This window comes from Modestobacter sp. I12A-02662 (assembly GCF_041028325.1).
GTDB lineage: Bacteria > Actinomycetota > Actinomycetes > Mycobacteriales > Geodermatophilaceae > Modestobacter.
The window spans coordinates 55,992-171,334 of record NZ_JABGDE010000009.1; the positions used below are offsets into that span (position 1 = coordinate 55,992).

At 74.9% G+C, this 115,343-nt stretch carries 96 protein-coding genes and 3 tRNA genes (2 of these 99 cut by a window edge); 28 read left to right on the forward strand and 71 right to left on the reverse strand.

Going from position 1 to position 115,343, the window contains the following annotated elements:
- On the reverse strand, positions 1–790 hold the 5' end (the start) of the coding sequence (ffh, locus tag HL189_RS14540) for a signal recognition particle protein (RefSeq protein ID WP_369134421.1). 797 nt of this gene lie to the left of the window's left edge; only the first 790 of its 1,587 coding nucleotides appear in the window; its start codon is at positions 788–790; the stop codon falls past the left edge of the window.
- Between the two features lie 169 nt (positions 791–959).
- Positions 960–1,148, reverse strand: a complete 189-nt coding sequence (locus HL189_RS14545; protein WP_369134422.1) for a hypothetical protein — start codon at positions 1,146–1,148, stop codon at positions 960–962.
- 265 nt (positions 1,149–1,413) lie between these two features.
- Here HL189_RS14545 and HL189_RS14550 point away from each other — a divergent pair, with 265 nt between their 5' ends.
- Positions 1,414–1,617: a VOC family protein gene (locus HL189_RS14550; protein ID WP_369134423.1), complete on the forward strand. Its 204-nt coding sequence runs from the start codon at positions 1,414–1,416 to the stop codon at positions 1,615–1,617.
- Positions 1,618–1,628: 11 nt separating this feature from the next.
- Here the strand turns inward: HL189_RS14550 and HL189_RS14555 are convergent, their stop codons facing one another.
- From HL189_RS14555 to HL189_RS14565, 3 genes are all read right to left on the reverse strand, one after another.
- Positions 1,629–4,007 carry a [protein-PII] uridylyltransferase gene (locus tag HL189_RS14555; protein ID WP_369134424.1) on the reverse strand — a complete coding sequence of 793 codons (2,379 nt, stop codon included), beginning with the start codon at positions 4,005–4,007 and terminating at the stop codon, positions 1,629–1,631.
- A 153-nt stretch (positions 4,008–4,160) separates the two neighbouring features.
- Complete coding sequence (locus tag HL189_RS14560; RefSeq protein WP_135146504.1) at positions 4,161–4,499, reverse strand: P-II family nitrogen regulator; 339 nt, start codon at positions 4,497–4,499, stop codon at positions 4,161–4,163.
- Entirely contained in the window at positions 4,496–5,863 is a 1,368-nt protein-coding gene (locus HL189_RS14565; protein ID WP_369134425.1) for an ammonium transporter, read from the reverse strand. Before HL189_RS14565 ends, HL189_RS14560 begins: the two co-directional genes overlap by 4 nt.
- Before the next feature lie 344 nt (positions 5,864–6,207).
- On the opposite strand from HL189_RS14565, the gene HL189_RS14570 reads away from it, so the two are divergent.
- Genes HL189_RS14570 through HL189_RS14585 form a run of 4 tightly spaced genes read left to right on the forward strand, consistent with a single transcriptional unit; the run spans position 6,208 to position 8,771 of the window.
- Positions 6,208–6,912, forward strand: coding sequence for an energy-coupling factor ABC transporter permease (locus HL189_RS14570; protein WP_369134426.1), 705 nt, complete (start codon positions 6,208–6,210; stop codon positions 6,910–6,912).
- Positions 6,909–7,241, forward strand: coding sequence for a PDGLE domain-containing protein (locus HL189_RS14575; RefSeq protein ID WP_369134427.1), 333 nt, complete (start codon positions 6,909–6,911; stop codon positions 7,239–7,241). Before HL189_RS14570 ends, HL189_RS14575 begins: the two co-directional genes overlap by 4 nt.
- Position 7,242: 1 nt before the next feature.
- Entirely contained in the window at positions 7,243–8,028 is a 786-nt protein-coding gene (cbiQ, locus tag HL189_RS14580) for a cobalt ECF transporter T component CbiQ (protein WP_369134428.1), read from the forward strand.
- Positions 8,025–8,771 (forward strand): energy-coupling factor ABC transporter ATP-binding protein, encoded by a 747-nt coding sequence (locus HL189_RS14585; RefSeq protein ID WP_369134429.1) that lies wholly within the window; start codon positions 8,025–8,027, stop codon positions 8,769–8,771. The genes cbiQ and HL189_RS14585 overlap by 4 nt, the downstream gene beginning before the upstream one ends.
- Positions 8,772–8,850: 79 nt before the next feature.
- Here the strand turns inward: HL189_RS14585 and ftsY are convergent, their stop codons facing one another.
- Positions 8,851–10,047, reverse strand: coding sequence for a signal recognition particle-docking protein FtsY (gene ftsY, locus HL189_RS14590; protein ID WP_369134430.1), 1,197 nt, complete (start codon positions 10,045–10,047; stop codon positions 8,851–8,853).
- 85 nt (positions 10,048–10,132) lie between these two features.
- On the opposite strand from ftsY, the gene HL189_RS14595 reads away from it, so the two are divergent.
- On the forward strand, positions 10,133–11,788 hold the full coding sequence (locus HL189_RS14595) for an alkaline phosphatase D family protein (RefSeq protein ID WP_369134431.1): 1,656 nt from the start codon (positions 10,133–10,135) through the stop codon (positions 11,786–11,788).
- Positions 11,789–11,793: 5 nt separating this feature from the next.
- On the forward strand, positions 11,794–12,573 hold the full coding sequence (locus HL189_RS14600) for an endonuclease/exonuclease/phosphatase family protein (RefSeq protein WP_369134602.1): 780 nt from the start codon (positions 11,794–11,796) through the stop codon (positions 12,571–12,573).
- Here HL189_RS14600 and smc read toward each other — a convergent pair.
- The 12 genes from smc to HL189_RS14660 all read right to left on the reverse strand — a co-directional run bounded on the left by smc (position 12,570) and on the right by HL189_RS14660 (position 25,153).
- On the reverse strand, positions 12,570–16,136 hold the full coding sequence (gene smc, locus HL189_RS14605; RefSeq protein WP_369134432.1) for a chromosome segregation protein SMC: 3,567 nt from the start codon (positions 16,134–16,136) through the stop codon (positions 12,570–12,572). The two genes, HL189_RS14600 and smc, sit on opposite strands and share 4 nt — an antisense overlap.
- Positions 16,137–16,224: 88 nt before the next feature.
- A complete protein-coding gene (locus HL189_RS14610) occupies positions 16,225–16,416 on the reverse strand; it encodes a hypothetical protein (protein ID WP_369134433.1) in 192 nt (63 codons plus the stop codon).
- Between the two features lie 152 nt (positions 16,417–16,568).
- Positions 16,569–16,844, reverse strand: a complete 276-nt coding sequence (locus HL189_RS14615) for an acylphosphatase (RefSeq protein WP_369134434.1) — start codon at positions 16,842–16,844, stop codon at positions 16,569–16,571.
- Positions 16,841–17,743 (reverse strand): bifunctional DNA-formamidopyrimidine glycosylase/DNA-(apurinic or apyrimidinic site) lyase, encoded by a 903-nt coding sequence (mutM, locus tag HL189_RS14620; protein ID WP_369134435.1) that lies wholly within the window; start codon positions 17,741–17,743, stop codon positions 16,841–16,843. Before mutM ends, HL189_RS14615 begins: the two co-directional genes overlap by 4 nt.
- A gap of 3 nt (positions 17,744–17,746) precedes the next feature.
- Positions 17,747–18,445 (reverse strand): ribonuclease III, encoded by a 699-nt coding sequence (gene rnc, locus HL189_RS14625; RefSeq protein ID WP_369134603.1) that lies wholly within the window; start codon positions 18,443–18,445, stop codon positions 17,747–17,749.
- Positions 18,446–18,587: 142 nt separating this feature from the next.
- Positions 18,588–18,767 carry a 50S ribosomal protein L32 gene (gene rpmF / locus HL189_RS14630; RefSeq protein ID WP_369134436.1) on the reverse strand — a complete coding sequence of 60 codons (180 nt, stop codon included), beginning with the start codon at positions 18,765–18,767 and terminating at the stop codon, positions 18,588–18,590.
- 2 nt (positions 18,768–18,769) lie between these two features.
- Positions 18,770–19,429, reverse strand: coding sequence for a DUF177 domain-containing protein (locus HL189_RS14635; RefSeq protein WP_369134437.1), 660 nt, complete (start codon positions 19,427–19,429; stop codon positions 18,770–18,772).
- A 152-nt stretch (positions 19,430–19,581) separates the two neighbouring features.
- Positions 19,582–20,271, reverse strand: a complete 690-nt coding sequence (locus HL189_RS14640) for a hypothetical protein (RefSeq protein WP_369134438.1) — start codon at positions 20,269–20,271, stop codon at positions 19,582–19,584.
- Positions 20,268–20,756 (reverse strand): pantetheine-phosphate adenylyltransferase, encoded by a 489-nt coding sequence (gene coaD, locus HL189_RS14645; protein WP_369134439.1) that lies wholly within the window; start codon positions 20,754–20,756, stop codon positions 20,268–20,270. The genes HL189_RS14640 and coaD overlap by 4 nt, the downstream gene beginning before the upstream one ends.
- Positions 20,753–21,307, reverse strand: coding sequence for a 16S rRNA (guanine(966)-N(2))-methyltransferase RsmD (gene rsmD, locus HL189_RS14650; protein WP_369134440.1), 555 nt, complete (start codon positions 21,305–21,307; stop codon positions 20,753–20,755). Before rsmD ends, coaD begins: the two co-directional genes overlap by 4 nt.
- Entirely contained in the window at positions 21,304–23,511 is a 2,208-nt protein-coding gene (recG, locus tag HL189_RS14655; protein ID WP_369134441.1) for an ATP-dependent DNA helicase RecG, read from the reverse strand. The genes rsmD and recG overlap by 4 nt, the downstream gene beginning before the upstream one ends.
- Before the next feature lies 1 nt (position 23,512).
- The gene (locus tag HL189_RS14660) at positions 23,513–25,153 is read right to left on the reverse strand and encodes a DAK2 domain-containing protein (RefSeq protein ID WP_369134442.1); all 1,641 of its coding nucleotides are present in this window, start codon (positions 25,151–25,153) and stop codon (positions 23,513–23,515) included.
- 160 nt (positions 25,154–25,313) lie between these two features.
- Here HL189_RS14660 and rpmB point away from each other — a divergent pair, with 160 nt between their 5' ends.
- Positions 25,314–25,505: a 50S ribosomal protein L28 gene (gene rpmB, locus HL189_RS14665; protein WP_369134443.1), complete on the forward strand. Its 192-nt coding sequence runs from the start codon at positions 25,314–25,316 to the stop codon at positions 25,503–25,505.
- Between the two features lie 174 nt (positions 25,506–25,679).
- Here rpmB and HL189_RS14670 read toward each other — a convergent pair whose 3' ends face one another.
- The 3 genes from HL189_RS14670 to HL189_RS14680 are packed head-to-tail and all read right to left on the reverse strand — an operon-like array spanning position 25,680 to position 27,860.
- On the reverse strand, positions 25,680–26,309 hold the full coding sequence (locus HL189_RS14670; protein ID WP_369134444.1) for an AAA family ATPase: 630 nt from the start codon (positions 26,307–26,309) through the stop codon (positions 25,680–25,682).
- The gene (locus HL189_RS14675) at positions 26,297–26,851 is read right to left on the reverse strand and encodes a GNAT family N-acetyltransferase (RefSeq protein WP_369134445.1); all 555 of its coding nucleotides are present in this window, start codon (positions 26,849–26,851) and stop codon (positions 26,297–26,299) included. The genes HL189_RS14670 and HL189_RS14675 overlap by 13 nt, the downstream gene beginning before the upstream one ends.
- The gene (locus tag HL189_RS14680; protein ID WP_369134446.1) at positions 26,835–27,860 is read right to left on the reverse strand and encodes a thiamine-phosphate kinase; all 1,026 of its coding nucleotides are present in this window, start codon (positions 27,858–27,860) and stop codon (positions 26,835–26,837) included. The genes HL189_RS14675 and HL189_RS14680 overlap by 17 nt, the downstream gene beginning before the upstream one ends.
- 83 nt (positions 27,861–27,943) lie before the next feature.
- Between HL189_RS14680 and HL189_RS14685 the strand changes: the two genes are divergently transcribed.
- A complete protein-coding gene (locus HL189_RS14685; protein WP_369134447.1) occupies positions 27,944–28,177 on the forward strand; it encodes an Lrp/AsnC ligand binding domain-containing protein in 234 nt (77 codons plus the stop codon).
- An 85-nt stretch (positions 28,178–28,262) separates the two neighbouring features.
- Positions 28,263–28,787 (forward strand): DUF3515 family protein, encoded by a 525-nt coding sequence (locus HL189_RS14690; RefSeq protein WP_369134448.1) that lies wholly within the window; start codon positions 28,263–28,265, stop codon positions 28,785–28,787.
- 5 nt (positions 28,788–28,792) lie between these two features.
- On the opposite strand, the gene HL189_RS14695 is transcribed toward HL189_RS14690, so the two are convergent.
- The 7 genes from HL189_RS14695 to HL189_RS14725 all read right to left on the reverse strand — a co-directional run bounded on the left by HL189_RS14695 (position 28,793) and on the right by HL189_RS14725 (position 36,723).
- Positions 28,793–29,446: a hypothetical protein gene (locus HL189_RS14695; RefSeq protein ID WP_369134449.1), complete on the reverse strand. Its 654-nt coding sequence runs from the start codon at positions 29,444–29,446 to the stop codon at positions 28,793–28,795.
- A complete protein-coding gene (locus HL189_RS14700; protein WP_369134450.1) occupies positions 29,443–30,582 on the reverse strand; it encodes a D-alanine--D-alanine ligase family protein in 1,140 nt (379 codons plus the stop codon). Before HL189_RS14700 ends, HL189_RS14695 begins: the two co-directional genes overlap by 4 nt.
- Before the next feature lie 11 nt (positions 30,583–30,593).
- Positions 30,594–31,745, reverse strand: a complete 1,152-nt coding sequence (locus HL189_RS14705) for a cystathionine gamma-lyase (protein ID WP_369134451.1) — start codon at positions 31,743–31,745, stop codon at positions 30,594–30,596.
- Positions 31,746–31,771: 26 nt separating this feature from the next.
- Positions 31,772–32,767, reverse strand: a complete 996-nt coding sequence (locus HL189_RS14710) for an NAD(P)H-dependent glycerol-3-phosphate dehydrogenase (RefSeq protein ID WP_369134452.1) — start codon at positions 32,765–32,767, stop codon at positions 31,772–31,774.
- Complete coding sequence (locus HL189_RS14715) at positions 32,764–33,600, reverse strand: lysophospholipid acyltransferase family protein (protein WP_369134453.1); 837 nt, start codon at positions 33,598–33,600, stop codon at positions 32,764–32,766. Before HL189_RS14715 ends, HL189_RS14710 begins: the two co-directional genes overlap by 4 nt.
- Before the next feature lie 178 nt (positions 33,601–33,778).
- Positions 33,779–35,296 carry an amidohydrolase gene (locus tag HL189_RS14720; protein ID WP_369134454.1) on the reverse strand — a complete coding sequence of 506 codons (1,518 nt, stop codon included), beginning with the start codon at positions 35,294–35,296 and terminating at the stop codon, positions 33,779–33,781.
- Positions 35,293–36,723 carry a serine hydrolase domain-containing protein gene (locus HL189_RS14725; RefSeq protein ID WP_369134455.1) on the reverse strand — a complete coding sequence of 477 codons (1,431 nt, stop codon included), beginning with the start codon at positions 36,721–36,723 and terminating at the stop codon, positions 35,293–35,295. Before HL189_RS14725 ends, HL189_RS14720 begins: the two co-directional genes overlap by 4 nt.
- A gap of 101 nt (positions 36,724–36,824) precedes the next feature.
- Between HL189_RS14725 and cofC the strand changes: the two genes are divergently transcribed.
- From cofC to HL189_RS14740, 3 genes are read left to right on the forward strand one after another with little or no spacing between them, the layout of a single operon-like run.
- Positions 36,825–37,472: a 2-phospho-L-lactate guanylyltransferase gene (gene cofC / locus HL189_RS14730; RefSeq protein ID WP_369134456.1), complete on the forward strand. Its 648-nt coding sequence runs from the start codon at positions 36,825–36,827 to the stop codon at positions 37,470–37,472.
- 14 nt (positions 37,473–37,486) lie between these two features.
- On the forward strand, positions 37,487–39,547 hold the full coding sequence (locus HL189_RS14735; protein ID WP_369134457.1) for an RNA degradosome polyphosphate kinase: 2,061 nt from the start codon (positions 37,487–37,489) through the stop codon (positions 39,545–39,547).
- Positions 39,540–40,496 (forward strand): NUDIX domain-containing protein, encoded by a 957-nt coding sequence (locus tag HL189_RS14740; protein ID WP_369134458.1) that lies wholly within the window; start codon positions 39,540–39,542, stop codon positions 40,494–40,496. Before HL189_RS14735 ends, HL189_RS14740 begins: the two co-directional genes overlap by 8 nt.
- Positions 40,497–40,526: 30 nt before the next feature.
- Here the strand turns inward: HL189_RS14740 and leuD are convergent, their stop codons facing one another.
- Both leuD and leuC read right to left on the reverse strand, forming a co-directional pair.
- Positions 40,527–41,123, reverse strand: a complete 597-nt coding sequence (leuD, locus tag HL189_RS14745; protein WP_369134459.1) for a 3-isopropylmalate dehydratase small subunit — start codon at positions 41,121–41,123, stop codon at positions 40,527–40,529.
- A 2-nt stretch (positions 41,124–41,125) separates the two neighbouring features.
- The gene (leuC, locus tag HL189_RS14750; RefSeq protein ID WP_369134460.1) at positions 41,126–42,544 is read right to left on the reverse strand and encodes a 3-isopropylmalate dehydratase large subunit; all 1,419 of its coding nucleotides are present in this window, start codon (positions 42,542–42,544) and stop codon (positions 41,126–41,128) included.
- Positions 42,545–42,611: 67 nt separating this feature from the next.
- Here leuC and HL189_RS14755 point away from each other — a divergent pair, with 67 nt between their 5' ends.
- On the forward strand, positions 42,612–43,313 hold the full coding sequence (locus HL189_RS14755) for an IclR family transcriptional regulator (RefSeq protein WP_369134461.1): 702 nt from the start codon (positions 42,612–42,614) through the stop codon (positions 43,311–43,313).
- A 19-nt stretch (positions 43,314–43,332) separates the two neighbouring features.
- Complete coding sequence (locus HL189_RS14760) at positions 43,333–44,442, forward strand: sulfite oxidase (protein ID WP_369134462.1); 1,110 nt, start codon at positions 43,333–43,335, stop codon at positions 44,440–44,442.
- Between the two features lie 114 nt (positions 44,443–44,556).
- On the opposite strand, the gene HL189_RS14765 is transcribed toward HL189_RS14760, so the two are convergent.
- From HL189_RS14765 to HL189_RS14795, 7 genes are all read right to left on the reverse strand, one after another.
- Positions 44,557–44,629, reverse strand: a tRNA-Glu gene (locus HL189_RS14765).
- A 231-nt stretch (positions 44,630–44,860) separates the two neighbouring features.
- Positions 44,861–44,933 (reverse strand) — tRNA-Glu (locus HL189_RS14770).
- A 50-nt stretch (positions 44,934–44,983) separates the two neighbouring features.
- Positions 44,984–45,055, reverse strand: a tRNA-Gln gene (locus HL189_RS14775).
- Positions 45,056–45,163: 108 nt separating this feature from the next.
- Positions 45,164–45,616: an SRPBCC family protein gene (locus HL189_RS14780; RefSeq protein WP_369134463.1), complete on the reverse strand. Its 453-nt coding sequence runs from the start codon at positions 45,614–45,616 to the stop codon at positions 45,164–45,166.
- A 104-nt stretch (positions 45,617–45,720) separates the two neighbouring features.
- Positions 45,721–47,112, reverse strand: coding sequence for a CPBP family glutamic-type intramembrane protease (locus HL189_RS14785; protein WP_369134464.1), 1,392 nt, complete (start codon positions 47,110–47,112; stop codon positions 45,721–45,723).
- Positions 47,109–48,596 carry a glutamate--tRNA ligase gene (gene gltX / locus HL189_RS14790; protein WP_369134465.1) on the reverse strand — a complete coding sequence of 496 codons (1,488 nt, stop codon included), beginning with the start codon at positions 48,594–48,596 and terminating at the stop codon, positions 47,109–47,111. Before gltX ends, HL189_RS14785 begins: the two co-directional genes overlap by 4 nt.
- Positions 48,593–49,411 carry a fumarylacetoacetate hydrolase family protein gene (locus HL189_RS14795; protein WP_369134466.1) on the reverse strand — a complete coding sequence of 273 codons (819 nt, stop codon included), beginning with the start codon at positions 49,409–49,411 and terminating at the stop codon, positions 48,593–48,595. Before HL189_RS14795 ends, gltX begins: the two co-directional genes overlap by 4 nt.
- Positions 49,412–49,464: 53 nt before the next feature.
- Here HL189_RS14795 and HL189_RS14800 point away from each other — a divergent pair, with 53 nt between their 5' ends.
- Positions 49,465–49,878: a VOC family protein gene (locus HL189_RS14800; RefSeq protein WP_369134467.1), complete on the forward strand. Its 414-nt coding sequence runs from the start codon at positions 49,465–49,467 to the stop codon at positions 49,876–49,878.
- On the opposite strand, the gene cimA is transcribed toward HL189_RS14800, so the two are convergent.
- From cimA to serA, 4 genes are all read right to left on the reverse strand, one after another.
- A complete protein-coding gene (cimA, locus tag HL189_RS14805; RefSeq protein WP_369134468.1) occupies positions 49,853–51,442 on the reverse strand; it encodes a citramalate synthase in 1,590 nt (529 codons plus the stop codon). The genes HL189_RS14800 and cimA overlap by 26 nt on opposite strands.
- A 350-nt stretch (positions 51,443–51,792) precedes the next feature.
- Complete coding sequence (locus tag HL189_RS14810) at positions 51,793–52,815, reverse strand: 3-isopropylmalate dehydrogenase (RefSeq protein ID WP_369134469.1); 1,023 nt, start codon at positions 52,813–52,815, stop codon at positions 51,793–51,795.
- A 108-nt stretch (positions 52,816–52,923) separates the two neighbouring features.
- Complete coding sequence (locus HL189_RS14815; RefSeq protein ID WP_369134470.1) at positions 52,924–56,292, reverse strand: S8 family serine peptidase; 3,369 nt, start codon at positions 56,290–56,292, stop codon at positions 52,924–52,926.
- Between the two features lie 339 nt (positions 56,293–56,631).
- Positions 56,632–58,233 (reverse strand): phosphoglycerate dehydrogenase, encoded by a 1,602-nt coding sequence (gene serA, locus HL189_RS14820; protein ID WP_369134471.1) that lies wholly within the window; start codon positions 58,231–58,233, stop codon positions 56,632–56,634.
- 160 nt (positions 58,234–58,393) lie between these two features.
- Here serA and HL189_RS14825 point away from each other — a divergent pair, with 160 nt between their 5' ends.
- Complete coding sequence (locus tag HL189_RS14825; protein ID WP_369134472.1) at positions 58,394–59,221, forward strand: hypothetical protein; 828 nt, start codon at positions 58,394–58,396, stop codon at positions 59,219–59,221.
- 177 nt (positions 59,222–59,398) lie between these two features.
- On the opposite strand, the gene ilvC is transcribed toward HL189_RS14825, so the two are convergent.
- From ilvC to ilvD, 6 genes are all read right to left on the reverse strand, one after another.
- Complete coding sequence (gene ilvC, locus HL189_RS14830; protein ID WP_369134473.1) at positions 59,399–60,424, reverse strand: ketol-acid reductoisomerase; 1,026 nt, start codon at positions 60,422–60,424, stop codon at positions 59,399–59,401.
- A 67-nt stretch (positions 60,425–60,491) separates the two neighbouring features.
- On the reverse strand, positions 60,492–61,019 hold the full coding sequence (gene ilvN / locus HL189_RS14835) for an acetolactate synthase small subunit (RefSeq protein ID WP_369134474.1): 528 nt from the start codon (positions 61,017–61,019) through the stop codon (positions 60,492–60,494).
- Positions 61,020–61,107: 88 nt separating this feature from the next.
- On the reverse strand, positions 61,108–63,072 hold the full coding sequence (locus tag HL189_RS14840) for an acetolactate synthase large subunit (RefSeq protein ID WP_369134475.1): 1,965 nt from the start codon (positions 63,070–63,072) through the stop codon (positions 61,108–61,110).
- Between the two features lie 272 nt (positions 63,073–63,344).
- On the reverse strand, positions 63,345–66,110 hold the full coding sequence (locus HL189_RS14845; protein WP_369134476.1) for an EAL domain-containing protein: 2,766 nt from the start codon (positions 66,108–66,110) through the stop codon (positions 63,345–63,347).
- Entirely contained in the window at positions 66,107–68,041 is a 1,935-nt protein-coding gene (locus HL189_RS14850; protein WP_369134477.1) for a putative bifunctional diguanylate cyclase/phosphodiesterase, read from the reverse strand. Before HL189_RS14850 ends, HL189_RS14845 begins: the two co-directional genes overlap by 4 nt.
- Before the next feature lie 100 nt (positions 68,042–68,141).
- The gene (ilvD, locus tag HL189_RS14855; RefSeq protein WP_369134604.1) at positions 68,142–69,812 is read right to left on the reverse strand and encodes a dihydroxy-acid dehydratase; all 1,671 of its coding nucleotides are present in this window, start codon (positions 69,810–69,812) and stop codon (positions 68,142–68,144) included.
- Positions 69,813–70,095: 283 nt separating this feature from the next.
- On the opposite strand from ilvD, the gene HL189_RS14860 reads away from it, so the two are divergent.
- Both HL189_RS14860 and HL189_RS14865 read left to right on the forward strand, forming a co-directional pair.
- Positions 70,096–70,923, forward strand: coding sequence for a helix-turn-helix transcriptional regulator (locus HL189_RS14860; protein WP_369134478.1), 828 nt, complete (start codon positions 70,096–70,098; stop codon positions 70,921–70,923).
- A 35-nt stretch (positions 70,924–70,958) separates the two neighbouring features.
- On the forward strand, positions 70,959–71,321 hold the full coding sequence (locus HL189_RS14865) for a PH domain-containing protein (RefSeq protein ID WP_369134479.1): 363 nt from the start codon (positions 70,959–70,961) through the stop codon (positions 71,319–71,321).
- A 14-nt stretch (positions 71,322–71,335) separates the two neighbouring features.
- Here the strand turns inward: HL189_RS14865 and HL189_RS14870 are convergent, their stop codons facing one another.
- The gene (locus tag HL189_RS14870; RefSeq protein ID WP_369134480.1) at positions 71,336–72,277 is read right to left on the reverse strand and encodes a 2-hydroxyacid dehydrogenase; all 942 of its coding nucleotides are present in this window, start codon (positions 72,275–72,277) and stop codon (positions 71,336–71,338) included.
- 61 nt (positions 72,278–72,338) lie between these two features.
- Here HL189_RS14870 and HL189_RS14875 point away from each other — a divergent pair, with 61 nt between their 5' ends.
- A complete protein-coding gene (locus HL189_RS14875) occupies positions 72,339–73,490 on the forward strand; it encodes a sorbosone dehydrogenase family protein (protein WP_369134481.1) in 1,152 nt (383 codons plus the stop codon).
- Here the strand turns inward: HL189_RS14875 and HL189_RS14880 are convergent.
- Genes HL189_RS14880 through gatC form a run of 5 tightly spaced genes read right to left on the reverse strand, consistent with a single transcriptional unit; the run spans position 73,487 to position 77,600 of the window.
- Complete coding sequence (locus HL189_RS14880) at positions 73,487–74,035, reverse strand: GNAT family N-acetyltransferase (RefSeq protein WP_369134482.1); 549 nt, start codon at positions 74,033–74,035, stop codon at positions 73,487–73,489. The genes HL189_RS14875 and HL189_RS14880 overlap by 4 nt on opposite strands.
- A gap of 31 nt (positions 74,036–74,066) precedes the next feature.
- Positions 74,067–75,578: an Asp-tRNA(Asn)/Glu-tRNA(Gln) amidotransferase subunit GatB gene (gene gatB, locus HL189_RS14885; RefSeq protein WP_369134483.1), complete on the reverse strand. Its 1,512-nt coding sequence runs from the start codon at positions 75,576–75,578 to the stop codon at positions 74,067–74,069.
- Positions 75,575–75,766 carry a hypothetical protein gene (locus HL189_RS14890; RefSeq protein WP_369134484.1) on the reverse strand — a complete coding sequence of 64 codons (192 nt, stop codon included), beginning with the start codon at positions 75,764–75,766 and terminating at the stop codon, positions 75,575–75,577. The genes gatB and HL189_RS14890 overlap by 4 nt, the downstream gene beginning before the upstream one ends.
- A complete protein-coding gene (gene gatA / locus HL189_RS14895) occupies positions 75,763–77,292 on the reverse strand; it encodes an Asp-tRNA(Asn)/Glu-tRNA(Gln) amidotransferase subunit GatA (RefSeq protein WP_369134485.1) in 1,530 nt (509 codons plus the stop codon). Before gatA ends, HL189_RS14890 begins: the two co-directional genes overlap by 4 nt.
- A gap of 8 nt (positions 77,293–77,300) precedes the next feature.
- Positions 77,301–77,600: an Asp-tRNA(Asn)/Glu-tRNA(Gln) amidotransferase subunit GatC gene (gatC, locus tag HL189_RS14900; RefSeq protein WP_369134486.1), complete on the reverse strand. Its 300-nt coding sequence runs from the start codon at positions 77,598–77,600 to the stop codon at positions 77,301–77,303.
- 192 nt (positions 77,601–77,792) lie between these two features.
- Between gatC and HL189_RS14905 the strand changes: the two genes are divergently transcribed.
- Complete coding sequence (locus tag HL189_RS14905) at positions 77,793–78,452, forward strand: ACT domain-containing protein (protein ID WP_369134487.1); 660 nt, start codon at positions 77,793–77,795, stop codon at positions 78,450–78,452.
- A 26-nt stretch (positions 78,453–78,478) separates the two neighbouring features.
- On the opposite strand, the gene ligA is transcribed toward HL189_RS14905, so the two are convergent.
- Complete coding sequence (gene ligA / locus HL189_RS14910; RefSeq protein ID WP_369134488.1) at positions 78,479–80,653, reverse strand: NAD-dependent DNA ligase LigA; 2,175 nt, start codon at positions 80,651–80,653, stop codon at positions 78,479–78,481.
- 340 nt (positions 80,654–80,993) lie between these two features.
- Positions 80,994–82,193: a DUF222 domain-containing protein gene (locus tag HL189_RS14915; protein WP_369134489.1), complete on the reverse strand. Its 1,200-nt coding sequence runs from the start codon at positions 82,191–82,193 to the stop codon at positions 80,994–80,996.
- 161 nt (positions 82,194–82,354) lie between these two features.
- Here HL189_RS14915 and HL189_RS14920 point away from each other — a divergent pair, with 161 nt between their 5' ends.
- The gene (locus HL189_RS14920; RefSeq protein WP_369134490.1) at positions 82,355–82,738 is read left to right on the forward strand and encodes a hypothetical protein; all 384 of its coding nucleotides are present in this window, start codon (positions 82,355–82,357) and stop codon (positions 82,736–82,738) included.
- Here HL189_RS14920 and HL189_RS14925 read toward each other — a convergent pair whose 3' ends face one another.
- From HL189_RS14925 to HL189_RS14980, 12 genes are all read right to left on the reverse strand, one after another.
- Positions 82,739–83,791, reverse strand: coding sequence for a methionine synthase (locus HL189_RS14925; RefSeq protein ID WP_369134491.1), 1,053 nt, complete (start codon positions 83,789–83,791; stop codon positions 82,739–82,741).
- A 37-nt stretch (positions 83,792–83,828) separates the two neighbouring features.
- A complete protein-coding gene (locus HL189_RS14930; RefSeq protein WP_369134492.1) occupies positions 83,829–85,664 on the reverse strand; it encodes a bifunctional UDP-sugar hydrolase/5'-nucleotidase in 1,836 nt (611 codons plus the stop codon).
- A gap of 133 nt (positions 85,665–85,797) precedes the next feature.
- Positions 85,798–86,895: a tRNA 2-thiouridine(34) synthase MnmA gene (gene mnmA / locus HL189_RS14935; protein ID WP_369134493.1), complete on the reverse strand. Its 1,098-nt coding sequence runs from the start codon at positions 86,893–86,895 to the stop codon at positions 85,798–85,800.
- A complete protein-coding gene (locus tag HL189_RS14940; protein ID WP_369134494.1) occupies positions 86,892–88,082 on the reverse strand; it encodes a cysteine desulfurase family protein in 1,191 nt (396 codons plus the stop codon). The genes mnmA and HL189_RS14940 overlap by 4 nt, the downstream gene beginning before the upstream one ends.
- Positions 88,079–89,449 carry an MFS transporter gene (locus HL189_RS14945; RefSeq protein ID WP_369134495.1) on the reverse strand — a complete coding sequence of 457 codons (1,371 nt, stop codon included), beginning with the start codon at positions 89,447–89,449 and terminating at the stop codon, positions 88,079–88,081. Before HL189_RS14945 ends, HL189_RS14940 begins: the two co-directional genes overlap by 4 nt.
- A 129-nt stretch (positions 89,450–89,578) precedes the next feature.
- The gene (locus tag HL189_RS14950) at positions 89,579–90,544 is read right to left on the reverse strand and encodes an electron transfer flavoprotein subunit alpha/FixB family protein (RefSeq protein ID WP_369134496.1); all 966 of its coding nucleotides are present in this window, start codon (positions 90,542–90,544) and stop codon (positions 89,579–89,581) included.
- Positions 90,545–90,598: 54 nt separating this feature from the next.
- Complete coding sequence (locus tag HL189_RS14955) at positions 90,599–91,378, reverse strand: electron transfer flavoprotein subunit beta (protein ID WP_369134497.1); 780 nt, start codon at positions 91,376–91,378, stop codon at positions 90,599–90,601.
- Between the two features lie 120 nt (positions 91,379–91,498).
- Complete coding sequence (locus HL189_RS14960) at positions 91,499–92,596, reverse strand: PLP-dependent cysteine synthase family protein (RefSeq protein WP_369134498.1); 1,098 nt, start codon at positions 92,594–92,596, stop codon at positions 91,499–91,501.
- Positions 92,593–93,378, reverse strand: coding sequence for an enoyl-CoA hydratase/isomerase family protein (locus HL189_RS14965; RefSeq protein ID WP_369134499.1), 786 nt, complete (start codon positions 93,376–93,378; stop codon positions 92,593–92,595). Before HL189_RS14965 ends, HL189_RS14960 begins: the two co-directional genes overlap by 4 nt.
- 108 nt (positions 93,379–93,486) lie before the next feature.
- Positions 93,487–95,010 (reverse strand): NAD(P)/FAD-dependent oxidoreductase, encoded by a 1,524-nt coding sequence (locus HL189_RS14970; protein ID WP_369134500.1) that lies wholly within the window; start codon positions 95,008–95,010, stop codon positions 93,487–93,489.
- A gap of 149 nt (positions 95,011–95,159) precedes the next feature.
- Positions 95,160–96,851 (reverse strand): hypothetical protein, encoded by a 1,692-nt coding sequence (locus tag HL189_RS14975; RefSeq protein ID WP_369134501.1) that lies wholly within the window; start codon positions 96,849–96,851, stop codon positions 95,160–95,162.
- Positions 96,852–96,866: 15 nt separating this feature from the next.
- A complete protein-coding gene (locus tag HL189_RS14980) occupies positions 96,867–97,667 on the reverse strand; it encodes an ABC transporter ATP-binding protein (RefSeq protein ID WP_369134502.1) in 801 nt (266 codons plus the stop codon).
- Positions 97,668–97,806: 139 nt separating this feature from the next.
- Here HL189_RS14980 and glgX point away from each other — a divergent pair, with 139 nt between their 5' ends.
- Entirely contained in the window at positions 97,807–99,975 is a 2,169-nt protein-coding gene (gene glgX / locus HL189_RS14985) for a glycogen debranching protein GlgX (protein ID WP_369134503.1), read from the forward strand.
- Between the two features lie 65 nt (positions 99,976–100,040).
- Here the strand turns inward: glgX and HL189_RS14990 are convergent, their stop codons facing one another.
- Together HL189_RS14990 and glgP are read right to left on the reverse strand one after the other, a co-directional pair.
- Positions 100,041–101,009, reverse strand: coding sequence for an FHA domain-containing protein (locus HL189_RS14990; protein ID WP_369134504.1), 969 nt, complete (start codon positions 101,007–101,009; stop codon positions 100,041–100,043).
- Between the two features lie 261 nt (positions 101,010–101,270).
- A complete protein-coding gene (gene glgP, locus HL189_RS14995) occupies positions 101,271–103,820 on the reverse strand; it encodes an alpha-glucan family phosphorylase (RefSeq protein WP_369134505.1) in 2,550 nt (849 codons plus the stop codon).
- A gap of 156 nt (positions 103,821–103,976) precedes the next feature.
- Here glgP and HL189_RS15000 point away from each other — a divergent pair, with 156 nt between their 5' ends.
- The 5 genes from HL189_RS15000 to HL189_RS15020 all read left to right on the forward strand — a co-directional run bounded on the left by HL189_RS15000 (position 103,977) and on the right by HL189_RS15020 (position 114,178).
- On the forward strand, positions 103,977–106,007 hold the full coding sequence (locus HL189_RS15000) for an alpha-1,4-glucan--maltose-1-phosphate maltosyltransferase (protein ID WP_369134506.1): 2,031 nt from the start codon (positions 103,977–103,979) through the stop codon (positions 106,005–106,007).
- A 106-nt stretch (positions 106,008–106,113) separates the two neighbouring features.
- Positions 106,114–107,982 (forward strand): maltose alpha-D-glucosyltransferase, encoded by a 1,869-nt coding sequence (treS, locus tag HL189_RS15005; protein WP_369134507.1) that lies wholly within the window; start codon positions 106,114–106,116, stop codon positions 107,980–107,982.
- A complete protein-coding gene (locus HL189_RS15010) occupies positions 107,979–109,349 on the forward strand; it encodes a hypothetical protein (RefSeq protein ID WP_369134508.1) in 1,371 nt (456 codons plus the stop codon). Before treS ends, HL189_RS15010 begins: the two co-directional genes overlap by 4 nt.
- Positions 109,350–109,426: 77 nt before the next feature.
- Positions 109,427–112,660 (forward strand): 1,4-alpha-glucan branching protein GlgB, encoded by a 3,234-nt coding sequence (gene glgB, locus HL189_RS15015; protein WP_369134509.1) that lies wholly within the window; start codon positions 109,427–109,429, stop codon positions 112,658–112,660.
- Positions 112,661–112,768: 108 nt separating this feature from the next.
- Entirely contained in the window at positions 112,769–114,178 is a 1,410-nt protein-coding gene (locus HL189_RS15020) for a neutral zinc metallopeptidase (RefSeq protein ID WP_369134510.1), read from the forward strand.
- Here the strand turns inward: HL189_RS15020 and HL189_RS15025 are convergent.
- A complete protein-coding gene (locus tag HL189_RS15025) occupies positions 114,175–115,143 on the reverse strand; it encodes a tetratricopeptide repeat protein (protein ID WP_369134511.1) in 969 nt (322 codons plus the stop codon). The two genes, HL189_RS15020 and HL189_RS15025, sit on opposite strands and share 4 nt — an antisense overlap.
- A gap of 186 nt (positions 115,144–115,329) precedes the next feature.
- On the reverse strand, positions 115,330–115,343 hold the final stretch of the coding sequence (locus HL189_RS15030; RefSeq protein ID WP_369134512.1) for a methylmalonyl-CoA mutase. Its footprint extends 1,678 nt past the window's final position; only the last 14 of its 1,692 coding nucleotides appear in the window; the start codon falls outside the window, past its right edge — the gene reads right to left on this strand; the stop codon is at positions 115,330–115,332.

Consider the following 115,343-nt stretch of genomic DNA (forward strand, 5'->3'; position numbering starts at 1 on the left):
CCGACAGGGCGGCGCCACCGCGGGCGTCGCCGTCGAGCTTGGTGAGGACGACCCCGCTGAAGCCGACCCCCTCCTGGAAGGCGGTCGCCGTGGTCACGGCGTCCTGGCCGATCATCGCGTCGACGACGAACAGCGTCTCGTCGGGGTGGACGACGTCCCGGATCGCGGCGGCCTGCGCCATCATGTCCGCGTCGATGCCCAGCCGGCCGGCGGTGTCGACGACGACGACGTCGTGCATCGTCCGCCGGGCGTGGTCGATGGACGCCGCGGCGACGGCCACCGGGTCGCCCACCCCGCTGCCCGGCTCGGGGGCGAAGACGTCGACGCCCGCCTGGCCGGCGACCACCGACAGCTGCTGGACGGCGTTGGGGCGCTGGAGGTCGGCCGCCACGAGCAGCGGGGTGTGCCCCTGCGCCTTCAGCCACCGGCCGAGCTTCCCGGCGAGGGTGGTCTTCCCGGCGCCCTGCAGACCGGCGAGCATGATCACCGTCGGCGACTGCTTGGCGTAGCGGATCCGCCGGGTCTCACCACCGAGGACGGCGATGAGCTCCTCGTTGACGATCTTGATGATCTGCTGGGCCGGGTTCAGCGCCTGGGAGACCTCGGCCCCGCGGGCCCGCTCCTTGACCGAGGCGATGAAGGAGCGGACCACCGGCAGGGCCACGTCGGCCTCGAGCAGCGCGATCCGGATCTCGCGCGCGGTGGCGTCGATGTCCTCGTCGGAGAGCCGGCCCTTGCCGCGCAGACCGGTGAAGACCTTGTCCAGGCGGTCGGAGAGGGTCTCGAACACAACACGTCCTCAGGCAGTCGGGCGTGCAGCCGCCGTCCGGCCGCAGCCGGGACGGACCGGCTCGGGCTCCCGGGGCCACCCCGGGGCCGTCACGCCACCTGGTCCCAGCGTAGTGGCCCCCCGGCACGGGCCCGCCGCGAACTCGGGAGCGGGGGCAGCGGAGCCCTCCTCAGGCGGCGCGGTGCCAGGCGCGCACCTCGACCGGGTGCGCGTCCCCGCCGGTGTAGGCAGCGCCGCAAGCGGTGCAGACCCACTCGGGGCACTCGCCGCCGTCGTCGGTGTGGCCGTCTCCGCAGGGCGGCTGCTCGAAGTCGGTGTCCTGGGCACAGGTGGGGCAGGGCCAGGTGCGGAGCTCCATGGGGCTCCCCCTTCCGTCGTCCGTCGATCTCGGCACCGGCTCGTCGTCCGGCACCCGGAACGTCTCACGGGGGTCCGACAGAACCGGGCACCTCCGACTCCGGCGTGTCGTGCTTGACCGCGACCGATCTGGATGGCAGAGCCACAGTGCAGGCCCACCCGTCCCTGTCGTACCCACGGGGCACGATGACCGGCCGTGGGAGTTCAACCACCACGGACCGCAGTACGCCGGGATCCGCGACGGGTCCGGGGGGTCCGCTCCCGAGGTGGGGGGTCTGGCCCTCGGGACGGAGGTCCGCACCGGCGGTCCGCTCGTGCTGCTGTACTCCGCCGACCTGTACCGGACCCTCGCCGCGGTCACCTCCGCCGGTGGCCGGGTGGTCAACGGCCCCTACGGGTTCCCGGGCGGCCGTCGGTTCCACCTCCAGGACCCGAGCGGCAACGAGCTCGGCGTCTGGGCGGACGCCTGAGCTGCAACTGCTCAGGCGTCCGCGGCGCCCAGCACCGCCGGGTCGGGGGCCACCCCCCGGGCGGCGGCGGTCAACGCCACCTCCAGCCGCCGTCGACGCTCCGGGCTCATCGCCGTCCCCGCCGGGTCGCACACGTAGAAGGAGTCCAGCGCGTCGGCTCCGAGGGTCTCGATCCGCGCCGAGGTGACGTCGAGGCCCTCGTCGGCCAGCGCGGTGGTGAGCTGGTAGAGCAGGCCGGCCCGGTCGCCGGCGCGCACCTCGACGATGGTGCTGGCCGCTCCCGCCACCTCCGCGTCGTGCCAGGACACCCGCGGCGCGGCCGACCGGGCGCCGTCCTCGCGGTAGTCGACCTCCCGCTGCCGCAGCCGCTCCGCCAGCGGCAACGTGCCCTCCAGCGCGGCCCGCAGCCCGTCGGCCAGGATCTCGGGCACCGGCACGCGGCCGAACCGCGGACGGACGGCGAAGATCGACGTGGCCCGCCCGTCCGCCACCGAGATGCTCGCCGCCCGGACGTCGAGCTGGTTGAGCGCCAGGACGCCGGCGCAGCGGCTGAACAGGCCGGGTCGGTCGGGGGCACCGAAGGTGACCTGCTGTCCGTCGGCGACGGTCTGCAGCCCGACGGTGACCGCGCCGCCGGGCTCCGGCACCCCCGGCGCCGCAGTGGTGACCTGCGGCTCGGTCGGCTCCAGCACCGGCCCGGGTGCCGGCGCGGCCACCAGGTGCGCGTGCACCCGGGCCACCAGCGCCGCGACCAGGTGCGCCTTCCACGGTGACCACGCCGAGGCGCTGGTCGCCGCGCCGTCGGCCTGGGCCAGGGCGTGCAGCAGCTGCAGCACCCCCGGGTCGCCTCCGATGGTGTCGGCGACGCGTTCGACGGTCGCCGGGTCGTCGATGTCACGGCGGGTGGCCGTCGCCGGCAGGAGGAGGTGGTGCCGCACCAGCGAGCCCACCACCGCCACGTCCGGTGGCGAGAACCCCATCCGGGCGGCCACCTCCGTGGCGATCACCTCCCCGACGACGCTGTGGTCACCGGGTCGGCCCTTGCCGATGTCGTGCAGCAGCGCGCCGACCAGCAGCAGGTCCGGGCGGTCGACGTCCCGGGTGAGCTCCGCGGCCGCGGCCGCGGCCTCCACCAGGTGCCGGTCGACGGTGAACCGGTGCCACGGGTGCCGCTGCGGCAGCGACCGGACGCGGTCCCACTCCGGCAGCATCCGCGCCAGCAGGCCCTCCTGGTCCAGCTGCTCGAGCACCGGGACCGCGCTGCGGCCGCTGGCCAGCAGCCGCAGGAAGGACCAGCGGACCTCCGGCGGCCAGGGCTCCGGCAGCGGCGGCGCGTGCACGGCGAGCACCTTGAGCGTGTACGGGGAGAGCAGCAGGTCGGCCCGGGCGGCGGCGGCCGCGCCCCGGAGCACGAGCCCGGGGTCGGCGGCCGGGCGGGCGTCACGGGCGAGCACCACCTCCTCCCCCTGGCGGACCAGCCCCTCGGCGAGCGGCTCCCGGCGCACCCGCCGGTAGCGACCCCGCGGCCGGCGCACCAGGGCGGCGTCGACCCGTCGCCACGTCTGGTCGGCCATGAACGCCAGCCGTCGGCCGGCCAGGCTCACCCGGCGCAGCAGCGCGTCGTCGTCGGACAGCCCGAGCGCCTCGGCGACGCCCCGCTGCTCCTGCCGGACCAGGACGACGGAGGCCCGCCCCGTCGCGCGCTGCAGTGCGTCGCGCGCGTCGAGCAGGAAGGTGTAGGCCTCGCCGGCGTCGGCCGGCGGCTCGTCGGCGAGCTGCGCCGCGGCCAGCGCGCGCAGCACCTGCCCCTCGCGCAGCCCGCCGTACGCCTCCTTGAGGTCCGGCTCCAGCAGGAAGCCCAGCTCCCCCACCTGCCGGCCCCGGGCCCGACGCAGGTCGCGCAGCTGCGGCAGCAGGCGCGAGGCGTGCTGACGCCAGGCGCCCAGCGTCGCCGCCCGGAGCGCCGCGGTGACCTCCGGGTCACCGGCGACGTGCCGGGCGTCGAGCAGGCCGAACCCGGCCTTGACGTCGTCCCCGGCGACCGCGACCGCCTCGGCGATGGTGCGCACCGAGTGGTCCAGCCGCAGCCCGGTGTCCCAGATCGGGTACCAGAGCGCGTCGGCCAGGGCCGCGATCTCCGGGCGCCCGTCGTGGACCAGGACGAGGTCCAGGTCGCCGTGCGGCGGTGGTTCCCGACGTCCCAGGCTGCCCACCGCGACCAGGGCGACCCCGAGCTCCACCGGGCCGGCGGGCGCCGCGCCGCGCCGGCGGGCGGCGCGGGGCGTGCCGGAGAGCGCGTCGGCGAGCAGACCGGACAGCCAGCCGTCGATCGCCTCCACGCGCTCGGCGCGGCTGAGGCGGGGCAGGGCGGGGAGGTCGAGCACAGGCACCTCTCGGTCGTCCGGGTCCAGGTCGGGAGCGGGGGGAACGGCGCCGGCCGGGATGGCGGTCCCCCGCCACCCCGGCCGCCGTCCGGACTCGGTGTCGGCCCCGTCCCGAGACTCACCCGAGCTTGCGAGGGATGAGGAGGACGGGGTCCTCACTCAGAGCGCGTCGTCCCCACGCTCACCGGTGCGGACCCGGACGACCTCGTCGATCGTCGTCACCCACACCTTGCCGTCGCCGATCTGACCGGTGGAGGCCGCCTCGACGACCGCGTCGACGACCCGCGCCGCGTCCAGCTCGCTCACGACCACCTCGATGCGCACCTTCGGGACGAAGTCCACCTGGTACTCGGCGCCGCGGTAGACCTCGGTGTGCCCACGCTGACGGCCGAAGCCCTGGACCTCGCTGACCGTCAGGCCGGCGATGCCGATCAGCTCGAGGGCGTTCTTGACGTCGTCCAGCTTGAACGGCTTGACGATCGCGGTGACCAGCTTCATGCCCGGGTCCCTTCCGTGTTGCGGGCCAGTGCCTGAGCCGGGGCGTGCGCCTGGCCGGCCAGTGTCGGGGTGCTCCCGCCGCCTCCCAGCGAGGCGAGGTCGTACCCGGTCTCAGCGTGCACGACGCTGTCGATCCCGGTCGCCTCGTCCTCGGCCGAGAGCCGGAAGCCGATGGTCTTCTGGATGGCCAGGCCCAGCAGGTAGGAGATGACGAAGGAGTACACGAGGACGGCGAGCGCACCGGCGGCCTGACGCCACAGCTGGTCCAGCCCGCCGCCGTAGAACAGACCGCTGACCCCCGCCGTCGCGGCGTCGGAGGCGAACAGACCCACTGCCAGGGTGCCCCACAGACCGCCGACGAGGTGCACACCGACGACATCGAGCGAGTCGTCGTAGCCCAGCTTGTACTTCAGGCCCACCGCCAGGGCGCACAGGACGCCGGCGATGGCACCGACGAAGATCGCCCCCACCGGGGTCACCGAGGAGCAGGCGGGGGTGATCGCCACGAGGCCGGCGACCACACCCGAGGCGGCGCCGAGCGAGGTGGCGTGCCCGTCGCGGATCTTCTCGGTCAGCAGCCAGCCCAGCGTCGCGGCGGCGGTGGCGACCAGCGTGGTGACGAAGACCTCGGCGGCCTGGCCGTTGGCCGACAGGGCCGAGCCGGCGTTGAAGCCGAACCAGCCGAACCACAGCAGGCCGGCACCGGCCATGACCAGCGGCAGGTTGTGCGGTCGGATCGGGTCCCGGCCGAAGCCGCGGCGCTTGCCGAGGACCAGGGCGAGGGCGAGGCCCGCGGCGCCGGCGTTGATGTGCACCGCGGTGCCGCCGGCGAAGTCGATGGCCAGCAGGTCGTTGGCGATCCAGCCGCCGACCTCGGACTCAGCCCCGTCGAAGGAGAAGACCCAGTGGGCGACCGGGAAGTAGACGACGGTGGCCCAGATGCCGGCGAAGACCATCCACGGGCCGAACTTGGCCCGGTCGGCGATCGCACCGGAGATCAGCGCGACGGTGATGATCGCGAAGACCGCCTGGAAGCCGACGAAGGCCAGCGAGGGGATGGTGAAGACGAGGCTCTCGGGGGCGAAGGCCCCGTCGACGCCGGCCGTGCCGATCAGGCCGGACAGGCCGAAGAACTCGAACGGGTTCCCGAGCAGGCCGCCGCCGACGTCGTCGCCGAAGGCCATCGAGTAGCCGTAGAGGACCCACAGCACGCTGATGAGCGCCAGTGCGCCGAAGCTCATCATCATCATGTTCAGGACGCTCTTCGCGCGGACCATGCCGCCGTAGAAGAGCGCCAGACCGGGGGTCATCAGCAGCACCAGGGCGGCGCTGGTCAGGACCCAGGCGGTGTCGCCGGTGTCCACGGCAACCTCCTGAGGGATCGGTGGCGAGGGGCCACGCTGGGCGTCCGCCACCACGTGGCGTGGCGGGCCGGACGACGTCCCGGGTGGCCCGAGGACGTGGGGAACACCGTGCCGACGCCGTGTTTCCGGACACGTCGTGGACCTGTTTCCGGGCGGTGAACTCCGGAGGGCGTGTCCCGTCGCGTGTTCCGATCGTGTTGCGGGTCGGCTGCGGTGACCCTGGGCACGGCCGGATGGGGCCCTGTTGCAAGCTGGGTGCAACTGCGAAAGACATGCAATAAGATCGCGGCGGCGGTTCCGCTCGATCGGCTGCGCCGTCCACGACCCGACGTCCGGAGGCCCGCGTGCACGTCCCCGATGGCTACCTCGACGCGGCGACCACCGCCGGCACGGCCGCCGTGGCCGCTGCCGGGGTCGCGATCGCCCTGCGGGGCGCGCGCCGCGAGCTCGACGAGCGCACCGCCCCGATGGCCGGCCTCACCGCCGCCTTCGTGTTCGCGGTGCAGATGATGAACTTCCCGGTCGTCTACGGCACCAGCGGCCACCTGATCGGCGGCGCGCTGACCGCGGTGCTGGTCGGCCCGTGGACTGCGGTGCTCTGCATGACCGTCGTCCTGCTCGTGCAGGCACTGGTCTTCGCCGACGGCGGGCTCACCGCGCTGGGCACCAACGTCACCCTCATGGCCCTGGTCGCCGTCGCCGCCGGGTACGGCATCTTCGTCGGGCTGCGCCGGGTGCTGCCCGCCGGCCGCACCGGCGTGCTCACCGCGGCCGGGGTCGGCGCCTTCCTCTCCGTCCCGGCCGCCGCGCTGGCCTTCGTGCTGCTCTTCGGCGCCGGCGGGGTCGCCGACGTCCCGCTCGGCTCGGTTGCCGCCGCGATGGGCGCGGTCCACCTGCTGATCGGCCTCGGCGAGGCAGCCATCACCGTCGCCGTCCTGGGTGCCGTCCTCGCGGTCCGGCCCGACCTGGTCCGCGGCGCACGCGGCCTGCAGGTCGCCCCCGAGCTCGCGCCCCGCCCGTCGGCCGCCCAGCCGCTGGACGTCCGGTGAGCGCCCCGCGCCGCCGGACCCGGGCCTTCCTGCTGGCCGGGATCCTGGTCGCCCTGCTGATCGCCGGGGTCGGCAGCTACTACGCCAGCTCCTCGCCCGACGGGCTGGAGGCCACCGCCGCCGAGCAGGGCTTCGACTCCACCGCGCGGGACAGCGCGACCGCCGGCTCGCCGCTGGCCGACTACGCCACCGCCGGGATCGACTCCGCCCGGCTCTCCGGCGGGCTGGCCGGGGTCGTCGGCGTGCTGCTGGTGCTCGCGCTGGCCGGCGGGCTGGTGATGGTGGTCCGCCGTCGCGACGACCGGGCTGCCGTCCCGACGCGCGACTGAGGTGGGCGCCGGGCACGCGCACGGGGGGCTCGCGGCGGCCTACGTCGCCGGGAACAGCACGGTGCACCGGCTGGAGCCGCACACGAAGCTGGTCGCCGTGCTGGCGTTCGCCCTCGTCGTGGTGCTCACCCCGGTGGACGCCGGCTGGGCTCCGCTGGCCTACGCCGGCTTCCTCGCCCTGCTGCTCGGAGTGGCCGCCGTCGCGCGGGTGCGGCCCGGCCGGCTGCTGCGCGGCCTGGCCGTCGAGATCCCCTTCGTGCTGTTCGCCCTGCTGCTGCCGTTCGTCTCCCGCGGGCCGCGCACCGACGTCCTCGGGGTGTCCCTCTCCGAGAGCGGACTGGCCGCCGGCGGCAGCATCCTGGCCAAGGCGACCCTGTCGGTGCTCGCCGCCACCCTGCTGGCCGCCACGACCGAACCCCGGGCGCTGCTCCGCGGGCTGGAGCGGCTGCGCCTGCCCTCGGTGCTGGTCCAGATCCTGACGTTCATGATCCGCTACGCCGACGTCATCGGCGGCGAGCTGCGCCGGATGAAGGTCGCCCGGGAGTCCCGCGGGTTCCGCGGCCGGCACGTGGGAGCGCTGAAGGTGCTCGGCCCCGCGGCGGGCTCGCTGTTCATCCGCTCCTACGAGCGCGGCGAGCGCGTCCACCTCGCGATGCTGTCCCGCGGCTACACCGGCCGGCTGCCCACCGGTCCGGTCGCCGTCGTCGGCGGCCGCGCCTGGGCCACGGCGCTCAGCCTGCCCCTGGCTGCGGCCGCCGTGCTGGCAACGGGTTCACTGCTGGGGTGAGCACTCCCCCGTCCCTGCTCGTGGAGGACCTGGCCTTCGCCTACCCCGACGGGCACCAGGCGCTGTTCGGCGTCGACCTGCGGCTGCAGCAGGGCGAACGGGTGGCGGTGCTAGGCCCCAACGGCGCCGGCAAGACCACGCTGGTGCTGCACCTCAACGGGATCCTGCGCGGCGGGCGTGGCCGGGTGACCGTGGGCGGGCTGCCGGTCGAGGACCGGAACCTGGCCGAGATCCGCCGCCGGGTCGGGATCGTCTTCCAGGACCCCGACGACCAGCTGTTCATGCCGACGGTCGGCGAGGACGTCGCCTTCGGGCCGCGGAACCACGGGCTCCCCGAGCCCGAGGTGGCCCGCCGGGTCGCCGACGCGCTGGCCGTCGTCGACATGGCCGACGTCGCCGACCGGCCCCCGCACCACCTGTCCTTCGGCCAGCGCCGCCGGGTCGCCGTCGCCACCGTGCTGTCGATGCGACCGGAGATCCTGGTGCTCGACGAGCCGAGCAGCAACCTCGACCCGGCCGGCCGGCGGGAACTGGCCGAGGTCATCGAGCCGCTGCCGGTGACCCTGCTGATGGTCACCCACGACCTGCCCTACGCGCTGCAGCTGTGCCCCCGGTCGGTGGTGCTCGACGGGGGCGTGGTCGTCGCCGACGGCCCGACCCGTGAGCTGCTCGGCGACCCGGCGCTGCTCGCCGCCCACCGGCTGGAGCTGCCGTTCGGGTTCGACCCGCACGCCGTGCCCTGACCCGGTGCAGCGGAGACCGGCGTGGCAGCGGCCGGCACCCTGACGACCCGGGTGATCCCGTCCGCCTACATCCTCGCTGTCAGCCGACGAGCGCCTCGGCGAACGCCTTCGGCTCGAACGGCGCCAGGTCGTCCGGCCCCTCCCCGAGGCCGACCAGCTTGACCGGGATGCCGAGCTCCCGCTGGACGGACACCACGATGCCGCCCTTCGCCGTGCCGTCCAGCTTGGTCAGCACGATCCCGGTGACGTCGACGACCTCGGTGAACACCCGCGCCTGCACCACGCCGTTCTGGCCGGTCGTGGCGTCGAGGACGAGCAGCACCTCGTCGACCGGACCGTGCTTCTCCACCACCCGCTTGACCTTGCCGAGCTCGTCCATCAGCCCGGACTTGGTGTGCAGCCGGCCGGCGGTGTCGACCAGGACGCAGTCGACCTCCCCCTCGATGCCGGTGCGCACCGCCTCGAAGGCGACCGACGCCGGGTCGCCGCCCTCCCGGCCGCGCACGGTCAGCACCCCGACCCGCTCCCCCCAGGTCTCGAGCTGGTCGGCGGCGGCCGCGCGGAAGGTGTCCGCGGCACCCAGCACGACGCTCTTGCCGTCGCCGACGAGCGCCCGGGCGATCTTGCCGACCGTCGTGGTCTTGCCGGCGCCGTTGACCCCCACGACGAGGACGACGGCAGGCCGCCCGTCGTGCCGGTCGGTGGCCAGCCGGCGGTCGAGGTCCGGCCCGAGGGCGGTGGACAGCTCGCGGACGACGAGCTCCCGCAGCTCCGGCCCGGAGGCGGTGGCCAGGACCAGGCTCTGGGTGCGCAGCCGCTGCACGATCTGCGTGGTCGCGGCGACCCCCACGTCGGCGGCCAGCAGCGTCTCCTCGATCTCCTCCCAGTCGTCCTCGGTGAGCTTCTCCCGGGCGAGCACGGTGAGCAGCCCACGGCCCAGGGACGACTGCGACCGCGCCAGCCGGGACCGCAGCCGCACCAGCCGGCCGGCGGAGGGCGGTGGTGTCTCGAACACCAGCCCGGGCTCCGGCTCGGCCGGGGGGAGCTCCACCGGCGGAGCCGTCGGCGGCTCCACGAGGTCGGCCGCGGTCGCGCCCGAGGGCGCGCCCGGCGCCGTGTCGGTGCCCGGCTGCGGCGGCCGGGGACGGGTCAGGGTGGTACCTGCGGCTGCGTCGCTGTCCAGCCGGGTGGTGCGCCGGCCGCGGTTCACCAGGAGGCTGATCCCGGTGATCAGGGCGACGACGAGGATCGCGATCGCGATCAGCACGAACTCCATGGGACCGATCCTCCCAGCCCGCGCCCGGCCCCATCCGGGTGACGGGCTGAGCCGGATCACAGACTGATGAGGCAGGCTGTCCGCCATGCCCGACACCGCCGGCCCGACCCCACTGCTCCTGCTCGGGCCGCTGCTGCGCCACGTGGACCCGGTGTCGGCCACGATCTGGGTGGAGACCGACCGGTCGTGCGTGGTGGAGGTGCTCGGCCGCACCGCCGACACCTTCTGCGTCAACGGCCACCACTACGCGCTGGTCGTCGTCGAGGACCTGGAGCCGGGCAGCGCCACGCCGTACGAGGTGCACCTGGACGGGCGCCGGGTCTGGCCGCCGGCGCACTCACCGTTCCCGCCCAGCCGCATCCGCACCGCCGGGCGGCCCGGCCCGTTCCGGGTGGCCTTCGGGTCGTGCCGCTACGCGACGCCGTCGACCGTCGACCTGCGCGACGGCATCCCCCCGGACGCGCTGGACTGCTACGCCGGGCAGCTCGTCGCGATGCCCGAGGACCAGTGGCCCGACGCCCTGGTGCTGCTGGGCGACCAGGTCTACGCCGACGAGGTCACCCCGGCGACCCGGGAGTGGATGGCCGCCCGCCGGGACCTCTCCCAGCCGCCGGGGACGCAGGCCGCGGACTTCGAGGAGTACACCCGGCTGTACTCCGAGTCCTGGAGCGACCCCCAGGTGCGGTGGCTGCTGTCCACGATCCCGTCCTCGATGGTCTTCGACGACCACGAGATGATCGACGACTGGAACACCTCCGCCGCCTGGCGTGCGGAGGTGACCCCCTCCGACTGGTGGCACCGGCGGATCTGCGGCGGGCTGGTGAGCTACTGGGTCTACCAGCACCTGGGCAACCTCTCGCCGAACGAGCTGGAGAAGAACGCCAGCTGGCAGGCCATCCAGGCCGCCGAGGACGACGACGCCGGCCCGATGCTCGACGAGATGGCCAGGGCCGCCGACCAGGAGCCCGACAGCATCCGGTGGAGCTACGTCCGGCACTGGGGTGAGGCGCGGCTGATCATGGTGGACACCCGGGCCGGGCGGGCGCTGCAGGAGGACGACCGGAAGATCGTCGACGACGTCGAGTTCGACTGGGTGGAGGCCGCGGTGCGCCGTGCGGTCGAGGACGGCGTCGACCACGTGCTCATCGGGACCTCGCTCCCCTGGCTGCTGCCGCACGCCGTGCACGACATCGAGCGGTGGAACGAGACCCTGTCCGTGCGCCACCACGGCCGGCTCCTCGGCCGGCTGATGGAGAAGCTCCGGCAGGGCGCGGACCTGGAGCACTGGGCCGCGTTCGGGCAGTCCTTCGAACGGCTCGGCGCGGCGTTGCTCGCCGTCGGCCGGGGCGAGCACGGGTCGGCGCCGGCGACCGCGCTGGTGCTGTCCGGCGACGTCCACCACGCCTACGCCGCGGAGCTGGTGTCCCCGGACGGCGTGGCGACCCGGGTGCACCAGCTGACCGTGTCCCCGCTGCACAACGCGGCGCCGCACGCGATCGAGGTCGGGTTCAAGGTCGGCTGGAGCCGCTCCGCCCGCACCCTGACCGGCCTGCTCCGGCGGCTGGGCCGGGTGGAGCCGAGCGAGCTGGCGTGGCGCAAGCAGTCCGGGCCGTTCTTCGGCAACGAGCTCGGTGAGCTGGTGCTGCACGACCGCGACGCCCGGTTCCTGCTGTGGGCCACCAGCCGGGAACCGGACGGCACGCCGCGCTTCACGCAGGTGCTGGACACCCGGCTCTCGTGACCGCGATGACTTCCGTGCGGTTGGTCACCTTCAACATCCACCACGGCGTCGGGGACGACGGGCGGCACGACCTGCCCCGGCTGGCCCGGCTGCTCGCCGACGCCGACGCCGACGTCATCTGCCTGCAGGAGGTCGACCGGCACTTCGGGGACCGCAGCGAGGACGTCGACCAGGCCCTCCTGCTCGCCCGGGGGCTGGACATGGAGCTGATCTGGGCGCCGTCGATCGACCGGCCGCACTCGGACCCGGCGACGGGCCGGCGCCAGTACGGCAACGCGGTGCTGTCCCGGCTGCCCGTGCTCGTCCACACGGTCCACCCGCTGCCCGGCGGGGGTGAGCCGCGCAGCGCGCTGCGCGCCCTCGTGGCCCTGGACGGCGCCCCGCTGTGGGTCACCACCACCCACCTGTCCAGCCGGTCCGCGGCCGACCGGGCGGCGCAGGCTGCGGCGGTGGCGGCGCTGCACCCCGGGCCGGAGGAGCCGGGGGTCGTCGTGGGCGACCTCAACGCCGACGCGGACGCGCCGGAGCTCGGTGCGCTGCGCGAGCGGTTCACCGACGCGTGGCGGGCGGCGTCCACCCGGACCGACCAGGCCGGCACCTTCTCGCTGCACCGGGACGCGGGGCTCACGCACCCGGCCCGCCGCCCCCGGGTGCGGATCGACCAGGTGTGGGTGAGCCACGGGGTGACCGTCCGGGACGCCGCCGTGCTGGACGGCGCGGGGACGTCGGACCACCACGCACTGCTGGTCGACCTCGACGTCAGCTTCACCGCCCCGCGCGGCTAGGAGGCGCGGAGCTCCCGGAGGCGCTGGCTGATCACGCCGGTGATGCCGTCGCCGCGCATGCTCACCCCGTAGAGGGCGTCGGCGATCTCCATGGTCCGCTTCTGGTGGGTGATGACGATCAGCTGCGAGGTGTCCCGCAGCTGCTCCACCAGGGTCAGCAGCCGGCCCAGGTTGACGTCGTCCAGCGCCGCCTCGACCTCGTCGAGGACGTAGAACGGCGAGGGCCGGGCCCGGAAGATGGCCACCAGCAGCGCGACGGCGGTCAGCGACCGCTCGCCGCCGGACAGCAGGGACAGCCGCTTCACCTTCTTGCCCGGCGGGCGGGCCTCCACCTCGACGCCGGTGGTGAGCAGGTCCTCCGGGTCGGTGAGGGAGATCCGCCCCTCCCCGCCGGGGAACAGCGTGCCGAAGACCTCCGCGAACTCCCGCTGCGTGTCGGCGAACGCCGCGGCGAACACGTCGTGGATGCGCGCGTCGACCTCGCGGACGACGGTGAGCAGGTCGCGGCGGGTGGCCTTGAGGTCCTCGAGCTGGGTGGCCAGGAACGTGTGCCGCTCCTCCAGCGCCGCGAACTCCTCCAACGCGAGCGGGTTGACCTTGCCCAGCGCGGCGAGGTCGCGCTCGGCCCGGGCGGCCCGGCGCTCCTGGGCCGACCGGTCGTAGGGCACCGGCTGCGGCTCGGCCTCCCCCGCCGCCTCCGCGGCGGCGATCTCGACCTGGGTCGGCGGCACCGCGGCGGCCGGCCCGTACTCCGCGACCAGGGTGGGCAGGTCGACGCCGTACTCCTCGGCGGCCCGTGCCTCCAGCGCCTCGATCCGCAGCCGCTGCTCGGCGCGCGCCACCTCGTCGCGGTGCACCTCGTCGGTGAGCCGGTCGAGCTCGGCGGTGTGCCCGCGGACGGTCACCCGGACGGCGAGCAGCTCGGCCTCGCGGCCGGTGCGGGCCTCGGCGAGCGCGTCCCGCTCGGCGGCGGCGCGGGCCAGCGACGTCGCCAGGTGGGTCAGCGCCTCCTCCGCGCCGGCGCGCACACCGGCGGCGACCCGGGCCCCCTGCGCGCGGGCCAGCCGGGCGGCGGCGGCCCGCTCCCGGGCGGCCCGCTCCTGCCGGGCCTGCCGGCGCAGCGACTCCGCGCGCCCGGTCAGCGACCGGGCGCGCTCCTCCGCGGTGCGCACCGCGAGCCGGGCCTCGGTCTCGACCTGCCGGGCGTTCGCGGCCTCGGCCCGCAGCCGGTCCCGCTCCTCGGTGGAGGGTTCCTCCTCCACCGGCGCCGCCTCGGCGGCGGCCAGCCGCTCCTCGAGCTCGGCGAGGCCGGCCCCCGCCTGCTCCAGCGCCTGCTCGGCGCGCACCCGGGCGGCGTCCAGGCGCTCGGCCTCGGCGGCGGCGGAACGGGCGGCGGCACCGAGCTCGGCCAGCTGCGCGGCCGCGGCCGAGCGCGCGCGGTCGCCGGCCTGCCGCGCCGACAGCGCGGCGTCCACCTCGGCAGAGCGCCGGGTGGCCGCCTCGCGGGCGCGGGCCAGCTCGTCGGCGAGCGTGGCGGCGTGCGTCGCCGCGCGCTCGAGCTCCGCGGTCGCCTCCTCCACCCGCGCGCGCACCTCCAGTCCCGACGGCGCGTTCGCCTGGCCACCGCCGGCCCAGTCGGCGCCGAGCAGGTCACCGGAGTCGGTCACCGCGCGGACCCGCGGGTGGGTGCGGACCAGCGTGACGGCGGCGGCCAGGTCGGGGACGACGGCGACCCGCTCCAGCGCCCGGGCCAGCGCGGGTCCGAGCTCGGCGGGGGCCTCGACCAGGTCCAGCGCCCAGCGCACGCCCTCGGGCAGCTCCGGCCAGCCGTCCCGGCCCACCGGGGGCAGCCCGCCGGTGACCAGCAGCCCGACCCGGCCGCCCTGCTCCGCGGCGAGATGGGTGAGCACGGCGGCCGCCTCGGCCACGCCGTCGACCACGACGGCGTCGGTCATCCCACCGAGCGCGGCGGCCAGCGCGACCTCCGCCCCGGCGGCGACGCCCAGCCGGTCGGCGACCGGGCCGAGCACGCCCGGCAGGTCGGTGGCCAGCACGGCGGCGGCTCCGTCGGCGGGGGCCAGCCCCAGCGCCAGCGCGTCGCGGCGCGCCGCCCAGCCGGCCCGGTCGCGCTCGGCGGCCCGCTCCGCGGCGGCGAGCTCGTTGACCGTCCGCACGGCGTCGCGGTGCGCGGTGACGGCGGCGGCGTGCGCGGCGGCGAGGTCGGTGTCGTCACCGGCATCGCCGGCCAGCTCGGTGCGCCGCGCCTCCAGCCGTTCCGCGGCCGCCTCCGCGCGGGCGGTCGCCTCGCCGGCGGCCACGGTGAGGCGCTCGATCTCCGCCTGCCCCGCCGCGGTGCGGGACCGCCCGGCGGCGACCTGCCCGGAGAGCCGGGCCAGCTGCTCGCGCCGGTCGGCGAGGGCCCGGGCGGCGGCCACCAGCGCCTTGTCGGCCACGGCCAGCGCGGCTTCCAGCTCGGTGCGCTCGGCGACCACCGCGGACAGGCGGACGCGCTCGGCCTCCAGCGAGGAGGCCAGCTCCCGCTCGGTGGCCTCGACCCGGTCGGCCTCGCCCTCGAGCTGGTCGGGGTCGCGCCCGGCGGGGCCGGCCGGCGGGGCGGCGGACAGGTGCCGGTGCCGCTCGGCCGCCAGCTGGCCGACGCCGCGGAACCGCTCGGCCAGCGTGGAGAGCCGGTACCAGCTGTCCTGGGCGGCGGCCAGGGCGGGCGCGTCGACGGCGAGCTGCCGCTCGAGGGCCGACTCGGTGTGGGACGCCTCGGTCAGCGCGGCCTCCACGACTGTGCGCCGGGCACGCGCGGCGGTCTCGTCCGCGACGTCCTTGTCCAGGGCGTCGCGCAGGCCGACCAGGTCGTCGGCGAGCAGCCGCAGCCGGGCGTCGCGCAGGTCGGCCTGCACGCCCGCCGCCCGGCGGGCGACCTCGGCCTGCTTGCCCAACGGCCTGAGCTGGCGGCGCAGCTCAGTGGTGAGGTCGGCCAGCCGGTCCAGGTTGGCCTGCATCGCCTCGAGCTTGCGGAGCGCCTTCTCCTTGCGCTTGCGGTGCTTGAGGACGCCGGCCGCCTCCTCGATGAACGCCCGCCGGTCCTCCGGCCGACCGGACAGGACGGCGTCGAGCTGCCCCTGGCCGACGATGACGTGCATCTCCCGGCCGATCCCGGAGTCGCTGAGCAGCTCCTGGACGTCCAGCAGCCGGACCTTGTCCCCGTTGATCTCGTACTCGCTCTCGCCGGAGCGGTACATGCGCCGGGTGATCGACACCTCGGTGTAGTCGATCGGCAGGGCGCCGTCGGCGTTGTCGATGGTCAGCGTCACCTCCGCCCGGCCCAGCGCCGGACGGCCGGCGGTGCCGGCGAAGATGACGTCCTCCATCTTGCCGCCGCGCAGGCTCTTGGCGCCCTGCTCACCGAGCACCCAGGCGATGGCGTCGACGACGTTGGACTTGCCCGACCCGTTGGGGCCGACGACGGCGGTGATGCCCGGCTCCAGGCGCAGCGTCGTCGGCGACGCGAAGGACTTGAAGCCCTTCAACGTCAGGCTGGAGAGATGCACCGGACCTCAGAGACGAGCGTTGCTGTTCGGCCTCGCCGCAGGGGCCCGCCGCGAGCGCGGCGAGCGGTGGGGGCGGCGAGGTCCTTCTTCAGGCCAGGGCGGGGGTGGCCGAGTCGTCGGCCAGGGTGAGGAGCTCGTGGGCGATGGCGGCGTCCCGCTCCTCGCGGAGGACCGCCAGCTGCTCCTCCAGGCGGCGGACCTTGGCGCGCAGCGCGGCGTTCTCCTCCGCTACTCGAAGCTCATGGGGAGCGACGACGGAACCGAACAGGGCCTTGGCCATGTCTCAGCGGCCTTTCGACTGCAGGAGTGGGTCGCCCGTTCGCACCGCGGGGAGGCGGTCTGCGCGGGTTGGTGCTCCCAGGGTGACACCCGGCGCGACCTGGGTCAACGTCTCGGGTACAGCTGCCGGGTGTCGGTGACGTGTCATCTTGGTCACCCCACGGTGAAGCCCGACATCCCCCGTCCCCCGTCCTCCCGCGACTCGACCCCGGTGACCGTGCCGGGCGCCCGCCGGCCGGACAGCTCGGCGAGCACGGCCCGCACGTCCTCCGCCGGCCCCTCCAGCACCACCTCGACCCGCCCGTCGGGCAGGTTGGTGGCCGACCCGGCCAGTCCGCGGACCGCGGCAGCGCGGGAGACGAACCAGCGGTAGCCGACGCCCTGCACCGTGCCGGAGACCAGCGCGACGACGCGCACCTCGGCGCTCACGACCGGCGCCGGCCGGCTGCGGTGCGGGCGGGGGACGAGCGCGGTCGGGGCTGGCAGGCCGGGCAGCTGTAGCTGGAGCGGTTCATGAAGGACTCCCGCACGATCGGGGTGCCGCACCGCGGGCAGGGCCGGTCCTCCTGCCCGTAGACGGCCAGGTGCCGGGAGAAGTAGCCGCTCTGGCCGTTCACGTCGACGTAGAGCGAGTCGAACGACGTCCCACCCTGCGCCAGGCTCTCGCCGAGCACGTCGCGCACGCCGTCGAGCAGCGCGGTGACCTGCGGGCGGGTGAGCCGGTCGGTGGGGCGGGCGCCGTGCAGCCGGGCCCGCCACAGCGACTCGTCGGCGTAGATGTTGCCGACCCCGCCGATCAGCGTCTGGTCCAGCAGGGCGCGCTTCACCTCGGTCCGCCGGCGGCGCAGCGCCGCGCTGAAGGTGTCGGCGTCGAAGGAGGGGTCCAGCGGGTCGATGGCGATGTGCGCCAGCCGGGACGGCAGGTCCTCGCCGTCCGCCTCCTCCACCGCCAGCCCACCGAAGGTGCGCTGGTCGACGAAGCGCAGCTCCCGCCCGCCGTCGGCGAACCGGAACCGCGCACGCAGGTGCACCTCGTCGGGCTCGGCCGGCTTCTCGACGAGCAGCTGACCGCTCATGCCCAGGTGCGCCACCAGCGCACGGCCCGACGGCGTGCCGTCGGGCTCGGCCAGCGGCAGCCACAGGTACTTGCCGCGCCGGTGGGCGGCGGTGAGGGTGCGTCCCGTCAGCGCCTGCACGAAGTGCTCGGCGCCCTCCAGGTGCCGGCGCACCGCCCGCGGGTGGCGCACCTCGACCTCGCGCACGGTCCGCCCGGCGACCCACTGGGCCAGCCCGCGGCGCACCACCTCGACCTCGGGGAGCTCGGGCACCGGTCAAGCCTCCTGGGGGGAGTCCTCGTCGGCCGCCTCGGACAGCGCCCGCCAGGCGGCCTCGGCGGCCTCCTGCTCGGCGGCCTTCTTCGTCCGGCCGGCACCCCGGCCGTACGGGCTCCCGGCGAGCAGGACGACGGCGGTGAAGGTCTTGGCGTGGTCGGGGCCGTCGTCCTCGACCACGTACACCGGGGCGCCCAGCGACCGGGCCGCGCCCAGCTCCTGCAGGCTGGTCTTCCAGTCCAGGCCGGCTCCGCGGGTGGCGGACTCGGCCAGCAGCGGGTCGAACAGGCGGTGCACGATGGCCGCCGCCGTCTCCAGGCCCCGGCCGAGGTGGATCGCGCCGATCAGGGCCTCGAGCGCGTCGGCGAGGATCGACTCCTTCTCCTGACCGCCGGTGGCCTGCTCACCGCGGCCCAGCAGCAGGTGCGGACCGATGCCGCCCTCCCCCAGCGCCCGGGCGACCCGGGCCAGCGAGGTCATGTTGACCACGCTGGCCCGCAGCTTCGCCAGCTGCCCCTCGGGCAGATCGGGGTGGCTGCGGTACAGCTCGTCGGTGACCACCAGGCCGAGCACCGAGTCCCCGAGGAACTCCAGGCGCTCGTTGGTGGGCAGTCCGCCGTTCTCGTAGGCGTAGGACCGGTGGGTCAGCGCCAGGGCCAGCAGCCCGTCGGGCAGTTCCACGCCGAGCGCGTCGGCCAGCCACCGGGCGGCCGTCTCGGCGTGCTGCGGGCCCGCGGGTGAACCACGACCGGCGTCCCCGCCGGCCGGCTCCGGAGAGCCGGTCGGCGGGGACGCCGGTACGGTGTCCGACCGCGTCACGCCGGGCAGCGGGCTGCCGGGATCAGACCGCGACGGTCTGACGGCCGTCGTACTGGCCGCAGGTCGGGCAGGCGATGTGCGGGGGCTTGAGCTCGCCGCAGGCCTTGTTCTGGCACGGGGCCAGGGTGGGGGCGCTGGCCTTCCACTGCGACCGGCGAGCGCGGGTGTTCGCGCGGGACATGCGCCGCTTCGGGACCGCCATGATCAGTTCTCCTCGGTGTTGGTGCTCCCGGAGCCCTGCTGGGCTCCGTCGGCGCTGTCGGTCAGGTCGGCGAGGCGCGCGGCCAGCCCGGCGAACCGGGGGTCGATCACCTCGTGCGAGTGGTCGGGCGGGAGGTCGTCGAGCCGCTCGCCGCAGTCCACGCACAGCCCGGCGCAGTCGGGCGTGCAGGTGGGCGACAGCGGCAGGGCGAGGACGACGGCGTCCCGGACCAGCGGCGCGAGGTCGATGCTGTCGCCCTCGATCCGGCGCACCTCGTCCTCTCCGCTGGTGGCCTCGGTGGTGCTGCCCTCGTAGGCGTACAGCTCCTGGACGTCGAGCTCGAGGGTGTCCTCGACCGGCTCCAGGCAGCGGGCGCACTGGCCGGTGACGGGGGCCTCGACCTCGCCGGAGACGAGCACGCCCTCCATCACCGACTCCAGCCGCAGGTGAAGCTGGACCGGCGCACCCTCGGGGACGGCGATCATGTCGAGGCCCCAGCGCTCGAGAGCAGGCACGGTCTTCTCCCACTCGCGCATCGAGCCGGCACGGCGGCCGAGCTCGCGGAGGTCGACCTTCCAGGCCCGGGGCCCCGTGGGGTCGCCGGAGCGGCGCCGGGCGTCGGTGGACGCGGCGCCGGAGGAGGGCGTGGAGGCAGCAGGCATGTCGGTACTCGTCGTCGTCTCGGGTGGGGTGACCGGGCGGAGGGCCCCGCGCCGGGCGGCACGGAGCGGCCAGCGGGCCGGACAGACGTCCAGCCTACCCGATCCCGGAGCCCCCCTGGGTCGCAGGTCGGGCCGGGGCGTCCGCAGGCCGGTCAGGGGGTGCGCAGGTTGGTGCGGGCCTTCTCCACCGAGCGCATCATGTGCGCCAGCGTGGTCCCGAAGTCGGCGAGCCGGGAGTCGACGTACTCGTCGACCTCGGCCCGCATCCGGGCCACCTCGGCCGCGGTCTGCGCGCCGAGCTCGTCGGCCCGGCTGACCGCCGTGCGGTACACCGCGGTCTCGGTGAGCAGCCGCTCGTGCTCGGCCTCGCCCGCGGCCACCAGCCGGGCCTGCTCCTCCTGGCCGTCGACGACGAGCTGGTCGCGCAGCCGGCGGGCCTCGGCGACCACCGCCTCCGCCTCCGCCTCGGCCTGCGCGAGCACCGCGTCGGCCTGCTGCTGGGCCTCGGTGATGATCTCGTCACGCTGGCGCCGGGCGGTGCCGATGAGCTCCTCGCGCTGCCGCCGGGCGGCGGCCACCACCTGGTCGCTCTCGGAGCGGGTGCGGCCGGTGAGCCGCTCGGCCTCGGCCTGCGCCTGCTGCAGGATCTGGGTGCGCTGCTCGACGATCGCGCCGGCCGCCTGGACCTCCTCGGGCAGAGACTCCCGCAGCTCGTCGAGCAGGTCGAGCAGGTGGTCGCGGGGCACCATGCAGGACTGCGACATCGGGACGCTGCGGGCGTTCTCGATGACCGTGGTCAGCTCGTCGACGGTCTCGTACAACCGGTAGACCACGTCGGTCATGAGCCCTCGCCCCCCTGCGCCTCGGCCACCAGCCGGTCGTTGACCGGCTTGGGGACCAGCGACGACACGTCCCCGCCGAAGCGGGCGATCTGCTTGACCAGGCTGGAGGACAGGTGCCCGACCTGCGGGGCCGTGGGCACGAACAGCGTCTCGACGCCGGCCAGCTCACGGTTCATCTGGGCCATCTGCAGCTCGTACTCGAAGTCGCCGACCGCGCGCAGGCCCTTCACCACCACCGGGATCCCCTGCGTGCGGCAGTAGTCGACCAGCAGGCCCGAGAAGCTGTCGACGACGACGTTCGGCAGGTCGACGACCGACTCGCGGAGCATCGCCATGCGCTCCCCGAGGTCGAACAGGCCCGCCTTGCCGGGGTTCACCAGCACCGCGACGACCAGCTCGTCGTACAGGGCGGCGGCGCGCGTGATGACGTCGACATGGCCGTTGGTGACCGGGTCGAACGAGCCGGGGCAGACCGCGCGCCTCACGACATGCGACCGTACCGGAGCACCGCCTCCCCGTACCGCCGATCACGGAGACCCGCCAGGGGTGTCGGCCAGTCCCAGGGGCCCTCCCGGCTGGACCGCTCCACCACCACCACGGCGTCCGCGGCCAGCCAGCCGCCCGCGACCAGGTCGCTGAGCACCCCGCGGACCTCCTCGACCGGGACCGCGTACGGCGGGTCGGCGAGCACCAGGTCGAAGGCGGCGGGGGCGGGACCGGCGACGACGGCCGGCACCGAGCCGGCCACCACCCGGGCGCCGGGCAGGCCCACCGCGGCGACGTTGGCCCGCAGCACCGGGAGCACCTTCGGCCCGGACTCCACGAGCACCACCTCGGCCGCGCCCCGGGACAGCGCCTCCAGCCCGAGGGCTCCCGATCCGGCGTAGAGGTCCAGCACCCGGGCGCCGTCGAGGTCCAGCAGCGTGGACAGGGAGTTGAACAGCCCCTCCCGGGCGCGGTCCCCGGTCGGGCGCACCCCGGCGGGCGGCACCTTGAGCCGGCGCCCGCCCGCCAGCCCGGAGATGAGCCGCGTCACGCCTTCTCCAGGTACTCGGCCCGCTCGTCCAGGCTGAGCGCCGCGACGGCCGCCGCCAGCTCGGGGTGGTCGGCCAGCCCGCGCCCCGCCTCGACCAGCCGGGTGGCCTCCACCCGGGCCTCGGCGATGAGCTGCTCGTCGTCCAGCAGCGACAGCAGCCGCACGCCCGAGCGCCGGCCCGACTGCGCGGCACCGAGCACGTCGCCCTCCCGCCGGGTCTCCAGGTCCAGGCGGGCGAGCTCGAAGCCGTCGGTGGTCGCGGCCACCGCGGTGAGCCGCTGCCCGGTGGCCGAGCTGGTGGGCGCCTCGGTGACCAGCAGGCACAGCCCGGCGTGCCTGCCGCGGGCCACCCGGCCGCGCAGCTGGTGGAGCTGGCTGACCCCGAAGCGGTCGGCGTCCATGACGACCATCACCGTCGCGTTGGGGACGTCGACGCCCACCTCGACCACGGTGGTGGCGACCAGGACGTCGACCTCACCGGCGGCGAAGGCGCGCATCCGCGCCTCCTTGTCCTCCGGCGCCATCCGGCCGTGCAGCACCTCGACCCGCAGGGACGACAGCGGGCCGGCCCGCAGCGCCTCCGCGACGTCCAGGACGGCCAGCGGCGGACGGCGGTCGGAGGCACCACCGGTCTCCGGCGGCGGTGCGTCGGCGTCGTCCGGTCCGTCCTCGTCCTTGCCGCCGCCGCCGCCGGCGTCCTCGACGTCCCCGATCCGCGGGCACACGACGTAGGCCTGCCGCCCGGCGGCGACCTCCTCGCGCACCCGCTGCCACGCCCGGTCCAGCCAGGCGGGCTTCTCCCCCGCCGGCACGACAGCACTGGACACCCCGCCGCGGCCGGCGGGCAGCTGGCGCAGCGTGGAGGTCTCCAGGTCGCCGTAGACGGTCATGGCCACCGTGCGCGGGATCGGCGTGGCCGTCATCACCAGCACGTGCGGCGGCCGGGCGCCCTTCGCACGCAACGCGTCCCGCTGCTCGACGCCGAAGCGGTGCTGCTCGTCGACCACGACCAGGCCCAGGTCGGCGAACTCCACGCCCTCCTGCAGCAGCGCGTGCGTGCCGACGACGATCCCCGCGCTCCCGTCGGCCACCGCGGCGCGCGCCTCCCGGCGGGCGGCGGCCTTCTGCGACCCGGTGAGCAGGACCACCCGGGTGCCGGCCGGGTCGCCGTCGAGCTCCCCGGCCCGGCCCAGCGGCCCCAGGATCGCCGCGAGGCTGCGGGCGTGCTGGGCGGCGAGCACCTCGGTGGGCGCCAGCAGCGCGGCCTGCCCCCCGGCGTCGACGATCTGCGCCATGGCCCGCAGCGCCACCACGGTCTTGCCCGAGCCGACCTCGCCCTGCAGCAGCCGGTTCATCGGCTGCTCCTCGGCCAGCTCGGCGGCGAGCTCCTCGCCGACCTCCCGCTGCCCCTCCGTGAGCGAGAACGGCAGGGCGGCGTCGACCGCGTCGAGCAGACCGCCGCCGCGCCGGGGACGGGCGATGCCGGGCTCCAGCGCCGCGGCCCGCCGCCGGGCGGCCAGCGTGGCCTGCAGGACCAGCGCCTCGTCCCACTTGAGCCGCTCGTCGGCGAACTCGACCTGCGCCGCGGACTCCGGCCGGTGCTTGTAGAGCAGCGCGGTGGCCAGCGAGACCAGCCCGTGCCGGTCGCGCACCGGCTCGGGGATCGGGTCGTCGAGCACCTCCGCGAGCGAGCGCGGGTCGTCCAGCAGCAGCTTGACCGACTTCTGGATCACCCAGCTCGAGACGTCCTTGCTCGCCGGGTAGATCGGCACCAGGGCGCGGGCCCAGTCGTCGTCGTCGCCGGTGATCACGTGGCAGTCCGGGTGGGTGAACTGCAGGTCGCCCTGCCACTTGCCGACCGTGCCGGCGAACAGGCCCCACTCCCCGACCGCCAGGTGGGCGTGCCGGTTGTTGAAGAAGACCAACCGCATGCTGCCCGCGCCGTCGCCGACGGTGACCTCGGTGAGCGTGCCGTGCCGCCGCTGCATCTTCCGGGTGGAGACGCGCTTGACCTGCGCCAGCACGGTGACCCGGTCGCCGACCTCGAGGTCGTCGAGGCGGGCCATCTCCCCGCGCCGGGCGTAGCGCCGCGGATAGTGCCGCAGCAGGTCGCGCACCGTGTGCAGGGCCAGCTGCTCGGCCATGGCCTTCGCCGTCTTCGGCCCGACGACCCGGCTCAGCGGGGTGTCCATCGACAGGCTCACGTCACTCAACCCCCACCAGCAGGGGAACCGCCCCGGCACCGCCCGCGTAGCGGGTGACCTCGACCGTGGGGTGCGCGGTGGCCAGGTACGCGCAGACCGCGTCGCCGAGGTCCTGGTGCTCGCCGACCACCACGGTGGCCAGCTCGCCGCCGGCCGACAGCAGCCGGCCCAGCAGGTCGGTGCCGACGGTCAGCGGGTCGGCGCCGATGACGACGACGTCGCCGTCCGCCGCCCCGAGGACGTCGCCCGGCCGGCAGCGGCCCGCGGAGGTCAGCGCCTCGTGCTCGGCAACGGTGACCTCGCCCCAGCGCGTCGCGGCGGCGGCCTCGGCCATCGCGACGACGTCGTCCCCGAACCGGCGGGTGGGGTCGGCGACGGCGAGCGCCGCCAGGCCCTGCACCGCGGCCCGGGTGGGCACGACCACCACGTCGCGCCCTTCGTCCCGTGCCCGCTCGGCGGCCCGGGCGGTGAGCGTCAGCACGTCGGGGTGGTTGGGCAGGAGCACGACCTGCTCGGCGCCGGCGCCCAGCACGGCCGCCAGCACGGCGTCCTCGGTGACCTCGCCGACCGGGGTGGTGACCACGGTGACCCCCTCGCCGGCGAACAGCTGCCCGAGACCGGCGGAGCAGGCCAGGGCGACGACGGCGCGGACGCCGGGGGTGGCCGCCGGCACCCGCACCGGCGCCAGCGGGGTGACCGAGATGCGGTGCGGCCGCCCCGCCTCGATGCCGGCCTCGATGGCCGCGCCGACGTCGGCGACGTGCACGTGCACGTTCCACTCGCGCCCGCCGGGGGTGTCGACACCGACGACGACCAGGCAGTCGCCCAGCTCGGCCAGCCCGCGCTGCAGCCGGGCGACGGCGTCCTCGTCGGAGTCGGCGAGCAGGAACTGGACCTCGCTGCCGGGGCCGGGCGCCGGCGCGGCCGGCGGGAGCGTCCGGACCCGGGCGTGCGGCGCGGGCCGCAGCGGCGGGCGGTCCGGCTGCTCGCCGGTGACCGTGCCGACCAGCGCGTCGAGGACCAGGCACCACCCGGCGCCACCGGCGTCCACGACGCCGGCCTCTCGCAGCGCGGCGAGCTGGCCCTGGGTGGCCTCCAGCGCCGCCATCGCCCCCTCGGCGGCGGCCCGCACGACCTCGGCCAGCGCGGCACGCCCCTGCTCCACCGCGGCGACCGCGGACTCGGCCCCGGCCCGCGCGACGGTGAGGAAGGTGCCCTCCTCCGGATCGGCGACCGCGCCGTAGGCGGTGCGGGCGGCGCCGGCCAGCGCCCGGGCGAACACCCGGCCGTCGACGCGGGCCACCCCGGCCAGGTCGTCGGCCAGTCCGCGCAGCAGCTGGGCGAGGATGGCCCCGGAGTTGCCCCGGGCGCCCAGCACCGCGCCCCGGGCGAGCACCACCCACGGCGACTCGGCCGAGCCGTCCGAGGTCGCCAGCGCGGCGTCCCCGGCCTCGGCGGTGAGGAGCAGGTTCGTGCCCGTGTCGCCGTCGGGCACGGGGAACACGTTGAGCTCGTCGAGGCGGGGACGGGCCCGGGTCAGGGTGTCGACGACGGCGCGGCTCCAGCGGCCCACCGCGGCCTCGTCCAGCGCCACCAGCACGTGCCGGAGGGTACCTGCGGGCACCGACACGACCGCCGTCACGCACGTCACACCAGGGCGCCGTCGCCCGGGCGGGTCTGACAGCCGCCCGGACGAGGGGTTACAGTGTTCCGGAGCCTGCGTGGAGGCACTGGTGTGCCTGGTGTCGACCGACCGCGCGGCCGACGACTTCAGTCGAACGACTTTCTGGGAGTGATCCACCGTGGCTGCCGTGTGCGATGTCTGTGCCAAGGGCCCCGGTTTCGGTATGTCGGTGTCGCACTCGCACCGCCGCACGCCGCGCCGGTGGAACCCGAACATCCAGTCCGTGCGGGCGGTGCTCGCCGGTGGCGGCCGCAAGCGGATGAACGTGTGCACCTCGTGCATCCGCGCGGGCAAGGTCGCGCGGGCCTGAGGAAGGACCCCCTGCCCCCCGCCACTCGCCAGCTCGCGGCGGGCCCCTGCAGGGGCCATCACTGATCTCCACCCGGCGACGGCCGGGTCCGGGACCCCGGAGGCCTGACGGTCTCCGGGGTCCCGTGCGGTCTCCGGGGTCCCGTGCGTGCGGCCCCCGCGCCCCGGACCCGCGTCAGAAGGCGCCGATGCCCCGGGCGCGGGCGGCGATGACGACCAGCTCCACCACCACGTCCCGCGGCAGGACCGTGCTGTCGGCCACGAGGTGGTAGTGCCGCGTCTCCGCGGGGTCGCAGCGGTAGAAGTGCCGCACGTAGGCCATCCGCGCGGCGTCGGCGGCCTCCTGCTCCCGGCGCAGCTCCGCCTCCGGCCGGCCGGTGGAGGCCGCGGCGGCGGCCAGCCGCCGGTCCCGCGGGCCGTCGAGCCGGACGTGCAGCACGTCCGGCCGGTCGCGCAGCACCATCGCCGCGGCCCGGCCGAGCACCACCCCACCGGGCCCGGCGGCGATCTCGGCCAGCACCCGCTCGGTCTGCACCCGGTAGGCCCGCTCGTCGGGCAGCGTGCTGGTGGGCAGCACCCCGCCGACCGGGTCCGGCATGGTGCCCAGGGAGGTCACCAGGCGCCACAGGCCCCGGGTGACCGTCTCGTCGTTGGCCTCCGCCTCCGGCAGCGGCACCCCCAGCCGGGCCGCCACCTGGGCGGGGATGACCCGGTCGTGGAAGGGCAGGCCGAGCCGCTCGGCGACGGCGGGGGCGATCTCCGCCCCGCCCGCCCCGAAGGACGCCGACACCGTCACGACGCCCATGCGTCCTCCTCGTCCCCGGCGGCCGCGCCGCCACTCGGCAGGTCCCGGCCCAGGAACACCGCACCGGGCGCCTCGGCGTAGACGCCGTACCCGGCCACCGGGGTGTACCCCCTGCGGACGTAGAGCGCCAGCGCCTCCGGCTGCCTGTCCCCCGAGTTGAGCACCAGGTGCCGGTGCCCGGCGGCGGCCGCGCTGCGCTCCAGAACGCTGAGCACCAGGCCGGCGACCCCCCGCCGGCGGAAGGCCGGCTCCACGTACATCCGCTTGAGCTCCACGACCCCGCGTCCGGCGTCGTGCACCCGCCAGCCGCCGCAGCCGGCCGCGACGCCGTCCACCTCGGCCACGAGGAACAGCCCCAGCGGCGGGGTGAACTCGGCCGGGTCGACGGCGGAGGCGTCCCGACCGCCGTAGCGGAGGACGTACTCCTGCTGCACCCGCTCCACCAGGTGCTGGGCGACCGGGTCGTCGTAGCCCACCCGCCGCAGCCGGACCGGGCCGAGCTCCGGCGTTCCCGGCACGGACCCGTCAGCGGAAGTGGGCATGCCCGGTCGCCTCCCCCAGCTCGGCCGCCACCTGCCGGGCGGGCACCTCGTCGACGCGCACGCCCGGCTCGCCGTCGTGCACGTCCCCGATCATGGTCCATCCCTCCGGGAGTTCCGCGCCCGGCGGGAAGGTGGCGACCAGCGCGTGGTCCTCGCCGCCGGTGAGCACCCAGGCCAGCGGGTCACCGCCGAGCGCCGCGGCCACCTGGGGCAGCGGGCCGGTGATGAAGGTGCCGGTCAGGGCCGCGCGACGGAGGTCGATGCGCACCCCGGAGTCCGCGGCCAGGTGGCCGACGTCGGCCAGCAGGCCGTCGCTGACGTCGCACATGGCGGTGGCGCCGGCGTCCGCGGCCGCGGGGCCGTCGGCGTAGGGCGGGGTCGGCCGGCGGTGCGCGGCCACCGCCGCGGCCGGCGAGGTGAACCCGCGGCGCAGCACGGCCAGGCCGCACGCCGACCAGCCCAGCCGGCCCACCACCGCCACGACGTCCCCGGGCCGCGCGCCGCCCCGGGTCACCGGCGCCCGCCCGCCCAGGTCCCCGAGAGCGGTGACCGACAGCACGACGGCGCCCGAGTCGGCGGCGCTGGCCACGGTGTCGCCGCCGACCACGGCGGCGCCGAACGGCGCGCACTCCGCGGCCATGCCCGCCGCCACGCCCTCCAGCCACGCCGCCGGGGTGTCGGCCGGGCAGGCCAGCCCGACCAGCAGGGCGGTCGGGACCGCGCCCATCGCGGCCACGTCGGCGAGGTTCGCCGCCGCGGCCTTGTGGCCGACGTCCTCGGCGGAGGACCAGTCGCGGCGGAAGTGCCGGCCCTCCACGAGCACGTCGGTGCAGGCGACCACCCGGCCGTCGGGGGTGCGCAGCACCGCCGCGTCGTCGCCGGGGCCGACCTCGGCCAGCCGCGCGGTGCCCGCTCTCGCGGTCACCCGGCTGATGACGCCGAACTCCCCGACGACGCCGACGGTGTCCGCCGGGTCGGGCCGGGGCACCAGGGGCCGGGGCCGACTCACCGGGCGCCTCCGGTCGCTGGGGTACGTTGCCGGTCGCACACGTAGCCGTCGCCCGTGTGACGACGCCCGAGGAAGGTCAGCCCGTGGTCCACGCCTACATCCTGATCCAGACCGAAGTCGGCAAGGCAGCCGCGGTCGCCGCGAGCATCAGCGAGATCGCCGGCGTGACGAAGGCGGAGGACGTCACCGGGCCCTACGACGTCATCGTGCGTGCCGAGGCGAGCACCGTCGACGAGCTGGGCCGGCTGGTGGTCGCCCGCGTCCAGTCGGTCGACGGGATCACCCGCACGCTGACCTGCCCCGTCGTCAACATCTGAGCTCCTGAGCACGCACGCCCCGGGGACGACCGACCCCGCACCGGGCCGTGACCCGCTCCGGCGGCCGGCGCTGATCGCGGTCGCGGTGCTGGTGCCGGTCGTCGTCGCCCTGCTGGTCCTGGTCAACGTGCTGCGCCCGGACGCCGGCGAGGGGACCGATCCGGTGGCCGACGTCGCCGGCACCCCGTCCGCCGGGCGCGAGGACCTGCCGACCCTGGACGTCGACACCCCCGAGGTGACCCCGGCCGCCGAGCTGGCCTGCCCGGTGCTCATGCAGCAGCTCCCGCCCGAGCTCGCCGGGGAGCCCTCGCGGATGGTCCGCTCGGACTCCCCCTACGCCTACGCGTGGGGGGACCCGGCGATCGTCCTGGTCTGCGGGGTGGCGCCGCCGGCCGGCTACACGGTCGGCGCCGGGACGATCGTCGTCTCCGGCGTGGAGTGGTTCGTGGACACCACCGACCCCGAGGACGTCGTGTGGACGACGGTCGACCGCGTCGTGCCGGTGGAGGTCCGCGTGCCCCTGGACCAGGACAGCGCCGGCCCCACCGCGCTGAGCACGGTCATCGCGACGGCCCTGCCCTACACCGAGCCCACCCCCGCGGGCGGCTGACGGCGTCAGGTCGGGGGCAGCCGCTCCAGCTGCTCGGCGACGACGGCCGCCACCTCGGCGCGCGCGTCCTCCATGCCGGGCCGCACGGCCGCCACCGACACCGTGAACACCCCGCGGCCGCACCAGCTGAACACCGCCGGGCCCGCCATGCCGTGCGCGGGGTCCGGCTGCTCCACCGTCATCAGCACGCAGTCCGCGGGCAGCCCGGCCGGGGACCGGTCCAGCTGCCCGCCGTAGTGCTCTGCGTCGTTGCGGGCGAGGTCCTCGGCGTAGGTGGCGGCTCCACCGGGGTCGTCGAACTGGTCGAGGAAGACGGTGGTGAGCGCGTCGTCCCCGCGCCAGAAGCGCTCCCAGCCGCGCAGGTAGCCGTACTGGCCCAGGACCTCCTCCTGGTGCGCGGCGTCGTCCTCGGCGTAGGCGGCGACGTCGTCGGCGCTCTTCTCCCCCGCCGGCGGGTCCAGCTCGTCGTCGGCCACCCGGGGCAGCCCGGAGGGCACCTCGTCGAGCAGCAGCTCCTCCAGCTCCCCGGCGTCGGTCGGCAGCGCCGCCGTCGCCGCGCTGCGCACCGCCGGCTCGGCGGGTTCCGCGACGGACGTGCACCCGGTGCACGCCAGCGCCAGCAGCAGCACCGCGGCACCGGAGCCGAGCGGGGGTGTCACCCCGCGGCCGGGGCGACGCCGTCGAGCGCGCTGGCCACCAGCCGGTCGACCAGCTCCGGGTAGCTCACCCCCGACGCCGCCCACATCCGCGGGAACATCGAGATCGGCGTGAAGCCGGGCATCGTGTTGACCTCGTTGACCACCCAGCGGTCGGCGCCGGTCCGCGGGTCGGTGCCGAGGAAGAAGTCGACCCGGGCCAGGCCCCGGCAGTCCAGCGCCAGGAACGCCCGCCGGGAGATCTCCTGCACCGCCGCGGTCTGCTCGGGCGTGAGCCCGGCGGGCACGTCGAAGTCGACGGCGTCGTCGAGGTACTTGGCGTCGAAGTCGTACCAGTCGGTGCCCGGGCGCAGCCGGATCTCCGCGGGCAGGCTGGCGTCCGGCACCGCGGCGCCGGGCCGGGCCAGCACGCCGCACTCCACCTCCCGCCCCGGGACGGCGGCCTCCACGACCACCTTGCGGTCGACCGCGGCGGCGGTGGCCACCGCGGCGGGGAACTGCGCCCAGTCGGTGACCCGGGTGATGCCGATGCTCGACCCGGCCCGGGAGGGCTTGACGAACACCGGCAGGCCCAGCCGCTCGCGGGCGGCCTGGTCGAGCACCGCGGGGTCGGGGCACAGCGCGCCGCTGGCGTCCCGCAGCACGACGTGGTCGCCCTGCGGGATGCCGGCGGTGGCCAGGAGCTTCTTGGTGAACTCCTTGTCCATCGACGCGGCGCTGGAGAGCACCCCGGAGCCGACGTAGGGCAGCCCGGACATCTCCAGCAGGCCCTGGATGGTGCCGTCCTCGCCGAAGGCGCCGTGCAGCACCGGGAAGACGACGTCGACCTCGGTGAGCCGGCCGATCGCCGAGCCGGGCCCGAGCTCGGCGAGGCCGCGGCCGGCCGGGTCGCCGACCAGGGAGACCGGGGTGCCCTCGGTGACCTCGGGCAGCACGCCGTCGGTGATCGCCAGCCGCCGCGGGTCGCCGTCGGTGAGGAGCCACCGGCCGTCGCGGGTGATGCCCACCGGCACGACGTCGTACTTCCCGGGGTCCAGGGCGGCGAGCACGCTGCCGGCCGACACGCACGAGATGGCGTGCTCGGCGCTGCGGCCCCCGAAGACGACCGCCACCCTGGTCCTGCGCGCTGTCCCCGTCATCGCCGCGAACCCTAGCCGAGCGCCGCGAGGGCCCGCTCCAGGTCGGCGACCAGGTCGGCGGTGTCCTCGATGCCGCAGGAGAACCGCACGAAGCCGGCCGGGACGGCGTCCCCGCCCCACTGCGCCCGCCGGTCGACGGTGGTGTGGATGCCGCCGAAACTGGTGGCCGCGACGAGCAACCGGCTGGCCCGCACGAGCCGGGCGACGGCGTCGGAGTCGGCGAGCTCCGCGGAGACGACGCCGTTCTGCCGCAGCATCTGCCGCTGGGCCAGCGCGTAGGACGGGTCCTCCGGCCGGCCCGGCCAGCGCACCCCGCGCACGGCCGGCGACCCGGCCAGGACCTCGGCCACGGCGGCGGCGTTGGCCGCCTGGCGGGCCAGCCGGAGGTCCAGGGTGCCCATCGACCGGTGGGCCAGCCACGCCTCGAACGGCCCGGGCGGGTTGCCCGTGGTCTTCCGCCAGGCGGCGAGGCGCGCGGCCAGCTCGCGGCCGCGCTCGGTGCGTGCGGTGCTGACGTGGCCCAGCAGAACGTCGCTGTGCCCGGTGAGGGCCTTGGTGTCCGCGGCCACGACCAGGTCGGCGCCCAGCTCCAGCGGGCGCTGCCCGATCGGGGTGGCGGTGGTGTTGTCCACGGCGAGCACCGCCCCGGCGGCCTGCGTGGCGCGAGCGACGGCGGCGATGTCGCACACGTCCAGCTGCGGGTTGCTCGGGGTCTCCAGCATCACCAGCCGGGCGCCGTCCAGGTCGCCGCGGGCGGCCACCGCCTCGATTCCCAGGGTGGGCACCAGCTCCACCCGCAGGCCGAGGCGCTCGAGCTCGTCGCGGGCCAGCACCCGGGTCGTGTAGTAGCCGTCCGAGGGCAGCACGACCCGGTCACCGGGGCCGGCGACGGCCAGCACCGCGGAGCTGATCGCGGCCATGCCGGTGGCGAAGGTCAGGCAGTCCCCGCCGTCCAGCTCACCGATCGCCCGCTCCAGCACCCGCAGCGTCGGGTTGTCCGGCCGGGCGTACCCGAACTCCCCCGGGGGCTGATCCCCCAGGTGGTAGGGGGCGGCGAAGACCGGTGAGGGGCGCAGCGGGGTGCCCGGGACGACGGGCTCGTCGCCGGCGTGCACCAGGCGGGTCCCGTCGCCCATCGGCACGGTCGGGTCAGTGGTGGTCACGCGGCCTCCTGTCGGTACGGGGGCCGTCACTCCGGCTTGGCCTCCCGGGACATGATCTCCCGGACCATCTGCGCCGCCGACTCGCCCTCGTGGCAGACCCGCACCACGGCCTCGGTGATCGGCACGTAGACGTCGTGCGCCCGGGCGAGGTCGAGCACCGACCGGCAGGTCCCCACGCCCTCGGCGGTCTGCCGGGTGGTCCGCTGCACCTCGGCCACGGTCATCCCGCGGCCCAGCTTCTCGCCGAAGGTGCGGTTGCGGGACAGCGGGGACGAGCAGGTGGCGACCAGGTCGCCGAGCCCGGCCAGACCGGCGAAGGTGCTCGGCTCCGCGCCCAGCGCGACCCCCAGCCGGGCGGTCTCGGCGAGCCCGCGGGTGATCAGCGATGCCCGGGTGTTGTCGCCGTAGCCCAGCCCCTCGGCGATCCCGGCGGCCAGCGCGATGACGTTCTTCAGCGCCCCGCCCAGCTCGCAACCGACCAGGTCGGGGTTGGTGTACGGCCGGAAGTAGCGGGTGTGGCAGGCCGCCTGCAGCGTCTCGGCCCGGTCCGTGTCGGTGCAGGCGATCACCGTCGCGGCGGGCTGCTCGTCGGCGATCTCCCGGGCCAGGTTCGGCCCGGACAGCGCGGCGACCCGGTCGGCGCCGGCGCCGGTGACCTCGCGGATCACCTCGCTCATCCGCTTGGTGGTGCCCAGCTCCACGCCCTTCATCAGCGACAGCAGGGTCGCGTCGGGGGGCAGCAGCGGCGCCCAGCCGGTGAGGTTCTCCCGCAGCGTCTGGCTCGGCACCGCGAGGACCACCACGTCGGCGTCCTCGAGCGCCTCCCCGGCGTCGCCGGTCGGCCGGACGGCGTCGGGCAGCCGCACGCCAGGCAGGTACTCCCCGTTCTCCCGGGTCGCCGCCATCGCGGTGACCAGCTCGGGGCGCCGGGCGTGCAGGGTCACCGAGCAGCCGGCGTCGGCGAGCACCTTCGCGAAGGTGGTCCCCCAGGAGCCCGCCCCCAGGACGGCCACCCGGGTCACGAGGCCCCCCCGGCGGCGGGCGACCCGGTCCCCGGCAGCGGCCGCGGGGGGCGCGGGTGGAAGACCGCCGGCGGCTGCTCGCCGCGGAGCTCGGCCAGCTGGTCGCGCACCCGCGTCATGACCAGGTCGGTCACCTCGCGGAGCAGCTCGTTGGTCACCGGCTCCCCGGCCCGGACGCGGGGTCGGTGCGCGGACAGGTCGACCGGCTCGCCGACCAGTAACTCGGCGGGCGCCCGGAGCCGGGGGTGCCACGCCCGGGCGTGGTAGTCGTGCACCCGCTGAGGGCCCCACTGGGCCACCGGGAGGACCACCGCGTCGGTCGTCAGCGCCATCCGGGCGACCCCGGTGTGGGCCTGCATCGGCCACCAGTCCGGGTCGCGGGTGACCGTGCCCTCGGGGTAGATGACCACGAGGTCCCCGGCCTCCAGCGCCTCCCGGGCCGCGGACACCGAGCTGCTGGCCGTGCTCGACCCGCGGGACACCGGGATCTGGCCGGCCGCCCGCAGCAGCGTGCCCGCAGGCCCCCGGAAGACGGCGTCCTTGGCCAGGAAGCGCGGTGCGCGGCCGGCGTCCCAGACCAGCCGGGCGCAGGCCAGCGGGTCGAGCACCGAGACGTGGTTGGCCACGAGCAGCACCGGACCGGTGGCCGGCACCCGCTCGGCGTGCCGGTAGCGCAGCCGGAAGAGCAGCACGGTCAACGGGTAGACGACCAGGACGCAGCACCACAGCGCCAGGGAGACCGGGCGGCGGGTCAGCCGGTGCGGCGGGCGCCGGGTCGGCGCCTCCCCGGCTGCTGGCCCGGGAGCCCGGACGGGTGGCACGTCGTGCGGCACCTGGCACCTCTTTCCGTCGGAGCGCGGCCCCGCCCGGCGCGGGTCGCCCGGACCATGATCGTGCCCTCCGCCCCGGCCGGGCCCGCACGCGCCCCCGGTCAGCGCGGTGCCGCACTGGTCGGCTTCCGCGCCCCGGTCCGCTCCTCGCTCGTTACTCGCTGCGATGCTCCCGGGGCTGTCAGCCGAGCGACGCACTCCGGTGGGTCCAGCGACCGGCGACCAGCGTGCCGAGCACCTGGGTCGCCCGCAGCCCGGCGGCGCCGTCCCGGGCCAGCACGTCGGCCGGGGGCTCCGGGACGACGACGAGGTCGGCGGCGTCCCCCACCCGCACCGCCCGCCGTCCGCCGCTGGCCGCCGCGAGCGCGACCGCCAGCTCCAGGGAGTGCTCCGGGTGCCAGGCACCCCGCTCGTCCAGCGAGCGGTGGACGGCGCTGGCGACGGCGTCCCACGGGTCCAGCGGCGCCACCGGGGCGTCCGAGCCGAGCACCACCTCCGCCCCCGCGGCGACCAGCGCCCCGTACGGGAAGGCGTGCCCCGTGGCGCCGGACCAGTGCCGGTCGGCGGCGTCCCGGTCGTCGAGGGCGTGCCGCGGCTGCACGCTGGCCACGACCCCCAGCTCGGCGAAGCGCGGCAGGTCCGCCGGGCACACCTGCTGGGCGTGCTCGATCCGCCCGGTGCACGCCGCGGCGGCGAAGCCGTCCAGCGCGATCGCCGTCGCCCGGTCGCCGATGGCGTGCACCGCCAGGTCCAGGCCGTGCGCGCCGGCCCGGCGCAGCAGCTCCTCCAGCCGGTCCGGGGGCGTGCGGAGCACGCCGTGGGCCTCAGGTCCGGCCACCCCGGGGTAGGGCCGGTGGCAGTAGGCGGTGCGGGTGCCCAGCGAGCCGTCGACGAAGAGCTTCAGCGGCCCGACGCGCACCCGGTCGGCGGCCACCGGGTCCGGGACGCCGGGCAGCGGGTCCCCGCTGCGCAGGCCGGCGGCCAGGACCCGCTCCAGGTGGTCCTCCCAGAACCCCGCGCGGACCCGCACCGCGGGCCCACCCTCCCGCCGGCGGGCCCGGCGGGCCCAGGCGCCGAGCAGGTCGTCGTACTCCAGGTCGACCACGGCGGTCACCCCGCGGGCCGCCGCCGCGTCCGTCGCCTCCAGCACCCAGCCGTCCAGCACGTCGGCGCTGACCTGCCCGGCCCGGGCGTACACGGCCATGGCCTCCTGCTCGCGCAGCACGCCGGAGTCCTCGGGCAGGCCCAGGCGCCGCAGCGCGGGCGTGCTGCACCAGGCGGTGTGCAGGTCGGCGCTGACCAGGACCACCGGCCGGCCGGGCAGTGCCGCGTCGAGGACCGCGGCGTCGGCGGGCTCGGTCCACAGGGCGTCCCGGAAGCCCCGGGCGACGAGGAGGTCCCCGGCGTCCTCGCCCACCGCGGCGGCGACCAGCGCGGCCGCCTCCGCCGGCGACCGGGCGGCGGTCACGTCGATCCGCCGGCGGTTCTCGGCCTCCTGCTGGAGGTGGACGTGCTCGTCGCGCAGCCCGGGCAGCAGGGTGGCGCCGTCCATCTCGACCACCGCCGTCCCGCCCGGCAGGCCGTCCAGCCCCCGCGCGGTCGGCAGGTCGTCGGCGACGGCCACCACCCGCCCGCCGGCGAGCAGCACGTCGCGGACGGCGGCGCCCAGGCGGGCGTGGCGCAGCAGCAACCCGCTCACCGCGGCGGCCCGGCGACCTGCTCGGCCCGCCGGGCCAGGAACGCGTCGACCGGCCACGTGGTCAGGCCGCCGAACCGCACCTCGGTGGCCGTGCCGTCGGGACCCCACGTGTACTCGACTGCCTCCCCGGGCGACCCGAACCCGGCGGCCGACTCCTGGCGCAGCGTGGACCCGTCCTCGACCGTCAGCTCCAGCCAGTCCTCGTCCGGCGTCGGCAGGCCGGGGTGGAGCAGCACCAGCCGGCCGCCGAGCAGGGCGACGTCGAGCACGCCCCACAGGCTCGCCCACCGCCCGGTGAACCGCGCCAGGTCCGCCGGGTCCGGCGCCGCCGCCGCGGGCTCCGGTGCGGCCAGCGCCAGGTCGAGCAGCGCGAGCAGGCCGCGGGCCAGCACGTCGGCCGGGCCGTCGACGCAGTTGGTCAGCACGCTGACCACCACCTGGGCGTCCGGGTCGAGCCAGGTGCGGGTGATGTGGCCGGGGTACCCGCCGCTGTGCCCGACCAGCCGGCGCTCCCCCACGGTGTCCAGGTCGAACCCGAGGCCGTAGTGCCGCGGCTCCGTGCCGTGCGCCCGCACCTCCGACTCCGGCCGCCGCATCAGCCGCTTGCCCGCGTCGGACAGCAGCGTCTCGTCGCCGGTGAAGTGCGCGGCGCCGTAGGTGGTGAGGTCCCGGGCGGTCGAGTAGAAGCCGGTCGCCGCCGCCATGGCCCGGGTGTCGACGTGCGGGATGCGCAGCCGGGTGGCCTCCCCGCCGAGCAGGCCGGTGTGCCCGGCCGCGTAGTCGGCAGCCCGGGCGGGGTCCCACTCCGGCCCGGTGTCGGCCAGCCCCAGCCGGTCGACCACCGCGTGCCGCAGGTGCTCCGCGTACCGCTTCCCGGTCACCGCCTCGATCGCGAGGCCGAGCAGCGAGTACCCGACGTTCGAGTACTTGAAGTGCTCGTTGCGCCCGAAGGTCAGCGCGTCCCCGGCGGTCGCCGTGGCCAGCAGCCCCTGCTCGTCGGGGAACGGGTGCAGCAGCTGCCAGAAGTCGTTGTCCCCGCCGTCCCGGACCATGCCGGCCTGGTGGCCCAGCAGCTCGCGGACGGTGACCGCGGCGACCGCCGGTGCCCGCTCGGCCAGCGCGGGCACCCACTGGCCGATCGGGTCGTCCAGCCGCATCCGGCCCTGCTCGACCAGCTGCAGGACGGCGGTGGCGGTGAAGGTCTTGGAGTGGGAGGCGATCCGGAACAGGTGCCCGCGGGTCAGCTCCTCCCCGGTGGTCTCGTCGGCCAGGCCCAGCGCGGTGTCCAGCACCACGCGGTCCCCCACCCGGACGGCGGCCTGGACCCCGGGGACGCGCAGCCGCCGCCGCTGGTGCTCCAGCCAGGACTCCAGGTACGGCGCGGCCTCGGCCGCCACGTCGGCGACCTGGTCGGGGGTGCGGGGCATCGGCGGACAGCTCCTCGTCGCGCGGGCGGGACACCGTGATCCTGACGTGCCGCCCGACGGGCCCCGACCCCGGGCCGGGGCGGGTGTGCTGAGGTCCAGGGGTGGAGTGGTGGGTCGTCGTCCCGGCGAAGCGGCTCGCGGAGGCCAAGACACGGCTGACGCCGGTGACCGCCCGGCTGGGGCCGGCCGCGGCCGGCCGGCACCACGAGCTGGTCCTGGCCCTGCTCGCCGACACCGTCGCCGCGGCGGTGGACTGCCCCGCGGTCGCCGGGGTCCTGGTGGTCACCGACGATCCGCGCGCCGCCGCCGTCGTCACCGCGCTGGGCGCCCGCACGGTCCGCGACGAGCCCGGCGCCGGGCTCAACCCGGCGCTGGCGCACGGCGCCCTGGCGGCCCGCGCCGCCGGCGCGGACGCGGTCGCGGCGCTGAACTCCGACCTGCCCGCGCTCCGGCCGGCGGAGCTGGCGGAGGCCCTCGCGGCGGCCGCGGGACACCGGCGGAGCTTCGTGGCCGACGCCGACGGCACCGGGACGACGCTGCTGTGCGTCACGGCCGGCGAGCTGGGCCCCCGCTACGGCCCGCACTCCGCGGCGGCGCACGCGGCCGGCGGGGCGGTCCCGCTGGCCGGGAGCTGGCCGGGGCTGCGCCGCGACGTGGACACGCCGTCCGACCTGCGCACCGCCGCCGCCCTCGGCGTCGGGCCGCGCACCGGGCAGCTCCTCGATGTCACCTGCCGGACACCCGGGTGAGGCAGGATCGACGCGTGCCCGAAGCGACCGCACCGCTGCCTGCCGACCGGTTCCTGAACCGGGAGGTCTCCTGGCTCGACTTCAACGCCCGGGTCCTGGAACTGGCCGAGGACGACACCCTGCCGCTGCTCGAGCGGGTCAAGTACCTGTCGATCTTCGCCAGCAACCTCGACGAGTTCTTCATGGTGCGGATCGCCGGTCTCAAGCGCCGGCAGAGCACCGGCCTGACCGTGCGCTCAGCCGACGGGCTGACCATCCGCGAGCAGCTCGCCCGGGTCACCGAACGCACCCAGGACCTCGTGCACCGGCACGCCAACGTCTTCGAGAAGGACGTCGCCCCCCGGCTGGAGGAGCACGGGATCCGGTTGGTCCACTGGGCCGACCTGGACGACGCCGCGGCCGCGCGGCTGCGCGAGTACTTCCGGGACCAGGTCTTCCCGGTGCTCACCCCGCTGGCCGTCGACCCGGCGCACCCCTTCCCCTACATCAGCGGGCTGTCGCTGAACCTCGCCGTCTCGGTGCGCGACCCGGAGACCGGCGCCCCGCGCTTCGCCCGGGTGAAGGTGCCCAACAACGTGCCGCGGTTCATCCCGGTGGGGCCGGTCGACTCGCAGGCGGTGTTCCTGCCGCTCGAGGACCTGATGGCCGCCCACCTGCAGCAGCTGTTCCCCGGGCTGGACGTGCTGGACCACCACCTGTTCCGGGTCACCCGCAACGCCGACATGGAGGTCGAGGAGGACCGCGACGAGGACCTCCTGCAGGCGCTGGAGCGCGAGCTGGCCCGGCGGCGGTTCGGGCCGGCGGTGCGGCTGGAGGTCACCGAGTCGATCGACCCGCAGATCCTCGACGTCCTCGTCTCGGAGCTGGAGATCCACCGCGGCGACGTGGTCTCCGTCCCCGGCCTGCTCGACCTCGCCTCGCTGATGGCGCTGTACGACCTCGACCGTCCCGAGCTCAAGGACGAGCCGTTCGTGCCGGCCACCCACCCGCGGCTGTCCGAGGGCGAGACGCCGAAGAGCGTGTTCGCCACGCTGCGCGAGGGCGACGTGCTGGTGCACCACCCCTACGACTCCTTCGCCACCAGCGTGCAGCGCTTCATCGAGCAGGCCGCCGCCGACCCGAACGTGCTGGCGATCAAGCAGACGCTGTACCGCACCTCCGGCGACTCGCCGATCGTGAACGCGCTCATCGACGCGGCCGAGGCCGGCAAGCAGGTCGTCGTCCTCGTGGAGATCAAGGCGCGCTTCGACGAGGAGGCCAACATCAGCTGGGCCCGCTCGCTGGAGCGCGCCGGCTGCCACGTCGTCTACGGCCTGGTCGGGCTCAAGACGCACTGCAAGACGGCCCTCGTCGTCCGCATGGAGCAGGGGATGCTCCGCCGCTACTGCCACATCGGGACCGGCAACTACAACCCCAAGACCGCCCGCATCTACGAGGACCTCGGCGTCCTGACCGCCGACGCGCGGGTCGGCGCCGACCTCACCGACCTGTTCAACACCCTCACCGGCTACTCGCGGCAGACGACCTACCGGTCGCTGCTGGTGGCGCCGCACGGCGTCCGCACCGGGCTGGTCGAGCGGATCCGCCGGGAGGCGCGCCACGCCGGCGAGGGCCGGCCCTCCGGCATCCGGATCAAGGTGAACTCCCTGGTGGACGAGGAGATCATCGACGCGCTGTACGAGGCGTCCCGGGCCGGTGTCCCGATCGAGCTGCTCATCCGTGGCATCTGCGCGCTGCGACCGGGCGTGCCGGGGTTGTCGGAGACGATCCGGGCGCGGTCGATCGTCGGGCGGTTCCTGGAGCACTCGCGGGTCATGAACTTCGCCAACGCCGGCACGCCGGAGTGGTGGCTGGGCAGCGCCGACCTCATGCACCGCAACCTCGACCGCCGGGTCGAGGTGCTGCTGCGGGTCACCGACCCGGTCGCCCAGCGGCAGCTGCAGCACACCTTCGACGCGGCCCTGGCGCCGGACGTGCGCAGCTGGCAGCTGGCCGGCGACGGCACCTGGACCCGCACCGGGGACCGCGACTACCACCGCGAGCAGATCGCGCACCGCGGGGACACCGGTGCCTGACCTGATCCCGGCCGGGGGCGGGGTGCTGTGGCGCACCACGGACGACGGCACGCTGGAGACCGCGGTGGTCCACCGTCCCAAGTACGACGACTGGTCGCTGCCCAAGGGCAAGCTCGACGCCGGTGAGCACGCGCTGCCCGCGGCGGTGCGCGAGGTGTGCGAGGAGACCGGCCTGGCGGCGGTCGTGGGCCGGCGCAGCGTGCAGACCCGCTATCCGGTCCGGAACGGCGTCAAGCGGGTCGACTACTGGCTCATGCAGGTCGTCGACGGGGCCTTCAGCCCGAACAGCGAGGTCGACGAGCTGCGCTGGCTGCCGGTGCCGGAGGCCGCCGCGCTGCTCACCCACGAGCACGACCGGGAGGTGCTGGCCGACCTCGCCCGGGCCGACCTGCCGCGGGCGCCCCGGCTGCTGCTGGTCCGGCACGCCTCGGCCGGGGACCGCAGCGACTGGGACGGCCCGGACCACGAGCGGCCGCTGGACCGCCGCGGCCGCGAGCAGGCGGAGACGCTGGCCCGGGTGCTGCCAGTGTTCGGGCCGGCCCGGCTGCTCAGCGCGCCGCCGACCCGCTGCCGGTCGACCCTCGAGCCGCTCGCGGAGGCCATGGGGCTGCCGGTCGGCGAGCTGCCCGAGCTCGGCGAGAAGGGGTTCACCGCCGATCCGCACGCCGGGCTGGCCGTCGTGGAGGAGCTGCTGCTCTCCGACGACGGCGGCCCGGTCGTCGTCTCCAGCCAGGGCGGCGCGATCCCCTCGGTGCTCATGAGCCTGGGTGTGCGCTGGCAGGGCACCGCCGGGCCGCTGTGGCCGCCGGCGGCGAAGGGCAGCGTGTGGGCGCTCGGCGGGCGCCCGGGCGCGCTGGCCGCCGACTACTACCGCGACTTCGAGCCCGACCCGGCCGCCCCGGCCCGCCGTCCCCCGGCACCAGAGGCCGCCCTCCCGCACCAGCGCTGATCCGGCGAGAGGACCCCTCCACAGGGGCCCTCAGGCGGGGAGCGTCGTCGGCAGCCAGGCCGGCCGCTGCGCCTCGAACGCCGCGACGTCGTCCAGGTGCCGCTCGGTGAGGCCGACGTCGTCGAGCCCCTCGAGCAGCCGCCAGCGGACGTAGTCGTCGATGTCGAACGGCACGGCCGTGCTGCCGTACCGGACCTCCTTCGCCTGCAGGTCGACCGTCACCGGCAGGGCGGGGTCGGCCTCGATCGCGGCCCACAGCGCCTCGACCTGGTCCTGCGGGAGGATGACCGTCAGCAGCCCGGACTTGGTCGAGTTGTTGCGGAAGATGTCGGCGAAGCGGGAGCTGATCACGACCCGGAAGCCGCCGTCGAGCAGCGCCCAGTTGGCGTGCTCACGGGAGGAGCCGGTGCCGAAGTCCGGGCCGGCGACCAGGATCGAGGCGCCGGCGTACTGCGGCTGGTTGAGCACGAAGTCCGGCTCGTTGGTGCGCCAGGCGACGAACAGCCCGTCCTCGAAGCCGGTGCGGGTGATCCGCTTGAGGTACTCGGCCGGGATGATCTGGTCGGTGTCGACGTTGCTGCGCCGCAGCGGCGCGGCGGTGCCGGTGTGCGTGGTGAAGGCATCCATGGTCAGACTCCAGCGGGGACGTCGGTCAGGTCGGAGGGCGCGGTCAGCCGCCCGGTGAGCGCGGTCGCCGCGGCCACCGCCGGGGAGACCAGGTGGGTGCGCCCGCCCTTGCCCTGCCGGCCCTGGAAGTTGCGGTTGCTGGTCGACGCCGAGCGCTCGCCCGGCTTCAGCTGGTCGGGGTTCATGCCCAGGCACATCGAGCAGCCGGCGCCGCGCCACTCGGCTCCGGCCTCGAGGAACACCCGGTCCAGGCCCTCGGCCTCGGCCTGCTGCTTGACCCCCACGGAGCCGGGGACGACGAGCATCCGGGTGTGCGGGTCGATGGTCTTCCCGCGCAGCATCTCGGCCGCGACCCGCAGGTCCTCGATCCGGCCGTTGGTGCACGAGCCGAGGAAGACGGTGTCCACCTCGATCGCGCGCAGCGGCGTGCCCGCGGTCAGGCCCATGTAGGCCAGCGCGGACTCCGCGGCCCGGCGCTCGCTCTCGTCGGCGATCTGCGCCGGGTCCGGCACCCGCTCGCCGATCGGGAGGCCCTGCCCGGGGTTGGTGCCCCAGGTGACGTAGGGGGTCAGGGACGCCGCGTCGATGTGCACCTCGCGGTCGAAGACGGCGTCGTCGTCCGAGCGCAGGGTGCGCCAGTGCGCCACGGCGGCCTGCCAGTCGGCGCCCTGCGGGGCGTGCGGGCGGCCCTCCAGGAAGTCGAAGGTCGTCTGGTCCGGGGCGATCAGCCCGGCCCGGGCGCCGGCCTCGATCGACATGTTGCAGATGGTCATCCGGGCCTCCATCGACAGCGCCTCGATCGCGCTGCCGCGGTACTCGATGACGTGCCCCTGGCCGCCGCCGGTCCCGATCTCGGCGATGACCGCCAGGATGATGTCCTTCGCCGAGACGCCGGCGGGCAGCTCGCCGTCGACGGTGACCGCCATCTGCTTGGCCGGGTGCTGCGGCAGGGTCTGGGTGGCCAGCACGTGCTCGACCTCGCTGGTGCCGATGCCGAAGGCGAGCGCGCCGAACGCGCCGTGCGTGGAGGTGTGGCTGTCGCCGCAGACGATCGTCATGCCCGGCTGGGTGAGGCCCAGCTGCGGCCCGATGACGTGCACGATGCCCTGGTCGCGGTCGCCCATCGGGGCCAGCCGGATGCCGAACTCGGCGGTGTTGCGCCGCAGCGCCTCGACCTGCGCCCGGCTGACCGGGTCGGCGATCGGGGCGAGGACGTCCAGCGTCGGGACGTTGTGGTCCTCGGTCGCCATCGTCAGGTCCGGGCGGCGGACCGTGCGCCCGGCGGCGCGCAGCCCGTCGAAGGCCTGCGGGCTGGTGACCTCGTGCACGAGGTGCAGGTCGATGTAGAGCAGGTCGGGCTCCCCCGCCGTACGCCGGACGACGTGCTGCTCGTACACCTTCTGCGCCAGGGTGCTGCCCACGGCTGTCCTCCTCGGGTCCGGCCCATCTCGTTTGCCGTCTCAGACAGTGAGATGAGAGTATTGCTGCGTGGGACAGCCTAACCCCGTTGCCGTGCTGGACAAAGCCGTGGCCATCCTCCGTGCGGTGGCCGACGAGCCGGCCAGCCTCGCCGAGCTGGTCGTCCGCACCGGGCTGCCCCGGGCCACGGCCCACCGGCTCGCCACCGCACTGGAGGGCCACCGGATGCTGCGCCGCACCGCCGCCGGCGCCTGGGCGCCCGGACCGGGCCTGGCCGAGCTGGGCCGGGGTGGCGCGGACCTCGCCGAGCTCGCCGGCCGGCACCTGCCCACCCTGCGGGACGCCACCGGCGAGAGCGCCCAGTTCTACGTGCGCGACGGCGGCAGCCGGGTCTGCATCGCCGCCGCCGAACGGGCCCACGGGCTGCGCGACACCGTCCCGGTGGGCGCGCGGCTGCCGCTGACCGCCGGGTCCGCGGCGCACGCCCTGCTGGCCTTCGCCCCCGCCGACGAGGTCACCGGCCTGCTCCCCTCGGCGAGCTTCACCGCCCGCACGCTGCTCGACGTCCGCCGGCGGGGCTGGGCGCACAGCATCGCCGAGCGCGAGCCCGGGGTCGCCTCGCTGTCCGCCCCCGTCCGGGACGGCTCGGGCGGCGTGCTGGGCGCGGTGTCCATCTCCGGGCCGATCGAGCGGCTGGGGCGGCGACCGAGCCCCGAGGTGGTCAGCGCCGTCCTGGAGGCCGCCGTCGCCATCTCCCGCGCGGCCCGCTAGTGAGGGCCAGACTGGTCCCATGACCGCCACGGAGACCGACCGGGGCCGGGCGCGCGTCGCCGACCCGGGTGAGGGCATCGGGCTGGACGAGCTGGCCCTGGCCACCCGCAACCACGGACTGCCGCTCGAGGCCCTACGCTACGACGTCACGCCGCCGGGCCTGCACTATGTGCTGACGCACTTCGACATCCCCGCCGTCGACCCGGCCACCTGGACGCTGGAGGTCACCGGCGCCCTCGCGCGGCCGCTGCGGCTGACCCTCGCCGAGCTGCAGGCGCGGCCGGCCGCATCGGCCCGGGTGCTGCTGGAGTGCGCCGGCAACGGCCGGGCCCGCTACGAGCCGCGGCCGGTCAGCCAACCGTGGTTGCTGGAGGCGGTCGGGACGGCGGAGTGGGGCGGCACGCCGCTGGCGCCGCTGCTGGAGGAGGCCGGGGTCTCCCCCGGCGCGGTCGACGTGGCCTTCACCGGCGCCGACCACGGGGTCGAGCGGGGTGTCGAGCAGGACTACGCCCGCGGCCTCCCGCTGGCCGAGGCCCTGCGCCCGGACGTCCTCCTCGCCTGGTCGATGAACGGCGCGCCCCTGCCGCCGCAGCACGGGGCGCCGCTGCGGCTGGTCGTCCCCGGCTGGTACGGCATGGCGCACGTGAAGTGGCTGACCTGCATCGAGGTCCTCGAGGAGCCGTTCACCGGCTACCAGAACGCCACGGCGTACCGGGTGAAGGTCGACGCGGACGACCCCGGCGAGCCGGTGACCCGGATCCGGCCGCGGGCGCTGATGACCCCGCCGGGCTGGCCGGACTTCATGACCCGCGAGCGGTTCGTGCGGGCCGGTGCCGTCGCGCTGACCGGGCGGGCGTGGTCGGGCCAGGCACCGGTCACCCGGGTCGAGGTCAGCACGGACGGGGGCGCGACCTGGGCCGACGCCGACCTCGCCCCCGCCGATCCGGGGCACCCCTTCGCCTGGCGCGCCTGGACCGCCTCCTGGGACGCCCGGCCCGGGTCCGCGGAGCTGCTGGTGCGGGCCACCGACGCCACTGGCGAGACCCAGCCCGTGGAGCAGCAGTGGAACCGGCAGGGCATGGCGAACACGCTGGTGCAGCGGGTGCCGGTCACCGTGCTGGAGGCCTGAGCAAGAAGTTGGCTCCCGCAACGGCGGGCCGGAGCAACCGGGCGGACCCCGCAGCGACCAGGGGCGGGGACGACGAGAGCCCCCGGCCGGGTGGGCCGGGGGCTCTGCCACGGGTAGCCCCGAAGGGATTCGAACCCTCGCTACCGCCGTGAGAGGGCGGCGTCCTGGGCCGCTAGACGACGGGGCCGTGCGTGCGGCACCGATGATGCCACGACCCCTCCGGCGGACGTGACGGGCCCCCGGGCAGCGGCTGGAGCCGGCCGCTGCCCGGGGGTCGAGCGCCCCCACCGTCGGGTGGGCCGTGGCACGGCCCGGCCCTCCGGTCGGTCCGACGGCTCCACCTCGGCGTCGGGCGCCGTGCAGTGCCCGGGAACGCCGAGAGCCCCCGGCCTGGTGGGCCGGGGGCTCTCGCATCGCGTAGCCCCGAAGGGATTCGAACCCTCGCTACCGCCGTGAGAGGGCGGCGTCCTGGGCCGCTAGACGACGGGGCCGTGCGCTGCGCCGGAGCGCAGGTCGTGCTGGAGGAGATGGTGCTTCCTCGCTGGGGTACCAGGACTCGAACCTAGACTAACGGAACCAGAAACCGTCGGGCTGCCAATTACCCCATACCCCAAGGGCCGTGCTGCACCTCGCGGCGCTGGTACAGAACTGTACCCGATGCCCGGAGCGGGTCCGCACGGGGGTGGTGCCTCCGCTTCGGAGCCTCGGCGGTCGGGCCGGGTCAGGCCCGCTCGGCGGCAGCCGCGATGTCGTCGAGGTCCTGCTCCAGCGCCTTGGTCACGGCGCGGCGTCCCAGCGGCGCCGTGACCGCCCCGAGGACCCGCGCCACCGTGCTCGTCGGGCGACCGCCGAAGGTCATCGTCACGTCCGTCCCGCCGTCGTCGGACGGGGCGGCGGCGAACGTCGACACGTAGTGGGCGCCCCGGCTCGCCGCCTCGACCCGGTAGGACCGGTGCGGCTCCACCGCGGTCACCGTCATCTCCTCGGTCGCCGACCGGCCCATCATCGTCCGCGTCTCCCGCCAGCGCGTCCCGACGCCGAAGGACTCCGGCGTCAGCACCTCGACCGCGTCGATCCCCCGGATCACCTGCGGTGACCCGGCGAGGTCGGTCGCCACGTCCCAGACCCGCTGCACCGTCGCCGCCACGTGCCGGCGGACCTCCACGTCCTGCATCGCTGCCCCACTCCCTCGGGTCCCGGTACCGCCCCGGACGGCGGCGTGGCCACTGCCACCGGGGGACGACGAGACCTCCGCACCGAGGGTGCCCGCGCGCGCCGTCACGCCCCCCGGTCGCCGTCGCCGGTCCGGCTCCAGCGCGGGTCGGGCGGCGGTGGACCCGGAGGCGCCGGGCGCGGCCACGCGCCTGCGGGCGCGGCGTACGGGGATCCCGCCGGGAGCGCACCGGCGTGGCCCATCGGGTCCGCCGCCGGCGCCCCGACGGGGACCTGCGTCCCGCCCGGCGACGCCGCGGGGAGCCCGCGCCGCAGGTCGACGGCGGGGCTGCGCAGCTCGGGCCGGACCCGGGACCGGGACCGCGCCACCAGCGCGACGTAGGCGCCCATCGCGAGCACGTCCAGCCCCACGACCAGCAGGCCCTCCAGTCCGGTCAGGGTCGCGTCGGTGTCGGCGCCGTCGCCGAGCAGGCCGGCGATCACGAAGACCAGCACGTTGTTCACCGCGTGCAGCACGATGGCCGCCTCGAGCCCGCCGGTCAGCGACACGACCGCGGAGGCGGCCAGCCCGAACACGAACCGGTCGAAGAAGGTCAGGAAGTCCGGGGGGAGGTGCGCCGAGGAGAACAGCGCGGCGGTGGACACGGCGGCGACCACCGGCCCCGCCCGCGGTGCGCGGGTCCAGGCGGCGATGGCCTGGCTGAGGTACCCGCGGAACACGTACTCCTCGGCCGCCGACTGCAGGGGTGTGGTGAGGACCACCACCAGCAGCAGCCAGCCGAGCGCGGGCACCGGTCCGGTGATCGGCTCGTCGGTCAGCAGCGAGAGCCCCACCGAGATGGCGATCCCGGCCCCCAGCGTGGCCAGGGCGCGCCAGGTGTAGGGCAGGAACAGCCGCCAGCGCAGCCGCCCGAGCACCGAGGAGGACCAGCCGATCCGCAGGCCGTGCGGCACCGCCCAGCACAGCCAGACGATGGGGATCGCGACGATCAGCGAGGAGTTCGTGACCAGCAGCACCCAGGGGTCGGTGAGGTCGACGAACGCCAGGTCCGGCCCGATGCCGGTGACCAGCGCCACCAGCACCACCACGACCGAGGCGACGGTGTAGACGACGCCGAACAGCAGCAGCCCCAGCACCGGCCGCCACCACGCCCAGTCCCGGGCCCGCATGAGGAACGGGTAGGACTGCGGGGTGTCGAACGGCGGTGCCCCGGGCGGCGTCACCGGCCGGGGTGCCCGCCGTCCGCGGGTGCCGGTCGCGGGCGGGCCGGGGACGGCGCCGGGCGGTGGCCCGGCCGGCATCCCGATCGGCACCTGCGGGGGTGCTCCGTAGCGGGCGGTCGCCGGCGGGCCGGCGTACGGCTGCACGGCGTCCGGCTGCACGGCGTCCGGCCGGCCGGCGTCCGGCCGTGCCGCGTACGGCAGGCCGCCCCAGGCCACCCCCGCGCCGTTCACCGGCCGGCCGGTCCACGGGCCGGGCCAGCCTGCCCCGGTCACGCGCTCGCGGTCCCGCGGGCGGCCGCCAGGCGGGCGAGCGTGCGCTCCCGGCCGAGCAGCTCCATGGACTCGTACAGCGGCGGGGAGACCGTCCGGCCACTGACCGCCACGCGCACCGGACCGAACGCCTGCCGCGGCTTGCGCCCGAGGCCCTCGACGAGCGCCTCCTTCAGCGCCGACTCGATGGCCGGGGTCGACCAGTCGGGCAGCGCGGTGAGCGCCGTGCTGGCGGCGTCGAGCACCTCGACGGCGCCGGCGCCGAGCTGCTTCTCCGCGGCGGCCGGGTCGATCTGCACCTCGTCGGTGAAGAGGAAGCCGAGCAGCCCCACGGCGTCGGACAGCACGATCATCCGTTCCTGGGCGAGCGGCGCGATCGCGGTGAGCACGGCGGCCTGCTCGGGGGTCGGCGGGTCGGTGACCAGCCCGGCGCCCGCCAGGAAGGGCACGACCCGGCGGATGAACTCCTCCACCGGCAGCGCGCGCAGGTGGGTGGCGTTGATCGCCTCGGCCTTCTTCAGGTCGAAGCGGGCCGGGTTGGCGCTGACCCGGGTGACGTCGAAGGCCTCGACCATCTCCTGGACGCTGAACACGTCCCGGTCCTCCGCGATCGCCCAGCCCAGCAGCGCCAGGTAGTTGGTCAGCCCCTCGGGCAGGAACCCGCGCTCGGGGTAGACGTCGAAGTTCGCCTGCGGGTCCCGCTTGGACAGCTTCTTGGTGCCCTCGCCCATGACGTAGGGCAGGTGGCCGAACCGCGGGGTGCCCGACGCGACGCCGATGTCGGTGAGCGCGGCGTAGAGGGCGAGCTGGCGCGGGGTCGAGGGCAGCAGGTCCTCGCCGCGCAGCACGTCGGTGATGCCCATCAGCGCGTCGTCGACCGGGTTGACGAACGGGTACAGCGACACGCCGTTGCCGCGCACGAGGACGAAGTCCGGCACCGACCCGGCTCCGAAGCGCACCTCGCCGCGCACCAGGTCGGTCCAGGCGAGGTCGTCGTCGGGCATCCGCAGGCGCAGCACCGGCAGGCGGCCCTCGTCCCGGAAGGCGGCCTTCTGCGCGTCGGTGAGGAACCGGTCGGCGTTGTCGTAGCCGAGCTTGGGGTCCTGCCCGGCGGCGAGCCGGCGGGCGTCGACCTCCTCGTTGGTGGAGTAGGACTCGTAGGCGTGACCGGACTCCAGCAGCCGCGCGGCCACGTCCCGGTAGATCTCGTGCCGCTCGGACTGCCGGTACGGACCGTGCGGGCCGCCCACCTCGGGGCCCTCGTCCCAGTCGATCCCGAGCCAGCGCAGGCTGGCCAGCAGGTGCTGGTAGGACTCCTCGGAGTCGCGGGAGGCGTCGGTGTCCTCGATGCGGAACACCAGCCGACCGCCGCAGTGCCGGGCGTGGGCCCAGTTGAACAGCGCCGTCCGCAGCAGGCCGACGTGCACCATCCCGGTCGGGGACGGGCAGAACCGGGTCCGGACGACGGGCGCCGCCGGCTCGCTCATCGGCTGCCGCCCGCGGTGGAGGTGCGATCGGCGCCGGACACGGTGTTGGTCAGCGTCCCCAGCCCCTCGATCGTGCACTCCACCCGCTGCCCCGGCGCGATCGGGCCGACGCCCGACGGGGTGCCGGTCAGGACGACGTCCCCGGGCAGCAGGGTCATCACCTGGGAGATGTAGGAGATGAGCATCGGCAGGCCGAAGATGAGCTGGCTGGTGCGGCCGGACTGGCGCGGCTCGCCGTCCACGGTGCAGGAGATCGCCAGGTCCGCCGGGTCCTTGCCCAGGCCGGCCAGGTCGGTCTCGATCCACGGGCCGAGCGGGCAGAAGGAGTCGAAGCCCTTCGCCCGGGTCCACTGGCCGTCGCTGACCTGCATGTCCCGCTCGGAGACGTCGTTGCCGATCGTGTAGCCGAAGACGCTGGCCATCGCCTGCTCCTCGGTGACCGACCGGGCGCCGCGCGCCCCGATGACCACCGCCAGCTCCACCTCGTGGTGCACGTTGGTGCTGCCGGGCGGGATGCGGATCGCATCGCCGGGGCCGATCACCGAGGTCGAGGGCTTGAGGAAGATCAGCGGCGCCTTGGGCGCGTCCCCGGTGACGCCCTTCATCTCGGCGACGTGGTCGGCGTAGTTCTTGCCGATGCAGACCACCTTGCTGGGCAGGATCGGCGAGAGCAGCCGGACGTCGGCGGCGGCGAACCGCTGGCCGGTGAAGGAGATCTGCCCGAACGGGTGGCCCTCGATCTGGGCGACCTGGCCGTCCCCGTCGAGGACCCCGAAGGACATGCCGGCTGGGTGGGCGAAGCGGACGATGCGCACGTCCCGAGATTACGTGCGCCGCCGGGCGGTCCGGGCGGCGGCTACGGTGCGGCATGGCCTGCCGGATCACCGAACTCGCCGTCGACTCGCGGGACCCCGCCGCGCTGGCCGCCTGGTGGGCGGAGGTGCTGGGCTACGAGGTGATCGACACCGACGACGACGGCGCCGTCGAGATCGGACCGCCCGGCCAGGGGCCGGAGGGCCCCGTGCCGACGATCGTCTTCGCGCCGGTCGCCGACCCGACGCCGGGCAAGCTGCGCCTGCACCTGGACCTCAACGCCACCGACCGCGACCAGGACGCCGAGCTCCAGCGGCTGCTCGGCCTCGGCGCGACGCCGGCCGACGTCGGTCAGGGGCCGCTCGGCGACACCATGACGTGGCACGTGCTGGCCGACCCGGAGGGCAACGAGTTCTGCCTGCTCCGCAGCACGGTGGCCCCCCTCAGCGGTGACGCACGGCGTAGGTGAGCGCGTCGACGAGCGCGTGCCAGGACGCCTCGACGATGTTGTCGTGGACGCCGACGGTGGTCCACTCCCCCGCGCCGTCGGTGCTGTCGACCAGCACCCGGGTGGTCGCGCTGGTGCCGCCCTTCCAGCCGAGGATGCGCACCTTGTAGTCGGCCAGCGAGACCCCGGCGAGCGCCGGGTACCGGCTGACCAGCGCCTCGCGCAGCGCGTTGTCCAGCGCGTTGACCGGGCCGTTGCCCTCGGCGGTGCGGATCACCCGCTCGGCCCCGCCGTCCTCGGTGGGGACGTGGACCTTGACGGTCGCCTCGCTGACCACCACCCCGTTGCCCCAGTGCTCCACGGTGGTGCGGTAGCTCTCCAGCTCGAACAGGGGCGCGGGCGCACCGGGCAGCTGGGCGCGCAGCAGCAGCTCGAAGGACGCGTCGGCGGCCTCGAAGGACCAGCCGTCGGCCTCGAGCACCTTCACCTGGTCGACCACCCGGCCGATCGCGTCCGCCTGGCCGGCCAGGTCGACGCCGAGCTCCCGGCCCTTGAGCTCGACCGAGGCGCGGCCGGCCATCTCGGTGACCAGGATGCGCATGTCGTTGCCCACCACGGCCGGGTCCAGGTGGTTGTACAGCTCCGGGCTGACCTTGATGGCGCTGGCGTGCAGGCCCGCCTTGTGGGCGAAGGCCGACACCCCCACGTAGGGCTGGTGGTCGTCGGGGGCGATGTTGGCCAGCTCGGCGATCGCGGAGCTGACCCGGGTGAGCTCGGCCAGGCACCCCTCGGGCACCACCGGCAGGCCCATCTTGGTGACCAGGTTCGCGATCAGGGCGAAGGTGTCGGCGTTGCCGGCCCGCTCCCCGTAGCCGTTGGCGGTGCCCTGCACGTGCGTGACGCCGGCCTCGACCGCGGCCAGGCTGTTGGCCACCGCGCAGCCGGTGTCGTCCTGGCAGTGGATGCCCAGCCGGCCGGAGGTGCGTGCCCGGACGTCGGCGACCACCCGGTGGACGCCCATCGGCAGCATCCCGCCGTTGGTGTCGCACATGACCCCGACCTCGGCGCCGGCGGCGAACGCCGTCTCCAGCACCCGCACCCCGTAGTCGGGGTCGGCGGCGTACCCGTCGAAGAAGTGCTCGCAGTCCACGAAGACCCGCCGTCCGGCGGCGACCAGGAAGGCCACCGTGTCGGCGACCATCGCGAGGTTCTCCTCCAGCGTGGTGCGCAGCGCCTCGCGCACGTGCCGGACGTCGGACTTGGCCACCACGCAGACCACCGGCGCGCCGGCGTCCAGCAGCGCCCGCACCTGCGGGTCGTCCGCCACGCGCACCCCCGCCTTGCGGGTCGCCCCGAAGGCCACCAGCTGGGCGTGCCGCAGGCGCAGCTCGTTGCGCGCCCGGGCGAAGAACTCGGTGTCCTTGGGCAGGGCGCCGGGCCAGCCGCCCTCGATGAAGCCGACCCCCACCTCGTCCAGCAGCCGGGCGACCGCGAGCTTGTCGGCCACCGAGTAGCTGACCCCCTCGCGCTGGGCTCCGTCGCGGAGGGTCGTGTCGAAGACGTGGAAGTCGGTAACGGTGGCCACGGGAGCTCCTGGGTGCGGTTTCGACCCCGAACACGAAGAAGACCCCCCGGGTACGGGAGGTCTGCGCGCAGTCGGGGAATGACTGCGCGCTAGCTGATGATGATCGTGCGCGGGGTGTGCATCCCGGTCAGTGAAGCACGCAGCCGGCCGTTCGTGGAACGGGCCGTCCAGACAGTGGGACAGCGAGCCCAGGAGGCGGACCTGTCCCGGGCGGCCGCACCGGCCGCCGTCCACCGGCCGTGACCGCAGCGTCGATCAGGTGACCTGACCACCGGCTGTCCTCCCGCACCAGCGTGGCTGCAGGCGGACAGCGTTCGATCAGGTCACCTGATCGATGCCGGGGGTCTGGTTCAGCCGCCGGCGAGCGCGGCCAGCCGGTCGCCGACCTCGGCGGTGCGCACCTGGTTGCGCGGGTCCCGGGTGGACACGTCGAACGCGACCGCGGCGTTGACCTTCTTGGCCAGCTCCGTGCGGCCGAGGTGCTCCAGCAGGAGCCCGACCGACAGCACGGTCGCGGTCGGGTCGGCGACGCCGGTGCCGGCGATGTCCGGGGCCGAGCCGTGCACGGGCTCGAACATGCTGGGGTTGGTGCCGGAGACGTCCAGGTTGCCGCTGGCCGCCAGCCCGATGCCGCCGGTGACCGCGGCGGCGATGTCGGTGACGATGTCGCCGAAGAGGTTGTCGGTGACGATGACGTCGTAGCGGGCCGGGTCGGTGATGAAGAACATCGCGGCCGCGTCGACGTGCTGGTAGGCGACGGTGACCTCCGGGAACTCCGCGGAGACCTCTTCGACCGTGCGCGACCACAGCGAGCCGGCGTGGGTCAGCACGTTGGTCTTGTGGATGAGCGTGAGGTGGCGGCGTGGGCGGGCGGTGGCCCGCTCGAAGGCGTAGCGGACGACGCGCTCGACGCCGAAGGCGGTGTTGAGGCTGACCTCGGTGGCCACCTCGTGGGGGGTGTCGCGCCGGAGCACGCCGCCGTTGCCCACGTAGGGCCCCTCGGTGCCCTCGCGCACGCACAGCATGTCGATCACGCCGGGGTCGGCCAGCGGGCTGCGGACGCCGTCGAAGAGCCGGGCCGGGCGCAGGTTCACGTGGTGGTCGAGCTCGAAGCGGAGCTTGAGCAGCAGGCCCCGCTCGAGGATGCCGCTGGGCACGCTCGGGTCGCCGACCGCCCCGAGCAGGATGGCGTCGTGCTGCCGCAGCTCGTCGAGCACGGAGTCCGGCAGCAGCTCGCCGGTGCGCTGCCAGCGCGCCGCCCCCAGGTCGTAGCGGGTGCTCTCCACGTCGGGGGCGACCGCGTCGAGGACCTTGAGGCCCTCGGCCACCACCTCGGGACCGATGCCGTCTCCGGGGACCACTGCCAGGCGCATGAGGTCAGAGGCTATCGGTCGCTCCCGGACCGGCTCCCACCGCACGCGCGGACGCCCCCCGCGAGGGGTGCTCGCGGGGGGCGTCCGGGTGCTGCCGTGCGGTGCCGGTCAGCCGGCCGGGGCGGCCGCCGGGTCGCCGGCGGCCACGGCGGGCGGCAGTTGCGCGGCCTCCGCGCCCTCCAGGACCGGGACGCCCACGGACTGCGCCCGGCCGGTCCCGCCGTCGTTGTGCTGGAACAGCACCAGCGCGCCCTTGTCCCCGCCGATCGCCACGTCGGCCGCGTAGGAGGCCGGGTCCTGGGTGATCGTGAGGACGTCGCCCCCGGCGGCCGGCACGAGCACCGCCGGCCCCCACTCGGCGGAGGTGAAGCTCAGGCCCGGGGTCACCGGGTCGAAGCTCATCGGCTCCGCAGCGAGCTCCGGGAGACCGGCAGACGAGGTGACCGTGCCGAGGTCGTCCACGGTGCCGTAGGCGCTGAACGACTGCACCCCGAACCCGATCCGCCCGGTGATCAGCGGCATCACCGACATCGGCGCGGCCAGGATCTGGACGTCGGAGTCGAATACGTTGGTGTCGATCGCGCCGTCCGCGACGTTCAGGTACCCGATGTAGGGCGCCTCCGCGGGAAGCAGGGTGAAGTTCGAGTCGGTCACCACGACCAGCGGGGCGTCGTACCCCGCGATCCGGACGGTGGTGACCTGGTAGTCCCAGGCCCCGTCGCCCGTGGCGTCGATGAAGACGCCGTGGTTGGTCACCGTCTGCGGCGAGGTGGCCTTGCCGTGCGAGGAGACCCCGAAGTACAGGCCCCCGAACGCGTCGGTGGTCACGCCGACCCGCGCGAGGTCGACCGACCGCTCCAGCTCGGACTTGTAGCAGGTCTCCAGCAGCTCGGTGGTGCACTGGGGCAGCTCGGGGCTGGTGCCCAGCTGCTCCATGCCGGTGACCAGCGAGGTGTAGGAGGTCGGCTGGTAGGCCGGGCCGTTGGCCACCCCCTGACCGGCCAGCGTGATCGAGCCGCCGTCCGGCGCCACCTCGGCCGTGAGCGTCGAGGCGGGCTTCGGGTTGGCGTGCACGGGGACCCGCAGCTCACCGCCCTCGCCGCCGGCCGGGGTGAGCACGACGCGGCCGCTGGCCTCGCCGAGGAACTGCCGCCCCAGGTCGACCCCGCTCTGCGACACGGTCGGGTCACCGGTCTTCAGGAGCTCGTCCTGGACCGCGGTCATCGTGACCGTGAAGGTGCTGGTCCCACCCGGTGCCACCGTGACCTGGTCGGCGGAGAACGTGTAGGTCACCCCGGGCTGCTCGGCCGCGGCCTCGTAGCCGATGCCGTAGGTCGCGGCGGCGTCCCCCTTGTTGGCGACCGTGATGGTCTTGGTCGCCTGGACCTCCTCCTCGGCGACCTCGACCACCCCGAAGGACGCCGACACGACCCCGGAGCCGGCCTCGGCGTAGGCGAGGACGGTGTTCCCGACCGCGGCCCGGGCGTCGAGCCGCCCGGCGCCGACCCGGTTCGGGCCGTACTCGAGGCCGGTCTGGCCCTCCCCGGTGAAGACGTCGTGGGCGGCGGTGTTCATCAGGTCGGCCTTGACCTCCTCCGTCGTCCACTCCGGGTGCGCCGCGCGGACGAGGGCGGTGACCCCGGCCGTCGCCGGCGAGGCCATCGACGTGCCGGAGATGCTCACGCCCCGGGTCCCGGTGCCCACCGCCGCGGAGTAGAGCGTGACCCCCGGCGCCGCGAGGTCGGGCTTGACGCCGTTCTCCTGCCGCGTCCCGCGGGAGCTGAACGTCGCCACGAGGTCGACCTGCGCGGCCACGTCGAAGACGGCGGCGTCCTTGAGCCCGGGCCCGAAGGTGACCGTCACCGTCTGGCCGGCGGCCACCGCGTCGGTGAGGACCTGGCCGTCGCCGGCGGTCACGAGGATGCCGGGGATCTCCGCGACACCGGTGATGCCGGTCTCGAGCAGGTCGTCGTCGGCGACGATGAGGAAGCCGGCCGCGCCGGCGGCCACCGCGTTGGCGCCCTTGACGACCGACCCGCAGGCGAACCCGGCGGCGTCGATGAGCAGGATCCGCCCGGCCGCGTACCCGGCCGGCAGCGGCTCGCAGGCGGCCTCGTTGCCCGTGGGCCCGGCGATGAGGTCACCGACGACGTCGGGCCTGGTCGCGCCGGTGTCGTCCGTGTCGCTGTAGGCGACCGACCGCAGGCCGGGCCGGACACCGGGGACCAGGTCGGCCGGTGCGGTGACCTGCCAGCCGTCGAAGACGCCGAAGCCGTCGTTGGTCGCCGCGACCGCGATGCTGCGCGGCGCGTTGCTCGGCGAGCCGCCGATGTCGTAGCTGTCCCCCGCGTTGCCCGCGGAGAGGACGGTCAGCATGCCGAGCTCCATGGCCCGCTCGACCGCCATGGCGTCGGCGTCGTCGGCCAGGCCGTAGTCCGAGCCCAGCGACAGGTTGATCACGTCGAGGTGGTCCTCGGGGCTGCCGTCACCGTTGGGGTCAAGCGCCCACTCGATCGCCTGGATGGTGAGGTCGGTCGACCCCTCGCAGCCGAAGACCTTCAGCGCGTAGAGGTCGGCCTCCGGGGCCATGCCCGGGCCGACGCTGAGCGTCTTGGGGTCCAGCGTCCCGTAGCCGCCGCGGTAGGTCGACCCGTCGGCGTTGACCCCGTAGCCGGCGGCGGTGCCCGCGACGTGCGTGCCGTGGCCGTTGCAGTCCAGCGGGTTGTCGTCGGGGGCGGCGACGGGGTTGAGCAGGGCGTCGTAGGCGTCGCCGGCGAAGTCCCGGCCGCCGCGCACCTTCACGCTGGGGAAGACCCCGGCCGGCGCGGGCTGCGCCTCGGCCGCCTGCAGGGCCTCGAACTCCGCCACGCTGCCCGAGCCGCCGAAGTCGGCGTGGGTGTAGTCGATCCCGGTGTCGATGATCCCGATGGAGACCCCGCTGCCGGTGTTCCCCAGGTCCTGCCAGGCCTGCACCGCCTGCACCACCGTGGCGGCGCCGGCGTTGCCGACCGTCTTGGAGACGATCGGGTGCACCGCGGACACCCCGGCCAGCTGCTCGAGGACGTCCTGGTCGGCGGCGTCGGCGCGCACGGCCACGCCGGACAGCACGGTGCTGGTCTCGTAGAGGACCGAGGCCTCCGGCACCGCGGCCGGCAGCTGCCCGATGACCCGGTCGGCGGCGGCGACGACCTCACCCCTGGCCGCGCTGGCGGCGGCCCCCGCGGCTGCCGGTCCGGCGGTGGCCAGGGTGTCGCGGTAGACCTGGGAGGTCGCCGGGGCGGCCAGCTCGACGAAGAAGGTCGCCGGACCGCTCTCGGGCAGCTCGGGCGCCCCGGCCCCGGTCCGCGCGGCCTGCGCCGCGACCTCCCGCAGCTGCGCGGCGGTCAGCGGCGCCTGGTCCAGGGAGGACGCCGTCCCCTCCGCCGGCGAGGCGGTCGCGACGCCGGAGCCGGCGGCGGCGGTGAGCGCCGCCGCCACGGCGACGATCCCCGTCCGGACGACGGGTCCTCTGCCGCCCGTCCGGGTCGAACTCCATGCGGTCGGTCCCACGTGCACCCCTGTCAGCTGTTCCGGTCGGACACCCGCTCGGGCAGGGGAGGCCGTGCCCCCGTACCGGCAGGCCGCCGTCCCCGCGTGCGGGCAGGGGCGACGGCCACGAGCGAGATCACCGTGTCGTTCGCAGGTTAGGGGGCCACGGGGCCGTTCGGAGCAGCCGGACGGGTCGCACGGGGCGATGGACCCCGGTGGACCGGATCAGTGTGACGGAACGGTACCGACCAAGCGCGGAGGGTGGCTGCAAGCACCCGACCTCCCGGGTCAGAAGGGGTGCAGGTCCGCCGAGCGGGCCTGCCGGGCCCCGATGCGCGCGGCGATGTCACCGAGCAGCTCCCCGCTGACCGGGCTGTCGACGGTGATCGCCATCAACGCCTCGCCACCCTGGGTGGTCCGGCTGACCTGCGCACCGGCGATGTTGACCCCGGCCTCGCCGAGCGCGGCCCCGACGGCGCCCACGACACCCGGCCGGTCGGTGTAGGTGAAGAACAGCAGGTAGCCGTCGGCGGTGAGGTCCAGGTCGAACCCGCTGACCTCGGTCAGCTTGGGCACCTGGTTCTTGCCGTAGAGGGTGCCGGAGACGGTGACCCCGGTGCCGTCGGCCATCGCGCCGCGCACGGTGATCAGGTTGCGGTAGTCCGGGCTCTCGGTGCTGCTGCCCAGGGTCACGTCCAGCCCCCGCTGGTCGGCGAGCAGCGGGGCGTTGACGTAGGTCACCGGCTCCTCGACGACGTCGGCGAAGACGCCGCGCAGCACGGCCAGCTGGATGACCGAGACGTCGAACTCGGCGATCTTGCCCTGCACGTCGACGTGCACCGACTGCGCCAGCCCGCCGGCCACGGCGGTGAACACCCGGCCGAGCTTCTCCGCCAGCGGCAGGCCCGGCCGCACGTCCTCGGCGACGACGCCGCCGGCCTGGACGTTGACCGCGTCGGGGACGAAGTCGCCCTGCAGCGCCAGGCGCACGCTGCGGGCCACGGCCTTGCCGGCCTTGTCCTGCGCCTCGGTGGTCGAGGCGCCCAGGTGCGGGGTGACGACGACGTTGGGCAGCTCGAACAGCGGGCTGTCCGTGCAGGGCTCCTTGGCGTACACGTCGATACCGGCGGCACCGACCTGCCCGGAGCGCAGCGCGCCGGCCAGGGCGGCCTCGTCGACCAGCCCGCCGCGGGCCGCGTTGACGATGATGACGCCGCGCTTGGTGGCCGCCAGCTGCTCGGCGCCGATGAGCCCGAGGGTCTCCGGGGTCTTGGGCAGGTGCACGGTGATGAAGTCCGACTCCCGCAGCAGCTCGTCCAGGCTCACCAGGCGCACGCCCAGCTGGGCGGCCCGGCCCGGCTGGATGTAGGGGTCGTAGGCGATCAGGTCGACCCCGAAGGCGGCCAGGCGCTGGGCGACGAGGACGCCGATCCGCCCCAGGCCGACCACGCCGACGGTCTTCTCGGTGACCTCCACGCCGGAGAACTTCGACCGCTTCCACTGCCCCTGGCGCAGCGACGCGTCGGCGGCCGGGATGTGGCGGGCCGCGGCCAGCAGCAGCGCGATGGCGTGCTCGGCCGCGCTGACGATGTTCGAGGTGGGGGCGTTCACCACCAGCACGCCGCGCTCGGTCGCCGCGGGGACGTCGACGTTGTCCAGCCCGATCCCGGCACGGGCGACGACCTTGAGCTGCGGCGCCGCGGACAGCGCCTCGGCGTCGATCTGGGTGGCCGAGCGGATGAGCACCGCGGAGGCATCGGCCAGGGCCGGCAGCAGCGCGTCCCGGTCGGCACCGTCGACGTGCCGGATCTCGACGTCCCCGCCCAGCACCTCCAGCACGCTGGGGGCCAGCTCTTCGGCGATGAGGACGACGGGCAGGGTCGTGGTCACGGGTCCACAGCCTAGGAGCGCCCGCCTGAAGTGGGACAACCGGCCCTGATCGTCCCACTGCGTGGACGGCACTCCACGGGGTGGGGCTGCTTGCCCGACGCGACGGGCCCGGCCATCCTGACTGCTCAGCGCCGGTGCGCCGGCCCGTACGGAGGAGACCATGAGCAGCGACCGGGACGACGACCAGGGCCGCCAGGATCCTCAGGGCCGCCAGGAGACGACGCCGTTCTGGCCCCCGGCCCCGGGGGGTGGACAGCCGCAGCAGCCCGACCAGCCGACCTGGGGGCCGGGACAGCACGACCAGCCGTACGGCGGGTCACCGGCGTGGGGCCAGCAGCCGGCATGGGGACAGCAGCCCGCACCGGAGCAGTACGGGCACGGCCAGCCCGGGGCCTCCCCCTACGGCCAGCCCCAGTACGGCGCGGCCCCGTACGGGCAGCCGCAGCCAGGGCAGTGGTCGCCCGGCGGGTACGGCTCCGGGCAGGACGCCGCGCCGGCGCGCCCCGGCGGGGTCGTCACCTCGGCCGTCCTGGGCTTCGTCTTCGGCGCCCTCGGCGTCCTGGTGAGCGTGCTGTTCCTGGCCGGCGGCGCGCTCATCGACGACCTGTTCGACACCATCGAGGAGAGCGATCCCTCCCTGACCGGCGGCCTGGGGACGGAGGAGCTGGACTCGGTGCGCGGCTTCTTCATCGTGCTCGCCGTCCTGGCCCTGGCCTGGACGGTGCTGATGATCTGGGGCAGCGCGCTCGCCGTCCGGGGGCGCACCCGGGTGCCGCTGCTGGTCGGCTCCTCGATCACCGTCGCCGTCACCGGGCTGGTGTTCGTGTTCGCCCTCGTCGGCGCCGCGGCCGGAACGGGGCAGGAGGGCGAGGCGGGCGGCGTCGTGCTGTTCCTGCTCACGTTCGGCGCGGCCCTGGCCATGCTCGTGCTGCTGTGCCTGCGCCCGGCCGCCCGGTACTTCGCCGCCCACCGGCAGCGGCGTCAGTAGTCCCGACGCGGCACGGCCCCCGCAGCAAGCGCTGCGGGGGCCGTCGTACGCGAGGCGCTGGAACGGCCGCCCTCAGGCTCCCGCGCCGAGCCTGCGAGGCGTGGGGGATGGCCCCTCTGCAGGGTCCCGCGCCGAGCGTGCGAGGCGTGGGGGGCAGAGGGGTCCTTCCACCTTCAATCAGCGGGCGGCGGTACCGGTGTAGTCGTCGCTCGCGGAGACCCAGCTCATGAGGCCGCGGAGCTGACGCCCGGTCTCCTCGATCGGGTGCGCCTCGGCGGCGGCGCGCTTGGCCTTGAAGTCCGGCGCCCCGGCGTCCTGGTCGGCGATGAAGCCGGCGGCCCAGGAGCCGTCCTGGATCGCGGTCAGGACCTCCTTCATCGTCTCCTTGACGCGGGCGTCGATGACCTTGGGGCCGGAGGTGTAGTCGCCGTACTCGGCGGTGTCGCTGACCGACCAGCGCTGCTTGGCGATGCCGCCCTCGTACATGAGGTCGACGATCAGCTTCAGCTCGTGCAGGCACTCGAAGTAGGCGATCTCGGGCTGGTACCCGGCCTCGGTGAGGGTCTCGAAGCCGGCGGTGACCAGCGCCGACATGCCGCCGCAGAGCACGGCCTGCTCGCCGAACAGGTCGGTCTCGGTCTCCTCGGCGAAGGTCGTCCTGATGACGCCGGCCCGGGTGCCGCCGATGCCCTTGGCGTAGGACAGCGCGAGGGCCTGGGCCGAGCCGCTGGCGTCCTGCTCCACGGCGATCAGGCAGGGCACGCCCTTGCCGTCGCTGAACTCGCGGCGGACCAGGTGGCCGGGGCCCTTGGGGGCCACCATCGCGACGTCCACGCCGGCCGGGGGCTTGATGTAGCCGAAGCGGATGTTGAAGCCGTGGCCGAAGAAGAGCGCGTCGCCCTCCTGCAGGTTGGGCTCGACCGACTCGGCGTACAGCTTCCGCTGCACGTGGTCCGGCGCCAGGATCATGATCAGGTCGGCCTCGGCGGCCGCCTCGGCGGGCGTGACCACGCGCAGCCCCTCGGCCTCGGCCTTGGGCCGGCTCTTGGAGCCCTCGGGCAGGCCGACGCGGACGTCGACGCCGGAGTCGCGCAGCGACAGCGCGTGGGCGTGGCCCTGGCTGCCGTAGCCCAGGACGGCGACGGTGCGCCCCTGGATGATCGAGAGGTCGGCGTCGTCGTCGTAGAAGATCTCGGCGGCCATCTGGTGGTGCTCTCCTTCGTTCAGCGGAGGGCCAAAATCGCGACTTTGGCCCCGGATCGGTGGTCGTTCAGGCGGAGCGCTCGACCGGGCGCAAGCTACCGGCGCCGCTCATCGCCCGTGGTCCCCGGGCCAGGGCGACGGTGCCGGACTGGGCCATCTCCTTGATCCCCAGCGGCGCCAGCACGGCGAGCAGTGCCTGCAGCTTGTCCGGCGTCCCCGTCGCCTCGAGGGTGACGGTGTCGGTGTTGACGTCGATGACCCGGGCGCGGAACAGCTCGGCGGTCTGCAGCACCTGCGACCGGTCGGTCATCGGCGCGCGGACCTTCACCAGCAGGAGCTCGCGCTGGACGGCGGCGTCGCCGTCCAGCTCGACGATCTTGATCACCTCGATGAGCTTGTTCAGCTGCTTGGTGATCTGCTCCAGCGGCGCGGCCTCCGCGTCGGCGACGATCGTCATCCGCGAGAGGTCCGGGTTCTCCGTCGGCCCGACGGCGAGGGACTCGATGTTGAAGCCCCGCCGGCTGAACAGCGCCGAGACGCGGGCGAGGACACCGGACTTGTTCTCGACCAGGACCGAGAAGGTGTGGCGTGGCATCAGATGACCTGCTTCCGTTCCGTGGTCCGGCCCGCTCTCAGGGGCCCGCCGCGAGCCTGCGAGTGGTGGGGGGAGAGGGGGTCCTTCATCAGACTTGTCCGTCGCCGAAGACCGGGCGCACGTCGCGCGCGGCCAGGATCTCGTCGTTGCTCGATCCCGCGGCCACCATCGGCCACACCTGGGCGTCGGAGCCGACGATGAAGTCGATGACCACCGGGGCGTCGTTGATCGCCATCGCCTTCTCGATGACCGAGTCGACGTCGTCCTTGCTCTCGCAGCGCAGCCCCACGCAGCCCAGCGCCTCGGCGAGGGTCACGAAGTCGGGGATGCGGACCCGCTTGGGCGCGTCCGGGGTGCCTTCGGCGCCGTGGGTGTGCAGCTCCGTGTTGGAGTAGCGGCCCTGGTAGAAGAGCGTCTGCCACTGCCGGACCATGCCCAGGTTGCCGTTGTTGATCACCGCGACCTTGATCGGGATGCCCTCGATCGCGCAGGTGGCCAGCTCCTGGTTGGTCATCTGGAAGCAGCCGTCACCGTCGATCGCCCACACCGTGGCGTCCGGGCAGCCGTACTTGGCGCCCATCGCGGCCGGGACGGCGTAGCCCATGGTCCCCAGGCCGCCGGAGTTGAGCCAGGTCATCGGCTTCTCGTACTTGATGAACTGCGCGGCCCACATCTGGTGCTGGCCGACCCCGGAGGCGTAGATCGCCTCGGGCCCGGCGATCGCGCCCAGCCGCTCGATGACGTACTGCGGGGACAGCATCCCGTCCTCGGGCCAGTCGTAGCCCAGCGGGTAACGCGTGCGCCAGTCGTCCAGCTGCTCCCACCACTCGCCCAGCTCGGGCGTGTTCCCGGCGGCGTGCTCGGCCCGCAGCGCGGCGACCAGCTCGATGATCGTCGCCTTGGCGTCGCCCACGATCGGGACGTCGGCCCGGCGGTTCTTCCCGATCTCCGCCGGGTCGATGTCGGCGTGCACGATCTGCGCCTCGGGCGCGAAGCTCGACAGCTTGCCGGTGACCCGGTCGTCGAACCGGGCGCCGAGCGCCACCAGGAGGTCGGCCTTCTGCAGCGCGGTGACCGCGGCGACGGTGCCGTGCATGCCCGGCATGCCCAGGTGCTGCGGGTGGCTGTCGGGGAAGGCGCCGCGGGCCATCAGCGTGGTGACCACCGGGGCGCCGGTGAGCTCGGCGAGCTCGGCCAGCTGCTCGGTCGCGTGCGCCTTCAGCACGCCGCCGCCGACGTAGAGCACCGGGCGCCGGGCGGCGGCGATGAGCGCCGCGGCCTCCCGCACCTGCTTGCCGTGCGGCCGCGTGGTGGGCTTGTAGCCGGGCAGGTCCAGCCGCGGCGGCCAGGCGAAGTCGGTGGTGGCCTGCAGGGCGTCCTTGGCGATGTCCACCAGGACCGGGCCCGGCCGGCCGGTGGACGCCAGGTGGAAGGCCTCGGCGATCGCCTGCGGGATCTCCGCGGCGTCGGTGATCAGGAAGTTGTGCTTGGTGATCGGCATGGTGATGCCGCGGATGTCGGCCTCCTGGAAGGCGTCCGTGCCGATCGCGGCGCTGGGCACCTGGCCGGTGATGGCGACCATCGGCACCGAGTCCATGTAGGCGTCGGCCAGCGGGGTGACCAGGTTGGTCGCGCCCGGGCCGGAGGTGGCCATGCAGACGCCCACCTTGCCGGTGGCCTGGGCGTACCCGGTGGCCGCGTGCCCGGCGCCCTGCTCGTGGCGCACCAGGACGTGCCGGACGGCGGAGTCGAACAGCGGGTCGTACGCCGGCAGGATCGCGCCGCCGGGGATGCCGAAGATCACCTCCACGCCGACCGCCTCGAGGGAGCGGACCAGGCTCTGGGCGCCGGTGATGCCGGTGGCCGGCCGCGGCTTGGCCGAGGTCGTGCGGGCGGTGGTCTCCACCCCGAGGGTGGCCGCCGCGGCGGCCTCGGTCGGCGGGACCGGGACGGCCGGGGCGGGGCCGGCACCGGGGGCTGCGACCGCCGCGGGGCGGGCCGGGGTGGTGGAGCCGGGTGCGGCGGGGCGGCCGGTGCTGCTGGTGGTGCTCATCTCGGACGATCTCCCTGGGCGCGGGGTGAGGTGCTGGCGGACGCCTGTCGCGGTGCCGGTCGGCCGGTCAGGCGTTCCCGGCCAACAAAAAACCCCTCGTGCCGCTGGCACGGAGGGGTGGCGCGTCGGTCGGGAGGGACCGGCGCGCTAGGCGATCGCTACGAGCTGGCGGGTGCTGGGCACCCCGACACTGTGCGCCTCGGACGCCGCCGACGTCAACCACAGCGTCCCACTGTCTGGGAAGCCACCCTTCGGTTCCTGGGACGGCGCGATCAGGGCTGCCGCGGCGCGGGGATGGCGGGCGCCGCGGCGGACGGCTGACCGCCGTCCAGCAGCCCGGCGTCGAACCCGTCGATGAGCGCCGGCAGGTCCGCCGGCGCGGCCGGCCGGCCCAGCAGGTAGCCCTGCAGGAAGCTGCAGCCCAGGTCCCGCAGGACGGCGAGCTGCCCCGCGGTCTCCACGCCCTCGGCCACGACGTCGAAGGACAGCCGGCGGCCGAGCTGGATCACGCTGTGCACGAGTGCCGCGCTGCGCGGGTCGTCCTCGATGCCGGCCAGGAACTCGCGGTCCATCTTCAGCACGTCCACGGGCAGCCGGGCCAGCAGGGCGAAGGTCGAGTAGCCCCGGCCGAAGTCGTCCAGCGAGATGACGCAGCCCAGGTCGTGCAGCGTCTGCAGGTCGCTGTCGGCGCGGTCGGGCTCGGACAGGAACAGCGACTCGGTGACCTCCAGCATCAGCCGGTCCGGCGGGAGTCCGGCCCGGCCCAGGGCCGCGACGACGTCGGGGACCAGGGTGCCCGACTGCAGGTGCCGCACGCTGACGTTGATGCCGAGCCGGAGGTCCAGGCCGCCCCGCAGCAGGCCGGCGAGCTCCGCGGTCGCCTGGTCCAGCACCCAGCGCTCCAGCGGCACGATGAGGCCGTCGTCCTCGGCCAGCGGCACGAACTCCTCCGGCGACACCTCGCCGAGCGTGGGGTGGTCCCAGCGCACCAGCGCCTCCACCCCGAGGACCCGGCGCTCGGCCACGCCCACCACCGGTTGGTAGACCAGCCGCAGCTCGCCCCGGGAGAGGGCGTCGGGCAGGTCGCGCGCCAGCCGGGTGCGCCGGCCGGTGGCGCTGTCGGCCGCCTCCCCGTGCCGTCGCACGCAGCCCTTGCCGGCCGCCTTGGCCGCGCGCAGTGCGAGGTCGGCGTGCCGGATGGTGGTGGGGACGTCGTCGGTCGGGTGCAGCTCGGCGAGGCCGATGCTGCACGAGACGTCGAACACCAGGTCCGGGTCGGCGCCGGGCGTGGGCACCGAGCGGTGCACGCCGGCGAGGTCGGACACGATCCGCTCGGCCAGGGCGCCGGCCTCCGCCACCCCGGCGCGCACGAGGACGGTGAACTCGTCCCCGCCCAGCCGGGCGACCAGGTCCCGGTCGCGCACCGTGGCGCGCAGCCGGTCGGCGACCTCGACCAGCAGGAGGTCCCCCGCCTCGTGGCCGGCGATGTCGTTGACCGCCTTGAACCCGTCGAGGTCCAGCAGCAGCAGGCAGGCGGGGTCGCCGTCGCCCGTCCGGGCGCGGGCGGCCCCCAGCGCGGCCATCAGCCGCGCCCGGTTGGGCAGGTTGGTCAGGTAGTCGGTGTAGGCCAGCCGCTCCAGCTCCCGCGCGCTGGCCCGCCTGTCGTCGGCGTCGCGCAGGTGCAGCACGAGGCCGTCTCCCCCGCGCGGGGTCGCGGGGGGCTCCCCGGGCGTCTGCAGGGCCCCGACGGGGACCACGCGCACCGTCTCGTAGGCCCGCCAGCCGCCGTCCTTGGCGCGCAGCCGGAAGGTCCGCCCGCGGGACTCCTCCGGGTCGGCGGACGGGTCGATGGCGGCCAGCAGCTCCGCCCGGTCGTCCCGGTGCACGAAGTCCTCGAGCGGCCGGCCCTCCAGGTCGCGCGCCGACCAGCCGTGCGGGTGGCTGCCCGCACCGGAGTCCCAGGTGATCCGGCCCCGCTGGTCGAGCACGATCGTGATGTCCGCGGCGCTGTGCACCAGCGAGCGGAAGAAGTCCTCGGCGCGGAGGACCTGGCGGGTGAGCCGCGCGCCGTCGGCGGCCCAGACCAGGGTGCGCGCGAAGGTGAGCACCAGGAGCAGGGCGGCGGCCACCGCCTCGACCGGGTGGATCGGCCGGCCGGCCATCCGGGTGGCGAGCAGCACGAGCACCACCCCGTAGGCGGCGCAGTAGCCGATGACGACGCCGAGCAGCGGCACCGTCCGCCGGTCGCCGTCCTCGGCCGGACCCTGTCCGGGGTCGGCGGCCACCGCGAGCGTGCCGGAGGCGAGCATCGCCAGCCAGGCCAGGCCGGTGAGGACGTCGAGCAGGGCGCCGGGCTGCACCGCGGAGATCGCGCCGCTGACCGTGACGACCGCGACGGAGGCGAAGCACGCGAGCAGCCAGCCCGCGGCGGCCCGCCGCGCGTTGCCGACCCCCGCGAAGGTGACCAGGCCGACCGAGCACAGCAGCACGCCGGCGGCCGGGTACCCGAGCAGCATCAGCGAGTCGGCCGACGAGGTCAGCGGGCCGACCGCGGCGGTGAGGACGACGTGCAGCAGCGCGGCCAGCGCCACGAGGGCGACGACGGCGTCCAGCACCACGCGGGTGCCGATCCGCCCGACCGAGCGGATCAGCCGCAGGCACCCGAACACCGCGAACGGCAGGGCGGTCACCAGGGCGACGTCCTGCGGCCCGGCCTGCGCCGCGTTGACCCCGGTGCCGAGGACGGCGGAGAGCCCCTCCCCCACGGCGAGCAGCGCGGTGAGGACGGCGAAGGACCGCCACGGCCGGGCGGACAGCGGGTCGACGCGACGGCTGTGCCGCAGCACGAGGACGAAGATCGCAAGGGACGCCACCGCGAGCAGCGCCGGACCGGTGTGCCGCGACGCCACCGGCCACGCCAGCTCGGACGCGACGACCGCGACCCCCAGCGCGCCGAGCAGCCCGAGGACCGACCGCCGCGGCCACCGGACCGCGGGCACGGCGAGCAGCGCGGGCGCCGGGACCGCGGCCGTGGTCATCGGACCTGCACCCCGTCCAGCACCGCGGTGCGGCCGGCCGGCGTCCCGCCGACCGCGCCGGGCCACAGGGTGCCCCCGCCGGAGCGGAGCAGCTCCACCAGCACGGGCAGTGGGATCGGCCGGGACAGCAGGAAGCCCTGGGCGTACCCGCAGCCCATCGCGCGCAGGACGGCGAGCTGCCCGGCCGTCTCCACGCCCTCGGCGACGACGTCGACGCGCAGCGCGGCCCCGAGCCCGAGGAGCGCCTCGCAGATCGCGCGGGCGTGCCGGTCGCGGTCCACCCGCGCCAGCAGCGAGCGGTCCAGCTTGATGATGTCGACGGGCAGCCCGCCCGCGCGGGACAGCGTGGGCCGGCTCCCGCCGAGGTCGTCGAGGGCCAGGCGCACGCCCATCAGCCGCAGCGCGGTGACGTCGTCGCTCGCGCCGGGGAGCTCGAACGCCTCCTCCGGCAGCTCGATCACCAGCCGGTCCGCCGGGAGCCCGCCCTCGGCGAGCGCCGCCGCGACGTCGTCCACCAGGGTGCCGGCGGTCATGTGGGCGGGGGCGGCGTTGACCGCGATGTTGATCCCGGGGGCGTGCGCGGAGAGCTGGGCCGACGCGGCGATCGCCTCGCGCAGCACCCAGCGCTGCAGGACGACGACCAGGCCGGCCCGCTCGGCGACGGCCAGGACCTCGTCCGGCGCGACGTCGCCGAGGACCGGGTGCCGCCAGCGCAGCAGCGCCTCGACGCCGGTCACCCGGTGGTCCTCGAGGGAGACCACCGGCTGCCAGAGGACCGTGAGCTCGCGCCGGTCCAGCGCGCCGGCCAGGTCGCCGCGCAACCGGTCCCGGCGGTCCCGCACCGCGCCGAGCTCGGCCCGGTAGCGGCGCACCGAGCCCTCCCCGGCCGCGCGGGCGTCGGCGACGGCCAGCTCGGCGCGGTCGAGCACCTGTTCCTCGGTGAGGTCCCCGCTGAGCGGCACCAGGGCGACGACCGCGGTCAGCTCGACGAACGCCGTCCCGGTGGCGATCGGCGTCTCGATGACCGACAGCAGGCGGTCGGCGAGCCGGTCCGGCTCGTCGCCGGCGCCGGACGCCAGGACGCTGAACTGCTCCGGACCGGTGCTGGCGACGTGGTCGTCGGTGCGCACCGTGGCCCGCAGCCGCCGGGCGACCTCGGCCAGGGCGGCGTCGGTGCCCGCCCGTCCCAGGGCGTCCCGCGCCCCGCCGATCCCGTGCAGCTCCAGCTGCAGGAGCGTGACGTCCGGCCGCTGGGCGGCGAGCAGCTCCCGCAGCGCCGACCGCTGGGCGGCGCAGTTGGGGAGCCCGGTCAGCGGGTCGGTGTAGGCCAGCACGCGCAGCTCGTGCTCGCGGCGGGCCCGGTCGGTGGCGTCGCGGCAGTGCAGCACCAGGCCACGGACGTCGGCGTCCTCGCGCAGGTCGCTGATCCCGGCCTCGAGCACGCGCCAGGTGCCGGCCGCGCCCGGGAACCGGAAGCCGTGCAGCCCGGTGCGCGCGCCGGCGGCGGCGTCGGAGAGCCAGTGCAGGAGGGGGTCGGCGTCGTCCGGGTGGACGACGTCGGCGAGCAGCTGCCCGGTCATCGGCGGCCCGCCGCCCGCCGGCGGCTCGAGGGCCGGCGCGACGCCGGTGATGCGCAGCGCCCCGTCGATGACGAGCGCCGCGTCGTTGCTGGAGCTGGCCAGCGCGCGGTAGTGGGCCTCGCTGCGGCGCAGCCGTTCGGCCGCCCGCGCCTCGCTCCGCCAGAGCAGGGCGAGGACCGTGATGAGCCCGAGGAGGCCGGGGACCGCGAGCATCAGCGGCAGGTGCGCCGGCGCGTCCCCGGGGGCGAGGAGGGGGTCGGCGGCGAGCGGACCGGCCGCGCCCGCGGCCCCGGCCAGCACCGGAACGGCGAGCAGCCAGCCCGCGCGTCGCCACCGGCGGTTCTCCTCCACACCGCAAGGGTCGGCGCAGCGGGCGCGGAACTGCAGCCTCACCCGGGGAGGGCTCACCCGTTCGGGCGGTGCCCTCCCCGAGGTGGACCGGCGGTGCGGATCAGCCGCAGACGGCGCCCGAGGCCGCGGAACCGACGAGCTTGGCGTACTTGCCGAGCACGCCCGTGGTGTACCGCGGCGCCGGCGGCGCCCAGCCCTCGCGGCGCCGGGCCAGCTCGTCGTCGTCGACCAGCAGCTCGAGCGTGCGGGCGGCGAGGTCCAGCCGGATCCGGTCGCCGTCGCGGACGAACGCGATCGGGCCGCCGTCGACCGCCTCCGGCGCGATGTGCCCGACGCACAGGCCGGTGGTGCCGCCGGAGAACCGGCCGTCGGTGAGCAGGAGCACGTCCCTGCCCAGGCCCGCGCCCTTGATCGCGCCGGTCACGGCGAGCATCTCGCGCATGCCCGGGCCACCCCGGGGGCCCTCGTAGCGGATCACGACGACGTCGTCCTTCTCGAGCGTGCCCTCGGTGACGGCGTCCATCGCGCCCTGCTCGCCGTCGAAGACCCGCGCGGTGCCGTCGAAGACGTCGGCGTCGAAGCCGGCGGACTTCACCACGGCGCCGTCGGGGGCCAGCGACCCGCGCAGGATGGTCAGCCCACCGGTCTTGTGGATCGGGTCGTTCATCGCGTGGATGATCGCGCCGTCGGGGTCCGGCGGGGCGATCTCGGCCAGGTTCTCGGCCAGCGTCCGGCCGGTGACGGTGAGCACGTCGCCGTGCAGCAGCCCGGCGTCCAGCAGCGCCCGCATCACGACCGGCACGCCGCCGATCCGGTCGACGTCGGTCATCACGTACCGGCCGAACGGCTTCACGTCGGCCAGGTGCGGGGTGCGGTCGCCGATCCGGTTGAAGTCCTCGAGGGTCAGCTCGACCTCGGCCTCGTGTGCGATGGCCATCAGGTGCAGGACGGCGTTGGTGGAGCCGCCGAGGGCCATCGCGACGGTGATGGCGTTCTCGAACGCCTCCTTGGTCATGATCTGCCGGGCGGTGATGCCCTTGCGGAGCAGGTTGACCACGGCCTCGCCGGAGGCGATGGCGATCGCGTCGCGGCGGGCGTCCGGCGCAGGCGGCGCGGCGCTGCCCGGCAGCGCCATGCCCAACGCCTCGGCGACGCTGGCCATCGTGTTGGCGGTGAACATGCCGCCGCAGGAGCCCATGCCGGGGCAGGCGTTCTTCTCGATGGCGGTGAGCTCGTCCCGGGTGATCTTGCCCGCCGCGCATGCGCCGACGCCCTCGAAGACGTCGATCAGGGTCAGGTCCTTGTCCCCGAGCTTGCCGGGCAGCGTCGAGCCGGAGTAGACGAAGACGCTGGCCAGGTCGAGCCGGGCGGCGGCCATCAGCATGCCGGGCAGGGACTTGTCGCAGCCGGCCAGCAGCACCGAGCCGTCCAGCCGCTCGGCGAACATGACGGTCTCGACCGAGTCGGCGATGACCTCCCGGGACACCAGCGAGGCGCGCATGCCCTCGTGGCCCATGGAGATGCCGTCGGAGACCGAGATGGTGCCGAACTCGAGGGGGTACCCGCCGGCGGCGTGCACGCCCTCCTTCGCCCGCTTGGCGAGCCGGTCCAGCGAGAGGTTGCAGGGGGTGATCTCGTTCCAGGACGACGCGACGCCGATCTGCGGCTTGGCGAAGTCGTCGTCGCCCATCCCGACCGCGCGGAGCATCGCCCTGGCCGGGGCCTTGGCGTCGCCGTCGGTCACCTCGCGGCTGCGGGGCTTGATGTCCACGCCGGGCGCGGCGGTCGTGCTGTCGGAGCGCTCTTCCACGGTCGTCACGTCCCGGGATGGTAGGCCGCCGGACGTCGGCACTCCCGCCGCGCTGCCGGTGCGGGGGGCTGCCGGGGGGTTGCCGGGGTGGGTCGTGGTCATCGCGCTGGTCCTCCAGATCGGTCCGCGGACCGCCGGCGCCAGGAGCCGGCCGGTCCGCTTGCCACCTTGGGGGCGATGTGCCGGGCGGGCAAGGGGCCGGTCATGCTGGTACCAGCACCACCACCGTCCGGAGGAGCAGCGCGTGGACCGGTCGTCGCGGACGGAGCTCGGGGACTTCCTGCGGACCCGCCGGCGGCAGCTCGACCCGAGCGGGCTCGGGGTCCCGGTCAGCGGCTCCCGCCGGACGTCGGGCCTGCGCCGGGAGGAGGTCGCGTTGCTCTCGGGCGTCAGCCACACCTGGTACACGTGGCTGGAGCAGGGCCGGGACATCCGGCCGTCCCGGCAGGTGGTGGACGCCGTCGCGCGCACCCTGCAGATGTCGCCCGCCGAGCACCGGTACGTCCTGCGTCTGGCCGGCCTGGCTGCCGCGCCGGCGACCGACGGCGGCAGCGACCGGCTGCCGGCGCACGCGCAGCGGCTGCTCGACGCGCTGGGGAACTCGCCCGCCTACGTCATCACCCACGACTGGTCCATCGTCGGCTGGAACGCCGCGTACGAGCGCTTCTACCCGGGGGTGGCCACCGCCGCGCCCGCCGACCGCAACCTGCTCTGGGTGGTGTTCACCGACGCCTACGTGCGGGACCTGCTCGGCGACTGGACGACCGACAGCCGGCGTTTCCTGACCCAGTTCCGGGCCGAGGTGGGTGGCCGGGTCCACCACCCGGCCGTCGTGCACCTGGTGGACCGGCTGCAGCAGGTCAGCGAGCACTTCCGGGCCGGCTGGGCGAGTCACGACGTCGACCAGTTCAGCTCCAGCGAGCGGCGGTTCGAGCACCCGGTGGTCGGGAGCCTCCTCCTGGAGCACCACCAGCTGACCCTGGCCGACTCCCCCGACCTGCACCTGGTCGTCTACACCGCGGCCCCGGGATCGGACAGCGCCACCCGGCTGGCCCGGCTCACCAGCAGCTGAACGGCCGCCCTCCCGGCATCTGCGACGATCGGCCGGTGGCTGTCGCCCGGCTGCGGATGAGCCGCACCGCACTCCTCCCCGTCGTCTTCCTCGCGTTCTGCCTCCTGCCGGCGGCGAGCGCCTCCCTCTGGCTGCTGGTGCTGCTGGTCGTCCCGGTCGTGCTGGCCGCGTGGGTGCTCCGGGTCGGCGTCGACCTCGGCGAGGACGGCGTCACGGTGCGCTCGCTGGTCGCCGCGCGCACGGTGCCCTGGGCCGAGGTGTCCGGCATCCGGGTGGGCGAGCGGAGCGACCTGTGGCTGGTGACCACGGCCGGCACGCAGCTGCGCATGCCGGTCCTCCGCCCGCGCGACCTGCCGCGGATAAGCGCGCTGACGAACGGCCGCATCCCCGCGCCGTAGCGGCCTCGGCCGGCTCAGTACTCGCTGACGACGTTGACCAGATCCTCCCCCGCGAGCACCCGCTCCAGCTGGCCGGTGACCGCGGCCGCGGCGCGGGCGTCGGTACCGGGCACGGCGCCGGCCACGTGCGGGGTCAGCAGCAGGTTCGGCGCCGACCACAGCGGATGGCCGGCCGGCAGCGGCTCGGGGTCGGTCACGTCCAGCGCGGCCCGCAGCCGGCCCGACCGCAGCTCGGCGAGCAGCGCGCCGGTGTCGACCACCACGCCGCGGGCGGCGTTCACCAGCAGGGCGCCGTCCGCCATCGCGGCCAGGAACGCGGCGTCCACCATGCCGGTGGTCTGCGGCGTGACCGGCACGATCAGCACGACGACGTCGGCGTGCGGGAGGAGCTGCGGGAGCTCCGCGAAGCCGTGCACGCCCTCCCGCGCGGTGCGCGCCACCCACGTGAGCTCGACGTCGAAGCCGGCGAGCATCCGGCCGATCGCGCGGCCGATGTCCCCGGCGCCGACCATCAGCACCCGGGCGCCCACCATCGAGTGGTCGGTGCGCGGCGACCAGCGCCCGGCGTCCTGCTCGCGGGTGAAGTGCGGGATTCCGCGCTGCGCGGCGAGCATCGCGGCCACCGCCCACTCGGCGGTGGAGGGGGTGTGCGCGCCTCGGGCGTTGCACAGCCACACCCCCTCGGGCAGCCGGCCGACGAACTGCTCCGCGCCGGCGCTCGTCAGCTGCACCAGCCGCAGCTCCGGGAGGGCGTCGAGCACCCCGTCGGGCAGCGCGGCCCCGCCCTGCGGCACGAGGACCTGCGCGCGGGCGGCCTCGCCGGTGGGCGGCCCGTCCGCCGGGTCGAAGCGGTGCGCCCGCACCCGCGGGGAGAGGGCCTCGACCGCCTCGGCCAGGGCGGTGGAGGGCACGAGCACGCGCAGCGTCTCGTCGGGACCGAGTTCCAGCGTGGGCACGGCTCCGGACCCTAGGCCGCGGCCGACCGCCCGGTCCGCGCCGGCCCGTACTGTGGCTCCCGTGGGACGGCGGACGACGGCGACCCGGGGCCGGGTGGCGGCCGGCCTGCTCGGCTGCCTGCTGCTGACCGCCTGCGGCGGCGGCTACGAGCCCGCCGGGCCGTTCCGCGAGCTGCCGCAGGGCCAGCCGCCGCAGGTCGGCCCGCCCAGCGAGAGCTCCCCCGCCCAGGTGCCCGGCGACCCCTCGACCCCCGGCACCCAGGACGAGCAGGACGGCGACCCGAACGTCGTGGCCAGCGGGCTCACCGTGCCGACCGGCGTGGTGGTGCTGCCCGACGGGACGGCGGTGGTCGGCGAGCGGGACACGGGCCGGCTGCTGCAGGTGTTCCCCGACCGTTCGCCCGCCCGCGAGCTGATGACCGTGCCGGTCGACACCGGCGGGGACGGCGGGCTGCTGGGGCTGGCGCTCTCGCCCACGTACACCGAGGACGGGCTGTTCTACGCCTACGTGTCCACGGCCACCGACAACCGGGTGGTCCGGTTCCCGCTCGGCGGCACCCCCAACACGGTGGTCCCCGGGATCCCGCGGGGCGAGGTGCACAACGGCGGCGGGCTGGTCTTCGGCCCGGACGGCACGCTGTACGTCGGCACCGGCGACACGGGGAACGCCGCGCTGGCCGGGGACCCGGCGTCGCTGGCCGGCAAGGTCATCGCGGTCGACGTGTTCGGCCAGCCGGTGGGCACCAGCGGCCCGGTGTTCTCCCGGGGGCACCGCGACGTGCCGGCCCTGTGCCTGGGCGGCGACGGCCGGGTGTACGCCACCGACGACGCCCTGGACGGGCCCGACGAGCTGGCCGCGGTCACCTCCGGCGCGGACCACGGGCCCGGCGGGAGCGAGCCGGTCCTCGAGGTGCCCGCGGCGGACGGCGGGCTGGGCGGCTGCGCCGTCGCCGGGACCACGGTCTTCCTCGGCGCGCTCGACGGGGAGCAGGTGCACGTCGTCGAGCTCGACGGCACCGGGACGCCGGTCGGCGAGCCCGAGTCGCTCCTGGACGGGCAGTACGGGCGGCTGCGCAGCCTGGCGCTGGACACCGAGGGCGCGCTGTGGATCACCACGTCCAACCGGGACGGGATCGGTTCCCCCGCCGACGACGACGACGACAAGGTCCTGCGCATCCTGCCGCCGTCATCGGACTCGGGTTCGGCCCTCTAACCGGCCCGGGTGAACCGGTGGACGACGTGGTCCCGCGGGTCGATCGGGTTGTCCGGTTCCATCTCCCCCGCCGCGTACCAGGTCCCGCCGGCACGCTGCAGCGCCCGCCACGACCGCTCGTTGCCGAGCGCGACCGGGACCAGCACGTCGTGGGCGTCCGGGTGGTCGGCGAACCCGCGGGCGACGGCAGCAGCGATCAGCGCGGCACCGAGGCCGCGGCCGCGGGCGCTGGGCTCCCCGACCAGGTAGTCGATGCTCAGCGCGCCGGGCGGGACGGCGCAGACCGGCGCGAACTCCTCGACGTACTCGGGGTAGGCCTCGATCGGGTAGACCTGCACCAGCCCGAACGGCTCGCCGTCGGAGACCCCCAGGTGGATCTCGGCGGGGTCGGTGCCGTCGACGCTCGGGCCGAAGTCCTTCTCCACGGCCTCGGGGCTGGGGTCGTGATCCCACCACCGCGCCACCAGCGGCTCGGCGAGCCACCGGGAGATCAGCGGGAAGTCCGCCCGCCGGAGCGGGCGCAGCTCGACCGGGGGCAGCGCCACAGCCGGGAAGGCTAGGCGCTGCCGCCCCGGATCAGGAAACGACTATCCGCTCCTCGAGCATCCGCTTGACCGTCGCGGCGTCGGCCTTGCCGCGGGTGGTCTTCATGACCGCACCCACCAGCGCGCCCAGCGCCTGGACCTTGCCGGCCTGCACCTTGGCGACGACGTCCGGGGCGCCCGCGATCGCCGCGTCGACCGCGGCGACGAGCTCGTCGGACTCCCCCATGACCGCCAGGCCGCGCGCCTGGACCACCTGGGCCGGGCTCCCCTCGCCGGCCAGCACGCCGTCCAGGGCCTGCCGGGCCAGCTTGTCGTTGATCGTGCCGTCGGCGACCAGCCGGGTCAGCTCCGCGACCTGCGCCGGGGTCACCGCCAGCCCGGTGAGCTCCACGCCGGCGTCGTTGGCCCGGCGGGCCAGCTCGCCGAGCCACCACTTGCGGGCCTCGGCCGGGCTCGCCCCCGCGGCCACGGTGTCCTCCACCAGGCCGAGCGCCCCGGCGTTGACCAGCCAGGTCATCTCGGTGGGCGGCAGCCCCCACTCCTGCTGCAGCCGCGCGCGGCGCGCGGCCGGCAGCTCGGGCAGGTCCGCGCGGAGCTTCTCCACCCACTCGGCGTCCGGGGCGATCGGCACCAGGTCCGGCTCGGGGAAGTACCGGTAGTCGGTGGCCTCCTCCTTGCTGCGCCCGGGAGAGGTGGAGCCGGTGTCCTCGTGGAAGTGCCGGGTCTCCTGCAGCACGCGCCCGCCGTCGTCCAGGACGGCGGCCTGGCGGCGCATCTCGAACCGGACGGCGCGCTCGACCGACCGCAGCGAGTTCACGTTCTTGGTCTCGGTGCGGGTGCCCCACTCGAGGCTGCCGGCCGGCGCCAGCGACGTGTTCACGTCGCAGCGCAGGCTGCCCTGCTCCATGCGCACGTCGGAGACGCCGAGCGCCTGGACGATGTCCCGCAGCTCGGCGACGTAGGCCCGCGCGACCTCCGGCGCCTTGGCCCCCACGCCGGGGACCGGGCGGGTGACGATCTCGACCAGCGGGATGCCGGCCCGGTTGAAGTCGACCAGCGAGTGGTCGGCGCCGTGGATGCGGCCGGTCGCCCCCCCGACGTGCAGGTTCTTGCCGGTGTCCTCCTCGAGGTGCACCCGCTCGATCTCCACGCGGTAGGTCTCGCCGTCGACCTCGACGTCCAGGTGCCCGGCGGTGCACAGCGGCTCGTCGTACTGGCTGGTCTGGAAGCCCTTGGGGATGTCCGGGTAGAAGTAGTTCTTCCGGGCGAAGCGGCACCAGCTGGCGATCCGGCAGCCCAGCGCCAGCCCGATCCGGATGGTGGCCTCGATCGCTGCGGCGTTGGCCACCGGCAGCGAGCCGGGCATCCCCAGGCAGACCGGGCAGGTCTGGGTGTTGGGCTCGGCGCCGAAGGTGGTTGCGCAGCCGCAGAACATCTTCGACGCGGTGCCCAGCTCGACGTGGGTCTCCAGCCCGATGACCGGTTCGTAGCGGGCGACGACGTCGTCGAACTCGACCAGGCGGTCGCCTGTCGTTGTGGTCACTTGCGCTCCCCGGGCGAGGACGAGCTGGGCGGCACCGTGCGGAACACGAGAACGGCTGCCGTGCCGGTGAGCACGCCCAGGATGACGAAGATCGCGAAGACGGACCGGCCGGTGACGGCCCAGCCGACGATGCCCACCACGATCACGAACAGGGTCAGCGCCCACGCGGCCTTCAGCGGGCCGCTCATGCCCGCACCCCCGCCGCGGTGGGCAGCTCGTCGAGCAGCCGGTGGCCGCGGGCGGCGTCCTGCGCGGCCTCGAGCGCGGCGGCGACCCGGTAGCAGCGGTCGTCGGAGAGCGCCGGGGCCATGATCTGCAGACCGACGGGCAGCCCCTCGGACAGGCCGCTGGGGACCGAGATCGCCGGCAGCCCGGCGAGACTGGCCGGCAGGGTGCACAGGTCGGCGGCGTACATCGCCAGCGGGTCGTCGACCCGGGCGCCGAGCGGGAACGCGACGCTGGGGGTGGTCGGGCTGACCAGCACGTCCACCCTGTCGAAGGCGGCGGTGAAGTCCCGGGTGATCAGCGTCCGCACCTTCTGCGCCTGGCCGTAGTAGGCCTCGTAGTAGCCGCTGGACAGGGCGTAGGTGCCCAGGATGATGCGGCGCTTGACCTCCGGCCCGAAGCCCTGCTCCCGGGTGAGCGCCATGACCTCGTCGAGGTCGCGGCTGCCGTCGTCGCCGGCCCGCAGACCGAAGCGCATCCCCTCGTAACGGGCCAGGTTGCTCGACGCCTCGCTGGGCGCGATGAGGTAGTAGGCCGGCAGGGCCAGGTCGAAGGAGGGGCAGGAGACCTCGACGACGTCCGCGCCGAGCGCTGCGAGGCGCTCGATCGCCTCGCGGGTGCGGGCGAGCACGCCGGGCTCGTAGCCGTCGGTGTGCCCCTCGCCGCCGAGCTCGCGGACGACGCCGACCTTGACCCCGCGCAGGTCGCCCTCGGCGCCGGCCCGGGCGGCCGCGGCCAGCGGCGGGACCGGAGCGTCGATGCTGGTGGAGTCGCGCGGGTCGTACCCGGCGATCACCTCGTGCATCAGCGCCGCGTCCAGCACGGTGCGGGCCATCGGGCCGGCCTGGTCGAGGCTGGAGGAGAAGGCGATGAGCCCGTAGCGGGACACCGCGCCGTAGGTCGGCTTGTGGCCCACCAGCCCGGTCACCGCGGCCGGCTGCCGGATGGAGCCGCCGGTGTCGGTGCCGATCGCCCACGGCGCCAGGTGCCCGGCGACGGCGGCGCTGGACCCGCCGGAGGAGCCGCCCGGGATGCGGGAGGGGTCCCACGGGTTGCGGGTGACCTGGTAGGCCGAGTTCTCGGTGGAGGACCCCATCGCGAACTCGTCCATGTTGGTCTTGCCGAGCAGGACGGTGCCGGCGTCGGCGAGGCGGCAGGCGATGGTGGCGCTGTAGGGCGGCCGCCAGCCCTCGAGGATCTTCGAGCCGCTCGTCGTCGGCACGCCCTCGGTGACCACGAGGTCCTTGAGCGCGACCGGGACGCCGGCCAGCGGACCCAGCTCGGCACCACCGCTGCGCGCCTCGTCGACGGCAGCCGCGGAGGCCAGCGCGGCGTCGGGGTCGACGTGCAGGTAGGAGCCGAGCTCGCCGTCCTCGGCGCCGATGCGGTCCAGGTGGGCGCGGGTCACGTCGACGGCGCTGACGTCGCCGGCGGTGAGCAGCCGGGAGAGCTCGGCGACGTCGTGGGTGGTGAGCTGCCCGTCGCTCATCGCGGTGCTCACTCCTCCTCCCCCAGGATGCGCGGCACCCGGAACCGGCCGTCCTCCGCGGCCGGCGCACCGGCCAGCACGACGTCGCGGGACAGGCTCGGGGTGACCTCGTCGGGCCGGGTGACGTTGGTGAGGGGGACGGCGTGCGACATCGGTGGGACGTCGGCGACCGCGGCCTCGCCCACCCGCGCGACGGCGGAGAGCACCTGGTCGAGCTGGCCGGCGAACCGGTCGAGCTCCTCGTCGGTCACGGCCAGCCGGGCCAGACGGGCGAGATGCGCCACGTCCTCCCGGGAGATGCTGCTCATGCTGCGGTTGGACCCCACTTCGGCCGCCGGGGGAACCCGGCTTCGACTCGCTCCACGACCCGCCCACTGTACGTGGGGCGGATGTGCCGCCCGAGGCGAGCCGGACTTGGACGGGAGGTGCCTGATGCGAGAGGCTGCCCGTGTTCACGATCGACGGCGATCGGCCCGCATCCGCACGGCACCGGAGGTTCCGTGTCCCATCTCCTGCGGCTGGTCGTCCCCGACCGCCCCGGCATCCTGGGTGCCGTCGCCACCGCGCTCGGCGCGGCCGGCATCGACATCATCGGTGTCGACGTGCTCGAGCGCGGCAACGGCGTCGCGGTCGACGACATCGTCGTCGACCTGCCACCGGACCGGGTCGCCGACAGCCTGATCACCGCCGCGACCACGGTCCCCGGCGTGCAGGTGGAGTCGCTGCGGCCGTTCACCGGGCCGCTGGACACCCACCGGGAGCTGGACCTGCTGGAGGCACTCGCCCCGGCCGGCGAGGTGATGCCGAAGGTGCTCGCCGCCGAGCTGCCCCGGGTGTTCCACAGCGGGTGGGCCGTGGTGCTCAGCGGCAGCGGCGAGCAGACCGAGGTGGTGGCGGCCTCGGAGGCGGCGCCGTCCCTGGACGGGGTGGCGTTGCCGTGGCTGCCGCTGCGCGGCCCGCTGCTCCTGCCGAGCGACGCCGCGTGGGTGCCGCAGCGGTGGCAGGAGCTGGCCGTGGAGATGATGGCCGCGCCGCTCGACGCCCAGTCCGCGGTGCTCGCCGGCCGCACCGGCGGGCCGGCCTTCCGCCGGTCGGAGCTGCTGCGGCTGACGCACCTCGCGGGCATCGCCGCCACGGTCGCCCGGCTGCCCCCGGCCTGACGCCCCGCTGCCGTCTTCGCGCCGCGTCAGGACTCGACGGGGCCGCTGCCGTCGCCGATCGTGGCGACCTCGCGGGCGGCGTCGGGTCCCTGCTCGAGCAGCACGGCGAAGCCGTCGTCGTCCAGGATCGGGGCCTTCACCTGGACCGCCTTGTCGTACTTGCTGCCCGGGTCGGCGCCGACGACCACGAAGCCGGTCTTCTTCGACACCGAGCCGGTGACCTTGCCGCCGCGCTGCTGGATCGCGGCGATGGCCTGGTCGCGGCTGAGGTCGCGCAGCGACCCGGTGACCACGACGGTGACGCCGGTCAGCGGGCCGGGTGTGGCGTCGGACTCCGCGTCGGCCATGCGCACGCCGGCCCGCCGCCACTTCTCCACGACCTCGCGGTGCCAGTCGACGGCGAACCAGTCCCGGACGGCGGTCGCGATCGTCGGCCCGACCCCCTCGGCGGCGGCCAGCTCCTCCTCGCTCGCGGCCATGAGCCGGTCGATGGAGCGGAACTCGCGGGCCAGCGCCTGGGCGGCCGTGGGCCCCACGTGGCGGATGGACAGCGCCACGAGGACCCGCCACAGCGGCACGTCCTTGCGGGTCTGCAGGTTGGCCAGCAGCTTCTGGCCGTTCGCCGACAGGGTGCCGTCCTTCTTGGTGAAGAAGTCGGTCTGCTCGAGCCGCTCCTCGTCGAGGAAGAAGATGTCGCCCTCGTCCTGCAGGAGGTGGGACTGCAGGAGCGCGATGGCGGCCTCGTAGCCGAGCACCTCGATGTCGAAGGCGCCGCGGCCGGCGACGTGGAAGACGCGCTCCCGGAGCTGGGCGGGGCAGGACCGGGCGTTGGGGCAGCGGATGTCGGCGTCGCCCTCCTTCTCCGGGCGCAGCTCGGTGCCGCACTCAGGGCAGTGGGTGGGCATCACGAACTCGCGCTCATCACCCGTCCGCGCCGCCACGACCGGGCCGAGGACCTCGGGGATGACGTCGCCGGCCTTGCGGATCACGACGGTGTCGCCGATGAGCACACCCTTGCGCTTGACCTCGCTGGCGTTGTGCAGGGTGGCGAGCTGGACGGTGGAGCCGGCGACCTTGACCGGCTCCATGAAGGCGAACGGGGTCACCCGCCCGGTGCGCCCGACGTTGACCCGGATGTCGTGGAGCTTGGTCGTGGCCTCCTCGGGCGGGTACTTGAAGGCGATGGCCCAGCGCGGTGCGCGGCTGGTGGAGCCGAGCCGCCGCTGGAGCGCGACCTGGTCGATCTTGACGACGACGCCGTCGATCTCGTGCTCGACGGAGTGCCGCTGCTCGCGGTAGCGCTCGATGTAGGCCCAGACGGCCTCGAGGTCGGGGACGACCTCGTAGCGGGTGCTGACCGGCAGGCCCAGGGCGGCGAGCCGCTCGTAGGCGGCGGACTGCCTGTCGGCCTCGAAGCCCCGCCGGGCGCCCAGGCCGTGCACGACCAGCCGGAGTGGCCGGGTGGCGGTGACCTTGGGGTCCTTCTGGCGCAGCGACCCGGCGGCGGCGTTGCGCGGGTTGGCGAAGGGGGCCTTGCCGGCCTCGACCTGGCCGGCGTTGACCTCGGCGAAGGCGGCGACCGGGAAGTAGACCTCGCCGCGGACCTCCAGCAGCTCGGGGACGTCGTCCCCGGTGAGCTGCTGCGGGACGTCGGCCATGGTGCGGACGTTCGCCGTGACGTCCTCGCCGGTGATGCCGTCGCCGCGGGTGGCCGCGCGGACCAGGCGGCCGCGCTCGTAGACCAGGTCGATGGCCAGGCCGTCGACCTTCAGCTCGCAGAGGTAGCCGCCGCCGGCGGCGCCGTCCCGCTCGGCGCGGGCGGCCCAAGCGGAGAGCTCGTCGGAGCTGAAGGCGTTGTCCAGGCTCTGCATCCGCTCCAGGTGCTGGACGGGTGCGAAGGTGGCGCCGAAGCCACCGTTGACCTTCTGGCTGGGCGAGTCGGGGGTGACGAGGGCGGGGTGCGCCGCCTCGATGCCCTTCAGCTCGCCCATCAGCTCGTCGTACTGGCCGTCGCTGACCAGCGGCGCGTCCTGCACGTAGTACGCGAAGGCGTACCGGTCGAGCTCCTCGGAGAGGTCGCGGTGCCGGGTGCGCGCGTCGTCGGGGACCTCGGTCAGGTCCTCCCGGTCGACCGCGGACTCCACCGCGGGCTGGTCGGGGCCGTCGACGGCCTCCTGCTCCACCTCTGCCTCGGTGCTCACGACCACGACCGTATCCGCCTGCTCCGACAGGAAACCGGGCAGCGACCCGAGGTCACCCGACCGGGCGTCGGAGACATCGGGCGCCGTCCGGTGCCAAGCTCCGGCCGTGTCGACGCCCGTGATGTGCGCATTTTGCGGGGAAGCAGCCGAAGGCAGCGCCCTTGATCCCTGCGCTCTGATCGTCGTCTCTCGGTGGCGCGAGTCCGCGGCACGGCAGCAGAGGCAGCAGTTCTTCACGCATGCGCGCTGTCTCCAGGAGCGGTTGCACCCAGATGCCGCCGCTGTCGCAGGAGTCCTGGACCCGAGCTGGGACGGCCGGGACGTGTAGCTGAGCAGGTCGCTAGACCCTCGGGTGGATGAGGATCTCGGTGCCGTCCGGGCGGTAGGTGCGCCATTGGCCATCGGGTTGTTGCTCCACCCGGAAGCCGTGGTGGACCTTGGTGTGGTGCCGTTCGCACAGCAACGCCGAGTTCTCCAGGGACGTCCTGCCGCCGTTGATCCACTCGAGCCGATGATGGACGTCGCACCAGTGGGTGGGCGCGCCGCAGCCGGCGAACACGCAGTGCCGGTCGCGTTTCTCCACCGCCCGGCGCAGGTGTGGGGGGACGACCCGTTTCTCCCGGCCGACGTCCAGCGGTAGCCCGTCGGCGTCGAGGACCATCCGCCGGACCGTGGCGTCACAGGCCACCCACCGGGCCCGCGCTGCGGACAGCGTGGCGCCGAACCCGGTCTCCGCCGCGCCGGGGTTCCGGCTGGGGTCTACCAGGTCTTCCACGCCGATGGTGAGCACGACGTGCGGCTTGACGGTGCGCAGGAACGGCAGATCCCCCTGCGCGAGGGCGTTGTCGGCGAGCTGGACCAGGGCGTCGGCCTGCTGCTGCGCCCGGGTACGCATGTCGCCCTTCGGTCGGGAGGCCTGCACGATCGACTCCAGGGCGGCCTGCACCTTCTCTCCGCCGACGGCGTCGAGGTCGAACCGGCCGGTGATGCTTCCGTCGGCGTGCTTGGCGATGGTCAGCCGCCGCCCCTCGGTGAGGTCGGGCTCCGGGCCGTCGGGGTCCAGGGCGTCGAGGTAGCGGTGCACGACCTCACCGAGCCGCTGATGGGCCTCGGTGGTGGCGACGGTCACCATCGCCCGGTCCACCTCACCCAGGTCCACACTTTGGGCGTTGGCGGCGGTCAGCGCCTCGCCGGCGGCGATCGGGGTGATCACGGCGACCTGCTCGGCCGTCACGTCACCGGCGGCGAACGCCTCGGCCACCGCCGGAAGGTGCTCCAGCGCCCGGCCCGAGCGCACGATCCGCCCCGCCGCCGCCGGTGACAGCCGGGCGTGCCCGCGCAGCCAGGCGGGCATGGTCTTCAGCCCGTCGAACTCCGCGGCACCGGCCTTTTCACCCTCCCGCACCACGCGGGTGATGAACGCGTCCAGCCGGTTGCGACTGCGCAGCGCCTCACCGAGCACCTCCAGCAGCTGAGGGCCGAACATGCCCGACAGGTCCTCGGCCGCCAGAGCGTCCAGGGAGGACTGCAACTCGCCCATGGAGCACCTTTCAACTGGTTCGAACGTCTGTTCGATTCTATCGGTCAGTCGCACCCTTCGCGGCGGGAATCCCCGGGTCAGATGCGGTTTCCACAGATCTGCACATCAGCTCGACACCGGGAGCGATGGCGCCCGGCTGCGGGCCGTGCCAGCGTTCTCGGGTGCACGTCCAGCTCGCCGGCGCCCTGGCGCCCGTCCTCGCCGACGTCACGGCCACCGGTGCGCCGGTCCCCCGGGTCGTCGACGACGGCTGGTCGGCCGACCCCGGCACCGCGACCGCGATGCTCTCGAGCGGCGACGGCAGGCACGGCGCCGGCGTCTCGGTCCCGCTCGGCCGGCCCCGTCCGGAGCAGGTGAGCCACGTGGCCGGCATGGTGCAGGACTGGGTGGTCGACGAGCTGCGGGGCACCACGGCCACGAACTGGCCGCCGTGCCCGCACCACCCGACCACGCATCCGCTGGAGGTCGTCGTCCGGGACGGCGCCGCCCGGTGGAGCTGCCCGCGGGACGGCACGCCGGTCGCCGTCGTCGGCACCCTGCGCTGACTACTCCGGCAACAGGTACTTCGCCGCCTCGCGGACGTGGGTCATCGCCGTCCGGGCGTAGCCGGGGCTCGCTCCGGCCAGACCGCAGGACGGCGTCAGCGTCACCGCGGTGTGCAGCTCCTCCATCGGGAACCCCAGCTCCCGCCACCAGCCCTGCACCCGGCTGGCCGTGGCCTTGGGCTGCGGCAGCCGGGTGTCGGTGCCGGGCACCACGCCGACGAGCAGGTGGGTGCCCGCCTCCACCGCCGTCCCGAGGGCGTCGAGGTCCTGCACCAGCCCCAGGTCGAAGGAGACCGCCGCGGCACCGGCCGCCCGGAGCAGATCGAGGGGCGCGCGGGAGGCGCAGCAGTGCACGACCACCGGCCGGGTGACCCGGTCCACGAGGTGGCCGAGCTCCTCCTCCACGACGGTGGCCTCGACCGCGGGCAGCTTCCCGAACCCGCTGGCCGTGGGCAGCGCGCCCTGCAGGACGGCGGGCACCGACGGCTCGTCGAGCTGGACGACGACCTCCGCCCCCGGCACCCGCGCGGAGACGGCGGCCACGTGCGCAGCGATCCCCTCGGCGAGGGACTGCGTGAGGTCCCGCCGCGCGCCCGGGTCGACCACGGCCCGGTCGCCGCGGGTCCGTTCCAGCCCGGCCGCCAGCGTCCACGGCCCGGCCACCTGCACCTTGAACGGCCCGGCGTACCGCTCGGCCACCTCGTACAGGGCGTCGAGGTCGCGGGCCATGGTCGCGTGCGCCCGCCGCAGGTCGGTGCCCGGCCGCGGGACCAGCCGCCACCCGGCCGGGGTGAGGTCGACGGCGAGGTCGACCAGCAGCGCGGCGCTGCGCCCGATCAGGTCGGCGCCCGGCCCACGCCCCGGCAACTCGGGGAGGTGCGGGAAGTCGGGCAGCTCCCCGGTGACCAGGCGCACGGCCTCCACCGGGTCGTCCCCGGGCAGCGATCCCACACCGGAGGCCGGCCCCCACCGCGGGGGCGCCGGCCCCTGGTCGGCCGGTGCCTCGGCACCGGGGCTGCTCTTCTCGTCCGGGGAGTCCGTCGGCGGGGCCACGACCCGACCGTAGCCCGGGCCGCCGACGTCCCCGGCGTCAGCAGCTCGCGGCGGTCACCGGGATCGCGTGGTCGCCGTTCGGCGGGTCGATCGTGCGGCCCTGCAGGTAGGCGACCGCCGTGTCGACGTCCGGCGGCCCGGTCACCTGCTCGGTGCCGGTGGTGAACGCCGTGAAGCTGTCCCCACCCGCGGCGAGGAACGAGTTCGCCGCGACCCGGTAGCTGCCCTCCGCGGTGACCGGCTGCCCACTGATGCTGATCGAGCAGTCGAAGACCCGGTCGCCCTCGGCCCGCGCGCGGTCGTACTCGTAGCGGAAGCCGCCGGACGTCGACAGCACGAGGTCGGTGGTGTTGTCCGCGCCGCGGAACTGCTGCTCGAGCACGTCGTCGATGGCCGCGCCGGTCAGCACGAGGGTGTTGACCGTGTTGCTGAACGGCTGGACGTCGAACAGCTCCCGGAAGGTGACCTCGCCCGCGGTGATGTCGGTGCGCAGCCCGCCGGGGTTCATGAACGCGACGACGGGGGCGCCGAGCTCCGGCCGCGCCTGCGCCCCGGCCAGCTGCGCGTCGGCGACGAACGTGCCGAGCACGGACTCGTCGTTGCGGACCACCGTCTCACCGCTGCGGGCCCGCAGCAGGTCCCCGGTGACGGTCCCGACGACGACGTTGCCGGTCTCGTCGGCCCGGCCGTTCCAGTACTCGACGACCGAGGCCACGTCGGCGTCCGCCGTCGCGCGGGTGACCGGGACGTTGGCCGCCTGGTAGGTGGCCGCCCGGTCGACGTCGCCGGTCTCCGGGTCGACCGTGAGCCGGATGTCGGTGACCAGCCGCCCGTAGTACCCGGCCTGCGTGACCAGCCGCTCCCGGCCGTCGGGGTCCGGCAGCCGGCAGTTGTACGCCTGGTGCGTGTGCGCGCTGATGATCAGGTCCACCGCCGCGCTGGTGCGCGCGTTGATGTCCAGGATCGGCCCGCCGAGCCCTTCGCAGCCGTCGAAGGCGACCGGCATCGCGTTGCCGACGGTGCCGCCCTCGTGGACGAGCACGCCGATCGCCTCGACGCCCATCTCCTGCAGCTCGGGCACCCAGGTGTTCACCGCGTCCGCCTCGTCGAGGAACGTGACGTCGGCGATCCCGGTCGGCGACACGATGCTCGGCGTCGTCTCGGTGACCACCCCGATCAGCGCGACCTGCACGTCGCCGGCGGTGTCGAACACCTCGTACGGCGGCAGCATCGGCTCGCCGGTCTCGGTGGAGACGACGTTCGCCGCCAGGTACGGGAAGTCCGCGCCCTCGAACTCGTGGCCGTCGGTGCCGAAGCAGCCGTCCACGCCGACGGTGACGCCGTCGCAGGCCTCGACGTCGTCGGTGAAGGTGCCGTCGGTGGCCGCGGAGATGCGGCGGAGCTCCTCGGTGCCCCGGTCGAACTCGTGGTTGCCGACCGAGGAGACGTCCAGCCCCATCGCGTTCAGGACCTCGATGGTCGGCTCGTCCTTGTAGACGCTGGACTCGAACGGCGAGGCGCTGACCAGGTCACCGGCGCCGACGAACAGCGACGTGCCGGTGTCCTCGCTGCCGGCCAGGAACGACTCCTGCAGGGCGGCGACGGTGGCCGCGACGTGCGCCGAGCCCCCGACCTCGGTGACGACGTCGTCGTTCGTGCCCGTCGCCGGGTTGGTCCCGTAGACGCCGTCCGGGCCGGGTGAGGTCAGCAGCTGGCTGTCGCTGCCCGTCGTGGGGCTGACCCGCCCGTGGAAGTCGTTCATCGCCAGCAGCTGGACGGGGACGCCCGGATCCTGCGCCGAGGCGGGGGTGGGCACGGTGACGACCGTGGCTGCGGCCAGGGTCACGGCGACGGTCAGGCGCGTTCGGCGCACGGGTCCTCCAGGACGCAGGCCGGGCTGCGCGGGCGCACCTCGGCGGACGACGACCCGGCCGCGCGGGCCGGGCTCACCAGCCGCGGAGGCCGGCCCGGCTGACGCTAAACCCGTGGCAGGAGGCCTGCCAACCTCAGCGGACGGCGGCCGCCGACCGTCTCCCGGCGCGCCGCACCGCGCCCTGGCCGAGGACCCGGTCGCCGCGCTCGGGGTCGGGCGCGTAGAGGACGGCGGACTGCCCCGGCGCGACTCCCCGCTGCTCCTCGGCGAGCTCGATCCGCAGCCCGCCGTCCTCGCTGCCGGCGACCCGGCAGGTGACCGCCGCCCCGTGTGCGCGCAGCTGGACCTGGGCGGTGAACGGCAGTTCCGGCTCCGGACCGGTCCAGGTGGGCCGGCCGGTCAGCACCTCGTCGACGGCGGCCTGGTCGGCGGTGCCGACGGTCACCGTCCGGGTGACCGGCTCGATCCCGAGCACGTACCGCGGCCGCTCGTCGCCGGCGCTGATGCCCAGCCCGCGCCGCTGCCCGACGGTGAAGCCGTACGCGCCGGCGTGCGTGCCGACGGTCTCCCCGGTCGCCGCGTCGACGACCGGGCCGGGCTGCTCGCCCAGCCGCCGGGTGAGCCAGCCGCGGGTGTCGCCGTCGGAGATGAAGCAGATGTCGTGCGAGTCCGGCTTGGTGGCCACCGCGAACCCGCGCTCGGCGGCGATCGCCCGCACCCGGTCCTTGGTCATCGAGCCGAGCGGGAACAGCGCGCCGGCCAGCTGCTCGGCGGTGAGCACGCCCAGCACGTAGGACTGGTCCTTGGCCGCGTCCACCGACCGGCGCAGCTCGCCGTCGGCGAGCCGCGCGTGGTGCCCGGTGACGACGGCGTCGAAGTCCAGCGCGCGGGCCCGGTCCAGCACCGCGGCGAACTTGATCCGCTCGTTGCAGCGCAGGCAGGGGTTGGGTGTCCGGCCGGCCGCGTACTCGGCGACGAAGTCCTCCACGACGTCCTCCCGGAACCGCTCGGCGAGGTCCCAGACGTAGAAGGGGATCCCCAGCTCGCCGGCGACCCGCCGCGCGTCGTTCGCGTCCTCGACGCTGCAGCAGCCGCGGGCGCCGCTGCGCAGCGTCTGACGGTCCGGGGACAGCGCGAGGTGGACGCCGGTCACCTCGTGCCCCGCCTCGACGGCGAGCGCGGCGGCGACGGCGGAGTCCACTCCCCCGCTCATCGCGGCGATGACCCTCATCGGCGGGTCGTCCCCGCCCGCCGGGCGCGTTCGACCACCGGCTCGATCACCTCGAGCACCGCGTCGACGTCGGCGTCGGTGGACGTGTGACCGAAGCTGAAGCGCAGCGAGCTGCGCGCGCGGGCCGGGTGGGCGCCCGCGGCGAGCAGCACGTGGCTGGGCCGGGCCACCCCGGCGCTGCAGGCCGAGCCGGTCGAGCACTCGATGCCCCGCGCGTCCAGCAGCATGAGCAGCAGGTCGCCCTCCGCGCCGGGGAAGGACAGGTGGGCGTTGCCCGGCAGCCGGCCCGGGCCACCGGCGACGACGTCGTCCAGCGCCGGCCCGTTGAGCTGGGCGTCCGGCACCCGCTCCAGGACGCCGGAGATCAGCCGGTCGCGCAGCGCGGCGGTCCGGGCGGTGCGCTCCGCGCGGTCGGCCACCGCGGCCTGCGCGGCCACCGCGAGCCCCACGATCGCGGCCACGTCCAGCGTGCCCGACCGGACGTCGCGCTCCTGGCCACCGCCGTGCAGCAGCGGCGTGCACTCGGCGTCCCGGCGCAGCAGCAGCGCCCCGGCGCCCATCGGGCCGCCGAGTTTGTGCCCGGTCATGGTCAGCGCGTCGACGCCGCTCGCGCCGAAGTCGACCGCCACCTGGCCGATCGCCTGGACCGCGTCGGTGTGCAGCGGCACGCCGACCGCGTGCGCCACATCGGCCAGCGCGGCCAGGTCGCTGACCGCGCCGATCTCGTTGTTGGCCCACATGACGCTGGCGACGGCGACGTCCCGGCCGTCGCCGAGCGCGTCGGCGAGCGACTCGGGGGTGATCCGCCCGTTCGCCTCGACCCGCAGCCAGGTGACCTCGGCCCCGTCGTGCTTCTCCAGCCACTCGACGCTGTCGAGCACGGCGTGGTGCTCGGCCGGGCTGGCCACCACGCGGCGACGGCGGTCGTCGGCGCCCCGGCGGGCCCAGTACAGGCCCTTGACCGCGAGGTTGTCGCCCTCGGTGCCCCCGCCGGTGAAGAGCACCTCCGACGGCCGGGCGCCCAGGGCGGCGGCGAGCCCCTCGCGGGACTGCTCGGCCACCCGCCGGGCCTCCCGGCCGCTGGCGTGCAGCGAGGACGCGTTGCCCACGCGCGCGAGCTGCTCGGTCATCGCCGCCAGGGCGGCGGGCAGCATCGGCGTGGTCGCCGCATGGTCGAGATAGGTCATGACGACGCAAGCGTAGGCGTCGGGGCCGACGGTCCGCCGAGCGCCGCGGCCCGGCCGGCGACCCGGACCCCGGCCAGCGCGAGCACGGTGAAGACGGCGATCGACCCGAGCACCGCCGTCGGCAGGGACAGCGAGCCCGCGGTGGCCGCCGCGACCAGGACGCCGGCCGACCCGATGCACAGCGCGGAGGCGGTGACGTCGGCGATCTGCAGGGCGGCGGAGTCCGCGCCGCGGCGGTGCTCCGGGGACTGCGCGAGCAGCAGCACCCCGACGCTGGGCATGCCCAGGCCCATGCCGAAGCCGGCGACCGCCCAGGTGAGGTAGGCGGGCCAGCCGCCGAGCGCGGGCAGCGCCGCGAGGGAGGTCGCCGCCAGGCCGACCGCGAGCAGCACGAAACCGATCCGCAGCAGCCGCTCGCGGGGCAGGTCCGGCAGCCGGCCCTGCACCTGGGACGCCGTGGCCCAGCCGAGGGCGCCGGCGGTGAGCGGGACCCCGGCCGCCGTGGCGCTGAAGCCGTGCACCTCGGTCAGGGTCAGCGGCAGGAGGGCGTCCATGCCGAAGAAGGCGCCGGCCAGCAGGCCGCGCGAGGCGACGACGGCCGGCATCCCGCGCGCGGCCCGCACCGTGCCCGCCGGCAGCAGCGGGCGGAGGCCCGCCACGAGCGCCGCGATCCCGGCCACGGCGATCGCGATCGCCACCAGGTCGCGCCGCTGGCCGGCGTACTGCAGCGCGGCGATGCCGGCCCCGGCCAGCACCGCCCACCACCACCCGGCCGCCGGCCCGCCGGCGGGCTCGGGCCGGGGCAGCCCACGGACCGCGGGCAGGACCAGTGCCAGCCCGAGGACGATCAGCGGGAGCAGCCCGAGGAAGACGACCCGCCAGCTGGCGTGCGTCGTGAGCAGGCCCGCGACGACCGGGCCGACGAGGGCGGGCAGCACCCAGGCGGTGGAGATCGCCCCGAACAGCCGGGGACGCAGCGCGGGCGCGTAGGCCTGGCCGGCCATGACGTAGAGCAGGACGACGATCACGCCGGCGCCCAGCCCCTGCACCGCCCGGCCCACGACGAACACCGCCATGTCCGCGGCGACCCCGGCGATGAGCAGCCCCGCGGCGAAGGCCCCGACGCCCCACGGCAGGGCGACCCGCACGCCGCGGCGGTCACCCACCCCGCCGCCGACCACCATGCCGACCACCGAGGCGACCAGGAACGCGCTGAACGGCCACGCGTACCAGGCCAGGCCGTCGAGCTCGGCCACCGCCGTCGGCATCGCCGTCCCCACCGCCATCGACTCGAAGGCGATGAAGGTGACGAGCATCAGCAGGCCCACCGTCGTGCGCCGGTGGGCGCGGTCGAAGACGGACGTCACGGTCACCTCCGGGCCAACCGTCGCGACCGGGCCGGCCTTCCCGGACCCGGACGGGCGTCGAGCGCCGACCCGGGGGGTGGTCGGCGCTCGACGGTCTCGGGCGCGGGCGGACCGCTCTGCCTGGGAGGGCTAACTGCGGCGGGCGGCGATCTGCTGGGCCGCCGCCGGGACGATCGTGTTCAGGTCGCCGACCACGCCGAAGTCGGCGAGCTCGAAGATCGGCGCCTCCGGGTCCTTGTTCACCGCGACGATCGTCTTCGACGTCTGCATGCCGGCCCGGTGCTGGATGGCCCCGGAGATGCCGACCGCGATGTACAGCTGCGGGGACACCGTCTTGCCGGTCTGCCCGACCTGGAACGAGTGCGGGTAGAAGCCGGAGTCGACCGCGGCCCGGGAGGCACCGACGGCACCGCCGAGGGAGTCGGCCAGCGCCTCGATGATCGAGAAGTTCTCCGCGCTGGCCACGCCGCGGCCGCCGGAGACGACGATCGAGGCCTCGGTCAGCTCGGGGCGGCTGCTCTTCTGCTCCACGACCCGGTCGACGACGCGGGTCTGCCGCGCCTGCTCCGAGAGGGTGACCTGCACCGGCTCCTGGGTGGCCGGCGCGGGCGCGGGCACCGGGGTGACGGAGTTCCCGCGCAGCGTGTAGATCGGCGTCCCGACCGTCACCTGCGAGTGGACGATCGTCTGCCCGGCGAAGGCCACCTGGGTGGCGGTGCCGTCGGGGGCGATCTCGGTGACGTCGGTCAGGAAGCCGCTGCCGGTCTTGATCGCCAGCCGGCCGGCGACCTCCTTGCCCTCCGGGGACGAGGGGACGACGACCGCGGCCGGGGAGACCGAGCCGACCAGCTGCGCCAGCACCTCCGCCTTCGGCGCCACGAGGAAGGCGTCGGCCTCCTCGGACTCGGCGACGTAGACCTTCGTGGCGCCGTACTCCGCCAGCGCGTCCTGCACGAGTGCGGCGGTGCCAGGGGCACCGACGACGACCGCGGCGGGCTCACCGAGCGCGCGGGCGGCGGTCAGCGCCTCGAGCGTCGTCTTGCGGACACCGTCGCCGGCCGGGTTGAGCTCGACCAGGACCAGGACCTCTGCCATGGGTGCGGTACTCCTCTTCGTGGGAAGCCGGGAGGTTGGAAGGCCGGAGCCGGCTCAGACGAGCTTCTGCTCGGCGAGGAAGCCGACCAGCTTCTCGGCGCCGTCGCCCTCGTCGCTGACCTTCACACCCGCGCCCTTGGGCGGACTGCCGGCGAAGTCGACGACCCGGCTGGTCGCCGTGGCGAGGCCGATGGTGGCGGGGTCGATGCCCAGGTCGGCCAGCGTCCTGGTCTCCACCGGCTTCTTCTTGGCGGCCATGATCCCCTTGAAGGAGGGGTAGCGCGGCTCGTTGATCGTGTCCCAGGTGGACACGATCGCCGGCAGCTGTGCCTCCAGCAGCCAGTAGCCGCCGTCGGTCTGCCGCTCGACCCGCGCGGTGGACCCCTCGACGGTGAGCTTGCGGGCGCCGGACAGGTGCGGGATGCCCAGCCGCTCGGACAGCAGCGCCGGCATGACCGAGACCTGGCCGTCGGTCGACTCCGCGCCGCACAGCACGAGGTCGTACTCCAGCTGCGAGAGGGCGGCGGCTATGATCGCGCTGGTCTGCGGGGCGCAGGCGCCGTGGATCGCCGGGTCGCTGACGTGCACGGCCCGGTCGGCGCCCATGGACAGCGCCTTGCGGATGGCGTCGGTGGCCGTGTCCGGGCCGACGGTCAGGATCGTGACCTGGCCGCCGTGCGCCTCCTTGACCGTCAGCGCCTCCTCGATGGCGTACTCGTCCATCTCGTTGATGACGTTGTCGGCGGTGGCGCGGACGACCGTGTTGTCCTGTGGGTCCAGCGCGCGCTGGCCGCCGGAGTCGGGGACCTGCTTGACCAGAACGACGATGTCCATCGTCAGACCAACCTCCGCGGTGGTGGTTCTCGGGGCGCGGGCGGGGCCCGCCTCGCTGCCGATCATCGAGGTTACCCGCCGGTAACCGACGGCACGACGGGTGGGTCCGTGTGACGCCGGTCACCCCCCGGCCGGCCACTCCCCCGTGTCGGCGAAGCGCGCCAGCGTCGCGGCGTGCGGCGCCAGGTCAAGCCCCTGCGCGGCCACCCAGTCGTCGGCGTAGTAGGTGTGCGCGTACCGCTCGCCGCCGTCGCACAGCAGGGTCACGACGCTGCCGCTGCGCCCGGCCGCCAGCATCTCGGCGACCAGCCCGAACGCGCCCCACAGGTTGGTGCCGGTGGAGCCCCCGGCCCGCCGGCCGGTCACCTGCTCCAGGTGCCGCATCGCCGCGAGGGACGCCGCATCGGGCACGCAGACCATCCGGTCGACGATCGTCGGCACGAACGAGGGCTCCACCCGCGGCCGGCCGATCCCCTCGATCCGCGACCCCCGCCCCCGGGTGGCCGGGTCGCCGTCCCGCCAGCCGGGGAAGAACGCCGACCCCTCCGGGTCGACGACGGCCAGCCGGGTGGGCAGCCGCCGGTAGCGGAGGTACCGGCCGATGGTCGCGCTGGTGCCCCCGGTCCCCGCGCCGACGACGACCCACTCCGGCACCGGGTGCCGCTCGCGCGCCAGCTGTTCGAACACCGACTCGGCGATGTTGTTGTTGCCGCGCCAGTCGGTGGCCCGCTCGGCGTTGGTGAACTGGTCCAGGTAGAGCCCACCGCAGTCGGCGGCGATCCGCCGGGCCTCGTCGTAGACGGTGCCGGCGTCGGCGACGAGGTGGCAGCGGCCGCCGTGGAACTCGATGAGCGCGATCTTCTCCGGGCTCGTGGTGGCCGGCATGACCGCGACGAAGGGCAGCCCGAGCATCCGGGCGAAGTACGCCTCGCTCACCGCGGTCGACCCGCTCGACGCCTCGACGACCGTGCTGCCCTCCCCCAGCTGCCCCGAGCACAGCGCGTACAGGAACAGCGACCGGGCCAGGCGGTGCTTGAGGCTGCCGGTCGGGTGGGTCGACTCGTCCTTCAGGTACAGGTCGATGCCCCACTCCGGGGGCAGCGGGTACACCAGCAGGTGGGTGTCGGCGCTGCGGTGCGCGTCGGCCTCGACCAGCGCGACCGCCCGCTCGACCCAGGCGCGGCCGGCGGCGTCGGACCGGTCGACGTCGGCGTTCACCGGCCGGAGAAGGTGGCCCTGCCCGGGCCGTGCTCCAGGAACGAGGCCATCCCGGTCTTCTGGTCCTCGGTGTCGAACAGCTCGGCGAACAGCCGGCTCTCCAGCGCCAGGCCGGTGGCCAGGTCGCCGTCCAGACCCTCGTCGATCGCCTGCTTGGCGGCCGCGAGCGCCCGCGGCGGCCCGGCGGCGAACTTGCGCGCCATCGCCACCGCCGTGGCGTGCACCTCGTCGTCGGGGACGACGGCGTCGGCCAGGCCCATCTCCATGGCCTCCTCGGCGCTCACGTGCCGGCCGGTGAAGACCAGGTCCTTGGCCTTCGCGGGGCCGACGAGCCGGGCCAGCCGCTGCGTGCCACCCGCGCCGGGGATCACGCCGAGCTGGATCTCCGGCTGGCCCACCTTGGCGTTCGTGCCCATGATCCGGAAGTCCGCGCACAGCGCCAGCTCGTACCCGCCACCGAGGGCGTAGCCGGTGATGGCCGCGATGACCGGCTTGGGGATGCGGGCCACCTCGGCGAAGGAGCTGGTCAGCTCCCGGCCCCAGGCCACCATGCTGGTCCTGGTCAGCCCGGCCATCGCCTTGATGTCCGCACCGGCGGCGAAGACCCGCTCCCCGCCGTAGAGCACCACGGCCCGCACGTCGGCCCGCTCCCCGGCTTCCTGCGCGGCGCCCCGCACCTCCCAGTGGAGCTGCTCGTTGATGGCGTTCATCTTCGGCCGGTCCAGGCGGATCGTGCCCACCCCCTCCGAGACCTCGAGGGTGACGAACTCGCGCGCTGCCATGGGGGCCTCCGGAGGTGGGAACGGCTGGACGACGGCGTCCTCCCGGAACCCTAGGACCGCCCGGTCAGGGGCGTGACGCGGACCCGCGTCAGGCGGCGCGAACCCGGCTCAGGCGGCGCGGACCGGGCGGCGCGGGCGCACGGGTGCCGCCCGCCCCGTCCCGGCTGCGGCCCGGGTGGCGGCCGGCACCGCGGCCCAGCCCTCCTCGGCCGGCGCGCCCCCGGACTCGTGGTAGTCCTCCTCGACGTTGACCGACCACACGTCGTGGCCGGCGTCGTCGAGGATGTTCTCGACGGTCAGCATCGCGGTGACCATCGAGTGGTCGGCGTTGTTGTAGCGGTGCATGCCGTTGCGCCCGACCGGGTGCACGTTGGGGACCTCTGCGGCGAGCCAGGCCCGGATCACCGCGACCTGCCGGTCGTAGCCCTCGTCGTAGACCGGGTAGGCCTTGGGCATGCGGACGACGAAGCCGCGCTCCACCGCCGCGGCCGGGACCAGACCGAGCTGGTCGAGCTCCCGGGTGGCCAGCGCCACCAGGTCCTCGTCGCGGGACTCCCACAGGTCGTCGCCCTCGTCGACGAAGTACTCCAGGCCCAGGCAGGTCCGCCCGTCCTTGACCATGTGCGGCGACCAGCTGCCGAAGTTCTGGATCCGGCCGACCCGGACCTCCGGCTGGTGCACGTAGATCCAGTTGTCGGGGAAGCCGCACTCCTCGGGCACCACCAGGGCGACGGTCAGGAAGTCGCGGTGGCTGAGGGCCCGGGCGGCCGCCTGCACGCGCTCGGGGGCCGGCGGGTCCATCGCCAGCACGAGCTCCGGCAGCGGCATGGAGCTGACGAGCTCGTCGGCCGGGAGCACCTCCCGGGTCGCCGGCCCGGCGGGCTGCGCCGTCCGGACCTCGACGGCGGTCACCCCGGCCTCGTCGCGGAGCAGCCTGGTCACCCGGGCGCCGAGCAGCACCTCGCCACCGGCGCCGCGCACCTGCTCGGTGGCCCGCTCCCACATGAGCCCGGGACCGGTCCGCGGGTACTGGAACCGGTCGATCAGCGTGGTGACGGCGGTCTGGCCCTTCTGCGGGAACAGCGCGTTGCGGATCGCCGTCCCGAGCGAGAGGTTCTTGATCCGCTGCGCGGCCCAGTCCGCCTGGATGTCGGTGGCCGGCATGCCCCACACCTTCTCGGTGTAGGTCTTGAAGAAGATCCGGTACAGGCGGTCGCCGAAGCGGGCGGAGACCCAGCCCTCGAAGTGGGACTGGTCCCGCGGCGGGCGGATCCGGGCCTTGACGTAGGAGGCGACGCTGCGGACCGCCTCGACCACCCCCAGGTTGGTCAGCGCGTTGAGCGGCCGCAGCGGGTAGTCGAAGAGCTTGCCCGCGTAGAGGATCCGGGACATCCGGGGCCGGGACAGGAAGTCCTCGTCGGGCAGCACCTCGTGCCACCAGCGCTCCACCGCGGGCACCTTGGTGAAGAACCGGTGCCCGCCGATGTCGAACCGCCAGCCCTCCCGCTCCACGGTCCGGCTGATCCCGCCGACCACGGTGTCCGCCTCCAGCACGGTTGCCGGGACGCCGCGGCGGGTGAGCTCGTGGGCGGCGGTGAGGCCGGCCGGGCCGGCGCCGATCACGACGACCACGGGATGGGGTCCAGGGCGAGTGGGCACGGAGCCTCCGATGACGTGTCCGCCGGCCGGCCGTCCCGCAGGCCGGTCGACGGGAGGAGCCGCACCGCGCTGCGGACGGCGTTCGATCTGTTCCTGATCATGCAAGTCCACGACCGCCCCGCTCAGCCGGACGGCCGGTCCGTGGACTCCCAGAGCGCGACGGTCCCGGCGGGCGAGGAGGTCGGCACCGGGCGGTAGGCCGACCGCAGGTCCGCGACCAGCGCGACCGCGTCCGGGTCCGCGCGCACCGACGCCGACGCGTCCTCCCAGTCCACGAGCAGGACGTAGTCGAGCTGTCCGGACACCGCCGCCAGGTCCACCGAGGGCGGTACGTCCTCCAGCCCGGCCAGGTCGGGATCGAGCCGGCTGCGCAGGGAGGGCTCCACGAACCTTACCTGGAAGTAGGGGAAGACTGCCTCGTAGTGACCGACGTCCACCCCGCGGGCACGCACGGCCAGCCCGCTGGAGACGTGCCGTAGCGGGTCCGGCCCGGACTCCAGCGGCGCCACCTGGGCGCGGTAACGGGTGAACCACAGCACCGCGAGGGTCGACCCCGGCCGCAGCTCGTCGGCGACGGACAGGATCTCGGCGGCGACCCGCTGGTCGTGCAGCTGGGTGGGCAGCCGCACGAGGACCGCCGCGGTCGCGGCGACGACCAGCGCCCCGGCGAGCGCGGCGCGGGCGGCGGCGCGCACCGGGGGGCGCGTCGCGCAGAACAGCACCAGCAGCAGCGGCGGGAACCAGGCCAGCCGGTCGGGCAGGAAGCCGTACTCCCGGCCCAGCCGGGTCGGGGACAGCAGGAACCCGGCGGCGGCGGCGAGGGTGGCCAGGCCGAGCACCCACCGGTCCGCGCGGGCCAGGGCGGCCTCCGTCCGGGGCCGGTCGGCCGGGGTCCGGCGCGGCCGGAGCGCCCCGGCCAGCAGGACGGCGAGGACGACGGCGACCGCGATCGACGCCCCGAGCTCGAGCCGGCTGCCCACCACCAGGGGCCGGTACATCGACAGCAGCCAGCCCAGCCGCTCCAGCGAGGGCTCGCCGACCGGGGCGCCACGCCGACCGTCCCCGCTGGTCACGTAGAACGCGCTCAGCGCCACCGTGGGGGCCAGCGCCAGCACCGGTCCGAGCAGGTGCTGCCGCAGGGCAGCGGGCCAGCTCTCCCCCGCCCACCGCGCCGCTGCCGACCGGCCCAGCCCGAGCCCGAGGACCAGGCCCGCGGCGACCGCCCACGGCATCAGGTGCGAGAACCAGGCGAGCACCGCCAGCCCGGCCAGCGCGCCGGCCGACCCGCGGGACCAGCCGGCCCGGCGGCGCAGCGCCAGGCCGATGACGAACAGCGCCAGGGCCACGCCCCAGCAGAAGTTGTAGAAGCCGTAGACGACCAGCTCGCTCCCGGCCAGCGGCAGCGCCGCGACCGCCAGCCACCCCGCCCGGCGGTCGACGCCGCGCAGCGCGTACCCGAGACCGGCCACCAGCAGCAGGATGAACCCGCCGACCACCACCTTCTCGGCCACGGCCGGCGAGAGCACGGTCAGCAGCACGCGGAGCAGCAGCGTGGTGAGCATGTTGGGGACCGGGGTGAGATCGACCGCGTAGTGCTCGCGCAGCAGCTCCCCGTGGGCGCCGTCGTCCCCGTGGTGCGCCAGCACCCACGCGCCGGCGACGTGCGCCGGACCGTCCTGGGTGAGCACGACCGGCAGCAGCAGGACCGGCGCGAGCTGCACGGCCAGCCCGGCCGCGAGCAGGACGGGGAGCAGGCGGGGCCGGCGCAGCCGCCGGCCCGGCGGGGCCTCGACCGGAGGCGCCGCCCCGGTCACTCGGCCCAGGGGCGGTCAGGCCGCACGGCGGGCGCTGTACCGGCCGCGGTCCCGCTGGACGTCCAGCGAGAGCGCGAAGGTCTCCGACAGCAGCGGGGCGGTGAGCACGTCCCCGACCGGGCCTGCGGCCACGACCTCGCCCCCGCGCAGCAGCAGCGCGTGGGTGTAGCCGGGCGGGATCTCCTCGACGTGGTGGGTGACGAGCACCTGGGCCGGGGCGTAGCGGTCGCGGGCCAGGTCGGACAGCCGGGACACCAGGTCCTCCCGCCCACCGAGGTCGAGCCCCGCGCCCGGCTCGTCGAGCAGCAGCAGCTCGGGGTCGGTCATCAGCGAGCGGGCGATCTGCGTGCGCTTGCGCTCCCCCTCGCTGAGCGTCCCGAAGGTCCGGTGCGCCATCGGCGCGACACCCCACTGCTGCATGAGCATGGCCGCGCGGGTCAGGTCGTGGACGTCGTAGCGCTCCCGCCAGCGGCCGACGACGGCGTACCCGGCGCTGACCACGACGTCGCCGACGCGCTCGCTCGGGTTGATCCGCTGGGCCAGCGCGGAGCTGGTCAGGCCGATCCGCGGCCGCAGCTCGAAGACGTCGACCGCGCCGAGGGTCTCACCCAGCACCGTGACCACGCCCCGGGTCGGGTGCATCTGGGCGGCGGCCAGCTGCAGCAGCGTCGTCTTGCCCGCCCCGTTGGGCCCCAGCAGGACCCACCGCTCGTCGGCCCGGACCGTCCAGTCGACGGCGCGCAGCAGGTGCGACTGGCCGCGGACGACGTCCACACCCCGGATCTCGACGACCGGCTCGTTCTCCACGGCCGCCATCCAACCAACCCACCGGGCGTCATGCCGAACGGGCCGGGGACGTGTCGGGCACGATGCAGGGCATGAGAGTGCTCACGAGCGGACTGCCGGGCACCCCACCACCGCGGAAGCGCACCGCACCAGCCGGGAAGGTGTGCCGGTGAGGCCCCCGACGGCCGGCGTGCAGGCGGGCACGCCGGAGCTCTGGCCGGGCTCCCCTGCCCCCCTGGGCGCCCACTGGGACGGCACCGGGACCAACTTCGCCCTCTGGTCGGCCGGGGCCTCCGCGGTCGACCTGTGCCTGTTCGACCCGGACGGGACCGAGCACCGGCAGCGGCTGCAGGAGACCACCCACCAGGTGTGGCACGGCCGGCTGCCCGGGGTGGGCCGGGGGCAGCGGTACGGCTACCGCGTCCACGGCCCGCACGACCCGGCGTCCGGCGCCCGGTACAACCCGGCGAAGCTGCTGCTGGACCCCTACGCCCGCGCGGTCTCCGGCGACCTGGTGCTCTCCGACGCGCTCGTCGGCCACGACCAGCGCGATCCGCACCTGGCCGATCCGCGGGACTCCGCGCCGTTCGTGCCGCGGGGGGTGGTGGTGCACGACTCCTTCCCCTGGGACGGCGACACCCGGCTGGACATCCCGTGGTCGGACACCGTGATCTACGAGGTGCACGTCAAGGGCGCCACGGCGCTGCACCCCGACGTCCCGCCGGCGCTGCGCGGCACGTACGCCGGCCTGGCGCACCCGGCGTTCGTGGAGCACCTGGTGTCCCTGGGGGTCACGGCCGTCGAGCTGCTGCCGGTGCACCACTTCGTCAGCGAGACGCACCTGCTCCGCCGCGGCCTCACCAACTACTGGGGCTACAACACCCTGGGCTACTTCGCCCCGCACGCGGCCTACAGCTCGATCGGCGCCGACGGGGGGCAGGTCACCGAGTTCAAGGCGATGGTCAAGACCCTGCACGCCGCGGGCATCGAGGTGGTCCTCGACGTGGTCTACAACCACACCGCCGAGGGCGACCACACCGGACCGACGCTGTCCTTCAAGGGCATCGACAACGGCGGCTACTACCGGCTCGGCCGGGAGGACCTCGCCCGCTACACCGACTACACCGGCTGCGGCAACACCCTCGACGTCCGCCGTCCCGCGGTCCTGGCGCTGCTGATGGACTCGCTGCGGTACTGGGTCACCGAGATGCACGTCGACGGCTTCCGCTTCGACCTCGCCTCCGCGCTGGCCCGCTCGATGCACGACGTCGACCGGCTGTCCGCCTTCTTCGACGTCGTCCACCAGGACCCGGTGGTCAGCACGGTCAAGCTCATCGCCGAGCCGTGGGACGTCGGCGAGGGCGGCTACCAGGTGGGCAACTTCCCCCCACCGTGGACGGAGTGGAACGGCCGGTACCGCGACACCGTCCGCGACGTGTGGTCCGGCGCCCGGGTCGGCGTCCGCGACCTCGCCTACCGGCTCACCGGGTCCTCGGACCTCTACCGGTTCGACGGGCGCCGGCCGTTCGCCAGCGTCAACTTCGTGACCGCGCACGACGGGTTCACCCTCGCCGACCTGGTCAGCTACGAGCAGAAGCGGAACGAGGCCAACGGCGAGGACAACCGGGACGGCGAGAGCCACAACCGCAACTGGAACTGCGGCGTGGAGGGGCCCACCGACGACCCCGAGGTCACCACCCTGCGGGCCCGCCAGATGCGGAACCTCCTGGCCACCCTGCTGCTGTCCACCGGCGTGCCGATGCTGACCGCCGGCGACGAGCTCGGCCGCACCCAGGGGGGCAACAACAACGCCTACTGCCAGGACGGTGAGACGTCCTGGATCGACTGGGGCGCCATGGACGCGGACCTGTGGACCTTCGTGTCCCGGGTCATCGCCCTGCGCCGCGCCTCGCCGGCGCTGCGCCAGGAGGCGTTCTTCGAGGGCGCGGAGGTGCCGGGCTCCGGCGGCACGCGGGACCTCGCCTGGTTCGCCCCGAACGGTGAACAGCTCACCAGCGGCGACTGGTTCGACACCGGGCTGCAGACGATCGGCATGTACCTGGACGGCCGCGGCCTGCGGCACCGTGACCAGCGCGGCCGGCCGGTGGTCGACTCCTCGTGGCTGCTCTGGCTGCACGCCGGCGCCGATCCGCTCGAGGTCGTGCTCCCCGGCGCGCCCTGGGGGGACGGCTACGAGCTGGTGCTGGCCACCGAGTACCCGACCGGCGCCCCGCCGCAGCCGACCGCCGTCGCCCCCGGCCCGGTGCAGCTGCCCGGCCGGTCGGTCTGGGCGCTGCGCGTGCTGCGCCCGCCGGTGCCGCAGGCCCAGGCGGGCTGAAGAAGGTCGGGGGACCTCGTCCTCCTCACCCCTCGCAGGCTCCGGGCGGGCCCCTGGAGGGGGCCTTACTCGGCGGGCTGCTCGAAGGTGATGACCGTCCAGCCGAGGAGGAGGCGGTCGCCGTCGGCCAGCGGGTGCGGCACGCCGGGCTCGAGCTGGGTCCACTCGGTCGCCTCGGGGCCGGCCACGTGGGTGCCGTTGAGCGATCCGAGGTCGACCAGGGAGACCTCCCGGCCGGCGCGCTGGATCGCGGCGTGCGCCGAGGACAGCACGTTCTGGGTGTCCGCGATCGGCACCGGCCGGGCGTTGCCCCCCGTCACCAGGTCGTGCCCGTCCGGACGGCGGCCGAGCACCAGGTCCTCGTCGACGGTGACGACCATGCCGTCGTCGAACCGCAGCACCGGGGCGGCCGGCGGCTCGGGGCGCCAGAACGCCGTCTGCTCGCCCACCTGGCCGATCGGCCCGCTGGCGACACGGCCCGAGTCGCCGAAGCCGGCGTCGGAGCCGGCGGTGAACGACTCCCCGCTGGGCAGCGAGGTGGCCGGCGGGACGGCGACGGACGGCGGGACGGCGGCGGCCAGCTGGAGCAGCGCACCGGAGCCGGGGACGGTGCCCTCGACCAGGTCCAGGGCCACCCCCGGCGGCATCGCGGCGGCCGGCTGGCCCGGGCCGACGTAGAGGGTCTGGCCCAGCGAGAAGCCGGCGGCGAGGGTGCAGCCGTCGACGGCGGAGCCGGACACCGGTACCCCGTCGACCGCGGGCTGGCCCTTGCCGGACCAGAGCGCCACGCCGGAGCCGGAGCCACCCGCGGTGTCGGCGAGGACGAGGGCGAAGGAGGCGGGGCCGTCGGAGATCCGGGACACCTGGTGGGCGACGGCGGCCAGCACCCGGTCGGCGCCGGGCCCGCTCACACCGAGGCAGGCGTGCAGGGCAGCGACCAGCGCCGGCGAGCCGGGCGCGTCGACCCACAGCAGGCCGCCGCCGCGGCGGGCGACGACACAGTCTCCGGGGAGGACCTCACAGCGGTCGGGCATGACGTCCAGCCTAGTGAGCGCACAGCGGATCCGGCGGTCGACCGGGGCGTGCCATGCCCCGATCTCGACCCGTTGCGCACGACCCGTACCACTCGTCACACGGGTCGCAGCCGGACGAGTACCGTGCGCGCTCCTCACCGGCGTGTCGCGCCCGCCGGCCCGCTGCGGGGGCCCCCGCCGAACGTGGTGACGTGCCGGAGCGGCCTCCCTGCAGGGTCCCACCGCGAGCGTGCGAGCGGTGGGGGGCAGGGAGGTCCTTCTTCAGGCGTTGACGACGACGCCGAGCTCGGCCGGGGTGGCCAGGTGCTCCGAGTGCGGCAGGACCCGGACCGTGTAGCCGAACGCGCCGGTGAGGGTCAGCGGGACGGTGGCGGTGAACCAGTGCCGGGTCCCGTCCGCGGACTCGTGCCGCATCGGCACGGTGGTCACCCCGTGCAGGCGGTCGGTCTCGTCCACCCGTCCGTAGGCCGCCTCGACCACCACCTCCGCGGGCGTCACGCCCGGCAGCTCCACCTCGGCCCGCAGGTCGATGCCGCCGCCGACCTCGGCGGTGTCACCGACCCCGGTGGCCTCCACGTGCGCCACGCGCACGCCGTGCCAGTGCTCCAGCAGGCGGGACCGCCACGCGGCCTCGTCCCGCGCGGTCTCGTACCCGCCGGTCGCCATGGACCGGGCCGAGACCGAGGCCGGCACGTAGAGCTGCTGCACGTAGTCCCGCACCATCCGGGTGGCCTGGACCTTCGGACCGGTCTCCCGGAGGGTGTCGCGGATCATCTCCACCCACCGGGTCGGGATGCCCTCGCCGTCGACCTCGTAGAAGCGCGGCAGCACCTGCTCGTGCAGGAGCGCGTAGATGGCCTGCGCCTCCACGTCGTCGCGGCGCTCGGGGTCGGTGACCCCGTCGGCGGTCGGGATCGCCCAGCCGTTCTGGCCGTCGAACCACTCGTCCCACCAGCCGTCGCGGATGGAGAGGTTCAGCCCGCCGTTGAGCGCGGACTTCATGCCCGACGTGCCGCAGGCCTCCAGCGGCCGCAGCGGGTTGTTCAGCCAGACGTCGCAGCCCCAGTACAGGTAGCGCGCCATGCCGATGTCGTAGTTGGGCAGGAAGGCGATCCGGTGCCGGATCTCCGGGTCGTCGGCGAACTTGACCATCTGCTGGATCAGCTGCTTGCCGCCGTCGTCGGCCGGGTGGCTCTTGCCGGCGATGACCAGCTGGATCGGTCGCTCCTCGTCGAGCAGCAGCGCCTTGAGCCGGGCCGGGTCGCGCAGCATCAGGGTCAGCCGCTTGTACGAGGGCACCCGGCGGGCGAAGCCGATGGTGAGGACGTCGGGGTCGAAGGCGGTCTCGGTCCAGCCGACCTCGGTCTGCGCCGCCCCCCGGGAGAGGGCCGTCTCCCGCACGCGGCGGCGCACCTCCTCCACCAGCCGGCCGCGCAGCAGCCGCCGGGTGTTCCAGAGGTCGCTGCTGCTGATCCGGTCGACGCCGTCGAAGTGCACCGGCCCCGGGACGTCGGCCGGGTCGCCCTGGCTGGTCGTCTGGGTGCCGAGCTCGACCAGCTCCCGGGCGGTCCAGGTGGCGGCGTGCACGCCGTTGGTGATCGAGGAGATCGGGACGTCGTCGGCGTCGAAGCCCGACCAGAGGCCGCCGAACATGTCCCGGCTGACGTGGCCGTGCAGCGCGCTCACCCCGTTCGCCCGCTGCCCGAGCCGCAGACCCATGTGCGCCATGTTGAACTTGCTCGGGTCGTCCTCCGCGCCCAGCGCGAGGAGCTGGTCGACCGGGACTCCGAAGCCGGCGAAGTAGCGCTCGATCAGGGTCCGCGGGAACCGGTCGATGCCGGCCGGCACCGGGGTGTGCGTGGTGAACACCGTGCCCGCGCGGACCGCCTGGAGCGCCTCGGCGAAGGACAACCCGTGGGACTCGGTGAGCTCGCGGATCCGCTCGACCCCCTGGAAGCCGGCGTGGCCCTCGTTGGCGTGGAAGACCTCCGGCGGCGGGGCGCCGGTGAGCGAGCAGAATGCGCGCAGAGCGCGCACGCCGCCGACGCCCAGCAGCATCTCCTGCCGCAGCCGGTGGTCCTCGCCCCCGCCGTACAGGCGGTCGGTGACCCCGCGCTCGGCGGCGTCGTTCTCCTCGATGTCGCTGTCGAGCAGCAGCAGCGAGACCCGGCCGACCTGCGCCCGCCAGACGTGCGCGTGCAGCGTGCGCCCCTCGGGCAGCGGCACGGTGATCACCACGGCGTTGCGGTCGGCGTCGCGGAGCAGCTTCAGCGGGAGGCCGTGCGGGTCCAGCGCCGGGTAGTGCTCCAGCTGCCAGCCGTCGGCCGACAGGCTCTGGGAGAAGTAGCCGGCCCGGTACAGCAGTCCCACGCCGATGAGCGGGACGCCGAGGTCGGAGGCGGCCTTGAGGTGGTCACCGGCGAGGATGCCGAGCCCACCGGAGTACTGCGGCAGCACCTCGGTGATGCCGAACTCCGCCGAGAAGTACGCGACCGAGGCGGGGGCCTCCGGCCCGAGGGACTGGTACCAGTGCGGGGCGTCCAGGTACTCGCGCAGGTCGTCGGTCACCCGCTTCAGGCGGGTGAGGAACTCCTGGTCCTCGGCCAGCTCAGCCAGCCGCTCGGCCGAGACCTCGCCGAGGACCCGCACCGGGTCGCCGCCGCAGCCGCCCCAGAGACCGGGGTCCAGCGCCTCGAACAGGTCCCGGGTCTCCGGGTGCCAGGACCAGCGCAGGTTGACCACCAGCTGCGCGAGGGGCATCAGCGCCTCGGGCAGCGCGGCACGGACGGTGAGTCGACGGAGGGCTCGCACCGGGCCGACAGTAGTGGTGGGTGTGCCGGCTCACACCGTCGGCTCGACGTCCGGACCCGCCGCCGGACGACCGCGGGATGCCGGTTCCCGCCCCCCCGATCAGCGGCCTCTCCCGCCGAGGTGCTGGCGGGCGACGATCTAGATAGCGTGACCGCGATGACTGGCCGCCCAGACCTCCGCCTCGGCATCACCGATGTCGCCCCCGTCGTGTCGTGCGGGTCCTTCTCGACCCGCGCCGTGGTCGGCGAGCACCTGCCGATCACCGCCACCGTCTTCCGCGAGGGCCACGACGCCGTGGCCGCCAACGTGGTGCTCACGCCTCCGGCCGCACCGGGCTCGATGGAGCCCGGTGCACCCGGGACCGGCCGGCCCTTGGTGCGGATGCGGAAGTTCGGCCGCGAGCCGGACCGCTGGACCGCCACCGTCGTCCCCGACCACGAGGGGCTGTGGACCTACACCGTCGAGGCGTGGGACGACCCGCTGAGCACCTGGCACCACGACGTCGAGGTGAAGGTGGCGGCCGGCCAGGGCGCCGAGGAGCTCGCGAACGACCTCGAGTCCGGCGCCCGGCTGCTCGAGGAGGTCGCCGCCTCCGCGCCGGCCGAGCACCGGGACGCCCTGCTCGCCGCCGTCGCGGCGCTGCGGAACGGCGACCTGGACCTCACCGCCCGGCTCGCCCCGGCGCTGGCCCCCGGCCTGCAGCACGTGCTGGACGAGAACCCCGTGCGCCGGATGGTGACCTCCTCGCAGCGCTACGAGCTGTGGGTGGACCGCACGCGGGCGCTCTACGGGTCCTGGTACGAGTTCTTCCCCCGCTCGGAGGGCCCGGTGGTCGGCGGGCAGCCGACCCACGGCACCTTCGCCCAGGCGGCCGAGCGGCTCCCGGCGATCGCCGACGCGGGCTTCGACGTCGTCTACCTGCCGCCGATCCACCCGATCGGGCACACCAACCGCAAGGGCAAGAACAACACGCTGGTCGCCATGCCGGACGACGTCGGCTCGCCGTGGGCGATCGGCAGCGAGGAGGGTGGCCACGACGCCGTCCACCCGCAGCTGGGCACGCTGGAGGACTTCCGGGCCTTCGTCCGGCGGGCCGGCGAGCTCGGCATGGAGGTCGCCCTCGACCTCGCGCTGCAGGCGACCCCCGACCACCCCTGGGTGCGGGAGCACCCGGAGTGGTTCACCACCAAGCCCGACGGCACCATCGCCTACGCGGAGAACCCGCCGAAGAAGTACCAGGACATCTACCCGCTCAACTTCGACAACGACCCCGAGGGCCTCTACGCGGAGGTGCTCCGGGTGGTGCGGCACTGGATGGCCGCCGGGGTGCGGGTGTTCCGGGTCGACAACCCGCACACCAAGCCGCTGAACTTCTGGCACTGGATCATCTGGGAGGTCAAGAAGACCGACCCGGACGTCCTCTTCCTGGCCGAGGCGTTCACCCGGCCGGCGATGATGCACCAGCTGGCCCGGCTGGGCTTCACCCAGAGCTACACCTACTTCACCTGGCGGACGGCGAAGTGGGAGCTGGAGGAGTACGGCCGCGAGCTGGCCGCGAGCAGCCACTACATGCGGCCGAACTTCTTCGTGAACACCCCGGACATCCTCCACGAGTCCCTGCAGGTCGGCGGGCCGCCGATGTTCAAGATCCGCGCGGTGCTCGCGTCGATGCTGAGCCCCACCTGGGGCGTCTACAGCGGCTACGAGCTGTTCGAGCACGTGGGCCTGCGGCCGGGCAGCGAGGAGTACCTGGACACCGAGAAGTTCCAGCTCCGGCCGCGGGACTGGGCCGGCGCCGAGGCCAGCGGCCGCACGCTCACCCCCTACCTGCGGCGGCTGAACGAGATCCGGCGCGCGCACCCGTCGCTGCAGCAGCTGCGCACCCTGCGGTTCCACCACGTCGACAACGAGAACCTGCTCTGCTTCTCCAAGACCGACCCCGGCTCGGACGACGCGGTGCTCGTGGTGGTCTCGCTGAACAGCAACTACACGCAGATCGGGACCACGTCGCTGGACATGCCGGCGCTGGGTCTCGACTGGTCCGACCGGTTCGCGGTCACCGACGAGCTGACCGGGGCGACCTACGACTGGGGCCAGCACAACTACGTGCAGCTGGACCCCTTCCGGGAGCCGGCGCACGTGTTCACCGTGCACCGCAGCCTCCACTCCCCCGTCCCACCGCAGTGAAGAAGGACCTGCCTGCCCCCCACCGCTCGCACGCTCGCGGCCCCCTGCAGGCAGGCCGAGGCCTGGTGGCCACCCCCGCTCCAGCTGAATAACGAGGACTTCCGTCATGACCACGCTCCCCGTCCCCAGCCAGTCGACCCCCGGCGCGGACGAGCAGTCGACGCTGCCACCCCCGGGCACCGATCCCGAGTGGTACAAGCGCGCCGTCTTCTACGAGGTGCTCGTCCGCGGCTTCGCCGACAGCAACGCCGACGGCATCGGCGACCTGCGCGGCATGATCGGCAAGCTCGACTACCTGCAGTGGCTCGGGGTCGACTGCCTGTGGCTGCCGCCGTTCTTCGCGTCCCCGCTGCGGGACGGCGGGTACGACGTCAGCGACTACACCGCGGTGCTCCCGGAGTTCGGCGACATCGACGACTTCAAGGACCTGGTCGAGGCGTCCCACTCCCGCGGGATGCGGGTGATCATCGACTTCGTCATGAACCACACCTCGGACCAGCACCCCTGGTTCCAAGCCAGCCGCAGCGACCCCGAGGGGCCCTACGGCGACTTCTACGTCTGGGCCGACGACGACACCGGCTACGCCGACGCCCGGATCATCTTCGTCGACACCGAGAGCTCGAACTGGACCTTCGACCCGGTCCGCAAGCAGTACTTCTGGCACCGCTTCTTCAGCCACCAGCCCGACCTCAACTTCGAGAACCCCGCCGTGCAGGAGGCGATCCTCGACGCGCTGCGCTTCTGGCTGGACCTGGGCATCGACGGGTTCCGGCTGGACGCGGTCCCCTACCTGTTCGAGGAGGAGGGGACCAACTGCGAGAACCTGCCCCGGACGCACGCCTTCCTCAAGCGGGTGCGCAAGGTGGTCGACGCGGAGTACCCGGACAAGGTGATGCTCTGCGAGGCGAACCAGTGGCCGGCCGACGTCGTCGAGTACTTCGGTGAGGACGGCGACGAGTGCCAGATGGCCTTCCACTTCCCGGTCATGCCCCGCCTGTTCATGGGCGTGCGGCGGGAACAGCGGTTCCCGATCTCGGAGATCATGGCCCAGACGCCGGCCATCCCGGAGAACTGCCAGTGGGGCATCTTCCTGCGTAACCACGACGAGCTGACCCTGGAGATGGTCACCGACGAGGAGCGCGACTACATGTGGGGCGAGTACGCCAAGGACCCCCGCATGAAGGCCAACATCGGCATCCGCCGGCGGCTGGCGCCGCTGCTGGACAACGACGTGGACACCCTCGAGCTGTTCGCCGCCCTGCTGCTCTCGCTGCCCGGGTCACCGGTCCTGTACTACGGCGACGAGATCGGGATGGGCGACAACATCTGGCTCGGTGACCGCGACGGCGTCCGGACGCCGATGCAGTGGACGCCGGACCGCAACGGCGGGTTCTCCACCGCCGACCCGCAGCGGATGCACCTCCCGCTGGTCGCCGACCCGGTCTACGGCTACCAGGTGACCAACGTGGAGGCGCAGCTGCGCAACACCACGTCGCTGCTGCACTGGATCCGCACGATGATCGCCGTCCGCAAGCAGCACCCGACGTTCGGCGTGGGGAGCTACGCCGAGATCGGCTCGCGCAACCCCACGGTGCTGTCGTTCGTCCGCGAGTTCGGCGACGACATCGTGCTCTGCGTGAACAACCTGTCGCGCTTCCCGCAGCCGGTGGAGCTGGACCTGCGGCGGTTCGAGGGGTACACGCCGATCGAGCTGACCGGGCGCGTGCAGTTCCCCCAAATCGGCGTCCTGCCCTACATGCTCACGCTCGGTGGGCACGGCTTCTACTGGTTCGAGCTCTCCCGCCCGGCGGCTCCGGTCGCCGAGGAGGAGGAGAGCTGGGAGACCCACACCAGCAGCACCGTCGCGCAGTCCCTGCTCGACTCCGGCCTGGTGTCGGAGGGCGCCCCCGGAGGCAGCGGTGGGCTCGGCGCCGAGTCCCCGACCGTCACCGACTCCGAAGGAGAGGCCCGATGAACGCAGTGACCCAGCTGCTGGCCGGATGGATGCCCGGCCAGCGGTGGTTCGGCGGCAAGGGCCGTGAGTGGGCGGACGTCACCGCCGAGGGCTTCTTCCTCGACCAGTCCGATCCCGTCCTCTCGGTGCACCGGGTGCGGGTCACCTACGCCGACGGTGCGACGGAGACCTACCTGGTCCCGCTGTCCTGGCGCGAGTCGCCGGCCGAGGAGCTCTCCAGCGCGTTCATCGGCGCCGTCGCCGACTCCCACGGCGGGGAGAACTACGCCTACGACGCGATGCGGGACCGCGACGCCACCGTGCCGTGGCTGACCCACCTCGTCGCCGCGTCGACCGTGGGCCCGATGCACTTCCACCCGGCCGGGGTCGCCTACATCCCCGAGGGGCTGCCCGGCGACATCGTCTCCACCGAGCAGAGCAACACCTCGCTGGTCTACGGCGAGACGGCGATCCTCAAGCTGTTCCGCCGGCTCGAGCCCGGCCTGAACCCGGACGTCGAGGTGCACGACGCGCTGCGGCGGACCGAGAACCCGCACATCGCACCGCTGCTCGGCTACGTCGAGATCGACAACGGGCCGGGCGAGGAGGCCTCCACGGTCGCGATGCTGCAGGCCTTCGTGCCCAACGCCAGCGACGGGTGGCGGCTGGCCACCTCCAGCGTCCGCGACCTCTACGCGGAGGCCGACCTGCACGCCGACGAGGTGGGCGGGGACTTCGCCGGGGAGAGCGAGCGGCTCGGGGAGGCCACCGCGTCGGTGCACCGCGACCTCGCCCGGGTGCTGCCGACCGAGCCGGCCGAGCGGGACTGGTACCGGGACGTCGCCGAGCAGATGACCTCCCGGCTGGAGGCCGCCCTCGCGGTGGTGCCGGACCTGGCCGAGCACGCCGACGGGCTACGACGGCTCTACGCGGCCGTCGCGGACACCGACGAGCCCGTGGTGCGCCAGCGGGTGCACGGCGACCTGCACCTCGGGCAGGTGCTGCGCACCGCGTCCGGCTGGATCGTGCTCGACTTCGAGGGCGAGCCGGCCCGGCCGCTGGCCGCGCGCCGGGAGCTGGACACCCCCCTGCGCGACGTCGCCGGCATGCTGCGGTCCTTCGACTACGCCGCCCGGCACATGCTCGTCGAGCAGCCCGGTGACCCGCAGCGCACCTACCGCGCACAGGAGTGGGCCGAGCGGAACCGGCAGGCGTTCCGCGCGGGCTACTCCGCCGCGAACGACCTGGAGCTGTCCGCCGGCTCGGCGCTGCTGCGCGCGTTCGAGGCGGACAAGGCCGTCTACGAGTGCGTCTACGAGGCGCGGAACCGGCCGCACTGGTTGATGATCCCGCTGAGCTCGCTGTCCCGGCTGACGTCACGCGTTTGACGCACGCCCGCGACACCGGGCGACCCGCTCGGCAGGATGACGACGAAGGACCCGGAAGCACCCCAGGGACGGAGCCCATGAGCATCGACGACGCGCAGAACCAGCAGCCGGGTGGCGAGCCCGCTGACAAGGCGGAGCTGATGCGCCGGGTCGAGGAGAAGACCGAGTCCGTCCGGCGGGCCGCCGCGACCGACAGCGAGCCGGAACCGGCCGCCGATCCCGCGCCGGCCGGCCAGACCACCGGCAGGGCCGCCAAGAAGGCGCCCACCAAGCGGGCCGCCGACGCGGCTGCCGACAGCATGCAGGCCGACCTGGCAGCCGCCCCGGCGAAGAAGGCGGCCAAGCGAGCGGCGAGGAAGGCCGCGCCGGCGACCGCTGGTGCGGCGGGGGGATCCGGCACCGGCGAGGCCGAGGTGACCGCCGGCACGGTGCAGAAGGCGACCAAGCGCGCCGCGGCCAAGAAGACCGCGGCCGCCGGTGCCGACGCCCCGGCGAAGAAGGCCGGACGCAAGGCGGCCGCCACCAAGAAGGTCACCGCCACCCCCGTGGTCGCCCCCGCCCCGATCGCCCAGCCGGGTGCGCCCGCCGCGCCGTCCGCTCCGCAGCCGGAGCCGCCGAGCCCCGACCCGGCCGAGCCCAGCACGCCGCAGGCCCCGGCCTCCGGCGAGCACGCCGGCACCGGGGGCAGCTCCCCCGCCGAGACGGCGTCGGAGCCGGGCGACGAGCTGGCGCCGGACACCGTGCCCGTCGAGGCCCCGGCGGGGACGGGCGGGACCCCCACGGCAACCGGCCGGGCCGCCACGGGGACCAGCCGGGCCCCGGCTGCGCCCGGCGGGGGCGCCGCCCCGGCGGCGTCCGGGCCGGACGTCACGACCGCCGACCTGGCCACGGCCGAGGTCCCCGACCTGCCGTCGGCACCCGCGGGCGCGCCCGACCCCGGATCAGCCGCGTTGGTCGAGGCGCTCCCCGCAGGGCAGGCGCCGGTGAGCACGTCGGTCCCGGCCGAGGCCACCCCCCAGGCGCGGGAGGTCGATGCGCAGGCGCTGCGCGCCGTCGTCGAGGGCTGGTCGCACGACCCGCACTCGGTGCTGGGCGCGCACCGGCTGTCCCGCGGCTGGGCGGTGCGCACGCTGCGGCCGGACGCCGTCCAGGTCGTCGTCGTCGACCAGGACGGGACCCGGTACGACGCGGAGCAGATCCACGACGGCGGGGTCCACGAGGCGCTGCTGCCCAACCAGCCGGGCGACTACCGGATCGAGGTCGCCTACCCGAACGGGCAGGGCGGCACCGACACCTTCCTCGTCGACGACCCCTACCGCTGGCTGCCCACCCTCGGCTCGCTCGACCAGCACCTCATCCGCGAGGGCCGGCACGAGCAGCTGTGGACGGTGCTCGGCTCGCACGTCCGCGGCTACGACACCCCGAGCGGCCGGGTGGACGGCGTCTCCTTCGCCGTCTGGGCGCCCAACGCGCGCGGGGTGAAGGTCACCGGCGACTTCGACTACTGGGAGGCCCGCGCCTACCCGATGCGGTCGCTGGGCTCCTCCGGTGTCTGGGAGGTCTTCGTCCCCGGCGTCCAGGAGGGCAGCCGCTACCGGTACCACGTGCTCGGCGCCGACGGGCACTGGCGGGTCAAGAGCGACCCGATGGCGTTCGCCACGGAGGTGCCGCCGGCCAACGCGTCGGTGGTCACCGCCTCCCGGTACGAGTGGGGCGACGAGGAGTGGCTCGCCTCGCGCGCGGAGGCCGGCTGGCACGAACGGCCGGTGAGCATCTACGAGGTGCACGCCGGCTCCTGGCGGCAGGGCCTGAGCTACCGCCAGCTCGCCGACGAGCTGGTCGACTACGTCGTCGACGCGGGGTTCACCCACCTGGAGTTCATGCCGGTGGCCGAGCACCCCTTCGGCGGGTCGTGGGGCTACCAGGTCACCTCCTACTACGCCCCGACGTCGCGCTTCGGCTCCCCCGACGACTTCCGCTACCTGGTGGACAAGGCCCACCGGGCCGGACTCGGCGTGATCATCGACTGGGTGCCGGCGCACTTCCCCAAGGACGAGTGGGCCCTCGGCCGGTTCGACGGCACCGCGCTCTACGAGCACGCCGACCCGCGCCGCGGTGAGCAGCCCGACTGGGGCACGTTCGTCTTCGACTTCGGGCGCAGCGAGGTGCGCAACTTCCTGGTGGCCAACGCCCTGTACTGGTGCCAGGAGTTCCACGTCGACGGCCTCCGGGTCGACGCGGTGGCCTCGATGCTCTACCTGGACTACTCGCGCGCCGAGGGCCAGTGGACGCCGAACCAGTACGGCGGCCGGGAGAACCTCGACGCCGTCGCGTTCCTGCAGGAGATGAACGCGACCGTCTACAAGTCGGTCCCCGGCGTGGTCACCATCGCCGAGGAGTCGACCGCGTGGCCCGGCGTAACCCGGCCCACCTACCTCGGCGGCCTGGGCTTCGGCTTCAAGTGGAACATGGGCTGGATGCACGACTCGCTGGACTACATCGCCCGGCCGTCGGTGTACCGCAGCTACCACCACAACCAGCTCACCTTCTCGCTGGTCTACGCGTACTCCGAGAACTACATGCTGCCGATCAGCCACGACGAGGTCGTGTACGGCAAGGGCTCGCTGCTGCGGAAGATGCCCGGCGACCGGTGGCAGCAGCTGGCCAACCTGCGGGCCTACCTGGGCTACATGTGGGCGCACCCGGGCAAGCAGCTGCTGTTCATGGGCTCGGAGTTCGGCCAGCTGTCGGAGTGGGCGGAGAGCCGCTCGCTGGACTGGTGGCACCTCGACGACCCGGCGCACCGCGGCGTGCTCGACCTGGTGCGCGACCTCAACCGGGTGTACCGGGAGAACGAGGCGCTGTACTCGCAGGACGTCGACCCCGCCGGTTTCCAGTGGATCGACGCGAACGACGCCCAGGGCAACACGCTGTCCTTCGTGCGCTACGGCAAGAACGGGCAGGTGCTGGCCTGCATCGCGAACTTCGCCGGCACCCCGCACCACCACTACCGGGTCGGCCTGCCGCGCGGGGGCCGCTGGCGCGAGGTGGTCAACACCGACGCCGGGGGCTACGGCGGCTCCGGGGTGGGCAACCTGGGCGGCGTCGACGCGGTGGCGCAGACGTGGCACGGGCAGCCGTTCTCGGCCGAGCTCACCGTGCCGCCCCTCGCGACGGTCTGGTTCGTCCACGAGGGCCCCGAGCCCGAGCGGGCGGGCGCCGGCGACGCTCAGCTCGCCGCGGCGGCGGAGGCCTCGGGTGCCGCCGAGGGCCGGGGCCCTGTCGAGGACCAGATCCCCCCGCAGGACTGACCGCCGTCCGGGGCTGCGGCGACGGCTGTCGAGCCGTCGCCGCAGCCCAGCCGGTCGGGCAGGATGGACCTCCGCCGCGTCCCCGCCGACCCGACCGATCGGGAGCCCATGTCCGCCTCGTCCCGCCTCGCCGCCGCCGTCGTCGGGTCGGTGCTGGGCACCTCGGCGCTGAGCGGGTGCGCGGTCACCCTGATCGAGGGCACCGCCAGCCCGGCGCCGGGCGCCGGCGGGGTGGTCGCCGTCGAGGAGTTCCCGATCATCGGGGCCGGCGACGGGGAGATCGACCAGTTGGCCCGCAACGCGCTGGCCGACCTCAACACCTACTGGGCCGAGCAGTTCCCCTCCGTCTTCGGGCAGGACTTCACCCCGCTGACCGGCGGCTACTACTCGGTCGACCCGAACGACATCGACCCCGGGCAGTACCCCAACGGGCAGATCGGGTGCGGGGAGCCGCCGGAGGCGGTGACCCAGAACGCCTTCTACTGCAGCCCGAGCGGCGAGTACCCGAACGGCGACGCGATCCAGTACGACCGCGACTTCCTGGCCGAGCTGGCCTCCGGGTACGGGAGGTTCATCCCCGCCCTGGTGATGGCGCACGAGTTCGGGCACGCCGTGCAGGGCCGGGTCGGCTACCCGGTGCCCGCGTCGATCGTGATCGAGACCCAGGCCGACTGCTTCGCCGGGGCGTGGACCGCGTGGGTCGCCGACGGCAACGCACCGCACAACTCCATCCGGCCGGCCGAGCTCGACGACGTGCTCCGCGGCTACCTGCTGCTGCGCGACCCGGTGGGGACCGGTGTCGGCGAGGCCGAGGCGCACGGCTCCTACTTCGACCGGGTGTCGGCGTTCCAGGAGGGGTTCGACGACGGACCCACGGCCTGCCGTGACCAGTTCACCGCCGACCGGCCGTTCACCCAGCGCGGGTTCTCCGACGCCGACCTGCTGACCGGCGGCGACGCCCCGTACGGCCAGACCGTCGGGACCTTCGCCCCGCAGGGGCTGTCGGAGTTCTGGACCAGCGTGTTCGACCAGCTGGGCGAGACCTTCCAGCCCCCGCAGCTCGAGCCGTTCGACCGGCGGGCGCCGACCTGCGGCGGCCAGGCGCCGGACACCGACCTGGTCTACTGCGCGGCCGACGGCGCCGTGGGCTTCGACGAGGACGAGCTGACCCAGCCGCTGTACGAGGCCGAGGAGGGTGGCGACTACGCCGTCCTGACCGCGATCTCGATCCCGTACGCGCTGGCCGCACGCGACCAGCTGGGGCTGTCGACCGACGACCAGGCGGCCGTCCGCTCCGCCGTCTGCCTGACCGGCGCGTTCACCGCCTTCGTCCTCAACGGGAGCAGCCAGGTGCTGTCCATCTCCCCCGGCGACGTCGACGAGAGCGTGTCGTTCCTGCTCGAGTACAGCGACGACCCGGAGGCCTTCGCCGAGGCGGACATGACCGGCTTCCAGCTGGTCGACGTCTTCCGCAGCGGGGTCTTCCAGGGCCCCGCCGCCTGCGACGTCGGCGTCTAGAACAGCGCGGCGCTCAGCGCCCGGCGAGCGGCCCCCACCCGCGGGTCCTCGTCGCCCACCACGCCGAGCAGCTCGACGAGGTGCTTGCGCGCCATGTCGCGGTCCTCCCCCGACGTGCGCCGGACGACGTCGAGCAGCCGCTCGAAGGCCAGCTCCACGTTGCCGGTGCCCAGCAGGAAGTCCGCGGCCCGGTTCTGCGCCGCCACGTCGTCGGGCGCCGCGTCGGCCGCGGCGAGCGCGTCGGGGCCGGCCTCCTCGGCCCGCCGGAACAGCTGCACCTGACGCAGCGCCAGGCCCGCCACCGGGTGGCCGGGCTCGATGTCCAGGATCGCCTGGTAGGCCTGCTCGGCGGCGGCGAGGTCGCCGCGGTCCAGCGCGGCCTCGGCGGCGTCCAGCCGGGGGTCCTCCGGCTCCGGCGCCAAGTCCTCGGCGCCGCCGGGGACGGCTCCCCCGGTCGTGGCGGCGACCAGCTCGGTGACGAACTGGCGGGCCTGCTCCTCGGGGATCGCGCCGGTGAACTCGGCGACCAGCTGCCCCTGCCACACCGCCTTCACCGCGGGGATGCCCTGCACCCGCAGGCCCTGCGCGAGCGCCGGGTTGGCGTCGACGTCGACCTTCGCCAGCACCCAGGAGCCGCCGCCCTCGTCGGCCAGCCGCTCCAGCACCGGGGAGAGCTGCTTGCACGGACCGCACCACTCGGCCCACAGGTCCAGCACCACGGGCACCTGGAAGGAGCGGTCGAGCACCTCGGTCTGGAAGGTCGCCTCGGTGACGTCGACGACCGCGCTGCCCGGTTGACCCGCGGGCGCGGCGGTGCTCGGCGGCGGGGCGGTCTGCGCGCGGGCGGCGGCCTCGCTGCGCGCCTTGACCGCGGCGAGGTCGACCGCGCCGGCCAGCGAGGCCGCCAGGCGAGCCTGCTGCGCCTGCGCGCGCGGGTCGGGACGAGCGGGACGGTTCGGCTGCATGGCAGCGATCATCCCACTGCTCCCATGGTCGCCCTACCGGGCTCCACCGCGACCAGGTGCCGTGCCCCTGCTGCACCGAGCCGTTACCCGTGCTCCCGGCGGGAGCCTCCGGCCCGCGCCGGGATCGCGGACCGCCCTTCCGGGCGGGTTCTCCGTACTCGTCCCCGGCTCAGCCATGGGTACTTCTCAAAATCTTGCTT

What these genes read in the sequence shown, in the direction of transcription:
- HL189_RS14845 (WP_369134476.1), bottom strand. Translation starts at nt 66,110, where the DNA reads ATGACCACGGCCGCGGTCCCGGCGCCCGCGCTGCTCGCCGTGCCCGCG.
- HL189_RS14800 (WP_369134467.1), top strand. Translation starts at nt 49,465, where the DNA reads ATGGCCTGCCGGATCACCGAACTCGCCGTCGACTCGCGGGACCCCGCC.
- HL189_RS14760 (WP_369134462.1), top strand. Translation starts at nt 43,333, where the DNA reads ATGACCGCCACGGAGACCGACCGGGGCCGGGCGCGCGTCGCCGACCCG.
- HL189_RS14610 (WP_369134433.1), bottom strand. Translation starts at nt 16,416, where the DNA reads ATGGCCAAGGCCCTGTTCGGTTCCGTCGTCGCTCCCCATGAGCTTCGA.
- HL189_RS14675 (WP_369134445.1), bottom strand. Translation starts at nt 26,851, where the DNA reads ATGCCCACTTCCGCTGACGGGTCCGTGCCGGGAACGCCGGAGCTCGGC.
- HL189_RS14670 (WP_369134444.1), bottom strand. Translation starts at nt 26,309, where the DNA reads ATGGGCGTCGTGACGGTGTCGGCGTCCTTCGGGGCGGGCGGGGCGGAG.
- HL189_RS14955 (WP_369134497.1), bottom strand. Translation starts at nt 91,378, where the DNA reads ATGGACATCGTCGTTCTGGTCAAGCAGGTCCCCGACTCCGGCGGCCAG.
- mnmA (WP_369134493.1), bottom strand. Translation starts at nt 86,895, where the DNA reads ATGAGGGTCATCGCCGCGATGAGCGGGGGAGTGGACTCCGCCGTCGCC.
- ftsY (WP_369134430.1), bottom strand. Translation starts at nt 10,047, where the DNA reads ATGGAGTTCGTGCTGATCGCGATCGCGATCCTCGTCGTCGCCCTGATC.
- rpmF (WP_369134436.1), bottom strand. Translation starts at nt 18,767, where the DNA reads ATGGCGGTCCCGAAGCGGCGCATGTCCCGCGCGAACACCCGCGCTCGC.
- HL189_RS14825 (WP_369134472.1), top strand. Translation starts at nt 58,394, where the DNA reads ATGAGCAGCGACCGGGACGACGACCAGGGCCGCCAGGATCCTCAGGGC.
- HL189_RS14980 (WP_369134502.1), bottom strand. Translation starts at nt 97,667, where the DNA reads ATGGCGGCCGTGGAGAACGAGCCGGTCGTCGAGATCCGGGGTGTGGAC.
- HL189_RS14915 (WP_369134489.1), bottom strand. Translation starts at nt 82,193, where the DNA reads ATGGGCGAGTTGCAGTCCTCCCTGGACGCTCTGGCGGCCGAGGACCTG.
- HL189_RS14560 (WP_135146504.1), bottom strand. Translation starts at nt 4,499, where the DNA reads ATGAAGCTGGTCACCGCGATCGTCAAGCCGTTCAAGCTGGACGACGTC.
- HL189_RS14635 (WP_369134437.1), bottom strand. Translation starts at nt 19,429, where the DNA reads ATGCCTGCTGCCTCCACGCCCTCCTCCGGCGCCGCGTCCACCGACGCC.
- HL189_RS14545 (WP_369134422.1), bottom strand. Translation starts at nt 1,148, where the DNA reads ATGGAGCTCCGCACCTGGCCCTGCCCCACCTGTGCCCAGGACACCGAC.
- HL189_RS15020 (WP_369134510.1), top strand. Translation starts at nt 112,769, where the DNA reads ATGTCCGCCTCGTCCCGCCTCGCCGCCGCCGTCGTCGGGTCGGTGCTG.
- gatC (WP_369134486.1), bottom strand. Translation starts at nt 77,600, where the DNA reads ATGAGCAGCATCTCCCGGGAGGACGTGGCGCATCTCGCCCGTCTGGCC.
- HL189_RS14940 (WP_369134494.1), bottom strand. Translation starts at nt 88,082, where the DNA reads ATGACCTATCTCGACCATGCGGCGACCACGCCGATGCTGCCCGCCGCC.
- glgB (WP_369134509.1), top strand. Translation starts at nt 109,427, where the DNA reads ATGAGCATCGACGACGCGCAGAACCAGCAGCCGGGTGGCGAGCCCGCT.
- HL189_RS14600 (WP_369134602.1), top strand. Translation starts at nt 11,794, where the DNA reads ATGACTTCCGTGCGGTTGGTCACCTTCAACATCCACCACGGCGTCGGG.
- HL189_RS14595 (WP_369134431.1), top strand. Translation starts at nt 10,133, where the DNA reads ATGCCCGACACCGCCGGCCCGACCCCACTGCTCCTGCTCGGGCCGCTG.
- leuD (WP_369134459.1), bottom strand. Translation starts at nt 41,123, where the DNA reads ATGGATGCCTTCACCACGCACACCGGCACCGCCGCGCCGCTGCGGCGC.
- HL189_RS14640 (WP_369134438.1), bottom strand. Translation starts at nt 20,271, where the DNA reads ATGACCGACGTGGTCTACCGGTTGTACGAGACCGTCGACGAGCTGACC.
- HL189_RS14725 (WP_369134455.1), bottom strand. Translation starts at nt 36,723, where the DNA reads ATGCCCCGCACCCCCGACCAGGTCGCCGACGTGGCGGCCGAGGCCGCG.
- HL189_RS15025 (WP_369134511.1), bottom strand. Translation starts at nt 115,143, where the DNA reads ATGCAGCCGAACCGTCCCGCTCGTCCCGACCCGCGCGCGCAGGCGCAG.
- HL189_RS14780 (WP_369134463.1), bottom strand. Translation starts at nt 45,616, where the DNA reads ATGCAGGACGTGGAGGTCCGCCGGCACGTGGCGGCGACGGTGCAGCGG.
- HL189_RS14965 (WP_369134499.1), bottom strand. Translation starts at nt 93,378, where the DNA reads ATGGCAGCGCGCGAGTTCGTCACCCTCGAGGTCTCGGAGGGGGTGGGC.
- HL189_RS14700 (WP_369134450.1), bottom strand. Translation starts at nt 30,582, where the DNA reads ATGACGGGGACAGCGCGCAGGACCAGGGTGGCGGTCGTCTTCGGGGGC.
- treS (WP_369134507.1), top strand. Translation starts at nt 106,114, where the DNA reads ATGACCACGCTCCCCGTCCCCAGCCAGTCGACCCCCGGCGCGGACGAG.
- HL189_RS15010 (WP_369134508.1), top strand. Translation starts at nt 107,979, where the DNA reads ATGAACGCAGTGACCCAGCTGCTGGCCGGATGGATGCCCGGCCAGCGG.
- HL189_RS14810 (WP_369134469.1), bottom strand. Translation starts at nt 52,815, where the DNA reads ATGCGCCTGGCAGTGGTCCCCGGAGACGGCATCGGTCCCGAGGTGGTG.
- ilvN (WP_369134474.1), bottom strand. Translation starts at nt 61,019, where the DNA reads ATGCCACGCCACACCTTCTCGGTCCTGGTCGAGAACAAGTCCGGTGTC.
- gltX (WP_369134465.1), bottom strand. Translation starts at nt 48,596, where the DNA reads ATGAGCGAGCCGGCGGCGCCCGTCGTCCGGACCCGGTTCTGCCCGTCC.
- ilvC (WP_369134473.1), bottom strand. Translation starts at nt 60,424, where the DNA reads ATGGCCGCCGAGATCTTCTACGACGACGACGCCGACCTCTCGATCATC.
- HL189_RS15000 (WP_369134506.1), top strand. Translation starts at nt 103,977, where the DNA reads ATGACTGGCCGCCCAGACCTCCGCCTCGGCATCACCGATGTCGCCCCC.
- HL189_RS14890 (WP_369134484.1), bottom strand. Translation starts at nt 75,766, where the DNA reads ATGAGCGGCCCGCTGAAGGCCGCGTGGGCGCTGACCCTGTTCGTGATC.
- HL189_RS14840 (WP_369134475.1), bottom strand. Translation starts at nt 63,072, where the DNA reads ATGAGCACCACCAGCAGCACCGGCCGCCCCGCCGCACCCGGCTCCACC.
- gatA (WP_369134485.1), bottom strand. Translation starts at nt 77,292, where the DNA reads ATGAGCGACGGGCAGCTCACCACCCACGACGTCGCCGAGCTCTCCCGG.
- HL189_RS14950 (WP_369134496.1), bottom strand. Translation starts at nt 90,544, where the DNA reads ATGGCAGAGGTCCTGGTCCTGGTCGAGCTCAACCCGGCCGGCGACGGT.
- HL189_RS14990 (WP_369134504.1), bottom strand. Translation starts at nt 101,009, where the DNA reads ATGCCCGACCGCTGTGAGGTCCTCCCCGGAGACTGTGTCGTCGCCCGC.